The organism is Janthinobacterium kochi (assembly GCF_051380715.1).
Taxonomy (GTDB): Bacteria; Pseudomonadota; Gammaproteobacteria; order Burkholderiales; family Burkholderiaceae_D; genus Janthinobacterium.
This window is the reverse complement of record NZ_JBNYXO010000001.1, coordinates 227809-341117: the sequence shown is the minus strand read 5'-3', so window position 1 is coordinate 341117 and position 113309 is coordinate 227809. Positions and strand designations below refer to the sequence as shown.

104 protein-coding genes, 2 pseudogenes and 2 riboswitches (2 of these 108 only partly in view) are annotated in these 113309 nt (G+C 63.2%); of the genes and pseudogenes, 38 read left to right on the top strand and 68 right to left on the bottom strand.

The annotated features are described in order from the left end of the window. Positions 1 to 132, bottom strand: partial view of a hypothetical protein gene (locus ACQ4WL_RS01610; RefSeq protein ID WP_131686228.1) — the 5' portion only. 69 nt of this gene lie to the left of the window's left edge; only the first 132 of its 201 coding nucleotides appear in the window; it begins with the start codon at positions 130 to 132; the stop codon falls past the left edge of the window. Positions 133 to 222: 90 nt separating this feature from the next. After that, positions 223 to 3066, bottom strand: coding sequence for a M16 family metallopeptidase (locus ACQ4WL_RS01605; protein WP_436507639.1), 2844 nt, complete (start codon positions 3064 to 3066; stop codon positions 223 to 225). A gap of 185 nt (positions 3067 to 3251) precedes the next feature. Beyond that, positions 3252 to 3402, top strand: a riboswitch (FMN riboswitch). Between the two features lie 95 nt (positions 3403 to 3497). On the opposite strand from ACQ4WL_RS01605, the gene ribB reads away from it, so the two are divergent. Continuing rightward, a complete protein-coding gene (ribB, locus tag ACQ4WL_RS01600) occupies positions 3498 to 4145 on the top strand; it encodes a 3,4-dihydroxy-2-butanone-4-phosphate synthase (RefSeq protein ID WP_436507637.1) in 648 nt (215 codons plus the stop codon). A 7-nt stretch (positions 4146 to 4152) separates the two neighbouring features. Here ribB and ACQ4WL_RS01595 read toward each other — a convergent pair whose 3' ends face one another. Next, positions 4153 to 5526 carry an MFS transporter gene (locus tag ACQ4WL_RS01595; RefSeq protein WP_436507636.1) on the bottom strand — a complete coding sequence of 458 codons (1374 nt, stop codon included), beginning with the start codon at positions 5524 to 5526 and terminating at the stop codon, positions 4153 to 4155. A 127-nt stretch (positions 5527 to 5653) separates the two neighbouring features. Between ACQ4WL_RS01595 and ACQ4WL_RS01590 the strand changes: the two genes are divergently transcribed. The 5 genes from ACQ4WL_RS01590 (at position 5654) to ACQ4WL_RS01570 (ending at position 10580) form a co-directional block, all read left to right on the top strand. Beyond that, positions 5654 to 6520 carry a LysR family transcriptional regulator gene (locus ACQ4WL_RS01590; RefSeq protein WP_436507634.1) on the top strand — a complete coding sequence of 289 codons (867 nt, stop codon included), beginning with the start codon at positions 5654 to 5656 and terminating at the stop codon, positions 6518 to 6520. Between the two features lie 69 nt (positions 6521 to 6589). Next, positions 6590 to 7408, top strand: a complete 819-nt coding sequence (locus tag ACQ4WL_RS01585) for an MlaE family ABC transporter permease (protein WP_436507633.1) — start codon at positions 6590 to 6592, stop codon at positions 7406 to 7408. Between the two features lie 56 nt (positions 7409 to 7464). Further along, entirely contained in the window at positions 7465 to 8496 is a 1032-nt protein-coding gene (locus ACQ4WL_RS01580; protein ID WP_436507631.1) for an MlaD family protein, read from the top strand. Beyond that, positions 8493 to 9164, top strand: a complete 672-nt coding sequence (locus ACQ4WL_RS01575; RefSeq protein WP_436507629.1) for a hypothetical protein — start codon at positions 8493 to 8495, stop codon at positions 9162 to 9164. The genes ACQ4WL_RS01580 and ACQ4WL_RS01575 overlap by 4 nt, the downstream gene beginning before the upstream one ends. Before the next feature lie 87 nt (positions 9165 to 9251). Next, entirely contained in the window at positions 9252 to 10580 is a 1329-nt protein-coding gene (locus ACQ4WL_RS01570) for an ATP-binding protein (RefSeq protein ID WP_436508337.1), read from the top strand. Here the strand turns inward: ACQ4WL_RS01570 and nosR are convergent. The 8 genes from nosR to ACQ4WL_RS01530 form a co-directional block, all read right to left on the bottom strand. After that, positions 10577 to 11890: a response regulator c-di-GMP phosphodiesterase, NosR family gene (nosR, locus tag ACQ4WL_RS01565; RefSeq protein WP_436507628.1), complete on the bottom strand. Its 1314-nt coding sequence runs from the start codon at positions 11888 to 11890 to the stop codon at positions 10577 to 10579. The two genes, ACQ4WL_RS01570 and nosR, sit on opposite strands and share 4 nt — an antisense overlap. Positions 11891 to 11910: 20 nt before the next feature. Then, positions 11911 to 13374: an ATP-binding protein gene (locus ACQ4WL_RS01560; protein WP_436507627.1), complete on the bottom strand. Its 1464-nt coding sequence runs from the start codon at positions 13372 to 13374 to the stop codon at positions 11911 to 11913. Between the two features lie 14 nt (positions 13375 to 13388). Beyond that, entirely contained in the window at positions 13389 to 14228 is an 840-nt protein-coding gene (locus tag ACQ4WL_RS01555; RefSeq protein ID WP_436507626.1) for an HDOD domain-containing protein, read from the bottom strand. Beyond that, positions 14225 to 14569 carry a hypothetical protein gene (locus ACQ4WL_RS01550; protein WP_436507625.1) on the bottom strand — a complete coding sequence of 115 codons (345 nt, stop codon included), beginning with the start codon at positions 14567 to 14569 and terminating at the stop codon, positions 14225 to 14227. Before ACQ4WL_RS01550 ends, ACQ4WL_RS01555 begins: the two co-directional genes overlap by 4 nt. After that, on the bottom strand, positions 14566 to 15432 hold the full coding sequence (locus ACQ4WL_RS01545) for a response regulator (RefSeq protein ID WP_436507624.1): 867 nt from the start codon (positions 15430 to 15432) through the stop codon (positions 14566 to 14568). The genes ACQ4WL_RS01550 and ACQ4WL_RS01545 overlap by 4 nt, the downstream gene beginning before the upstream one ends. A 138-nt stretch (positions 15433 to 15570) precedes the next feature. Further along, positions 15571 to 16029, bottom strand: a complete 459-nt coding sequence (locus ACQ4WL_RS01540; RefSeq protein WP_436507622.1) for a hypothetical protein — start codon at positions 16027 to 16029, stop codon at positions 15571 to 15573. An 87-nt stretch (positions 16030 to 16116) separates the two neighbouring features. Further along, complete coding sequence (locus ACQ4WL_RS01535) at positions 16117 to 17370, bottom strand: DEAD/DEAH box helicase (RefSeq protein WP_436507621.1); 1254 nt, start codon at positions 17368 to 17370, stop codon at positions 16117 to 16119. An 82-nt stretch (positions 17371 to 17452) separates the two neighbouring features. Then, positions 17453 to 18511 (bottom strand): Lnb N-terminal periplasmic domain-containing protein, encoded by a 1059-nt coding sequence (locus ACQ4WL_RS01530; protein WP_436507620.1) that lies wholly within the window; start codon positions 18509 to 18511, stop codon positions 17453 to 17455. Between the two features lie 181 nt (positions 18512 to 18692). Here ACQ4WL_RS01530 and ACQ4WL_RS01525 point away from each other — a divergent pair, with 181 nt between their 5' ends. Then, positions 18693 to 19397, top strand: coding sequence for a hypothetical protein (locus tag ACQ4WL_RS01525; protein ID WP_436507618.1), 705 nt, complete (start codon positions 18693 to 18695; stop codon positions 19395 to 19397). On the opposite strand, the pseudogene ACQ4WL_RS01520 reads toward ACQ4WL_RS01525, so the two are convergent. Further along, a pseudogene (locus tag ACQ4WL_RS01520) lies at positions 19330 to 19559 on the bottom strand (hypothetical protein); the annotation flags it as partial. The gene ACQ4WL_RS01525 and the pseudogene ACQ4WL_RS01520 sit on opposite strands and share 68 nt — an antisense overlap. Here ACQ4WL_RS01520 and ACQ4WL_RS01515 point away from each other — a divergent pair. Both ACQ4WL_RS01515 and motA read left to right on the top strand, forming a co-directional pair. Continuing rightward, on the top strand, positions 19557 to 19691 hold the full coding sequence (locus ACQ4WL_RS01515) for a hypothetical protein (RefSeq protein WP_436508358.1): 135 nt from the start codon (positions 19557 to 19559) through the stop codon (positions 19689 to 19691). The pseudogene ACQ4WL_RS01520 and the gene ACQ4WL_RS01515 sit on opposite strands and share 3 nt — an antisense overlap. A 42-nt stretch (positions 19692 to 19733) precedes the next feature. Continuing rightward, positions 19734 to 20597, top strand: a complete 864-nt coding sequence (gene motA, locus ACQ4WL_RS01510) for a flagellar motor stator protein MotA (protein ID WP_101482011.1) — start codon at positions 19734 to 19736, stop codon at positions 20595 to 20597. 27 nt (positions 20598 to 20624) lie between these two features. Here the strand turns inward: motA and ACQ4WL_RS01505 are convergent, their stop codons facing one another. Both ACQ4WL_RS01505 and ACQ4WL_RS01500 read right to left on the bottom strand, forming a co-directional pair. After that, on the bottom strand, positions 20625 to 21023 hold the full coding sequence (locus ACQ4WL_RS01505) for a VOC family protein (protein WP_436507617.1): 399 nt from the start codon (positions 21021 to 21023) through the stop codon (positions 20625 to 20627). Between the two features lie 162 nt (positions 21024 to 21185). After that, the gene (locus ACQ4WL_RS01500; RefSeq protein WP_436507616.1) at positions 21186 to 21779 is read right to left on the bottom strand and encodes a TetR/AcrR family transcriptional regulator; all 594 of its coding nucleotides are present in this window, start codon (positions 21777 to 21779) and stop codon (positions 21186 to 21188) included. Between the two features lie 200 nt (positions 21780 to 21979). Between ACQ4WL_RS01500 and ACQ4WL_RS01495 the strand changes: the two genes are divergently transcribed. Further along, the gene (locus tag ACQ4WL_RS01495; protein WP_436507615.1) at positions 21980 to 23203 is read left to right on the top strand and encodes an MFS transporter; all 1224 of its coding nucleotides are present in this window, start codon (positions 21980 to 21982) and stop codon (positions 23201 to 23203) included. A 121-nt stretch (positions 23204 to 23324) separates the two neighbouring features. Here ACQ4WL_RS01495 and ACQ4WL_RS01490 read toward each other — a convergent pair whose 3' ends face one another. The 3 genes and pseudogenes from ACQ4WL_RS01490 to ACQ4WL_RS01480 form a co-directional block, all read right to left on the bottom strand. Next, positions 23325 to 23783, bottom strand: coding sequence for a GNAT family N-acetyltransferase (locus tag ACQ4WL_RS01490; protein WP_436507613.1), 459 nt, complete (start codon positions 23781 to 23783; stop codon positions 23325 to 23327). A 199-nt stretch (positions 23784 to 23982) separates the two neighbouring features. Then, positions 23983 to 25629 (bottom strand): annotated as a pseudogene (locus ACQ4WL_RS01485) (DUF4153 domain-containing protein); the annotation flags it as partial. A gap of 278 nt (positions 25630 to 25907) precedes the next feature. Next, on the bottom strand, positions 25908 to 26339 hold the full coding sequence (locus ACQ4WL_RS01480) for a hypothetical protein (RefSeq protein WP_436507612.1): 432 nt from the start codon (positions 26337 to 26339) through the stop codon (positions 25908 to 25910). 80 nt (positions 26340 to 26419) lie between these two features. Here ACQ4WL_RS01480 and ACQ4WL_RS01475 point away from each other — a divergent pair, with 80 nt between their 5' ends. Continuing rightward, positions 26420 to 26815, top strand: a complete 396-nt coding sequence (locus tag ACQ4WL_RS01475) for a MerR family transcriptional regulator (protein ID WP_436507611.1) — start codon at positions 26420 to 26422, stop codon at positions 26813 to 26815. 52 nt (positions 26816 to 26867) lie between these two features. On the opposite strand, the gene ACQ4WL_RS01470 is transcribed toward ACQ4WL_RS01475, so the two are convergent. The 3 genes from ACQ4WL_RS01470 to ACQ4WL_RS01460 form a co-directional block, all read right to left on the bottom strand. After that, entirely contained in the window at positions 26868 to 27509 is a 642-nt protein-coding gene (locus ACQ4WL_RS01470) for a choice-of-anchor C family protein (RefSeq protein WP_436507610.1), read from the bottom strand. A 151-nt stretch (positions 27510 to 27660) separates the two neighbouring features. After that, positions 27661 to 28155, bottom strand: coding sequence for a ribonuclease E activity regulator RraA (gene rraA, locus ACQ4WL_RS01465; RefSeq protein WP_436507609.1), 495 nt, complete (start codon positions 28153 to 28155; stop codon positions 27661 to 27663). 32 nt (positions 28156 to 28187) lie between these two features. Continuing rightward, positions 28188 to 29438 carry an MFS transporter gene (locus ACQ4WL_RS01460; protein ID WP_436507608.1) on the bottom strand — a complete coding sequence of 417 codons (1251 nt, stop codon included), beginning with the start codon at positions 29436 to 29438 and terminating at the stop codon, positions 28188 to 28190. Positions 29439 to 29538: 100 nt separating this feature from the next. Here ACQ4WL_RS01460 and ACQ4WL_RS01455 point away from each other — a divergent pair, with 100 nt between their 5' ends. Next, positions 29539 to 30339 (top strand): AraC family transcriptional regulator, encoded by an 801-nt coding sequence (locus tag ACQ4WL_RS01455; RefSeq protein WP_436507607.1) that lies wholly within the window; start codon positions 29539 to 29541, stop codon positions 30337 to 30339. Positions 30340 to 30451: 112 nt separating this feature from the next. Here the strand turns inward: ACQ4WL_RS01455 and fliD are convergent, their stop codons facing one another. Then, positions 30452 to 31837, bottom strand: a complete 1386-nt coding sequence (fliD, locus tag ACQ4WL_RS01450) for a flagellar filament capping protein FliD (RefSeq protein ID WP_436507605.1) — start codon at positions 31835 to 31837, stop codon at positions 30452 to 30454. Here fliD and ACQ4WL_RS01445 point away from each other — a divergent pair. Further along, entirely contained in the window at positions 31836 to 32033 is a 198-nt protein-coding gene (locus ACQ4WL_RS01445; RefSeq protein ID WP_436507604.1) for a hypothetical protein, read from the top strand. The genes fliD and ACQ4WL_RS01445 overlap by 2 nt on opposite strands. Before the next feature lie 33 nt (positions 32034 to 32066). Here the strand turns inward: ACQ4WL_RS01445 and ACQ4WL_RS01440 are convergent, their stop codons facing one another. The 3 genes from ACQ4WL_RS01440 to alr all read right to left on the bottom strand — a co-directional run bounded on the left by ACQ4WL_RS01440 (position 32067) and on the right by alr (position 35076). Continuing rightward, positions 32067 to 32387, bottom strand: a complete 321-nt coding sequence (locus ACQ4WL_RS01440) for a PilZ domain-containing protein (protein ID WP_257225035.1) — start codon at positions 32385 to 32387, stop codon at positions 32067 to 32069. A 131-nt stretch (positions 32388 to 32518) separates the two neighbouring features. Further along, entirely contained in the window at positions 32519 to 33895 is a 1377-nt protein-coding gene (radA, locus tag ACQ4WL_RS01435; RefSeq protein WP_131687285.1) for a DNA repair protein RadA, read from the bottom strand. Positions 33896 to 33969: 74 nt separating this feature from the next. Then, the gene (gene alr / locus ACQ4WL_RS01430; RefSeq protein WP_436507603.1) at positions 33970 to 35076 is read right to left on the bottom strand and encodes an alanine racemase; all 1107 of its coding nucleotides are present in this window, start codon (positions 35074 to 35076) and stop codon (positions 33970 to 33972) included. A gap of 247 nt (positions 35077 to 35323) precedes the next feature. Here alr and lplT point away from each other — a divergent pair, with 247 nt between their 5' ends. Continuing rightward, positions 35324 to 36586 (top strand): lysophospholipid transporter LplT, encoded by a 1263-nt coding sequence (lplT, locus tag ACQ4WL_RS01425; protein WP_436507601.1) that lies wholly within the window; start codon positions 35324 to 35326, stop codon positions 36584 to 36586. Between the two features lie 13 nt (positions 36587 to 36599). On the opposite strand, the gene ACQ4WL_RS01420 is transcribed toward lplT, so the two are convergent. Genes ACQ4WL_RS01420 through tsaB form a run of 4 tightly spaced genes read right to left on the bottom strand, consistent with a single transcriptional unit; the run spans position 36600 to position 39595 of the window. Beyond that, a complete protein-coding gene (locus tag ACQ4WL_RS01420) occupies positions 36600 to 37535 on the bottom strand; it encodes a DUF1853 family protein (protein WP_436507600.1) in 936 nt (311 codons plus the stop codon). After that, positions 37528 to 38385, bottom strand: coding sequence for a uracil-DNA glycosylase (locus tag ACQ4WL_RS01415; RefSeq protein WP_436507599.1), 858 nt, complete (start codon positions 38383 to 38385; stop codon positions 37528 to 37530). Before ACQ4WL_RS01415 ends, ACQ4WL_RS01420 begins: the two co-directional genes overlap by 8 nt. Next, positions 38382 to 38870 carry a ribosomal protein S18-alanine N-acetyltransferase gene (gene rimI / locus ACQ4WL_RS01410; protein WP_436508336.1) on the bottom strand — a complete coding sequence of 163 codons (489 nt, stop codon included), beginning with the start codon at positions 38868 to 38870 and terminating at the stop codon, positions 38382 to 38384. Before rimI ends, ACQ4WL_RS01415 begins: the two co-directional genes overlap by 4 nt. Next, positions 38870 to 39595 carry a tRNA (adenosine(37)-N6)-threonylcarbamoyltransferase complex dimerization subunit type 1 TsaB gene (tsaB, locus tag ACQ4WL_RS01405; RefSeq protein WP_436507598.1) on the bottom strand — a complete coding sequence of 242 codons (726 nt, stop codon included), beginning with the start codon at positions 39593 to 39595 and terminating at the stop codon, positions 38870 to 38872. Before tsaB ends, rimI begins: the two co-directional genes overlap by 1 nt. A 213-nt stretch (positions 39596 to 39808) precedes the next feature. Between tsaB and dapC the strand changes: the two genes are divergently transcribed. The 7 genes from dapC (at position 39809) to ACQ4WL_RS01370 (ending at position 48214) form a co-directional block, all read left to right on the top strand. Beyond that, positions 39809 to 41041, top strand: coding sequence for a succinyldiaminopimelate transaminase (gene dapC / locus ACQ4WL_RS01400; RefSeq protein ID WP_436507596.1), 1233 nt, complete (start codon positions 39809 to 39811; stop codon positions 41039 to 41041). Between the two features lie 23 nt (positions 41042 to 41064). After that, positions 41065 to 41892, top strand: coding sequence for a 2,3,4,5-tetrahydropyridine-2,6-dicarboxylate N-succinyltransferase (dapD, locus tag ACQ4WL_RS01395; RefSeq protein ID WP_010399621.1), 828 nt, complete (start codon positions 41065 to 41067; stop codon positions 41890 to 41892). 121 nt (positions 41893 to 42013) lie between these two features. Beyond that, complete coding sequence (locus tag ACQ4WL_RS01390) at positions 42014 to 43561, top strand: FAD-dependent oxidoreductase (protein ID WP_436507595.1); 1548 nt, start codon at positions 42014 to 42016, stop codon at positions 43559 to 43561. Between the two features lie 134 nt (positions 43562 to 43695). Continuing rightward, a complete protein-coding gene (locus ACQ4WL_RS01385; RefSeq protein ID WP_436507594.1) occupies positions 43696 to 44052 on the top strand; it encodes an ArsC family reductase in 357 nt (118 codons plus the stop codon). A gap of 34 nt (positions 44053 to 44086) precedes the next feature. After that, entirely contained in the window at positions 44087 to 45223 is a 1137-nt protein-coding gene (dapE, locus tag ACQ4WL_RS01380; RefSeq protein ID WP_436507593.1) for a succinyl-diaminopimelate desuccinylase, read from the top strand. Between the two features lie 56 nt (positions 45224 to 45279). Next, a complete protein-coding gene (gene prmB, locus ACQ4WL_RS01375; protein WP_436507591.1) occupies positions 45280 to 46170 on the top strand; it encodes a 50S ribosomal protein L3 N(5)-glutamine methyltransferase in 891 nt (296 codons plus the stop codon). Between the two features lie 55 nt (positions 46171 to 46225). Continuing rightward, a complete protein-coding gene (locus ACQ4WL_RS01370) occupies positions 46226 to 48214 on the top strand; it encodes an ATP-binding cassette domain-containing protein (protein WP_436507589.1) in 1989 nt (662 codons plus the stop codon). A gap of 36 nt (positions 48215 to 48250) precedes the next feature. Here ACQ4WL_RS01370 and ACQ4WL_RS01365 read toward each other — a convergent pair whose 3' ends face one another. Then, positions 48251 to 48751 carry a chemotaxis protein CheW gene (locus ACQ4WL_RS01365; protein WP_436507588.1) on the bottom strand — a complete coding sequence of 167 codons (501 nt, stop codon included), beginning with the start codon at positions 48749 to 48751 and terminating at the stop codon, positions 48251 to 48253. 196 nt (positions 48752 to 48947) lie between these two features. Here ACQ4WL_RS01365 and arfB point away from each other — a divergent pair, with 196 nt between their 5' ends. Next, a complete protein-coding gene (gene arfB / locus ACQ4WL_RS01360) occupies positions 48948 to 49346 on the top strand; it encodes an alternative ribosome rescue aminoacyl-tRNA hydrolase ArfB (protein ID WP_034779396.1) in 399 nt (132 codons plus the stop codon). Here the strand turns inward: arfB and ACQ4WL_RS01355 are convergent, their stop codons facing one another. Together ACQ4WL_RS01355 and ACQ4WL_RS01350 are read right to left on the bottom strand one after the other, a co-directional pair. Then, positions 49347 to 51206: a flagellar assembly protein A gene (locus ACQ4WL_RS01355; protein WP_436507587.1), complete on the bottom strand. Its 1860-nt coding sequence runs from the start codon at positions 51204 to 51206 to the stop codon at positions 49347 to 49349. A 170-nt stretch (positions 51207 to 51376) separates the two neighbouring features. Next, on the bottom strand, positions 51377 to 51766 hold the full coding sequence (locus tag ACQ4WL_RS01350) for a hypothetical protein (RefSeq protein WP_436507586.1): 390 nt from the start codon (positions 51764 to 51766) through the stop codon (positions 51377 to 51379). 231 nt (positions 51767 to 51997) lie between these two features. Between ACQ4WL_RS01350 and ompR the strand changes: the two genes are divergently transcribed. After that, positions 51998 to 52732 carry an osmolarity response regulator transcription factor OmpR gene (gene ompR / locus ACQ4WL_RS01345; RefSeq protein WP_436508334.1) on the top strand — a complete coding sequence of 245 codons (735 nt, stop codon included), beginning with the start codon at positions 51998 to 52000 and terminating at the stop codon, positions 52730 to 52732. 13 nt (positions 52733 to 52745) lie between these two features. Further along, positions 52746 to 54104, top strand: coding sequence for a sensor histidine kinase family protein (locus tag ACQ4WL_RS01340; protein ID WP_436507585.1), 1359 nt, complete (start codon positions 52746 to 52748; stop codon positions 54102 to 54104). A gap of 125 nt (positions 54105 to 54229) precedes the next feature. On the opposite strand, the gene ACQ4WL_RS01335 is transcribed toward ACQ4WL_RS01340, so the two are convergent. Together ACQ4WL_RS01335 and ACQ4WL_RS01330 are read right to left on the bottom strand one after the other, a co-directional pair. Further along, complete coding sequence (locus ACQ4WL_RS01335) at positions 54230 to 54709, bottom strand: Imm26 family immunity protein (RefSeq protein WP_436507583.1); 480 nt, start codon at positions 54707 to 54709, stop codon at positions 54230 to 54232. A gap of 93 nt (positions 54710 to 54802) precedes the next feature. After that, a complete protein-coding gene (locus ACQ4WL_RS01330; RefSeq protein ID WP_436507582.1) occupies positions 54803 to 55108 on the bottom strand; it encodes a ferritin family protein in 306 nt (101 codons plus the stop codon). 142 nt (positions 55109 to 55250) lie between these two features. Here ACQ4WL_RS01330 and ACQ4WL_RS01325 point away from each other — a divergent pair, with 142 nt between their 5' ends. Further along, entirely contained in the window at positions 55251 to 56408 is a 1158-nt protein-coding gene (locus ACQ4WL_RS01325) for an iron-containing alcohol dehydrogenase (RefSeq protein WP_436507580.1), read from the top strand. A gap of 66 nt (positions 56409 to 56474) precedes the next feature. Continuing rightward, positions 56475 to 56572, top strand: a riboswitch (TPP riboswitch). Positions 56573 to 56659: 87 nt separating this feature from the next. Continuing rightward, on the top strand, positions 56660 to 58804 hold the full coding sequence (locus tag ACQ4WL_RS01320) for a TonB-dependent siderophore receptor (RefSeq protein WP_436507579.1): 2145 nt from the start codon (positions 56660 to 56662) through the stop codon (positions 58802 to 58804). On the opposite strand, the gene ACQ4WL_RS01315 is transcribed toward ACQ4WL_RS01320, so the two are convergent. From ACQ4WL_RS01315 to ACQ4WL_RS01305, 3 genes are all read right to left on the bottom strand, one after another. Next, positions 58801 to 59349 carry an AAA family ATPase gene (locus tag ACQ4WL_RS01315; protein WP_436508333.1) on the bottom strand — a complete coding sequence of 183 codons (549 nt, stop codon included), beginning with the start codon at positions 59347 to 59349 and terminating at the stop codon, positions 58801 to 58803. The genes ACQ4WL_RS01320 and ACQ4WL_RS01315 overlap by 4 nt on opposite strands. Next, positions 59349 to 59960 carry a nicotinamide riboside transporter PnuC gene (gene pnuC, locus ACQ4WL_RS01310; protein ID WP_436507578.1) on the bottom strand — a complete coding sequence of 204 codons (612 nt, stop codon included), beginning with the start codon at positions 59958 to 59960 and terminating at the stop codon, positions 59349 to 59351. The genes ACQ4WL_RS01315 and pnuC overlap by 1 nt, the downstream gene beginning before the upstream one ends. A gap of 107 nt (positions 59961 to 60067) precedes the next feature. After that, positions 60068 to 60586 (bottom strand): DUF2867 domain-containing protein, encoded by a 519-nt coding sequence (locus ACQ4WL_RS01305; RefSeq protein WP_436507577.1) that lies wholly within the window; start codon positions 60584 to 60586, stop codon positions 60068 to 60070. Positions 60587 to 60653: 67 nt separating this feature from the next. Between ACQ4WL_RS01305 and ACQ4WL_RS01300 the strand changes: the two genes are divergently transcribed. Then, positions 60654 to 61301, top strand: coding sequence for a TetR/AcrR family transcriptional regulator (locus tag ACQ4WL_RS01300; RefSeq protein WP_436507576.1), 648 nt, complete (start codon positions 60654 to 60656; stop codon positions 61299 to 61301). 39 nt (positions 61302 to 61340) lie between these two features. Here ACQ4WL_RS01300 and ACQ4WL_RS01295 read toward each other — a convergent pair whose 3' ends face one another. From ACQ4WL_RS01295 to ACQ4WL_RS01225, 15 genes are all read right to left on the bottom strand, one after another. Next, positions 61341 to 61865, bottom strand: a complete 525-nt coding sequence (locus tag ACQ4WL_RS01295) for a hypothetical protein (protein WP_436507575.1) — start codon at positions 61863 to 61865, stop codon at positions 61341 to 61343. A 113-nt stretch (positions 61866 to 61978) separates the two neighbouring features. Beyond that, a complete protein-coding gene (locus ACQ4WL_RS01290) occupies positions 61979 to 62731 on the bottom strand; it encodes a substrate-binding periplasmic protein (protein WP_436507574.1) in 753 nt (250 codons plus the stop codon). Positions 62732 to 62930: 199 nt separating this feature from the next. Further along, complete coding sequence (locus tag ACQ4WL_RS01285) at positions 62931 to 65087, bottom strand: S46 family peptidase (protein ID WP_436507573.1); 2157 nt, start codon at positions 65085 to 65087, stop codon at positions 62931 to 62933. An 88-nt stretch (positions 65088 to 65175) separates the two neighbouring features. After that, the gene (locus tag ACQ4WL_RS01280; RefSeq protein ID WP_436507572.1) at positions 65176 to 67305 is read right to left on the bottom strand and encodes a PAS domain-containing sensor histidine kinase; all 2130 of its coding nucleotides are present in this window, start codon (positions 67303 to 67305) and stop codon (positions 65176 to 65178) included. Then, a complete protein-coding gene (locus tag ACQ4WL_RS01275; protein ID WP_436507571.1) occupies positions 67302 to 69908 on the bottom strand; it encodes a chemotaxis protein CheB in 2607 nt (868 codons plus the stop codon). Before ACQ4WL_RS01275 ends, ACQ4WL_RS01280 begins: the two co-directional genes overlap by 4 nt. 129 nt (positions 69909 to 70037) lie before the next feature. Beyond that, positions 70038 to 71462 (bottom strand): efflux transporter outer membrane subunit, encoded by a 1425-nt coding sequence (locus tag ACQ4WL_RS01270; protein ID WP_436507570.1) that lies wholly within the window; start codon positions 71460 to 71462, stop codon positions 70038 to 70040. Next, complete coding sequence (locus ACQ4WL_RS01265) at positions 71459 to 74701, bottom strand: efflux RND transporter permease subunit (protein ID WP_436507569.1); 3243 nt, start codon at positions 74699 to 74701, stop codon at positions 71459 to 71461. Before ACQ4WL_RS01265 ends, ACQ4WL_RS01270 begins: the two co-directional genes overlap by 4 nt. Beyond that, positions 74698 to 77817: an efflux RND transporter permease subunit gene (locus ACQ4WL_RS01260; protein WP_436507568.1), complete on the bottom strand. Its 3120-nt coding sequence runs from the start codon at positions 77815 to 77817 to the stop codon at positions 74698 to 74700. Before ACQ4WL_RS01260 ends, ACQ4WL_RS01265 begins: the two co-directional genes overlap by 4 nt. Beyond that, entirely contained in the window at positions 77814 to 79193 is a 1380-nt protein-coding gene (locus ACQ4WL_RS01255; RefSeq protein WP_436507567.1) for an efflux RND transporter periplasmic adaptor subunit, read from the bottom strand. The genes ACQ4WL_RS01260 and ACQ4WL_RS01255 overlap by 4 nt, the downstream gene beginning before the upstream one ends. A gap of 428 nt (positions 79194 to 79621) precedes the next feature. Continuing rightward, entirely contained in the window at positions 79622 to 80161 is a 540-nt protein-coding gene (locus ACQ4WL_RS01250) for a GNAT family N-acetyltransferase (RefSeq protein ID WP_436507566.1), read from the bottom strand. Between the two features lie 68 nt (positions 80162 to 80229). Beyond that, the gene (gene sppA, locus ACQ4WL_RS01245; RefSeq protein ID WP_436507565.1) at positions 80230 to 82104 is read right to left on the bottom strand and encodes a signal peptide peptidase SppA; all 1875 of its coding nucleotides are present in this window, start codon (positions 82102 to 82104) and stop codon (positions 80230 to 80232) included. Between the two features lie 63 nt (positions 82105 to 82167). After that, on the bottom strand, positions 82168 to 83646 hold the full coding sequence (locus ACQ4WL_RS01240; RefSeq protein WP_436507564.1) for a sodium:solute symporter: 1479 nt from the start codon (positions 83644 to 83646) through the stop codon (positions 82168 to 82170). A gap of 81 nt (positions 83647 to 83727) precedes the next feature. After that, the gene (locus ACQ4WL_RS01235) at positions 83728 to 84945 is read right to left on the bottom strand and encodes a YeeE/YedE family protein (RefSeq protein WP_436507563.1); all 1218 of its coding nucleotides are present in this window, start codon (positions 84943 to 84945) and stop codon (positions 83728 to 83730) included. An 84-nt stretch (positions 84946 to 85029) separates the two neighbouring features. Further along, positions 85030 to 86241 (bottom strand): MFS transporter, encoded by a 1212-nt coding sequence (locus tag ACQ4WL_RS01230; RefSeq protein WP_436507562.1) that lies wholly within the window; start codon positions 86239 to 86241, stop codon positions 85030 to 85032. A 184-nt stretch (positions 86242 to 86425) separates the two neighbouring features. Then, on the bottom strand, positions 86426 to 88267 hold the full coding sequence (locus ACQ4WL_RS01225) for an esterase/lipase family protein (RefSeq protein WP_436507561.1): 1842 nt from the start codon (positions 88265 to 88267) through the stop codon (positions 86426 to 86428). 331 nt (positions 88268 to 88598) lie between these two features. Between ACQ4WL_RS01225 and ACQ4WL_RS01220 the strand changes: the two genes are divergently transcribed. Beyond that, complete coding sequence (locus ACQ4WL_RS01220) at positions 88599 to 88835, top strand: DUF3820 family protein (protein WP_034749909.1); 237 nt, start codon at positions 88599 to 88601, stop codon at positions 88833 to 88835. A 17-nt stretch (positions 88836 to 88852) separates the two neighbouring features. Here ACQ4WL_RS01220 and ACQ4WL_RS01215 read toward each other — a convergent pair whose 3' ends face one another. The 4 genes from ACQ4WL_RS01215 to ACQ4WL_RS01200 all read right to left on the bottom strand — a co-directional run bounded on the left by ACQ4WL_RS01215 (position 88853) and on the right by ACQ4WL_RS01200 (position 91409). Continuing rightward, positions 88853 to 89236: a glutaredoxin domain-containing protein gene (locus tag ACQ4WL_RS01215; RefSeq protein WP_436507559.1), complete on the bottom strand. Its 384-nt coding sequence runs from the start codon at positions 89234 to 89236 to the stop codon at positions 88853 to 88855. A gap of 131 nt (positions 89237 to 89367) precedes the next feature. After that, positions 89368 to 90012 (bottom strand): GNAT family N-acetyltransferase, encoded by a 645-nt coding sequence (locus ACQ4WL_RS01210; protein ID WP_436507558.1) that lies wholly within the window; start codon positions 90010 to 90012, stop codon positions 89368 to 89370. Positions 90013 to 90082: 70 nt separating this feature from the next. Beyond that, positions 90083 to 90904, bottom strand: a complete 822-nt coding sequence (locus ACQ4WL_RS01205; RefSeq protein ID WP_436507557.1) for an APH(3')-I family aminoglycoside O-phosphotransferase — start codon at positions 90902 to 90904, stop codon at positions 90083 to 90085. A gap of 16 nt (positions 90905 to 90920) precedes the next feature. After that, positions 90921 to 91409, bottom strand: a complete 489-nt coding sequence (locus tag ACQ4WL_RS01200) for an Lrp/AsnC family transcriptional regulator (RefSeq protein WP_436507555.1) — start codon at positions 91407 to 91409, stop codon at positions 90921 to 90923. Between the two features lie 76 nt (positions 91410 to 91485). Between ACQ4WL_RS01200 and ACQ4WL_RS01195 the strand changes: the two genes are divergently transcribed. After that, positions 91486 to 92373, top strand: coding sequence for an EamA family transporter (locus tag ACQ4WL_RS01195; RefSeq protein WP_436507554.1), 888 nt, complete (start codon positions 91486 to 91488; stop codon positions 92371 to 92373). Between the two features lie 2 nt (positions 92374 to 92375). On the opposite strand, the gene ACQ4WL_RS01190 is transcribed toward ACQ4WL_RS01195, so the two are convergent. Continuing rightward, the gene (locus ACQ4WL_RS01190) at positions 92376 to 93599 is read right to left on the bottom strand and encodes an MFS transporter (protein ID WP_436507552.1); all 1224 of its coding nucleotides are present in this window, start codon (positions 93597 to 93599) and stop codon (positions 92376 to 92378) included. Positions 93600 to 93684: 85 nt separating this feature from the next. Here ACQ4WL_RS01190 and ACQ4WL_RS01185 point away from each other — a divergent pair, with 85 nt between their 5' ends. Next, complete coding sequence (locus ACQ4WL_RS01185) at positions 93685 to 94611, top strand: LysR substrate-binding domain-containing protein (protein WP_436507550.1); 927 nt, start codon at positions 93685 to 93687, stop codon at positions 94609 to 94611. On the opposite strand, the gene ACQ4WL_RS01180 is transcribed toward ACQ4WL_RS01185, so the two are convergent. Continuing rightward, positions 94608 to 96767, bottom strand: coding sequence for a putative bifunctional diguanylate cyclase/phosphodiesterase (locus tag ACQ4WL_RS01180; protein WP_436507548.1), 2160 nt, complete (start codon positions 96765 to 96767; stop codon positions 94608 to 94610). The two genes, ACQ4WL_RS01185 and ACQ4WL_RS01180, sit on opposite strands and share 4 nt — an antisense overlap. A gap of 190 nt (positions 96768 to 96957) precedes the next feature. After that, positions 96958 to 97881, bottom strand: a complete 924-nt coding sequence (locus ACQ4WL_RS01175) for a LysR family transcriptional regulator (RefSeq protein ID WP_436507547.1) — start codon at positions 97879 to 97881, stop codon at positions 96958 to 96960. Positions 97882 to 98047: 166 nt separating this feature from the next. On the opposite strand from ACQ4WL_RS01175, the gene ACQ4WL_RS01170 reads away from it, so the two are divergent. The 6 genes from ACQ4WL_RS01170 (at position 98048) to ACQ4WL_RS01145 (ending at position 104840) form a co-directional block, all read left to right on the top strand. Then, positions 98048 to 98749 carry a pirin family protein gene (locus ACQ4WL_RS01170; protein WP_436507545.1) on the top strand — a complete coding sequence of 234 codons (702 nt, stop codon included), beginning with the start codon at positions 98048 to 98050 and terminating at the stop codon, positions 98747 to 98749. 27 nt (positions 98750 to 98776) lie between these two features. Then, the gene (locus ACQ4WL_RS01165; protein ID WP_436507544.1) at positions 98777 to 99163 is read left to right on the top strand and encodes a DoxX family protein; all 387 of its coding nucleotides are present in this window, start codon (positions 98777 to 98779) and stop codon (positions 99161 to 99163) included. 111 nt (positions 99164 to 99274) lie between these two features. Then, positions 99275 to 101524 carry a PhoX family protein gene (locus tag ACQ4WL_RS01160; RefSeq protein ID WP_436507543.1) on the top strand — a complete coding sequence of 750 codons (2250 nt, stop codon included), beginning with the start codon at positions 99275 to 99277 and terminating at the stop codon, positions 101522 to 101524. A 220-nt stretch (positions 101525 to 101744) separates the two neighbouring features. Then, positions 101745 to 102398 carry a GTP cyclohydrolase II gene (gene ribA / locus ACQ4WL_RS01155; RefSeq protein ID WP_035820484.1) on the top strand — a complete coding sequence of 218 codons (654 nt, stop codon included), beginning with the start codon at positions 101745 to 101747 and terminating at the stop codon, positions 102396 to 102398. A 73-nt stretch (positions 102399 to 102471) separates the two neighbouring features. Continuing rightward, the gene (locus ACQ4WL_RS01150; RefSeq protein WP_436507542.1) at positions 102472 to 103863 is read left to right on the top strand and encodes a S1 family peptidase; all 1392 of its coding nucleotides are present in this window, start codon (positions 102472 to 102474) and stop codon (positions 103861 to 103863) included. Next, positions 103860 to 104840, top strand: coding sequence for an FHA domain-containing protein (locus ACQ4WL_RS01145; protein WP_436507541.1), 981 nt, complete (start codon positions 103860 to 103862; stop codon positions 104838 to 104840). Before ACQ4WL_RS01150 ends, ACQ4WL_RS01145 begins: the two co-directional genes overlap by 4 nt. A 99-nt stretch (positions 104841 to 104939) precedes the next feature. On the opposite strand, the gene ACQ4WL_RS01140 is transcribed toward ACQ4WL_RS01145, so the two are convergent. Next, positions 104940 to 105395: a CCXG family PEP-CTERM protein gene (locus tag ACQ4WL_RS01140; RefSeq protein ID WP_436507540.1), complete on the bottom strand. Its 456-nt coding sequence runs from the start codon at positions 105393 to 105395 to the stop codon at positions 104940 to 104942. A gap of 510 nt (positions 105396 to 105905) precedes the next feature. Between ACQ4WL_RS01140 and ACQ4WL_RS01135 the strand changes: the two genes are divergently transcribed. Then, positions 105906 to 106262, top strand: coding sequence for an MmcQ/YjbR family DNA-binding protein (locus ACQ4WL_RS01135; RefSeq protein ID WP_436507539.1), 357 nt, complete (start codon positions 105906 to 105908; stop codon positions 106260 to 106262). Here the strand turns inward: ACQ4WL_RS01135 and ACQ4WL_RS01130 are convergent, their stop codons facing one another. After that, positions 106263 to 106883: a TetR/AcrR family transcriptional regulator gene (locus tag ACQ4WL_RS01130; protein ID WP_436507538.1), complete on the bottom strand. Its 621-nt coding sequence runs from the start codon at positions 106881 to 106883 to the stop codon at positions 106263 to 106265. Positions 106884 to 106975: 92 nt separating this feature from the next. On the opposite strand from ACQ4WL_RS01130, the gene ACQ4WL_RS01125 reads away from it, so the two are divergent. Further along, a complete protein-coding gene (locus ACQ4WL_RS01125) occupies positions 106976 to 108190 on the top strand; it encodes an MFS transporter (RefSeq protein ID WP_436507537.1) in 1215 nt (404 codons plus the stop codon). Positions 108191 to 108200: 10 nt separating this feature from the next. Here the strand turns inward: ACQ4WL_RS01125 and ACQ4WL_RS01120 are convergent, their stop codons facing one another. From ACQ4WL_RS01120 to nuoN, 8 genes are all read right to left on the bottom strand, one after another. Beyond that, the gene (locus ACQ4WL_RS01120; RefSeq protein WP_436480579.1) at positions 108201 to 108503 is read right to left on the bottom strand and encodes a hypothetical protein; all 303 of its coding nucleotides are present in this window, start codon (positions 108501 to 108503) and stop codon (positions 108201 to 108203) included. A 57-nt stretch (positions 108504 to 108560) separates the two neighbouring features. Further along, the gene (locus tag ACQ4WL_RS01115) at positions 108561 to 109724 is read right to left on the bottom strand and encodes a PQQ-dependent sugar dehydrogenase (RefSeq protein ID WP_436507536.1); all 1164 of its coding nucleotides are present in this window, start codon (positions 109722 to 109724) and stop codon (positions 108561 to 108563) included. Between the two features lie 35 nt (positions 109725 to 109759). Continuing rightward, positions 109760 to 110260: a 2-C-methyl-D-erythritol 2,4-cyclodiphosphate synthase gene (ispF, locus tag ACQ4WL_RS01110; RefSeq protein ID WP_436507535.1), complete on the bottom strand. Its 501-nt coding sequence runs from the start codon at positions 110258 to 110260 to the stop codon at positions 109760 to 109762. Positions 110261 to 110277: 17 nt separating this feature from the next. Continuing rightward, positions 110278 to 110979, bottom strand: a complete 702-nt coding sequence (ispD, locus tag ACQ4WL_RS01105) for a 2-C-methyl-D-erythritol 4-phosphate cytidylyltransferase (RefSeq protein ID WP_436507534.1) — start codon at positions 110977 to 110979, stop codon at positions 110278 to 110280. A gap of 12 nt (positions 110980 to 110991) precedes the next feature. Then, positions 110992 to 111687, bottom strand: a complete 696-nt coding sequence (locus ACQ4WL_RS01100; RefSeq protein ID WP_436507533.1) for a hypothetical protein — start codon at positions 111685 to 111687, stop codon at positions 110992 to 110994. A gap of 8 nt (positions 111688 to 111695) precedes the next feature. Beyond that, positions 111696 to 112253, bottom strand: coding sequence for an NUDIX domain-containing protein (locus ACQ4WL_RS01095; RefSeq protein WP_436507531.1), 558 nt, complete (start codon positions 112251 to 112253; stop codon positions 111696 to 111698). Positions 112254 to 112326: 73 nt separating this feature from the next. After that, positions 112327 to 112650, bottom strand: a complete 324-nt coding sequence (locus ACQ4WL_RS01090) for a DUF2818 family protein (RefSeq protein ID WP_070224104.1) — start codon at positions 112648 to 112650, stop codon at positions 112327 to 112329. Positions 112651 to 112653: 3 nt separating this feature from the next. Further along, positions 112654 to 113309, bottom strand: the final stretch of a protein-coding gene (gene nuoN, locus ACQ4WL_RS01085) for an NADH-quinone oxidoreductase subunit NuoN (protein ID WP_436507530.1). Its footprint extends 847 nt past the window's final position; the window shows 656 of its 1503 coding nt (coding positions 848–1503); its start codon lies beyond the right edge, outside the window; it ends in the stop codon at positions 112654 to 112656.

The following is a 113309-nucleotide window of genomic DNA, read 5'->3' as shown; positions in this document are numbered from 1 at the left end:
GACCTGTTCTTCGATGTGGTCTTGCGCCTGTGCCACGGTGGCGCCGCCGGCCACCAGGAAGCCTTCAACCTCGATACACCAGTTGATCAATTCCAGGGTTTCCGGATCGAGTTCTTCTTTCTTCGCCATCATATTTCCTTGCTTGTTAAATTGCGATCACATCCATCAACAGCAGTTTAACAGCTTCGCCGCCCTGCCGCCCCTGCAATGCAACAATGAAGATTACTTAGAGGCAACGTGTTTACGCTCCGGATACAGCACCACCTGCACGTAATTGTGCATGTCCAGGTAGCGCTGCGCCGCCAGCTTGACGGCTTGCGGCGTGATGGCGCGCACGCGCTGTTCGTAGCGCAGGATGTGCGCGGGGTCGCGGCCCTGTGTCACCGAACCCATCAGTTGGTTCATCCAGTAATTATTTTCCCGCAAGGATTTCTGCTGGCGCGTAATCCAGTTCAGCTTGACCTTTTCCAGGTCGGCCACGGACGGTCCTTCCCTCTTCATCTTGTTGATTTCGGCAAAGGCGGCGGCGATCACCTTGTCCACGTTTTCCGGCGCCGTCGGCAAGTTCAGCGCCACTGAATAATGGCCATACGGATGCTGACCCATGGACGTTTCGAAGCCACCGCCATAGATCATGCTCATCTTTTCGCGCAGCACTTCGATGACTTTCAGGTTCAACACCTCGCCCAGCGCCTGCAGGGTCAGCTTTTGCTCGTCCGAATACGCCACGTCGCCATTGAAGGTGATGGAAATCGTGCTTTTGGGCTCGCTGCCCATGTAGATGTCCTTCTTGACGATCCCTGCCACCGGGCGCATGCCCACGTCGCGGTAGGCGTGCGGCACCTCGGCCACGGGCAAGGTGCCCAGGTAGCTGGCGATCAGCGGCTTGATCTTGTCGAGCTCGAAGCTGCCCGTGAAGATGAAGGTCATGCCGCGCGCGCTGGAAAAGCGCTGGCGGAAGATCTCCAGCGAACGGTCCAGGCCCACCTTGTCGAAGTCGGCCGCGCGCGGCACGCCATCGACGCGCGGGTTGTCACCAAACATGGCGTGCTGGATGGCATCGTAGAACACGGCTTCCGGCTGCGCCATGCTGTTTTTCGCCAGGTCCTGCTGCTTGCCGATGAAGGATTGGTACAGGCCCGCATCCTTGCGTACGTCATGGAAATACAGAGTCACCAGTTGCAACATGGCTTCCACGTCGGCGCTGCTGGCCGAACCGCCAAAGCCTTCGCTCAGTTCGCCCAGCGAAGCGCCCACATTGACCGTCTTGCCGGCCAAAACCTTTTGCAAGTCCAGCGGCGCCAAGTCCTTCAAGCCCATGCTGCCGACCACGGCGCTGGCATAGCGGGCGCTATAGATATCGGCGTCGCCGAACAGGGACTGGCCGCCGAACCGGGTCGAGCCCATCAGCACCTGGTCATTCTTGAAATCGGTCGGTTTGAGCAGCACGCGCACACCATTGCCCAAGGTCAGCTCCGTTACGCCGATGGCGCTATTCAACTTTTCAGCGACGATGCTGCCACCGGCCGGCGGGCCGTCCATCAGCTTGCTGGCCAGGACTTTTTCCGTGCGCGGCTCGACCTTCTGCTGCTCGGCTTGCGCCACCGCGTCGAGCAATTGCTGCTGCGTCGGCACAGTCGAGGCCGTATCGCCCGCTTTCGGCTCGGCGCCCATGAAGACCACCAGTTTCTTTTGCTGGTCGGGGATCACCCTGGCCACCGTCTCGTTGATTTCCTGCAGCGTTACTTGCGGCAAGAGTTCCTGCGCATACAGCAATTCATTGGCGATGCCGGGAATGGCTTCCTGCTCCAGGAAGTTGCGCGAATACTCGGCCACGAAACCGGCCGAATCGGACTTGTCGCGCTCGCTGTACGCGCGCTCGTAATTGCGCAGCATGTTCTTGCGCGCCCGGTCCAGCTCATCCTGGCTGAAACCGAAGCGGCGCGCCCGCTCATCTTCCTGCACCAGCGCATCGACGGCCGGCTGCACGCCGCCCTTGCCCAGCAAGGCATATGCGCTGAACGATTCATAGCCGCGCACCAGCTTGCCCATGCTGCTGCCGCCCTGGATGAACGGGGGATTGGCTTGCTGCGTCAATTCCTGCATGCGCGCGCTGAGCATTTGCCCGTACAGGTTCTCGATCATCTGGCGGCGGTAGTCGGCGATCGTGACGGGTTCCTGCGCGGCGCGGATCGGGTAGCGGATGAAGACCGTGTCGTCCGGCGCTTCCTTGTCCGTGATCACCAGCGCTTCCGTTTGCGAGCGCTGCGGCACTTCCGCATACAGGCGCGGACGCGGTTTCGCGGGGTTTTTCAGCTTGCCGAAATGCTGCTGGATCAGCTTTTCAGCCTGTTTCGGCTCCACGTCACCGACCACCATCACGGCCATCAGGTCGGGACGATACCAATCCTTGTAGAAACGCTTGATGGCTTCCGGCTTGAACGTTTTCAAAACGGATTCCTTGCCTATCGGCATGCGTTGCGCATAGCGCGAACCGTTCAGCAACTTCGGATACAAGACCTTGTTCATGCGGTCGCTGGCACCCTTGCCCAGGCGCGCCTCTTCCAGCACGATGCCGCGCTCGCTGTTGATGTCGAGCGGATTGAATTTCAAGCCATGCGCCCAGTCTTCCAGCACGAGGAAACCTTTTTCCAGGTTTTCCTTCTTGTTCGTCGGAATCGGCAGTACGTACACGGTTTCATCAAAGCTCGTGTAGGCGTTCAAGTCGGCGCCGAACTTCACGCCGATCGATTGCAAATAGGAAATGAGCTCATTACGTTTGAAATGCGTGGAGCCATTGAAGGCCATGTGTTCCGTGAAATGCGCCAGGCCTTGCTGGTCATCATCTTCCAGGATGGAGCCGGCTTTCACCACCAGGCGCAATTCCACTTTCTGCGCCGGACGGGCATTTTTCTTGATGTAATAAGTCAAGCCGTTCGGCAGTTTTCCAACGGTCACTTCTGGTGCCAGCGGCAAGGGATCGGTCAAACGGATTTCTGCCTGGGCCATGCAGGCGCAGGCCAGCAAGACGGCGCCCGAAATCAGGCGTAATTTACTCAGCTTCATGTATTCTCAACGGTAAAATTCAGTAAGCGTACCTTACACTGAAATCGTCTTTCCGCCATTAAAAACAGCTTAGGAAAAACCGCTTTCCCCAGGCAATTTTGCCGAATGAGAAACTCAGCAGTATCCCGCCAGATTTTTTCAATTGTGCTAAAGTATTGCCGCCGGTCATGTCGACCGGCACAACAATACGTCTTCGGGGCGGGGTGCGATTCCCCACCGGCGGTAAGACCGGCAACGGTCAAGCCCGCGAGCGCCTGTCAAACGTCGTTTGGCAGGGTCAGCAGATCCGGTGTGATTCCGGGGCCGACGGTATAGTCCGGATGAAAGAAGATGTGCAGTAAACGCGATGTCCGCTCGACCTGTCGATGCGGCCGGCTGCGTCTATTCGCTTGCCCTGCAGCGTTTTTCGCCTATGCGAGGAGCGTTTCACCATGTTAGTCAACAGCTATACCCTGCTTTCCAACGACCTGGAAGGTCGCATCCAATCCGCCCTGGCCGCCATGCGCGCCGGCATTCCCGTCATCCTGCTCGACGATTTCGACCGTGAAAACGAAGCCGACCTGATCCTGTCTGCCGAGAAAATCACGCACGAAACCATGGCCTTGCTGATCCGCGAATGCAGCGGCATCGTCTGCCTGTGCCTGCCGACGGACGTCGTCAGCGCGCTGGAATTGACGCCCATGTCGTCCGACAATGGCAGCCGCTACGGCACACCCTTCACGGTATCCATCGAGGCGCGCGACGGCGTCACGACGGGCGTGTCGGCCGCCGACCGGGTCACCACCATCCGCGCCGCCATCGCGCCGAACGCCAAGCCGGCCGACCTGGTGCGCCCTGGCCACGTGTTCCCCTTGCGCGCCGCGCCCGGTGGCGTGCTCGAGCGCCGTGGCCACACGGAAGGCTCCGTGGACCTGTCGCGCATGGCGGGCCTGAACCCGGCAGCCGTGCTGTGCGAGCTGATGAACCCGGACGGCACCATGATGCGCGGCGATGCTATCGAACGCTTTGCCGAACTGCATGGCATGCCGATTCTGACCATCGAAGAACTGGTGGAATGGCGCAGCACGCGCGAACAGTAAACTTGCTTCAGGCGGCGGCTGCCGCCTTCGGCACATGCACGTGCCGGTAGACGAGACCCGCCGCCAAGCCATACGCGACGGTGATCGTCGCGTAGGCCAGCGGCAAGCGCAGCGACCAGTCCGGCACCATGTGCAGGATGCTGCCGATCACGGCCACGCCCACCAGGGCGCCGATTTGCCGGTTCGCATTCAGGACCGCTGCCGCGCTGTTCGCATGCTGCTTGCCGGCCACCCGCATCACGGTGGCCGTCATGGCAGGAATGGCGATACCGATGGCCACATTCATGACGGCCATGCCCAGCGCCAGCAAGCCATAGGGCGTGCCCGGACGCAAGCCCATCAGCAGCAAGGCCATCACGGCCCCCACCAGCAAGCCCGCCAGCATGGGCAAGCGCGTGCCATGGCGCGCCGCGATACCGCCTGCCATGAAGTTCCCCACCGTATAGGCTGCCATCATCGGCAACAGGCGCAAGCCCGACTGCAAGGCATCGGCGCCGCCAGACTGCTGCAGGAACAGGCTCAATAAAAACAGCTGGCCGAAGACGCAGAAATTGATCAAAAACCCCACGCCATTGGCCGCGCCAAAGCTGCTGCTGTGGAACAGTGCGCGCGGCAACAGCGGATGGCTGCCGCTGCGCTCGCGCCGCAGCAGCTGCCAGGCAGACAGCAGCATCAATACCCCCGCCGCCAGCACGCCGGGCGACAGCCAGCCCAGCACGGGCCCTTCGATCAGCACGAAACTCAGGCCCGCCAGCGCCGCCACGCCCAGCGCATGACTGAACAGCGACAACTCGCGCGGCTGGCGCGCCGGTGCGGCCAGCAGCAGCTGCGCCATGACGATGGCCAGCAGGCCCAGCGGCACGTTGACCCAGAAGACGCTGCGCCAGCCGAACTGGTGCACGAGGATGCCGCCGATCAGGGGGCCGGACGCGCCCGCCACGCCCACCAGCGCCGACCAGGCGCCCAGCATGCGCGTGCGTTCTCGCTCGTCGTCAAAGCTGTGCGTCAGCAGGCTGAGCGAACTGGGCATGAACAGGGCCGCGCCCGCCCCTTGCAACAGGCGCGCGGCCGTCAAAAAATGCCCGTCGGGCGCGGCGCCGCACAGGATCGAGCCGAGGATGAAGACGCCCAGGCCGCCCTGGTACACGGCTTTCGGCCCGTAGCGGTCGGCCAGCGCGCCGCCAGCCAGCAGCAGCGCGGCAAACGTCAGCGTGTAGCCGTCGACCACCCAGACCAGGCCCGTTAGCGGAATGGTCAGGTCCAGCGCGATATCGGACAGGGCCACGTTGACGGCCGTGACGTCGAGCATGGCCATGACGAAGCCGAAGGCCAGGGTCAGCAGGATCAAGCCGTTGGCGCGGTGTGGTGTGGGTGCAGACATGGTATTCCTTGCAGGGACAGCGGGGCAGCCATTATGCGAGCGTTGCGAAATGCAGTAAACAGGCATAAAATCGGCGCCATAATGCAAAAATGCATCACAAACAAGGACAAGGATATGGACTGGGCTCATGGATTGGGATAACGCACGCATCTTTCTCGCCATCGGCCGCGCCGGCACCCTGCGCGGCGCGGCCGCCCTGCTGCGCATCGACCAGGCCACCTGCGGGCGGCGCCTGGCCGCGCTGGAAGGCTCCCTGGGCGCCACCCTGTTCCTGCGCACGCCATCGGGCTATGTGCCCACGCCGGCCGGCGAGCTGGCGTTCACGGCGGCCGAAGCGATGGAACGGGCAGCCGACAAGCTGCAACGCGAGATGCAGGGCGTCGACAACCGCCTGTCCGGCCTGGTGCGCGTGGCCACCACGGACACCATGGCCAGCCATTTCGTCATCCGTGCCATGCAGCAGCTGCACGCGGCCCACCCGGACATCCGCATCGTGCTCAACGTGGCGCCGGCACTGGCCAGCCTGACGCGGCGCGAAGCGGACCTGGCCGTGCGCGGCGTGCGCCCCACAGACCCGGACCTGATCTCGCGCCACCTGGTCAAGCGCAGCCTGGGCCTGTACGCGTCGAAAAGCTACCTGGCGGAACGGGGCGAGCCCGTGCGCGGCACGGCGCTGGCCGGGCACGATATCGTCATTTACCACCATTCGGTAACGCCGCGTCATGGGGAGAAAATCGCCGGCGAGCCCGTCGCCAACGCCAGGGTCGCCATGGAAGTCAATTCGGCGGCGATGCTGCAGGAAGCCACGCGCGCAGGCCTGGGCGTGGCCGAGCTGGCCACCCACCTGGGCGATATCGACCCGCAGCTGGTGCGCATCTGGCCCGAGCGGGCGGAAGCGTACGACGTATGGCTGGTCATGCACGCCGACCTGAACCGTTCGGCACGCGTGCGGGCGGCGGCCGATGCCATCATTGCCAGCGTGGCGGGCCAATAGCGGGCCACCCGCGCACGGCTGCACGGCCAGGGAATCGCTTGTATCGAACGCATCCAATGTTAAGATGCCATGATGACCCTATCCGTCTCCCTCATCATCAGCCTGCGCCGCCTGCACCGGGCCACCATGGCCTGGCTGGTCAGCTGGTGGCGCATGCTGCATTTCGCCATCCTCGTGTTTTCGCTGGCCCTGTCGCCCTCGAGCTACAACCGCGACAACCGCCCCATCCTCGCGCACCGCCTGGTGACGAACACGGCGCCCAACCTCGTCTGGTTCAGCGTGGCCAGCGCGCTGGTCAGCCTGGTGCTCATCCGCATCGTCGTCGTCAGCGCGCAAAGCTACGGCCTGTCGCGCTATGCGCTGGAAATGGTGGTGCGCGTGCTGGTGCTGGAACTGATCCCGCTGACGGCCGCCCTGTTCGTCGCGCTGCGCCTGACCCTGCCCGACGGCATTGCATTCGCGCAAATGCGCTCTTCCGGCATGCTCGACACCATGCAGCGCCAGGGCGTCGACCTGCTGCGCCGCGAATACTTTCCCCGCGTGATGTCCGGCATCTTCGCCGTGTGGATGCTGGCCATCGTCAGCTGCGTCACCTCGCTGATCCTCGCCTATATCACCATCTACGGTTTTACGCCGTGGGCGCTGCAGGGTTATACGCGCGTCGTGGGGCAGATATTCAATCCGGCCGTGGCCCTGATCCTGATGCTCAAGGTGATCTTCTTCAGCTTTGCCGTGGCCCTGATCCCGCTGGCCTCCTCCTACTATCCGGACGAGCCGCACGGCCGGCGCAAGCGCCTGTGGGCCGCGCACGGCCTGTCCGAGATGCTGCGCCTGTTTTCCGTCATCCTGCTGGTCGAAGTGGCTTCGCTGATGGGCAATTACTACTGATGCCCCGCCCGCCACCGCCAGCGATCCCCGAACCACCCATACGAGAGCCAGAATCCATGAGCCAGAGCCAGCCCCCCAATCCCGACCAGGTCGACATCACGGCGCCCGCCGGTCTCGCGCAAGATGCCGTCTTGCCCGCCCCGCCGCCCGTGCGCCACGCCGAACTGAAGGCTGCCATCCTGCTCGTCTTCATGTTCGCGCTGGTGATCGGCTCCGTCGTCTACCTGATGTATGCGCGCGGCGCCTTTGAAGCCACGCAGACGCTGGTGCTGACGGCTGACGATTCCGATGGTGTTGGCGTGGGGGCCGACCTGACCTTTTCCGGCTTTCCCATCGGCCGCGTGCAGCGCATTGAGCTGGCGCCGGACGGGCGCGCGCGCGTCATCGTCGACGTGCCGCGCAAAGACGCGCACTGGCTGCGCACCAGTTCCATCTTCACCCTGGAACGGGGCATCGTCGGTGGTGCCAAGCTGCGCGCCTACAGCGGCATCCTGACGGACCCGCCGCTGCCCGACGACGCCACGCGCGACTTGCTGGTGGGCGACATGGCGGCGGAAATCCCCCGCCTGCTGGCCGCCGCCAAAGACCTGCTGAACAACGTGGCCAGCCTGACGGGCACCGATTCCGCCCTCGACGGCACCCTGCGCAATGTGCAGGCCGTCACCGGCAAGCTGAGCGGCCCGGGCGGCGCCATGGGTTTGCTGACGGGCGACGACAAGCAGTCGCGCCTGCTGGTCGAGCGGGCCAACACCCTGTTGATGACGGCCGACCAGCTGGCGCGCCGCACGGATGGCCTGGTGGCCAATGCCGATACGCGCGTCTTCGGCGACAAGGGCGTGATGACGGATGCGCAGGCAACCATCGTGCAGCTGAACGCCCTGCTGGCCGACACGCGCGCCAGCCTGAAAAAGGTCGACGCCGTGCTGGTCGAGGCGCAAGCCGTGGGCGCCAATGCCAGGGCGGCGACAGCCGACCTGGGCCCGTTGCGCGCGGACGTGGAAAGCAATCTGCGCAAGGTCGAGCAACTGGTCAATGAAATCAACCGAAAATGGCCGTTCAAGCGCAATCCGGAGATCAAACTGCCATGAAAATGTCCCGCCTCGCCATCGCTGCCCTGCTATCCACCATGCTCGCCGCCTGTTCCAGTGGCCCGCCCGTGCCGGACTGGAAGATGAATGCGCAAAGTTCCATCGAACGGTTTCAAGCGGCCTATTTGAATGGCAATGCCCTGGTCGAACAGACGGAATTCCAGCGCGCCCGCAGCCAGGTGGCCGGCACGGGCAAGCTCGAACTGGTGGCGCGCATCGAACTGCTGCGCTGCGCCGCGCGCGTGGCCAGCCTGGCCTTCGAAGACTGTGCCGGCTTTGACGCACTGCGCGCCGATGCGACAGCCGCCGACCGCGCGTATGCGGCCTGGCTGGCCGGCAAGGGGCAGGCGGCCGACATCGCCCTGCTGCCGCAAGCGCAGCGGGCGGCCGCCAGCGCCAGCTCGGACACGGCCGCCGCCAGCGCCGTGGCGGCCATCAAGGACCCGCTGTCGCAGCTGGTGGCGGCCGGCGTGCTGCTGCGCTCGGGCCGCGCCACGCCGGCGCTGCTCGATACGGCCGTGGCCACCGCCTCGGATCAGGGCTGGCGCCGCCCGCTGCTGGCGTGGCTGGGCGTGCAGCGCCTGCGCGCCGAACAGGCGGGCGACACGCAAGCGGCGCAGCACATCGCGCGGCGCATGGCGATCGTGGAGCAGCCGCTGGCGCCTTGAGTATGCAGATGACGGCCCAAGCCAGGCAGAATCAGGCATAATCGAGCCAGCATGACATCCATGCCGTGCAGGCAGCGAGGTAAGACCATGCAGTTCGAGGATTTCGACCTTTCCCCCCCCGATGCCGGCCGGCATGCCGGGGCAGCGCCTGGCGAGGATGCGTCGGCCGGCACGGCCGTGCGCCTGCAATACCTGCTCGACAATACGCCCTCCATCATCTATTGCACCGTGCCCAGCGGCGACTTCAAGATGACTTTTGTCAGCAACAATGCCTTCAATGTGCTGGGCTACCAGCCCGAGGAAATGGTGGCCGACCCGAATTTCTGGTTCGACCACATCCACCCAGACGATGCGCCCGGCATCTTTTCCAGCCTGGCGCAAATTTTCGTCGAAGGCGCGCGCGCCTATGAATACCGTTTCCGCGTGCGCGACGGCAGCTACCTGTGGATGCACGACAGCCTGCGCCTGGTGCGCGACGAGCATGGCGTGCCGTTCGAGGTGATCGGCTCGCTGACGGATATTACCGAACGCAAGCGCATGGAAGCGATGCTGCAGGCGCGCGGCGAAGAGCAGCAACTACTGATCAGTAAGCTGCAGGAAGCGCACGACCAACTGCTGCAATCGGAAAAAATGGCTTCCATCGGCCAGCTGGCGGCCGGTATCGCGCATGAAATCAATAACCCGATCGGCTTCGTCAACTCCAACATGAGTTCGCTGCAAGGCTATGTGGGCACCCTGTTCGGCGTCATCGCCCAGTATGAAGCGGCGATGCGCGAGGCGCTCGACGGCCCGGCCCTGGCTGCGCGCGTGGCCCAGGTGCGCGCACAGGCCGACCTGGGCTTCCTGCAGGACGACATGGTGGACCTGGTGCGCGAATCGATGGATGGCTTAAAGCGCGTGCGCGACATCGTGCAGGCACTGAAGGATTTTTCGCACGTGGGCGAGACGGACTGGCAGGTTGCCAGCCTGCATGCAGGCCTGGACAGCACCCTGAACATTGTCGCCAACGAATTGAAATACAAGGCGCGCATCGAAAAACACTATGGCGAGCTGCCGCCGATACTGTGCCTGGCCTCGCAGCTGAACCAGGTATTCATGAACCTGCTCGTCAACGCGGGCCAGGCCATCAGCGGCGACGGCGTAATCAGCATCCGCACAGGCCATGCAGACGGCTGGGTGTGGGTGGAAATCGGCGACACGGGCGCCGGCATCGCGCCCGAGCACCTGAATCGCATCTTCGAGCCGTTCTTCACCACCAAGGCCGTGGGCAGCGGCACGGGCCTGGGCCTGTCGCTCTCGTACGGCATCGTCAACAAGCACGGCGGGCGCATCGAAGTGGCCTCGGAAGTGGGCCAGGGCACGCGCTTTACCGTGCACCTGCCGCTGCAGCCCTCTGGCGCCGCAGGGAACGCCTAAGCGTCTTTCGGCGGGGCGTACACGCGGATGCTCAGGCGGCCGCCATTCTTGCCTTCGAAATCGAGCAGCTGGGCGATCACGCGGGCCGTCAGCACGTGTTCAGCCGCCAGCAGCATCAGGCCATCGCGGCTGATCAGGTCGCGCGACAGCACCATGCCCGGTTCCAACTGGCCAGACAGCACGGTCAGATCGCGCGCCGGCGGTTCCGTCTCGTCCATGATACTGCGGAAAGCGGCCACCACGGCGGGGTCATAGCGCTTGCCGACGCTGTCGTAGATCAGGGTGCGGGCCTCGTCGGCGCGCAGGCTGCGCTGCACCATGGCGCCGATCTGCAAGCCGTCATAGTCCGACGCCAGCGCCAGGATGCGCGCGCCCAGCGGAATGGCCAGGCCCACCAGGCCATCGGGAAAACCGCCGCCGTCGAAACGCTCCAGTTGCGAGCGCAAGATCACGGAAACGGCGCGCAGCTCGTCTAGCGCCATCAGCAATTGTTCCGCGCGCAGCGGATGCTTGCGGAACGCGGCCAGCTGCTCGCCCGTCCAGGCGCTGGCCGGCAGTTCCAGCACATCGTCACTCAGGCTGAGCTTGCCGATATCCTTGAGCAGGGCGGCGATGAACACGTCGCGCGCCTCCTGCCCTTCCAGGCCCAGCGCCTGCGCCAGCTTGCGCGCCAGTTCCGCCACCCGCCGCGCATGGCCGACGAGCTTGCCGCCGCGCATCTCGATCAGGTTGGAAAACACCTTGATGGTCGTCACGAACGTGGCCTTCAGGCGCTCATTGGCCGCCTGCACCTCGTCGTGCGACTGTTTCAGCTGCTGCGTGCGCGTGGCCACCTTCGCTTCCAGGCTGGCGTTGAGCGCCTGCAGCTGCACGTTCTGGCTGGCCGTCAGCGCTTCCAGACGCCGTTTTTCCTGTTCCAGCGCGCGCCGTTCCAGCGCGTGGCGCACCACCAGCACGATATCGTTCTCGTCCCAGGGCTTGGTCACGTAACGGTAAATCTCGCCCTGGTTGATGGCGTCGAGGATGGACTGGATGTCGGCATAGCCGGTCAGCAGCAAACGCATGGTGCCGGGCCAGCGCTGGCGCACCTGGGCCAGGAATTGCGCGCCATCCATATGCGGCATGCGCATGTCGGAGATGACCAGGTCCACCGTCTCGCTCTCGAGCAGGGCCAGGCCCGCTGCACCGCCGTCGGCCGTCAGCACGCGGTAACCGTGCGGGCGAAACAGGCGCCGCAGCGACGACAGGATATTCGGTTCGTCGTCGACGCACAGGATGGTCGGCGGCACGGCCGCGGTGCTGGTGCTCATGCTGTCCTGTTCATTGATGGTCATGGTACGGCGGCCTGCGCCTGGCGCACGGGCAAGGTGATGCGGAAGGTGGTGCCGCGGCCGATGATGCTGCGCACGTCGATGCGGCCATGGTGTTTTTGCACCGTGCTGTAGGCCAGCGACAGGCCCAGCCCCGTGCCCTTGCCGACGGCCTTGGTGGTAAAGAACGGGTCGAAGATGCGCGACAGGTGTTCGGGCGCGATGCCGCCGCCCGTGTCCTCGACCTCGATCCACACTTCCGTCGCGTTGTCGCTGCCCGTGCGCAGGGTGATGCGACCGCGCGCCTCGTCCATGGAGTGGGCCGCATTGACGACCAGGTTCATGATCACCTGGTTGAGCTCGGAAGGCTGGCATTCGATGTCGGGAATGTCGCCATACTCGCGCACCACCTCGGCCTTGTACTTGATTTCGTTATTCACGATATTGAGCGTGGTATCGATGCCCTGGCGCAGATCGGCCCAGACCCACTCCTGGTGCGCATCCGTGCGCGAAAAATCCTTCAGGTCCTGCACGATGCGGCGCACGCGTGAAATGCCTTCCTTCGACTCGCCCATCAGCAGCGGAATGTCGGTGCGCAGGAAGTCCAGGTCGATCTGTTCGCGCAGCGCGCGCAGGCGCGCCGCCACCACCGCGTCGGCGACGGCCGGCTCGGCTTCCTCGTAGGCGTCGAGCATGCTGAACAGGTCGTCCAGATACCCTTCCAGGGTGCCAACATTCGAAAATACATAGCCGATGGGATTGTTGATCTCGTGCGCTACGCCGGCGGCCAGCTGACCGATCGAGGCCAGCTTTTCCGACTGCAACAGCTTTTGCTGGGCCAGCGACAGCTTGCTGTTCAATTCCGTCAGGGCCAGGTTACGCTCGCGCAATTCCAGATCGGCAATCTGGCGCTGGCGGATATCGTCGGCCAGGCGCTCGTTCATGTCGGCCAGTTGGGCCGTGCGCTTGGCCACCAGGTGTTCCAGGTTGTCGTGCGCCTTGCGCAGCGCCAGTTCCGCAATGCGCCGCTCGGTCACGTCGCGCAGGGTTTCGATGGCGCCCACCAGGCGCCCTTGCCGGTCGCGCAGAGGCGCCGCCGTAAAATGCAGCCAGTGCCCATCGGGGCCGATATCGGCAAAGAAATCCTCGGCCTCGAAGGCGCCGGGAATCACGGGAGAGCGCTTCAGCTTGCCAAGGTAAAGGTCATTTTCACCGAACGCGATATCGTCGGCCACCAGCAAATCGGCCAGGCAGGCGCGCGGCTGCGGATAAAACGCCTTCCAGTGGTCGCGCGTGCCGACCATCTCGGCGGCCGTAAAACCCAGCAATTGTTCGCAGGCGCTGTTCCAGTGCGTCACCACATGGTCCGTGTCGATGGCGAAGGTGGCCACGGGATGGCCATCGAAGAATGCCGATAGCGCGATGGCATCGGTCTGGCGGCGTTCCGGCGTGGCGGGCAGCGCCTGCCCTGCGTCTGTTTCCATGGCCTCTTTCTTGTTCATGCCAGCATGATCCGCGACATTTCATCAAAGGTATGTTCCGTTTGCCGCAGCAGCGCAAACCAGGCTTGCTCGTCCAGGGACAGGCTGCGCCAGACTGCGGGCGACATGGGCGGCACCAGCGCATCGTCGATACCGGCCAGGTCCAGCGCAAGGGCGACGGCGTTGGCCATATGCACGGCCAGCGGCAAGCCGCCCGCCTCCAGCCGGTCGATGGCGTGGTGGTCGGCCACCGCCTGCTGTATCGCCTCGGGAAACTTCCAGTAAGCGGCCAGGGCGCTGCCCACCTGCGCGTGATCGATGCCGATGACGGCCAGTTCCGCGTCGGCCATCTGGCAGTCATGCGCCTGGCGGTAGCTGCGCACGAGCGCGTGCTCGGCGGGGAAGCGCGTCACCAGCACCAGCGTGCCCAGATCATGCAGCAGGCCGGCCGTGAAGGCGGTCTCGGGATTGATGCCCAGGTGCGGCGCCAGCAGGCGCGCGGCGATGGCCGTGGCCAGCGAATGGCGCCAGAACGCCTGGAAATCGAAGCCGCCGCTCGCCGGCGCGAAGCTGCCCGTCAGGGCGCAAGCCGTGACGACGGTGCGGATGCTGTGAAAGCCCAGCACGGAAACGGCTTGCGGAATGCTGGTGACCTTCGATTGCATGCCGTAGAACGAGGAATTGGCGATGCGCAAGGTCTTCGCCGCCAAAGCCTGGTCCAGCTCGATCTTTTGCGCCAGCACATGCACGTCCGTATCGTCCTGGTCCATGCTCGACAGCAATTCCAGCACGACCACCGGCAGCGACGGCAATTCCTGTATCTGGCGGATGATGTGTTCAAAATTAAGCCGATTCATGCCCCGCCCCCTTGCCGGTAGCGCTGCAGCAGCGCCAGCAGTTCCGCCCCGGCGGAATCGGGCGGCGTGGTGCGGAACAGCACGGCCAGCCGTTCCAGGCGGCGCACCCGTTCCTGCTCGGCATGCGCCTGCGCGGCCGGGTCCAACGCCGCTTCCATGACGACGTGGCAGCGCTCCACATTGCGCCGGCGCAAGGCCGTCAGGCTGGCCGCCGTCAGGGTGGCACCCTGGGCCAGCAGCACGGTGCCGCTGGCGTCGCTCAGGGCGTGCGCCAGCACCATGCCTTCCTGTGCCTGTTCCATGGAAATCTCGCGTCCGCTTTCACTCACGCTTTCACTCATGTACCGGCTCCATGACGACTCAGGGTGACCAGGCTGCCGCGCGAGCGCGAATGCAAGCCCATGGGGTGGATCTCCACGGCATACGGCTGGCCATCGATGGCGACCATGCAGGGCGCGCCCTGCCCGTCGAACAGCTGCGGCAGGACCAGCGCCGCCTCGTTGCCCAGCAAGGCCGCGCCCCGCTCGAACAGGTTTTCCGCCGCCGCGTTGATGAAGGCAATCATGCCGTCCTCGTCGAGCCCGATCACGGGCAAAGGTAAAAATTGCAGAACTTCGCGCGCGATGCCCAGGCTGACCTCGTCTCGGCTGATCTGATGCTGCTGCTGGCTCACCAGCGCCTGCATGGCGGTATTGGCGGCCGCCAGCGCCTGGTTGGCGTCACGCAGTTGCATGTTGAGGCGCGTATTGTCGTCGTCGATGCCCTTCAGGCGGAAGGCTTCGGCGATATGCTCGCGCAGCTGATGATCTTCCCAGGGCTTGGTGAGAAATTTGAAGATGGCCCCCTCGTTGACGGCATCCGTGACGGCCTGCAACTCGGTATAGCCCGACAACATGATGCGCATGGTTTGCGGACACAGCAGCTTGGCCTTGCGCAGGAAGTCAGCGCCCAGCATGCCGGGCATGCGCTGGTCCGACACGATCACGTCGACCGCATGGCTGGCCAGCACGTCCAGCCCTTCCTGGCCGCTGCCGGCCGTCAGGATATGGTAGGCATCGCGCCGCAGCAGGCGTTTGAGGGAAGCGAGGATATTCGGCTCGTCATCGACCAGCAGCAAGGTGCGTGGCTGCGCCGCAGGCTGCTGCACGGCATCCGCCGCCGGCACCGCAGTCCCTGGCATACCCTGCTCGTCGTGCACATCCATCGGACCATCCTCTCATCGCCACGGCGATATGGGAGCTTGCCTGGAGCGGGAATCTGCCGCGCGGCATCATCTTGCGCGGCAGCCAGCTTACGCTGAAATTATACGACTAAATGTTCCTTCATAGCACTTATCCGGCACTTATCCGCGCCGTGCCGGGCAAGGTGTGTCGCGGTAAAACACAAAACCGCCCAGGCCGATGGCTTGCGTATCGGCCTTCACGGCGTACACCAACGTGTTCCTGGCCGCCTCGACCCTCAGCAAATTCTTGTGCAACACCGTTTGCGCGTGCGCCAGTTCCAACGATGGCGTCGGCGCCAGTTCCAGGCGCAGTTCGGACATGGCGCCATCGTATGCCCAGCGGCCCGGATTATAGAAAGCGAAGCCGCCGTCGAAACGCAGGCTGCCATCCTTGAACTGGGTCAGGCAAATGCCGGGAAATTCGCCGGGCGGGTTGTACCAGGTGGCGGCCACGGCCGCATCGGCAGGCGCTTTGCCCGGCATCTGCATGCCGCTCGTGTCATTCTTCCCACCCATGCCGGCGCAGCCGGCCAGCGCCAGCGCGCAAGCCAGTGTGCCCGCGCGTTTGATACATGTCATGTGCATTCCCGCCCCCTTGCTTTATAGAAACACTATCTTAGAGCGGGACGGCCAGCCGTTCAAGCGGCTAGCACACATAAGGGCGATTTAGTTCTCGCCAGTGGCCCTCGCGGCCGCCTCGCGCAATTTGTCTTTCTTGCTTTTACGCGCGCCCTTCACGCCGCCATTCACCGTGTCCGTGACGGCGCTCACCGGCGCGGGCAGTTCCGTCGGCTCGAAACCGGCCACCACTTCGCGCACGATGCGCAAGTCGTTGCGGTTTTCGATCAGGCGGAAATGTGCTTCCGTATCGGCCGTCACAAAACTGATGGCCGTGCCGCTTTCGCCGGCGCGGCCCGTGCGGCCGATGCGGTGCGTGTAGTCGACGGCCGAACGGGGCAAGTCGTAATTGACGACGGCCGGCAGCCCGGCGATGTCGATGCCGCGCGCGGCCACGTCGGTCGCCACCAGCACCTGCAAACGCCCCGCCTTGAAGTCGGCCAGCAGCTGGCTGCGCGTGCCCTGGCTGAATTCACCATGGAAGGCGCCCACGTGCAGGCCCGCGCGCTGCAGCTTGTCGGCCACGTGTTCGGCCGCGTACTTGGTGGCGACAAACACCAGCACCCTGTCCCACTGCTGCTGCAGGATCAGGTAGCGCAGCAGCTGCGTGCGGCGCGGCACGTCAACCGTGATGGCGCGCTGCACGATGTCGGGCTTGTCCTGCGGTTCGGATGCCACCTCGATGCGCACAGGTTCCCTGAGCAGACTGTCGGCCAGCGCCTGCACGCTGTCGGGGAAGGTGGCGGAGAAAAACAGGTTTTGCCGCTTGGCCGGCAACAGCGCCAGAATCGCGTTGATTTCCTCGCTAAAACCCATGTCCAGCAAACGGTCGGCCTCGTCGAGCACGCACAGCGACACGCCCCCCAGTTTCACGGCGTTCTGGCGCACCAGGTCCAGCAGGCGGCCCGGCGTGGCGACGACGATATCGGCGCCACCGCGCAAGTCCATCATCTGCGGATTGATCGACACGCCGCCGAACAGCACGGAAATCTTCAGCTTGATCGGCAGCGGCTTGGCCAGCGCGTGCACCGTCTGCCCCACCTGCGCCGCCAGTTCACGCGTGGGCACGAGGATCAGCGCGCGCACCTGGCGCGGGCCGGAAACGGGCGCCATCAGCGCCTGCAGCAGCGGCAGCGCGTAGGCGGCCGTCTTGCCGGAACCCGTCTGCGCCGCGCCCAGCACGTCGCTGCCGCGCAAGATGGCGGGAATGGCGGCCGCCTGGATGGCCGTCGGCGCGGCATAGCCGGCCTTGTCAACGGCGCGGACCAGGGAGGGAATCAGACCCAGTGAGGAAAATGGCATAGCGGGCCTTCTTGTATATTCGTAAAGTGAGACCGGCCGCAATGTGCGGCCGGTCGGAATAGCGACAGTATAAGGCAGGCGGCTACTGTTTTGGCATTTGCCGCACCGGCTGGCCTTCTTCATCGTAGCCCGGCATGCCGCGCCGGATGGCGTGCGAAAAATCCGCGTCGTCGTTGGCGGCCCGCGCGCGCGCCGTGATGTGGCCGCCGTCACGCAGCTGCTGGAAGGTCGAGCCGGGCACCAGGCCCTGGACGTCGAACAGATAGCGGTCCAGGTAGCCCGAGGCCAGCAGGCGGTAGTCGAACGGTAGGCCCGGCACGATGCGGCGCACCATCTCGAAGACGATGGTGGTGCAGTTGGCCGTCAGGGTATGGTAGAACTGCGGCTTGGCCTTCAGCGCCTGCGCTTCGTCCAGGTAGGCCAGGAACAGCGAGCGCATGGCCGCTTTCGGCATCATCACACGGTACAAATGCATGTCCTCGCCCCGCGCGTTCGTGCGCACACGCAGGATGTCGCGCTCGTCGGCGGCGATCAGACTCATCTCGAAATGCTTGAAAAAGCCACCGATGGCGGAAAAGCTCTCGCCCTTTTCCTTGCGGATCTCGATGGAAAACGTCAGGAAGCGGCCGTCCGCAAAGCCGAACGAGATCAGGGTATGCGCTATGTAAGGGCCCGTCCAGTATGACAGCGCCGTATCCACCGTGCGCAGCTCGTCGAGGTCGTAGCTGCGCTGCTCCCACTTGACCGTGTAATCGTCATCGCTGCGCCAGTCGAAATTGCGCACATTGTCCAGGGTGACGAGATTGCCCGTCACCGTGCCCGTGACATTGCGCGCCACGTCGTCGGCCCACACGCGCTGCTGTTTCGGCGCGATCAGGCTCCACCACACGAGCAGCAGCACGAAACCGGCCGCATACGGCAGCAGCACGCGCGCATCGCCGCGCATCCACCACAGCATCACGCTGGCCACGCCCAGCGCGCCCCACAGCAGGGCGCCGATGGCTTGCGCCGCCGTGCCGCCAGAGAGCTGGTACCACAGCGCCAGCGCGCCCCACAGTGCAGTCAACAGGAGAATCAGGGAAACGGCCATTTTGCCGAGAGTGCCCAGCATGGAGCGGGCACGCAGTGATAAGAAAGTCATGCCCTGATTATAAGGGCAAGCGCTGGAACAGGTGAGTTCAGGCAAGTATCGCGGCACAGGCCGCAGCGGTAAAGCGTTGCTTGCCTGATAATTTATTTCATGAGAGCATGCTGTGCACATAAAATGTATAGACAAGGCGGCCTGTCACGTCAACGCTGCCTTGGCCACTCCAGGAGATACCTTGCAACCCCCTTCCCTCTACGCCCTCGCCGGCAGCCTCAACTCCCTCTTCATCGTCGTCAGCCTGCTTGGCCTGTGGTCGCAGCTGCAGAAAATCTGGCAGCGCAAGCGCGATGCCGGCATCGGCGCCGGCAAGACGACGGACATCCTGTCGCTCAACCAGTTCAGCGTCAGCTTTCTCGCGTATTGCGCATTCTTTGTGTACGGCTATTCGATCACGCCGTTCAACCATTACATCGTCTGGCCGCGCCTGATCGCTTCGCTGATCGCGCTGGGCATCCTGTATGAAATTGACCGCGACCGCCGCAGCGTGGCATCGCGCAATGCGCTGCTGGCCTGCGCGCTGCTGCTGTGCGCGGGTGTGGCGGGGCTGGCCTTCGGCCCCACCTTCAGCGATGAAAAGCGCGTGATCTCGCAAAGCCTGATCGTCGCCGTCACCGTGCTGCTGGCGCAAGGCTATGCGCACCAGATCCGGTTGATCTGGCGTTCGGGCAAGACGGGCGCGGTATCGCTGACAATGAGCCAGTTCATCCTGGCGATGGATATCAGCACCATTTTCTTTGCCTGCGTCATGGGACTGTCGACGGGCTGGCCCCTGCTGCTGCTGGCCTGCGTCAGCGCCACGACCAAGCTGATCATCATGTGGCTGTTCCGCTGGGAGAAGAACAGTCCCGCCGCGCGCATGAAGCGGCTGGCGCCGGCCTGACGTTAGCATACCGATTCGCCTTGTCCTCGAAGCCGATGCCGACCAGGTCCGGCATGGTGACGTGGCCGTTTCCAGGCTGACACCATCGGGGAAGCCACCGAAGGGCTGGAACAGGTCCGGATACGATTCATTGCCGACCAGGCCCAGGCCCGCCGCGATATGCCGCTGGCGCCGGCCGCCCCGTCCGCCTACTACCCGAGCCGCCACCAGTTGCCCGCCAAAGTGCGCGCTTTTATCAATTTTCTCGGCCAGCAGGTGCAGCCGAAAGCGGCCACGGAGGCCGAATCAGGTTAAACTACAATATTGCGATATGGCAATATTATGAGGGGGTAAGTTTTGCTAGTCATACTCGGATTTCTCGTCGTGCTGTTTTCCGTCTTCGGCGGCTTCGCCCTGCAGGGCGGCCACCTGGCGGCCCTGTTCCAGCCGCTGGAACTGCTGATGATCGGCGGCGCCGCGCTGGGCACCTTCTTTGTCGGCAACGACGCCAAGGCCATCCGCGCCACGTTCGCCGCCCTGCCCACCCTGTTCCACGGTTCGCAATACACGAAGGCGCGCTATATGGAACTGATGGGGCTGATGTATGAAATCCTCAGCAAGATCCGCAAGGAAGGCTTGATGTCGGTCGAGGACGATATCGACGACCCGTATCGCAGCCCGATCTTCGTGAAATACCCGTACACGCTCGGCGACGAGCACATCCTGGAATTCATCACCGATTACCTGCGCCTGATGGTGTCGGGCAATATGGATGCCTACCAGATCGAAAACCTGATGGATAACGAGATCGAGACGCACCATGAAGATGCGGAAATGCCGATCCAGACGATATCGCAGCTGGCCGACGCCATGCCCGCCTTCGGCATCGTGGCCGCCGTGATGGGCGTGGTGCACACGATGGCATCCGTCGGCTTGCCGCCGGCCGAGCTGGGCGTGCTGATCGCCCAGGCGCTGGTGGGCACCTTCATCGGCATCTTGCTGGCCTACGGCTTTATCGCACCGCTAGCCAGCTTGCTGCGCCGCAAGCACCATGAAACGGCGAAGATGTACCAGTGCGTGAAAGTGACCTTATTGGCCAGCCTGAACGGTTACGCGCCGGCGCTGGCCGTGGAATTCGGCCGCAAGGTCATTTCCGCCACGGAACGCCCCTCGTTCAGCGAACTGGAAAACCACGTGCGCCAGGTGCGCACGAAAAACTGATACGGCCTGTTTCGCTTGCCCGGCGCGTCAGGCTTCCGGCGCCGTCCAGACCAGATTCCACAGGTGGCCATCGATATCCTCGAAGCCCTGGTCATACATGAAGCCATGGTCCTCGGGCGGATGCGGTATGCGGCCACCAGCGGCAGCGGCCTTGGCGATCAGGCTGTCCACCTCTTCCCGGCTTTCGCAACTGAGGCAAATGACGACTTCATTGGCTTGCCTGGCATTCGCTACCGGCTTGTCGATCAGGGACTGGAAGAACGGTTCGGTCGTCAGCATGGCCTGAATGGTGCCGTCGACGATGTTCATGAACGCCGCATTCTCGCCGCTGAAGCGGGGATCGAAGGCAAAGCCGAGAGCGGAAAAGAAGGCCCTGGATGTGTCCAGGTCCTTCACGGGCAGGTTGAGGATGATCTGTTTGTTCATGGCGCTTCCCTGGGTTCGGTGGAATGGGCAACCCGTGCGTCACCCCTGCGACGGGTGAGGCACACAAAATTGACACGCTGGCTCCTCTAATATATCAATAAAAGTGATGGGCACGTGATCGATGGCATGCATGCAAGATTGGCGCGATGACCTAGTAACGTGTCACGATGACCTTTTAACCAACAGCCCGCGTAGTAGCAATTCCAAGGCAGCAACTCCCTCGATCAATCGCGCCTTGCCTTCGTCACCGTCTGCGATCCAGAACGCCGCTTCTGCCAGACTGCCGTAAATCAGCGAAGCCAGTGCCCTTGGGCTAGCGTCTGCCACGATGCCTTGATGGATCAGCTCCTGGATAAGGCCTTGCATCGACGCGATGCAATGGCGCTGCGAGTCCGGTGAGGCACCACCCAGGACCGCCCTGGCATCGCGTAAAACGATACGCTGAATTTCCGGCTCCAGGGCCATCTCCAGATAGGCACGGCAGCGACTGCGAAAACCGTCCCACAGATCGTCGGCGCGTTCGGAGATGGTTTGCAGGCGGCCATCCATTTCCGCGTCGATCTGTTCTACCACCGCGAGCAGCAAGCCCTTCTTGTCGCCAAAGTGGTGATACAGCGCACCACGCGTCAGCCCAGCCTGCGCGGTGAGGTCATCCATTGATGTGTCGGCATAACCGCGCTCGCTGAACACTTTGCGCGCAGTGGCTAGCAACGATGCACGGGTTTCTTCCATTTCGGCACGGGTGCGGCGAACCATTGCTTTCTCCTTACATACGTAGCGCATGATTGTTTACATACAGTGCGTATGAATATATAATTTATTCATACGTGCTGTATGTATTATCACTGCGACGTGTCTCCATTGCAAGCAGGGCATGCCATTGCATAACAGCGCCCCGACGCCGCCTGATGCCGGCGCAAGCCATTTATCGAATGATCAAATGAAGGATAGGAAGCATGAGTACGTCTCCCAACGCTGCAGCAGAAACCACTGTCCGTCACCCGTGGCTGGCGGTCACCGCTATAGGCATGGCCACCTTCTCGGTAGTGACGACGGAAATGCTGCCGGTCGGTCTGTTGACGCCGATTGCTGACACCCTGGACACCTCCACCGGAACCGCCGGCCTGATGATCTCGCTGCCAGCATTACTGGCAGCCTTGTTCGCTCCGCTGCTGGTGATCGCATCGGGACGCCTGGACAGGCGCAAAATTCTCTGTGGTTTGCTGAGTCTATTAGTGATCGCGAACATTGCCTCGGCATTGGCACAAAACATGGTGTGGATGCTGGCTACACGCGTTCTCGTCGGTTTTTGCATGGGTGGAATCTGGGCCATTGCCGGGGGCCTGGCTTCCCGCCTTGTTCCCGCTCCCTCCATCGGCATGGCAACGTCGATTATCTTCGGCGGAGTGGCGATCGCTTCTGTGCTGGGCGTGCCGCTTGGCGCACAAATCGGCGGCTTTGCAGGATGGCGCTGGGCCTTTGGCGCCATGGCGCTGTTTAGCAGCCTGGTACTGGCGCTGCATCTGGCCGTCATTCCCGCGCTGCCTGCTGCCAGTTCGGCGACCTTGCGCCAATTCGGCAAGCAGTTGCGCAACCGGCAGTTGCAAGCGGGCCTGCTTCTGACCCTGTTGCTGGTGACGAGCCATTTCGTGGCCTTCACCTTTGTGCGTCCGCTGTTGCTGTCAGTGTCGGGGTTTGATGCGCAATGGCTGGGCGCACTGCTGTTTTTCTATGGTTCCGCAGGCATCATTGGAAACTTCCTGGCCGGTGTCGTTGCGGTGCGGCGCACGGCGCCAACCATCATCGCTATCTCGAGCGGCTTGCTGCTCACGCCGCTACTGTTCCTGGCGGTCGGCGACTCCAGCATCGGCGGCGGCGCGGTGTTGCTGGCTTGGGGACTAGCCTACGGTGGTGTATCGGTCGGCCTGATGACCTTGATGATGAAGGCGGCGCCCCGGGCCGTGGAGATAGTCGCTGCACTGTATGTGAGTGTCTTCAATGTTGCCATTGCGCTCGGGGCATGGGCCGGTGGACAGGCCGTGGACAGGCTAGGCCTCTGCGCCAACCTCTGGCTCGCCGCAGGATTCGCCGCTGCTGCCTTGCTGCTGTCGTTAAGGATCAGCGTTGTTGAACACGCACTGAAGGCTGCCGACATGCAGCTTGGCTCTGCAACGGACTGACGGAATAAAGTCTGTAATGACCGCTTCTGGCCGGTTGCATTCCTTGGCTGCTTCCGCCCCATTGCAGTCATTCAGTTTGCCAGTAGTCGACTGCTGCGGGAGGCGCTCATTAAATCGGGTTTTACCTGACTAGTGCCAAGCAGTAAAAGCGGTCTGCTCCACTTTCTGGTAGTGGGTCCGGGCCACGAACCCATCCCAAAGACTCATACAGGTGAACCGCAGCCCCCATGTCGCCCCAAGTCTCGAGTTCCAGTTGCGTGAAGTTATGGATAACGGCCTGTGCTATTGCCTCGCTCAGCAGCGTTCGGCCGATGCCCCGTCCTTGCATGCTCGCATCGACGTGGAAGCCGAACAGCTTGGCGACAGCCCCCTCCATGCGCTGAATTGCAAGGCAGCCGACTAGTTTGCCATCTACCTCTGCCACCAATTCGATTTCGTTAGGGGTGTTGGCTTGGCCAAGCGCACCAATGGCAGCATCTAGGGTGTCAAAATCCGCGATTAAACCGAAAGAAGCTAATGATTTCTGTACTACAGCCTTGGCACCGGAATTATCGATGAGAAGAGCTTTACGGATTGACATCGCTACCTCTTGAGTGATTCAGAGCAATGATTCTATACAAGAGCCTCGCGTCGGTCGAGTGAGCGCCATTCTTCCCATCCATCACGGACCGTCTGGTATTGGCCGTTCGCGAACGTTCAGCATGACTCAGCGCACGAAATAATTTCCTTCATGGTAAGAAATGGGGTTTGTCTAGCGCAGCAAGTCCCCTCACTGCCATTTACGGGCCCGGCGCCGTCTCATCCGGGCAACTGACCTCGTCTTCTGGCGTATATAAAGTCATCGGCACGCGCTGGCCGTCCACTTCCAGTTCGCGCACTTTCGGCGGCACCAGCTGGAACTCGCCCGCCTGCAATTTCTCGCGCAGGGGCTTGCAGCGCAGGGCATCGGTGGGGATTTGCCCGCGCGCCGACCAGCTGCCGTCTTCCTTTTCCGCCAGCAACACCGACGAGGCGCGCGGGTCATTGCTGATCAGCAGCACGTCCTCTTTGCCATCGCCGTCGAAATCGAGCAGGTAGGCATCGCACTGGGGCCCTGCCCGCTTCAAGCAGGCGGGCAGGCGCCAAGCCGGGCTCACTTGTGTCCAGTCCTGGCGCAGGAAACTGTCCGGTAGCTTCGCCGTGGCCGGGCGCAGGGTCAGGTTGATCGACACGTCGCTGAGCGCTCCCGTCTCGTCGAGGCGGTTCTGGCGCTTGAGCATGGCCTCGGCGCGGGCCCGCACGATAGCCGCGTCGGCGCCCGTCGTGCGTTTGCTCAAGTCCTGCAAGGCTGCCTGGCCATAGCGGGCGCCCTGGAAGCGCAGGTATTCGAAATCGAACTTGTCCACGCCAACCTTGCCGCTCTCCAGGCGCGCCATCTGGCTGGCCACGGAAATGCGCGCCGGGTCCGCCAGCGGCGAGAACAGGGCGAACAGCACCAGCAGGGTGACAAAGGCGGTGGCCACGTTGACGTTGGCGATCAGGTGCAGCCAGTCGCCATACTTGCTGGCCGCCCAGGCATAGCCGGCGGCGTAGCAGGTGGCAACCAGCAGGCAGGCCGCAGCGATCAGGCGGTCGGCCGTCCAGCCATGCGACATCACGCGCAGGGTCAGCGCATAGATGGCGATGCCCACCACCCACGGCAGCAGCAGACAGGCCAGGCGCGTGCCCAGGCGGATGCCGCGCGCCACGCCATGGCCCACTTCGCCATTCTGGAAGGCGGCATTGATCAGCACCACCAGCACGCCGGCCATGCCCAGCAGCACGGACGCCGCATGGCGCGTGGCCCACAGGCGCTCGAAGCCGATGAATGGCAGGGTCAGCAGGAAACCGGAGACGAGCACTGCGGCGATCGGCATCAGCCACGACAGCAGCACCAGCAGCAAGGTGCGGATGCCGCGCACGATGGACGGGCGCACGTCCGTGATATGGATGGCGAACGAAAACGCGAAGCAGATGACGGGAATCACGAACCAGGCCTGGCCCAGCAGCTTTTTCAGGAAACTCAGCTTGATCAGCAGGAACAGTTGCCCGCCGAGCCACAGCACCAGCCACAGGCCCAGCACGAACAGCAGCGAGAACAGCAACTGGATGCCCAGCTTCCAGGCGATTTCAAAATACGTGGGGTAGCGGGCGATGCGCTGGCCGTCCTGGGCGCTGGCCAGCACCAGCGCGTGGGCGATATACAAGCCCACCACGCAAAAACCGAACAGCTGGGCGGAAATCACGCGCAGCGGTGCGCCCGGCTTGTAGTTGCCCCAGATGACGTGCTCGGCGCCGCGCGCCACGTCATGCCAGGCCAGCACGGCCAGCACGACGGCCGCGCCGGCCATCCACAGGCCGATGCGCTTCGCCGACATGTGGCCCAGGCTGGAGACCAGCAAAATGGGCAGCAGCAAGCTGATCAGCATCAATGGCCCCAGCAGATAGGCTTCCGTGGCGGGCCACACCTTGTCTTGCGCCGTGCTGTACAGCCAGTACAGCAGCAAGCCTTGCAGCAGGCCCGTCACCAGGCGCGTCACCGCGATGCGCGGCGCCACCACCGGATCGAGCAACGCCATGTTTTTTCCTGCGGCATCCTGCTGCATAGTCATCCTCTTCATAGTCATTCATTGCAGTCATTGCTGTACTGCGAGCACGGCCATTATTGCATTTCGTTATCGTCATCTCAACAGCGATTCGCGCGCGTGCCCTTCTCGCCCCCCTCGCTGCGACGCAATGGCAGGCTTTGCGCCAGGCCCCACACCAGTTCCGGCACGATGAACAGCCACAGCACGGGCTGGCCCGTCACCAGCAAGGCCCACGCCATCCAGGTCGAAAACAGGTAGCGCGCCGCCGCGTCATAGCGGCCAAAGCGCGGCTGCGGGTCGACGATGCGCAGCGCCGACCAGACCATCACCACGCTGCCCAGCAAGCTGCTGATGAGCAGATGAAACGGCACAAAAAGGGGCAGCGGCGCGCCGCCCAGAGATACGTTGAAGGAACTCAGTTGCTCGCGCAACAGCAAAAATGTCCACGGCGTGGCAAACGCGGCCGTCATGAGCACATCGTAAATGGCGCTGGCGCGCACCACGCGGCGAAAGGCGGAAACAGACAACATGGCAACTCCTGTCATTGGAAAGTGTCCATGATCAAGGCTGGAGTACACTCCATGGTCAAGCATTTTATGAAAGAAAACCCATGCAGATCGGCGAAATGGCGCAGGCGACGGGCTTGAGCCGCGATACCCTGCGCTTTTATGAAAAACGGGGCTTGCTGCGCGCGCGGCGCGGCGCGAATGGCTACCGCGACTACCCGCCCGAGGCGGCCGACTGGCTGCGCTACCTGCGCACGGCGCAGCAGCTGGGCTTTACGCTGGCCGAAATCGAGGCCGACATGCCGCTGCTGGCGGCCGCCGGCGATCCCGCCACGGCGGAACTGCTGCGCGCGGCGCTGGCGCGCAAGCTGGACGATATCGATGCGCGCATCGCGGGATTGACACAGTTGCGCGGAGAGTTGGCGCGGCGGCTGGCGCCGGAGGCGGCGGCGTGTCCGTTGCGGGGAGAGGCCGATGCAGCGCAACTAAACCTGGCGTAAAAAAACCGCCTGTGCATGGCAGCAGGCGGTTTGATCTCGGACAAAACCAAGCTTACTTGGCGGCCTTGCGGCGGCGCAGGAAACCCATCAGGCCCAGGCCAGCGAGCAGCATGGCGTAGGTTTCCGGTTCCGGCACGGCGGCCATCACGGAAACGTTGTCGATCACAGCGCCCGAGTAATTGTCGAACGGCGTGCCAGCCTTGGCGGCGCTGGCAAACGACAGGGTTGCCAGGCCGGTGGTGGCGGCCGTGAAGCTCAGGGTATTGCTGTACAAGGTGTTCGACACGGCGGCCGTCGAGTAGAAATCGCCTTCCACGCCGCCGAAATTGACAGCCACGCCCTGGCCTGCCGGGCCGCCGGAATTGCGCGCCATGTCAAAGCTCAGGTTATACGTCTGGCCGGCAACCACACTGAAATTTTGCGACAGGAAACCCGGACCTGGCGTACCCAGCAAATCGATGCTGTAGCCATTGATGGCATTGTAGGCATTGCGGATCAGGTCGACGGAACTGGCGCCCACGGTCCAGCCCGAGATGGCCGACGAACCGCTGTTGACGACTTTAAAACCGCTGTCGAAGGTGTAGCCGGAAGCGACCGTTTCAAAATTGCCATTCGTGATCAGGTTGACGGGGCTGGCGCTGGCGGTGCCTGCAGCAAACAGAGCGACAACTGCTGCGATGGTGGCGATTTTCATGAGCTGATTTCCTTGCCTTGTTGATATTAAAGTTACCTTAAGTGAAATCATATCTCAGCCATGATGAAAATCAAAGAACTTTGCAAAAATATATTTAATGTGAGTAATTTGCAACGTCTTCAGACGCACTCCCCTCCCGCAAGGCGATAGCTCAATCGAGTTCCTGGCGCGCCACCAGGATGCCGTCCGCATCGACATAGATCCAGTCGCCCGGATGCACGGCAACGCCGCTGAGCTGCACGCGCACGTCGCGCTGCCCCGTGCCCGCCTTGTTGCTCTTGCGCGGATGCGTGGCCAGCGCGCGCACGCCGATCTGGCAGACATTGATTTCCTCGCTGTCGCGGATGCAGCCATCGACGACGATGCCGGCCCAGCCGTTGCTTTCAGCCAGCACGCCCAGCTGGCCGCCCACCAGCGCGCGGCGCAGGCTGCCGCCGCCATCGATCACCAGCACATGGCCCTGGCCCGGCGTTTCCAGGGTGCTGCGCACGAGCGCATTGTCTTCAAACACTTGCAAGGTGGTGGCGGGGCCGCTGAAGCGCACGCGCTGGCCGAAGGCGCGGTACACGGGCGGCAGCACCGCCAGGCTGCCATCGTCGAGCATGGCTGCATAGTCGTCGCACAGGTCGGTGGTGGCAAAGGTCATGGGGATTCCTTTCGTGGCAGATGGCAACGATTTTATGCCTTTTGCAGCGCCGCGGCACGTGTTTTTCCGCCCACGCCCACGGCCGTGGCAATCGCCAGCGCCTGGAACACGCCGATGAAGACGAACAGCAGGGCCGGATGGTCGCCATCCATCAGCGCGCCAAAGAACAGGGGCCCGACGGCCAGGCCGCTGTCGAGGCCCGAGTACACGACGCCATACACGCGCCCCGTGGCATTCTTGGGCGCTGCCGCGCGTATCATCAGGTCGCGCGACGGCCCCGCCACGCCCGACGTCAAGCCGATGGCGCCCATCAGCACCACTGCGCCCCAGGCCGGCACGACGGCCATGGACAGCAGCACGGCTAGCAGGGCAGCGGCAGAAAAGGCGATCGCCACGTTGCGGTCCGGCTGCTTGCTGCGCGCGCCCACCACGCCGCCAGCCAGCATGCCCACGGCCGAAGCCAGCATATAGGCCGTGTAGGCGCTGGTGGCCAGCGCCAGGCTCATGCCATACAGCTTGACCAGGGCCACGCTGGCAAAGCTCTGGATGCCGCCCAGGGCGATGGCGGTAATGAAGAAGAAGGCAAAGCACATCCACACGGCCGGCAAACGCAGGAAGTCCAGCGTGCCTTCGCCGCCGGCGGCCTGGCCCGGTACGGCCTTTTTCAACGGCTCGGGACGGATGGCGTGGCGGTTCAGGAACAGGATCAGCAAGACGCCAAACGGCAGCACGGCCGCGCATTGCAGCGCCACCCGCCAGTCATACTGGGTGGCAACATACGTCATGAACAGGGGCGCCAGGGCCCAGCCGATATTGCCGCTGATGCCATGCACGGAAAAGCCGTAGGCCACGCGCGCCGCCGAGACGCGCTGGTTGAGGATGGTATAGTCGGCCGGATGGAACACGCTGTTGCCCATGCCGGCCAGCATGGCGCCCAGCATCAGCGCCGCATAGCTGTGCGCGGTGGACAGGGCCAGCGCCGACACGCCCAGCAAGAATATGCCGGAAAACAACACTGCGCGGGCGCCGAAGCGGTCGACGACAAAGCCGGCCAGCGCCTGTCCCACGCCCGAGATGATGAAGAACACCGTCATCAGCAGGCCCAGCTCCGCATACGACAGGCCGAAGGCAGGCTTCAGCCAGACGAACAGGGCCGCGAGGATCAGATGGTAGAAGTGCGACACGCCATGCGCCAGTCCCACCACGGCGATGACGCGCGCATCGCTGCGCAAGGTTGGCGGTGACTGCGGTGGCAAGTGCCTTGCCGAGTTGGTTGTTATCATGTCATACCCTGTCTTATACTGGTGAAGCTCAAGTGTATGCAAAATACCATCGTCTGTTTTCCGACAGAACGACATAATTTATCGAATTAAGGCCAAGCTGATGGGCGTACCTATCCTCCACCATACCCGCATGTGTCCGCCGCGGGAAGCGCCCAGCGCGACGATTCCCGTGACGATGATCGCGCGCGACCTGCAGCCCGATGAATTTTTATTACCGCACAGCCATCCCTGGGGCCAGGTCACGATGGCGCTCGAAGGCGTGCTGCGCATCACGGCCAACAACAGCAGCTGGGTGCTGCCGCCCATGCGCGCCATCTGGATCGCGCCCAACGTGGAGCATGCCGTCACGATCCTGGAAAAAACCCGCTTGCGCCCCCTGTGCATCCATGCCGCGCGCGCGCCGTTTGCGGGCCACGACTGCAAGGTGCTGGAAGTATCGAACCTGCTGCGCCAGCTGATCATGGCGCTGGAACAGCTGGACCCGGGTCAGGAGCCGGCGCGCGAGGCATTGCTGGCCGAACTGATACTCGATGAATTGAAACGCTCGGCCACGCGCCCCATCCGCGTCCCCTTGCCTGGCGACAAGCGCCTGAAAACCCTATGCGACAGCCTGATCGAGAAACCGGGCGGTAACCAGACCCTGGAACACTGGGCGCAGCTGGTCGGCGCCTCGGAGCGTACCCTGGCGCGGCTGTTCGAACGGGAGTTGGGCATGAGTTTTGGCCAGTGGCGCCAGCAGGTGCGCCTGGCGCACGCGGCGCCCTTGATCGCGCGCGGCGTGCCGCTGTCGCAGGTAGCCGAAGAACTGGGCTACGCCAGCCAGTCGGCCTTTTCCGCCATGTTCAAGAAGACCTTCGGCAGTTCGCCTTCGGCCTTCTTTGCGCAGGGCGACAGAATCTAGCCAACTGGAAAGCGCGCCGATACAGCGCTCAGGGCAAGGCGCAGCGCCGCAGGCAGTACGCTAGTACGGCAAGGCGGTGCAACGCCGCCATGGGCGCTTTAGCGGTGCGCTCTTAGGCCATGAAGTCGAAGAGCGAATTCTTGCCGGTATAACCCGGCAAAGCCGAGTTCGTTCCCATCTGTTCCTGGGCGGAATACGCTTTCACCAGCGCCTGCGCCTGCGCCGTCAGCGCCTTGGCCAGCACGGCTTTCTTGTTGGTCAGGGTGGTGATGTCCTTGCCCACCGATTGCACTTCCTTGCGGATGATGCTCGTTTCGCCCGTCAGTTCACCGATCTTGCTGGAAAACTGGTCCGCCACGCCCTTGCCGTTATTCGTAAACAACTTGCTGACGGCGTCCGGATCGGCCGCGATGGCCGCCTTGAGCTTTTTATCGTCGAGCACCAGCTCGCCGCTCTTGCCCAGGGTGACGCCGGCGCTGCTCAGGATGGAAGCGGGCACGCCCGTGCTGGCCGTGCGCAGCACTTGCTCCATCTGCGAACGCACCTGGCCCAGGGCTGTGTCGGACTTCAAATCGCCCTGCTGCAGGCTTTGCAGCTTGCTGTTGAGCTCATTGTAGGCCGTGACGAAGCTGGCCACGTTGCTGGCGATCTGGCTGCTATCCTTGGCGATGACGAGGTCGGTCGTGCCTTTTTTCTTCAATTCGATGGTGGTGCCCTCGACGGCCGTCGTCAAGGTATTCGTGGCGCTCTTGATGTCCTTGCCATCGACGGTGAGCAGCGCATCCTGTGCGGCGGCCGTTTGCTGCAGGCCCTTGCCGGAACCGGGCGCATAGCTGAGCAGGTTGCTGACGGCCGCGTCGCCGGACACGCTGATGCGCATGCTGCTGTCGGCGCCGCTCTTGCCGTTCAGGGCCAGCGAATAGCCATCGGCGCCCTTCACCACGCTGGCGTCGATGCCCTGCTGCTTGAGCGCGGCGGCGATGCCGTCGAGGCTATTGTTGCTGCTGTCGATGGTCAGCGAAATGATCTTGCCGCTGCCGGGGGTAAATTGCTTGCCGTCAGTCGCGCCCACTTCAATCTTGACCAGTGCAGGAGCGCCCGTGCCAATGGGAGCGCTCGAGGATTTCTGCGCGCCGCTGAGCAAGGTCTGCCCCTGCGCCAGCTGCTTGACGTTCAGTTCATAGCTGCCGCTGACAGCCTTGTCGGTGGTGGTGGCGCTCAGGACATCCTTGGCGCTGGACGTGGCCGCTGTAGCCAGGCCGCCGCCGGCCATATTCTTGGCCACCGTCTGAAATTTCGCCAGCGCCGATTGCAACTGACCCAGGCCCGAGAATTTGGCCTGGTCGCGCGCCAGGTTGGCATTGAGCTTGACGACGCCCGTGTTCTGCGACTGCATCTGGCGCTCCACCTTCGCATACACATCGGCCGAGATATTGCCCTGCGTCGTTTGCTGCGTGTTGTTGGTGTAAGCCCTGCTATTGATGGTCGAATTAAACATGGTAGGCATTCCCGTCGGGTGTAAGGTCATGGCACACGGTTCAGGTCATGACCGCGTTGCGCTGGAAATGGACGGCAGGCGCGCGTGGCGCGGCAAGGTCCCTCTTCTGGTTGATAATTATGCAGTATTACCGGAATATCAAAACAGCAAACAGAACAAGTTTTTCCTGACTGCAAACCTATATGCACCATTTTAACGCATTTCACTTGCAGCCTATCTCGGGCGTGTCTCAGCGCATGAATTTCGAGATGGCACTGCTGACAGCCATGTCCAGTTGCAGGAAAGTGAGTCCCACCTTGAAACCTGCACTGCTGAAAATGCAGTGCGAGACGGACGCGCGCGCCTCGATGATGTGCGCCGAGCCATCGTAAAACAACTCGAACAGCACCTTGCCCTGCTTGCCTGTCGGCACCGGTTCAGCGATGACGGCCGCCATGCCGCCCGGCCCCACATCGAGGGTACGCGCCGCCACGGGACCCGCGCCATCCATTACCAACATTGCCTTGGCACGCAAAATCTTGCGTGCGCCCTGCCTTTGCTCAACTGACACTGTATTCCGCTTCTCTATCTATGCATTGTCGATGCGGATGCACGAGGCGCATCCATCGGACAAATATTATAGTTCTAAACGGAAATTCTGTTTGACTTGCCTCAAGCTTGGCATTTAAGCCATACCAACTTTTACTCCAGGTCACGCAACTTGTTAAATGCCTCGTCGATGCGCTCGACGCCGATGACCTTGAGGCCCTCGATGGCTTGCTTGGGCAGATTGGACTTGGGCACCACGGCCAGGGTAAAGCCCAGTTTGGCCGCTTCGCGCAAGCGCTCTTGGCCCCGTGGCGCGGGACGAATCTCGCCGGCCAGGCCCACTTCGCCAAACACCACGAGTCCCCGCGGCAAGGGCTTGTTGCGCATCGACGAGTTAATCGCCAGCAATACGGCCAGGTCGGCCGCCGGCTCCGTAATCTTCACGCCGCCCACGGCATTGATGAACACGTCCTGGTCGAAGGCGGCGATGCCCGCGTGGCGGTGCGCCACGGCCAGCAGCATGGCCAGGCGGTTCTGTTCCAGGCCGACGGACAGCCGGCGCGCATTCGGCAAGTGGCTGGTATCGACCAAAGCCTGGATTTCCACCAGCAGCGGGCGCGTGCCTTCCTGCGTCACCATCACGCAGGAACCGGGCACCTGGTTGTCGTGCTGTGACAGGAACAGGGCGGACGGGTTCGACACCCCCTTCAGCCCCTTTTCCGTCATGGCAAACACGCCCAGCTCATTGACGGCGCCGAAACGGTTCTTGATGGCGCGCACCAGGCGGAAGCTGGAATGGGCGTCGCCCTCGAAATACAGCACCGTGTCGACGATGTGTTCGAGCACGCGGGGGCCGGCCAGCGCGCCCTCCTTCGTCACGTGGCCCACCAAAATGATGGTCACGCCCGTCTGCTTGGCCGCGCGCGTGAGCTGCGCCGCGCATTCGCGCACTTGCGCCACGGAACCGGGCGCCGAGCTGAGCGCGTCCGAATACACGGTCTGGATCGAGTCGATGACCACCACTTCCGGTTTCAGGTCGTGCAAGGTGGAGAGGATCTTTTCCAGCTGGATCTCGGCCTGCAATTTCAGTTCCTTGGCATCGATCACCAGGCGCTTGGCGCGCAGGGCGATCTGCGCGCCGGACTCTTCGCCACTGACGTACAGCACGCGCTTGTGGTGCGACATATTGGCCAGCGCCTGCAGCAGCAGGGTCGACTTGCCGATGCCGGGATCGCCGCCGATCAGCACCACGCCGCCGGCCACCATGCCGCCACCCAGCACGCGGTCGAATTCCTCGATGCCCGTGCCGAAGCGGGGCACGTCGATGGCGTCGATATCGTCGAGCGACAGCACGGGTGCCGTCTGTGCCAGCGACATGTGCTGCGGGTTCGAATAGCGGTTGTTGCCGCCCGTCTCGGGCAGGGTTTCCACCATGGTGTTCCACTGGTTGCACGAGGTGCATTGCCCCATCCATTTATTACTGATGGCGCCGCAATCGCTGCAGGTGTAGATAGTCTTGACTTTTGCCATGGTGTACTTTGCTCAGGTAAAATGAAACAGCTGGTTATATATACAGTATATACAAACCGCGCTGCCGCGTCACCCTACGCTTCGTTCACCGGTACGCGCGGCGCCAGTGCGCACATCAGCTCGTAGCCGATGGTGCCGGCGGCCAGGGCCACCTCGTCGATCGGCATGCCCTGGCCCCACAAGGTGACGGAGCTGCCGACTTTTGCGCCCGGCACGTGGGTCAAGTCCACCATCAGCATGTCCATCGAGACCCGGCCGATGAGTCCCGTGCGCACGCCGTCGACCAGCACGGGCGTGCCTTCGGGCGCGTGGCGCGGGTAGCCATCCGCATAGCCGCAAGCCACCACGCCCACCTTGATATTGCCGGCCGCTTCGTAGCGGCTGCCATAACCCACCACTTCACCGGCGGCGATATGCTGAATGCCGATAATGCTGCTGCGCAAGGTCATGCTGGGCAGCAGGCCGAACGCTTGCGCCGACGTGCCGCCGGGAGCGCCGCTGGGCGTGCCGCCATACAGCATGATGCCTGGGCGCACCCAGTCGCTGTCCAGATGGTGCAGCAGCAAGCCGGCCGAATTGCACAGGCTGCGCGGCAAGCGCGTGCCTTCCCCGGCCGCGCCGATACTGGCCACCCCGGCCTCGAAGCGCAGCATCTGCTGGGCCAGCGGCAAGCGCGTGGGCGCCGCCGCGTCCGCATTGGCGAAATGCGTCATCAGGGTGATGGTGCCGATGTGCGGCAAGGCGCGCAGGCGCGCATACGCGGCGGCGATGGCTTGCGGCGTAAAGCCCAGGCGGTTCATGCCCGTGTTCATCTTCAAGTGCACATCGATGGCGTGCGGCAGACGCGCCGCTGCCAGCATGGCGATCTGTTCTTCGCAATGCACGCTGCCATTCAGTTTGTACTGCGCCATGACCAGTAAATCGCTGGCGTCGAAAAAGCCTTCCAGCAGCAAGATGGGCTTGGTCCAGCCCAGTTCGCGCAAGCGCACGGCGTAGTCGACCTCGACCAGCGCCAGGCCATCGGCGCCGGCAAAGCCCCGCACGGCCCGTTCCAGGCCGTGGCCATAGGCATTCGCCTTGACGACGGCCCATACTTTGGCGCCGCGGGCACAGGCACGCGCACGCGCCAGATTCTGTTGCATGGCATCCAGATGGATGGTGGCGATGAGGGGCCTGGGCATATGCGTCGTTCACGGCGGGTGGGAAAGTCGTATTTTACCGGATGCACAGTACGCGGACACTGCAGATGCCCACGATCGTATGCAGAAGACATTATTTACAAAATGCTCATATGTATGTGTATTTTTCTACGGCAGAAAAATTAAGCTTCGCTTAGGCAAGGCTATGCAAAGCGACCCCGCCCAAACTTGGGGTTTGCCGTTTTTTCGTGGTATAAAGCAAGCCAGATATGATTTCAGGCAATCCAGAATGAATCGTGGTTTTTATACCATCATGGCAGCGCAGTTCTTTTCCTCGCTGGCAGATAACGCCCTCTTTTTTGTCGCCGTCGATTTATTGGTGTCCATGAAATCCCCGGCGTGGATCACGCCGCTGCTCAAATTGTCGTTCGTGCTGTTTTACGTGCTGTTAGCCGCTTTTGTCGGCGCCTTCGCGGATGCATTGCCGAAAGGCAAGGTCATGTTCATCGCCAACATGGTCAAGATCTTCGGCTGCGCCCTCGTCTTCTTCCATGTACACCCCTTGCTGGCCTATGCCGTCGTCGGTTTCGGCGCGGCCGTGTATTCACCCGCCAAATACGGCATCCTGACGGAACTGCTGCCGCCGGAAAAACTCGTGGCGGCGAATGGCTGGATCGAAGGCTTGACCGTCACCTCCATCATCCTGGGCACCGTCATGGGCGGCGCACTCGTCAGCGGCCACGTGTCCGACATGCTGCTGTCCATCGACATCCCCCTGATCGACACGGGCATCGCCAACAAGACGGAAGCGGCCCTGTGCGTGGTGGTGGGCATTTATGTGATGGCAACCCTGGCCAACCTGAAGATTCCCGACACGGGCTGCGTGTATCCGCACCAGGAACGCAATCCTATCAAACTGATCACCGATTTTGCCAATTGCTATTCCATCCTGTGGAAAGACAAGCTGGGCCAGATCACCCTGGCCGTGACCACCCTGTTCTGGGGCGCCGGCGCCACCTTGCAACTGATCGTGCTGGAATGGGCCAAGCAGTCGTTGAACATGCCGTTTGACAAGGCGACCAGCCTGGTGGGCGTGGTCGCCATCGGCGTGGCAGCCGGCGCCGTGCTGTCGGCGCGCTTCATTCCGCTGCGCAAGTCGCTGACCGTCATTCCGCTAGGCATCGCCATGGGCGTGATCGTCATGATGATGACGCAGGTACACTCCGTGTGGATCGCCTACCCGCTGCTGATACTGATCGGCGCCTTGTCCGGCTTTTTCGTCGTGCCCATGAATGCCCTGCTGCAACATCGCGGCCACGTCCTGATGAGCGCGGGCCATTCCATCGCCGTGCAGAACTTCAACGAAAACCTGTCGATTCTCACCATGCTGGCCGTGTATTCCATCATGATCCGTTTGCACCTGCCACTCAATATCATCATCACCCTGTTCGGCCTGTTCGTCGCCGGCACCATGTACATGATCATGCGCAGGCACAAGCTGAACCAGGCCGAACACGACAATCTGTCCTTGATCGGCGAGCAGAAACATTAAGGGTGGTGCCGGATTACGCAGGTAGCGTGCCAGCCAGCCGCCGCGTGGCAGCCTGCTCCGTCCAGTCATGGGGCACGACAAAACCGCGCGTGCGCTCCACTTCCCAGCCGTCGACATGGTCCACCGCAGCCACCATTACCGGTTGCGCCAGATCAAACAACTGCGAGCGCAATGCCTCAACGCCCAGTACTTCCAGGCCTTGCCCCTTGAACGGCGCCAGCCATTGCAAGCGCGGCAGCACGATATAGCGCTGCTCCGGTAGCTGGGCTGGCGTGCACCAGAAGCCGTGTCCATGTTCTTGGGAAATACCGTCCATGCCGGGCGTGGCGCCCGCCGCATAAAACAGCCAGCCCTTGACCAGCGCCTGCGCCGCGCGCACGGGGTGCGCCAGCAGGCTTTGCGCGGCCGGATGGCGAGACAAGGCAAGTTGCTTGTCGAGAATCTTGCGCATCTTCAAACCCAAGGTGTCGGCCAGATTGGGGCCGATCAAGTGATTGAACACGCCGGGATCTGGCACGCCTTCGAGCAGATAAAACTTGGTGGCAAATTCCCAGTGCAGCAAATGTTCACCCTGCGTACCATCACGCAACAGGAAATCGAACTCGCCCACCGTGTCGTTGCGGTTCACCTGCACTTGCAAGCCATGCGCAGCCAGCACGCCGTGCTGCTCAAAATAAAAGGCCAGCAGCTTTTCAGCATACAGGCCCAGGCGGGAATAAAACCGGCTACCCAGCGCAGCATCGAGCGGCGATGGGTCATCTTGCAGCGTCCCCAGCCAGGCCGCCACGGCAGGCGTGACGGGTTCCAGGCTGGCGATGCGCCCGCCCCAGTGAGGGCTGGCCGGGTCGAGCAAATCGGGCGAGTCCAGCAGCCAGGCCAGCGCACGCACGCGGGGGTGCGTCAGATGCCCCCAGCGCTGCTCGAAGCGGACCTGAAATATATCAACCACCGTGCGTGCTTTTCGCCAGACACAGGTCGGCCCAGGCACGCGCCTTGGCCTTGCCCGTCTCGTCCTGCAGCAGCATTTCCGGGTGAAAGGTGGCGACAACCGAGGCATTACCCAGCTGGCGCACCTTGCCGCGCGCGGGTTTTTCGCCGGGATTGATGCCGGCGGCAGCCATCGAACCGAGGGTGACGATGGTGCGCGGCTGCAGCAGGGCCAGTTCGCGCTCGAAATACGGACGGCAGGCGGCCGACTCTAATTCGGTAGGCAAACGCTCCTGGCCCGCCTCGTCGAGCGGACGACATTTCAGCAAGTGCGTGATGTACACGTCGCGGCCCGCCTCGAGGTCGATGGCTTTGAGCATATTGTCGAGCAATTTGCCCTGCTCGCCCGGCAAGGCGCGCCCTTCGCGTTCTTCCGCGCGCGACGGGCTGCTGGCCAGCATCAGCCAGGCGCCCTGGCGGTCGCCACGGCCCATGACGACGCCCTTGCGCGTCTTGCACAAGTCGCAGCGCGCGCACTTGGCGACAGCCGCCGTCAAGCCATCCCAGTCGAGGGCGGCGATATCGGTATCGCTCAGCTGTTTGGCCCGTGGCGGTGGCGGCGCGTCGTCAAACCAGGCCGTGTCGTCCGGGACTGGCGTGGCGGCAACGGCGACAAATGCCTCGACTTCCACGGCTTCCAGCTCGGCAAGCACTTCGACCACGGCAGCAGGCGCAGGCGCAACAACCTCGGCCACGGGCACCTCCAGGGCAGCCTCGACGACGACAGCAACAGCCTCGGGCGCAGCCCCCTGGCGCAAGCGCCACAGGGGACCGACGCCCATTTCATCGAGGAAAACGGCGCTGCGGCTCATAGGGTATAACGCATCACGATGGCGTCCTCACGTTGCGAGTTGCTGGCCGGATAGTATCCCTTGCGCCGGCCGATCTGTTCAAATCCATAGCGCTGGTAAATATCGAGCGCGCGTACATTCGATGGACGCACTTCCAGCAGCATCGATTCCATGCCCAGCTGGCGCGCGCAGGCGCAGGACTGGTTCAGCAGAAAACGACCCAGGCCCTGGCCCTGGATGGCGCCCTCGACGGCCACGTTGAGCAAGTGCGCCTCGTCGACGACCAGCATCAGCAAAAAGTAGCCAAGCAGGGTGCCATCCACGTCGCGCAGCACCCAGGCCGAGTAGCCGCTCTTGAGCGAATCGACAAAGTTGCCGTGCGTCCAGGGATGCGGATACACGCGCTGCTCCAGCGCCAGCACCTCAAACAGATCCGCCTCCCGCATCGGCTGATAGTCGAGGCGCAACAAGTCCCAGCCGGCAGCACGCTCCTGGCCCGCCTCCATCATTGGGCCGACTCCGCAGCGGCCTTGGCCTGTTGCATCTCGTGCCGTTCCGCGCTCGTGTAGGCAATCTTGTTGCGCAAATACAAAGGCTGCGCCTCGGCCGCCGTCACAAACCGGCCGGCCGCAAAAGCGATGCGCGCCAGTTGCGCCACTTGCACGGCGTGCGGCATGATGGCGGCGTCCGCGTTGGCGGCGCATGGCAGCACGGCCAAGGCGTCGGCATAGGCCGTAAAGCCGTTGCCGCAGCCGACCACGTCGCCTTGCGGTGCTACGCCGAGCGGCGCGCTCAGGGTCGGCGGCAGGACAGCCTGCAAGCCATCCTGATAGTCATACTGCGCCCAGTACACTTCACCCATGCGGGCGTCGAGCACGGTCACGATGCGCTGCGCGCCATGCTGCTGGTGGCACGCGAGCGCCATGGCGTCGAGCGTGACGACGGGCACGACGGGCAAATTGGCGCCATAGGCCAAGCCTTGCGCGATGCCGCAAGCCGTGCGCACACCTGTAAACGATCCAGGGCCGGAGCCGTAGGCGATGGCATCGACGTCAGCCAGGGTCACGCCCGCTTCGGCCAGCAATTCCTGCACCATCGGCAAGATGGACTGGGAATGGGTACGCACGCCCGACGAGGCACGGGACAGGACGACATCGCCGCGCAACAAGGCGCAGGAGGCGAGTTCGGACGAGGTTTCAATAGCAAGCAGGGTGGGAAGTAAGGTAGACATAGCGTATTTTACCTTGCCGCGCCATGCTGCGGCACTCCCCGCCGCCGCATGCCTGAACCAGCCGGGCAGCGATCAGGCCGATGCGGCTTGCACAGCGGGCCCGCGAGGACGGCTATAATGAAAGACGCAGCTTATTCTTTGAGCGGCATCAAGTCTGCCGCGCAAGCAATCGCCTAGCCACATCGTCTTTCCACTCTTGCCCTGGTCCGCTCCGTGAATCCACTTCTTGCTAAACTGCAACCATATCCATTCGAAAAGCTGCGCCAGCTGTTTGCCGGCGTGACGGTCAACCCCGAGTATGCGCCCATCAGCCTGGGCATGGGCGAACCCAAGCACCCGACGCCAGCCTTCATCGAGCAGGCATTGGTCGACAATATCCACGGCCTGGCCAGCTATCCGACCACCATCGGCTCGGAAGCCTTGCGCAGTGCCATCGCCGGCTGGCTGGAGCGCCGTTATGGCATCCCCAAGCTCAATCCTGCCACGCAAATCCTGCCCGTGAACGGTTCGCGCGAAGCGCTGTTTGCGCTGGCGCAAACGGTGATCGATCCGTCGGCCGGTTCGCTGGTGATCAGCCCGAATCCGTTTTACCAGATCTATGAAGGCGCGGCCTACCTGGCCGGCGCCGAACCGTATTTTGTCAATTCCGACCCGGCACGCAATTTCGGCTGCGACTACGACGCGGTGCCCGCGTCCGTATGGGAGAAGGTCAAGCTGCTGTTCCTGTGTTCGCCAGGCAACCCGACCGGCGCCGTGCTCACCCTGACGGACTGGGAACACCTGTTCGCCCTGTCCGAGCGCTACGATTTCGTCATCGCCGCCGACGAGTGCTATTCCGAGATTTACCACGGCGACACGCCTCCGCTGGGCGCGCTGCAAGCGGCACACATGCTGGGCCTGTCCACGATCGAGCGCCCGTATGCGCGCCTGGTGGTGTTTTCCAGCCTGTCGAAACGCTCGAACGTGCCGGGCATGCGTTCGGGCTTTGTCGCCGGCGACGCGGAAGTACTGAAAAAATTCCTGCTCTACCGAACCTACCACGGCGGCGCCATGAGCCCTGCCGTGCAGGCGGCCTCCGTCGCGGCCTGGAACGACGAAACCCATGTCGAGGAAAATCGCGCCAAGTACCGCGCCAAGTTCGACGCCATCACCCCCCTGCTGCAATCGGTGATGGACGTGCAATTGCCGGACGCCGGCTTCTACCTGTGGGCCGACGTCAGCCGCACGGGCCTGTCCGACACGCAATTCGCGCAACGCCTGTACGCCGAATATAATGTGACGGTATTGCCTGGCAGCTACCTGGCGCGCGACGCGCACGGCATCAATCCGGGCCGCAACCGCATCCGCATGGCCCTGGTGGCCGAAACGGCCGAAGGGCTGGAAGCCGCACTGCGCATAGTAAAATTCTGCCAGCAGCTTTCCGCATCCGCATCAACCACGCATTAACCCTACATAAACAAGACACCATCATGAGCCAACAACTGCAAAACATCATCGACCAGGCCTGGGAAAACCGCGCCGAGATCAATCCGGGCAACGGCACGGCCGAACTGCGCGACGCCGTCTCCCACGTCATCAATGGCCTGGACAACGGCAGCATTCGCGTGGCCGAAAAAACCTCGGGTGACTGGGTGGTCAACCAGTGGGTCAAGAAAGCCGTGCTGCTGTCGTTCCGCCTGGAAGACAACGTCGTCCTGCCATCGGATGGCACGATGCAGTTCTACGACAAGGTCCCGACCAAGTTCGCCAACTACACCGCCGAAGACTTCGCCAAGGGCGGTTTCCGCGTAGTGCCGCCAGCGGTTGCCCGCCGCGGCAGCTTCATCGCCAAGAATGTCGTGCTGATGCCGTCCTACGTCAACATCGGCGCCTACGTCGATGAAGGCGCCATGGTCGACACCTGGGCCACCGTCGGCTCCTGCGCCCAGATCGGCAAGAACGTCCACCTGTCCGGCGGCGTCGGCATCGGCGGCGTGCTGGAACCGATGCAAGCGAACCCGACCATCATCGAAGACAACTGCTTCATCGGCGCCCGTTCGGAAATCGTCGAAGGCGTGATCGTCGAAGAAAACTCGGTCATCTCGATGGGCGTGTACATCGGCCAGTCGACCAAGATCTACGACCGCGCCACGGGCGAAGTGACGTATGGCCGCGTGCCAGCCGGTTCCGTCGTGGTCTCGGGCAACCTGCCTTCGGAAGACGGCAAGTACTCGCTGTACTGCGCCGTGATCGTCAAGCGCGTGGATGCAAAAACCCGCGCCAAGACCGGTATCAACGAACTCCTGCGCGGCATTTGATCACTGCGCTGTGAAGTATCAGTAAGGCCTGAATGTCCCGCTCCGGCGGGACATTTTCATTTCTGGCGAGCAACTTCAATCGTCCCGCCCCCGCTTCTCATCCTGTCCTATACTGGATGGCATGAATACTCCGCCCGTATTGATCGTCGGCGCCGGTCCTACCGGCCTCATGCTTGCCTTGCGCCTGGCGCGCCATGGCGTCGATTGCCGCATCATCGACAAGAATAGCGGTCCAGGGCAGGCGTCGCGGGCCATGGCCGTGCATGCGCGCACCTTGGAGTTTTACCAGCAACTGGGCTTTGCAGACGAGCTGGTCAGCCTGGGCATCAAGATCAATGCCATGCATATCCACGAGGGTGGCGAAGAACTGGTGAAACTGGCGCTGGGCGAGATCGGCGAGGGGCTGAGCCCCTATCCTTTCGTGCTGAGCCTGCCGCAAGACGAGCATGAGCGCTTTCTCATCAGCAAGCTGGCAGCGGCTGGCGTGCACGTGGAATGGAATGTGGCGCTGGACTTGTGGACGCAGGACGATAGCGAAGTGCAAGCCATCCTGCTGAAAGATGGCGAACGGCAATATTGTACGTTTGACTATATCTGCGGCTGCGACGGCGCCCGCAGCAAGGTGCGCGAGATCGCCGGCTTCGACTTTTCCGGCGGCACCTACGATCACCTGTATTACGTGGCCGATGCGCAAGTGGCCGGCAAGAATACGGATTTGCACGCCCACCTGGGCGCGAACGCGTTTGCGCTGATGCTGCCCGTGCGCACCAGCGGCATGCAGCGCCTGATCGGCATCCTGCCCGACCGCCCCGACGGCGCGCCGGCGCCCGTCTTTGACGATGTGCGTGGCGACGTGGAAACCCTGCTCGGCATTCAAGTTGAACACGTGAACTGGTTTTCCACCTATAAAGTTCATCACCGCGTGGCGGCGCAATTCCGCGCGCGGCGCTGCTTCATCCTCGGCGACGCGGCCCATCTGCACAGCCCCGTGGGCGGCCAGGGCATGAACACGGGCCTGGGCGACGCCGTCAACCTGGCCTGGAAGCTGGCGCAAAAGCTGCACGGCCAAAGCAACGACGCCCTGCTCGACACCTATGAAAGCGAGCGCATCGTGTTTGCCCGCAAGCTCGTCGCCACCACCGACCGCGCCTTCCAGGCCATCGTCGCGCAGGGAATCGCCGGGCAATTCCTGCGGCGCTGGCTGGTGCCGCACGCGCTGCCCTTCCTCTCGGGCTTCGGGCGGGCGCGCCGTTTGCTCTTCAAGACGGTGTCGCAAATCGAGATCAGCTATGAAGACAGCGCCCTGTCCGCTGGCCATGCGGAGTACCTGCGCGGCGGCGACCGCCTGCCGTGGTTCTCGGACGGCACGCAAGACAATTTCACGGCCCTGCGCAGCATGGACTGGCAATTGCACATCTATGGCGAGCCGGCGCCCGAACTGCTGAACGAGGCGCGCGTGCTGAAACTGCCCGTGCATTGCTACACCTATAACGTGGCGGCCAAGCTGGCCGGCCTTGGGCGCGACGCGGCCTACCTGGTGCGCCCCGACGGCCACATCGCGCTGGCCCTGCACCTGCAGGAAAGCGGCGCCTTGCGCGCGCTGGCCCTGCGGCTGGGCCTGCATTTCGGTCCGGCAGAGATGGGCAAGGCAGCGCCACGTCCCGTGTAGGGGAAATCATTGGGGCGTGTTGCACTGCCGCATCGACTGCGCATCGACTGTATAATGGCGGCTACCATCGCATTTTTCCCTGGCGCAAGCGCCGCGATCAAGCGAACCGCATTCATTCCCCCTTAGCCCTACCCATGACGACCATTACACTCTACGGTATCCCCAATTGCGATACCGTCAAAAAAGCCCGCACCTGGCTGGCCGCGCAGCAACTCGATTTCACCTTCCACGACTTCAAGAAGCAGGGCCTGGAACGCGCCACCGTCGAGGCATGGCTGCAGCAGCTGCCATGGGATGTGCTGGTCAACAGGAAAGGCACGACCTGGCGCGCCCTGTCCGACGAGCGCAAGGCGTCGATCACGGACGCTGCCAGCGCTGTGGAACTGATGCTGGAAAACCCGTCCATCATCAAGCGCCCGGTGCTGGACAAGGATGGAAAGTTCAGCGTGGCGTTTTCGGATGCACAGTACGCAGCCATTTTCGGGCTGTAATTTTTACTTAGGCAGAAGCACCCCGCTCTACACCATGACCACCTCCAAAACCCTCGCCCTGACCGAAAAACTGATCGCCCTGTCCTCGGTCACGCCCGACGACAAGGGCTGCCAGCAGCACCTGATCGATATTCTCACGCCGCTGGGCTTTGTCTGCGAGACGATCCAGTCGAACGACGTCACAAATCTGTGGGCGCGCCGTGGCACGACTTCTCCCGTGTTCGTCTTTGCCGGCCATACGGACGTGGTACCCACCGGCCCCGTCGAGCAATGGCGCTCGCAGCCCTTCATCCCCACGCAGCGCGACGGCAAGCTGTACGGCCGTGGCGCGGCCGACATGAAGACCTCGATCGCCGCCATGGTGGTGGCCTGCGAGGAATTCATCGCCGCCACGCCCGACCATTCAGGCTCGATCGCCTTCCTGATTACCAGCGACGAGGAAGGCCCGGCCACGGATGGCACCGTCATCGTCTGCGAGCACCTCAAGGCGCGGGGCGAGCAGATCGACTATTGCCTGGTGGGCGAGCCGACGTCAAGCGCGCAACTGGGCGACATGATCAAGAATGGCCGCCGCGGTTCCCTGTCGGGCCGCCTGACGATCAAGGGCGTGCAAGGGCATATCGCCTACCCGCACCTGGCGAAAAACCCGATTCATGAAGCGGCGCAGGCGCTGGCCGACCTGGTCGAGGAAAAATGGGATGCAGGCAACGAGTATTACCTGCCGACGTCGTGGCAAATGTCGAACATCAATGCGGGCACGGGCGCCAACAACGTGATTCCGGGCGACATGGTGATCGACTTTAACTTCCGCTTTTCCACGGCCAGCACGGCGGAAAGCCTGCAGGAGCGCGTGCACGCCATCCTCGACCAGCATGACTTGCAATACGCTTTGCAGTGGACCTTGAGCGGCCTGCCCTTCCTTACGCCGCGCGGCACCCTCTCCGATGCGCTGTCGTCCGCGATTCACGCGGAAACGGGCATTGTGACGCAGCTGTCGACCACGGGCGGCACCTCGGATGGCCGGTTTATCGCGCAAATCTGCCCCCAAGTGATAGAATTCGGGCCGCCCAATGCCAGTATTCACAAGATCGACGAGCACATCGAACTGCGCCACATCGATCCCCTGAAGAATATTTACCGGCGCACGCTGGAGCATTTGCTGCCCGTCTGAACCAGAATACCGAGGCCCGTCACGGCGGGCCAGAACACCGTCTTTTCGAGAATGCCATGACCCCGAACCCGTTTTCCACGCCACGCGACCTGCTGCGCTACGCCGTCACCCGTTTTAATACCGCCAAGCTGTTTTTCGGCCACGGCAGCGCCGAAGCGTTCGACGAAGCGGCCTATCTGATCCTGCACACCTTGAAGTTGCCGCTCGACAAACTCGAACCGTTCCTCGACGCCAAGCTGCTGCCGTCGGAAGTGGCCAGCGTGATGACGGTCATCGACCGCCGCAGCATCGACCGCGTACCGGCCGCCTACATTACCAAGGAAGGCTGGCTGGGCACCTATAATTTCTACGTCGACGAGCGCGTGATCGTGCCCCGCTCCTTCATCGCCGAGCTGATTCCTGAATACTTTTCGCCATGGGTGGCGGAACCGGAAGCGGTGGAAAACATCCTGGAACTGTGCACCGGCTCGGGCTGCCTATCGATCATGATGGCCGACGCCTTCCCCAACGCCGTAGTGGACGCGGTGGACATTTCCGCCGACGCGCTGGCCGTGGCCAAGCGCAACGTCGACACGTATAAACTCCAGGACCGCGTCAACTTGATCGAATCGGACCTGTACACCAACGTGCCGGCCAAGAAATACGACTTGATCATCAGCAACCCGCCGTACGTGAATTCCGCGTCGATGGGTACCCTGCCCCAGGAATACCTGGCCGAACCGCAAATCGCCCTCGACGGCGGCAGCGATGGCATGGACCTGGTGCGCAAGATCATCGCCGGCGCGGCAGAGCGCCTGACGGACGACGGCATCCTGATGATTGAAATCGGCAACGAACGCGCCTACGCGGAAGCGGCCTTCGGCGAGCTGGGCCTGACCTGGCTGACGACCAGCGCCGGCGACGACATGGTATTCCTGCTGACGGCCGAGCAGTTGAAACTCGCCTAATTGACTACCGGGGTCAGACCCGCCGGGTCTGACCCCAGCCTCCACAAAGAAAAAAATGATACGTTTCCTACAAGTAAGCCTGATGCGCGGCATCAAACCGTTGCTCGAACAAGTCGATGTTACCCTCAACCCGGGCGACAAGATCGGCCTGATCGGCGCCAATGGCGCGGGCAAATCGAGCCTGTTCGCCATGATGCGTGGCGAATTGCACCCTGACCAGGGCGAGATCGATTTCCCGGCCAAGTGGCGCGTGGCTTACGTGGCGCAGGAAACGCCGCCGCTGGACCGTGCCGCGCTCGACTACGCCATCGACGGCGACGCCACCTTGCGCAAACTGGAAGCGGAACTGGCGCATCTCGAGTCGCAACCGGAAAGCACGGAAAACGGCATCGCCATCGGCAACATGTACAGCGCGCTGGCCGACGCCGACGCCTACACGGTGCAGTCGCGCGGCGAGCAATTGCTGCTGGGCCTGGGTTTTACGCTGGACCAGATGCAGCAACCGGTGGCGAGTTTTTCCGGCGGCTGGCGCATGCGTTTGAACCTGGCGCAAGCGCTGATGTGCCCTTCCGACCTGCTGCTGCTCGATGAACCGACCAATCACCTGGATCTGGACGCCATCATCTGGCTGGAAGACTGGCTGAAGCGCTATGCCGGCACCTTGCTGATCATTTCCCATGACCGCGACTTCCTCGATGAAGTGGTCAACGTCGTCGTGCATATCGACGAGCGCAAGCTGAAGCGCTACTCGGGCAACTACTCGAGCTTCGAGCGCCAACGCGCGGCGCAGATGATCCTGGCCGCCGGCGCGCTGGAAAAGCAGCAGCGCAAGCGCGCCCATCTGGAATCGTTCGTCAACCGCTTCAAGGCGCAAGCCTCGAAAGCCCGCCAGGCGCAAAGCCGCATGAAGGCGCTGGCGAAGATGGAAGAACTGGCGCCCTTGCGCGCCGCCGCCGAATTCTCGTTCGAATTCCGCGAGCCGCTGTCGGCACCAAATCCGCTGCTGGTGATGGAAGACGTCGATGCGGGCTACAAGATCGAAAACGAAGCGACGGGCGAAATCACGCACAAGACCATCGTCAATGGCATCAAGTTTTCGCTGCAGATCGGCCAGCGCATTGGCCTGCTGGGCCAGAACGGCGCCGGCAAGTCGACCCTGATCAAGACCATCGCCGGTGAACTGATGCCACTGACGGGCGACGCCACCATGGGCAAGGGCTTGAACATCGGCTACTTCGCCCAGCACCAGGTGGAAATGCTGCGCCACGACGAATCGCCGCTGTGGCATCTGGCCAAGATCGCCCCGACCGTGCGCGAACAGGAATTGCGCAACTTCCTGGGCGGTTTCAACTTCCCCGGCAACATGGTGACCGCCTCGATCGCACCGTTCTCGGGCGGCGAAAAAGCCCGCCTGGCGCTGGCCCTGATCGTCTGGCAGCGTCCAAACTTGCTGCTGCTCGATGAACCGACCAACCACCTGGATCTGGAAACGCGCGAAGCGCTGACCGAAGCGCTGGCCCAGTTCGAAGGCACGCTGGTCGTCGTGTCCCATGATCGCCACTTGCTGCGCGCCACCACCGATGAATTCATCATCGTTGCCGACGGCAAACTGCAACCGTTCGACGGCGACCTGGACGACTACAAGGATTGGCTGTTCAAGACCAAGCTGGGTAAAGGCACGGACGTGCTGCCAGCCGCCGGCAAGGCCAACAAAACCGACTTCCCCGTCGTCTCCCCAGTAGCGGTCGCCGCCCCTGCCGCGCCCGTGCGCGACAAGCGCCAGGAAGCGGAAGACCGCCAGAAGGCCGCCGCCCTGCGCAAGCCGATCGAAAACAAGATCAAGCGCCAGGAAGAGCAAATCGCCAAGCGCAACGCGCAAAAGGCGGAAACGGAAGCCAAGCTGGGCGAACCGACCATCTATGACGCCGCCAACAAGGCGAAATTGAAGCAACTGCTGGCCGACCAAACCTTCTTCACCAAGGACCTGGCGCAGCTCGAAGCGGAATGGCTGGACTTGCAGGATCAGTTAGAGAAACTCGGCTAACGCCAAACACAAAGACGACCCGCAGGTCGTCTTTTTTTACGCCGCCTGCATGGGGCTGGGGCTGCGGATCGCCATCAGGCGGTCGATATCGACGAGGATCAGCCGGCGGCGCCCCACCGTGCCCAGGCCCAGCAAATAATCGGCTTCCGCCTCGCCCAGGCCGGGCACGGCGGCGATGTCGGCGGGCGCCAGGCTGACGATATCGGTGACGCCATCGACCACCATGCCCATCACGCCATTGCTCAGCTGCAGGATGACCACGTCGGTGGACGGGTCGGGTGCGCCCCGGGCGCTGCCGAACGCGGCGCGCATGTCGACGATGGGGATGATCACGCCGCGCGAGACAGCCACGCTGTGCAGCACTTCCCCTTCCGAGGAAAAACGGTCGAGTTCCTTCAGCGGGCGCAATTCCCGCACGCAGCGGTAATCGAGGCCGTATTCGAGGCCGCCCAAGCGGAAGCTCAAGTACTGCGTCAGGTATTGCTCGGTGCTACGTTCCGCCGTTGCTGCGGCGCCAGGCGTCGTCGTGGGCTGCATGATGTTCCTTTCATCCGGTAAGCGCTGCCAGGATGCGCAGTGGCGCAACGTTGGCCCCATGCTAACCAGCATCGCCGCAGGCGGCGTTGAGAAACATCAACTTTCCAGGAAGACATCATCAGCCTACCGGTCCATCCTTGCGCCGGCGCAGCCATCTTCCCTTACAATACCGGCATCGATTCCCCACAGGCAGGCCATGCAACACCTCGTCAATCCCGCTGAAGTTGAATTCTCCGCCATTCGCGCCCAGGGCCCGGGCGGGCAGAACGTCAACAAGGTGTCCAGCGCCATCCATTTGCGCTTCCCCATCGCCGCCTCGTCGCTGCCGGAAGCGTACAAGGAACGCCTGCTGGCCTTGCGCGACAGCCGCATCAGCAAGGATGGCGTGCTGGTGCTCAAGGCACAGCAATCGCGCAGCCAGGAACAGAACAAGGAAGAAGCCTTGCGCCGGCTGCAGGAAATCATCGATAGCGTAACCTTCCTGCCCGCCGTGCGCCGTGCCACCAAGCCCACGCGCAGCTCGCAGCGGCGCCGCCTCGACAGCAAGAGCACGCACAGCGTCCTCAAGCAATCTCGCGGCAAGGTGATCGACTGATCAGGGTGGCGGCTGGTAAGTCCACTCCAGGCTGCCACTGCTGTCCGCAAACACGCTCTGCGTGGCCGGCGTGGCGCTGCGCAACAGCGCCTTGATTTCTTTCGGCGGCCGGTCGTAGACCTTGGCCGGTCCGGGCGGCACGACCATGGCGCGTACCGCCGTTTCGCCGTCGACCAGGCCCAGGCTGCAGCGCGACTGGCCGGCCGTCGCCTGACGCTGCTGGCGCACTTGCGCCACCAGCGCCAGCATTTGCGCCTGCAGGATTTCCGACTGTTTCACTTCCACGCGCAGGTGCGCCACTTCCTTCAGCACAGGGGCAATGCGCGCGGCCAGCTTGTCGTACTGCAGCTGCTGCGCCGGCTGCAGCTGCAACTCGCCACGCCGCAGCTGGCCCGCCAGGGTCAGGTAGTTGCGCACCTCGGGCAAGTGCGCAATGGCATCGATTTCCTGCTGGCGCTTGTGCTGCGCCTGCTGGTACTGGGCTGCCTTCTCCAGGCTTTCCGCGATCTTTTGCTCCAGCGCGCTCAAATCGGGCACCAGCGGGAACAGCAGCATCTCCACCTGCTTGCGCGGGCCGGCGCTGCCGATGCGCATGGTGCGTGCCGCCACGGCACAGCCTTCGGCCAGCTCGATGACGACCTCGTCGGCGATGATCTCGCAATTGCTGGCATGGTCGATCACCACGCGCGTGCCGGCGATGACGCAGCTTTCGGCGCGCTTCACATGCACTTCACCGCTCAGCGCCTGCAGCACGGAGCCGGAAGCGACGCCCTCGACGCGCACGTCGCCATGCTCGTTAAAGGCCGTGCCCCCCACCAGGTTGCGCTGCAACAGGATCAGCCCGCCATGCGAGTGCAAGTGGCCATACACGTCGCCATGAATGGTGATGTCGCTGCCGTCGAGCTGGCGCTGCTCTTGCACTTCGCCATATTCTTCATACGCGGCGCGCAACTTCAGGTTGCCCGTGGTGCGGCTGCTGACGCCCTCGCGGCTGACGATCTTGTTTTCGATGGAAATCTTGCCGTGTTCATCGACATTCACATAGCCATCCAGGGTGGCCACGACGTAATCGCCATCGCTGAAGCGCTCGACCGCCGTACCGGCGCCGGCCACCGCCACCGGGTCCAGTTCCAGCGGCGCGGGCGGCGGCAGCAGCGTGCCGGCAAGGTCATAGCCGGGCAAGCCGGGCGCACCTGGCAGCAGCCGCAGCAGGCGCGCGTGTTTTTTCACCTGCGGGAACCGGTTCTTGAAACTGAGCAAATCCAGGCGGCCATCGGAGCGTTCGCGCGGCGCGTCGTCGCGGTGGATGCCATGCGACACTTCAACCAGTTGGGCGTCGCGCCCCGGCTGCGGCGGCAGTGCGCGCGCCACCGTGATGCGCTCGGCTTTGCCGCTGCCGAGAATGGCCCGCACGGCCGCGCCATCGATGCCATAGTGCACGCCCTTGCACCACAAGTCGGCCACCAGCTCGTCAAACTCGCGGCGCGCCGGCACCTGGCCATCCGCGCCAGGCGCCGGCGTTTCAAAGTAAAACTCGGCGCTGTCGCCCCGAATCTTGACTTGCTTATACAGGGCGCGGCGCTGGGACGGGAATGGCGCCACGCGGGCGGCGATGCGCAACAAGGCGTCGCCCTTGGGCGCGGCGCGGGGTGCGGGGGCATGGAACAGGGTCAGCAGGAACAAAGCGTAATCGAGGCCGCCCAGCAGCTGGCCTGACTGGAACAACTGGTCGACGGCGGCACGTAACTGTTCGGGCGCCAGCGACAGGTCAAGGAACACGCCCTCGTCGCGCTGGAGCAGGCCGCGCGGCAAGCTGCCCGCTTGGGCAGCATCAGGAACGGGCGTGTCGTCGTCGCTCACCACTTGCCTCTCCCAGCAACACATTCAGAGAATTGCCTCAGTCCACTAGAACAATATCACGGGGCGTGGCCGTGTGCCTGACTGAGCATAAATGAGCAAAAAAACGGGCTGCCAGATGCAAACAGGGCCATGTCTTGCGAGATGGCCCTGTCGGACGGGGTGCGCGATGCCTAGCGGCGCGGGGGATTCGAGTAAATATCTTGCCCCACTTCGTTGATCTGGCGGCGCAGGTCGCGGCGCTCGTCGGGCGTCATGCGGCCCGTGCGGCGCGAGGCGTCGGCGCCTTCGCTGGCGCGGCGCTGCTCTTCGGCGCGCGTGTCGAAACTGCGTGCGTCACGCTGTTCGCGCAGTCGCGTATCATTGCTATTGCTGCGCTGTACCTGCTCATAACGCTGGGCCTGCACTTGCGGCTGGTCGTCACGGCGTGGCGGCGGCTGGTTTTGTGCCAGTGACACGCTGGCGGCAAACACGGAGCAAACGGCAAATGCGGACAGCACAGTCGTACGTGCGGCAATAGCTGCGCTGGGAGCGGCGTGAATTTTTTTAGTAAAGATATTCATTGAGTTCCTCTTCCGCGATGCCGTATAAACTTAAAGCTGATTTCCACTGTGGCCCCAGTGTATGATGCTTTACACGGTGCAGTAAGAGCAATTGGGTAAAGTTTGTAACACTTTGTAATGGGTCGCTACAGCCCCTTGCCGACGCCGCGCGAGGCGTTACTATAGCAACTAATATAAGATAACACGACACCTTAAATGACCACAACCTCCACTTCCGGCAGCAATACGCCAATGCAATCGATCCACGGCCACCAGGCAAAAATCATGGTGGTCGATGACGATGTGCGCTTGCGCGACCTGCTGCGCCGCTACCTGACTGAACAGGGTTTCAATGTCTTCACGGCGGAGAGCGCGACGGCCATGAACAAGCTGTGGCTGCGCGAACGCTACGACTTGCTGGTGCTCGATTTGATGCTGCCCGGCGAGGATGGTTTGTCGATCTGCCGCCGCCTGCGCGGCGCGGGCGACCAGACACCGATCATCATGCTGACCGCCAAGGGTGAAGACGTGGACCGCATCGTGGGCCTGGAAATGGGCGCCGACGATTACCTGCCGAAACCGTTCAACCCGCGCGAACTGGTGGCGCGCATCGGCGCCGTGCTGCGCCGCAAGGGTCCCGATGAAATTCCGGGCGCGCCGTCGGAAACGCCGCAAACGTTCGAATTCGGCGACTTCGTGCTGGACCTGGGCACGCGCACCCTGAAAAAGAATGGCGAAACGGTGCCACTGACAACAGGCGAGTTTTCCGTGCTGAAAGTGTTTGCCCGCCATGCGCGCCAGCCGCTATCGCGCGAGAAACTGATGGAACTGGCGCGTGGCCGCGAATACGAAGTATTCGACCGCAGCCTGGACGTGCAAATCTCGCGCCTGCGCAAGCTGATCGAACCCGATCCGTCGAGCCCGCTGTTCATCCAGACCGTGTGGGGCCTGGGCTACGTCTTCATCCCGGACGGACAGCCGCGCTGATCGCAGGCGAGGCATGATGAAGCTTGTTCCCGATATCAGCCTGGCGCGGCTGAAAAGCGGCCTGTTCTGGCGCACCTTTTTGCTGCTCGGCACCTTGACCACGGTCAGCATGATCACCTGGATCGGCATGATTTCCGTCATCCAGCGCGAGCCGCAGGCGCAGCAGATTTCCGCCCAGATCATTTCCGTCGTCACCATCACGCATGCGGCACTGACGCACTCGGCGCCCGAGTTGCGGCGCGAGCTGCTGTTCGACCTCGTCAGCAATGAAGGCATCCGCATCTTCTCGCTGGAAGAGGACGACCGCATCGAGCCGCCGCCCGACAATTACCTGATGCCCGAGATCGAGGCGCAGGTGAAAGCCAAGCTGGGCAAGGACACGCGCTTTTCGGCGCGCGTCAACGGCGTGGCCGGTTTCTGGGTCAGCTTCAAGATCGACGGCGATGAATACTGGCTGATGCTGGACCGTGAGCGCCTGCGCGGCCTGACGGGCTTCCAGTGGCTGGGCTGGGCCAGCCTGGTGTCCCTGCTGTCCCTGCTGGGCGCGGCCATAATTTCCAGCCTGATCAATTTACCGCTGTCGCGTTTGACGGCGGCCGCGCGCGACATCGCCAAGGGCAAGCAGCCGGCGCCGCTGCCGGAAAAAGGCCCGATCGAAATCATCGAGGCGAACCGCAGCTTCAACCAGATGGTCGATGACTTGAAGCAGGTGGAATCGGACCGCGCCGTGATTTTGGCCGGCATTTCGCACGATTTGCGCACGCCGCTGGCGCGCATGCAGCTGGAAGTGGAAATGGCGAACCTGTCGGACGAGGCACGCGAGGGCATCCAGTCCGATATCGGGCAAATGGACGCCATCATTGGCCAGTTCCTCGACTATGCCAAGCCGACGGAAGCGTCGACGTTCACGGATGTGGACCTGAGCGGCTTGCTGAGCGACATGACGCGCGAAGCGATGCGTCTGCCGGACGTGAAGATCAATGCCAGCATCGCCGAAGGCGCGCATGCGATGGGCAATCCCACCGACTTGCGCCGCGTGCTCAACAACCTGATCGAGAATGCGCGCCGCTATGGCAAGACGCCAGGCAGCGACGTGACGGAAATCGATATCGCCTGCCAGGTGCGCGCCAGCCACGGCGTGAAAAAAGTGATTATTGAGGTGCAAGACCATGGCACGGGGGTGCCAGCGGAAGAGATCGAGCAACTGTTGAAACCGTTCACCCGCCTCGACACGGCGCGCGGCCAGGCAAATGGCGCCGGTCTGGGCCTGGCCATCGTCGACCGCGTGCTGCTGCGCCATGGCGCTGACTTACAAGTGCGCAACCGCGAAGGTGGCGGCCTGGCGTTTCAGATCAGCTTGCCGGCGGCGTAGGTCGGATTAGCGAGGCCTTGCCTCGCGTAATCCGACAACATTGTTGGTGATTCCTGTCGGATTACGCGCCAGGCGCTAATCCGACCTACGCTGCCGGCTCCAGCGTTTCCGCCGCCCGACAACGGTCAAGCGGACGCCTGCTCCTGCGCCAGCAATTTATTCATCAACAATTCCGTCGCCCCGTAGCCGTACAGCGAATCGCTTTCCATGCCCGGCGTGTCGAAAGGAATCGATTCCTCGCGGTTCAGCTTGGCAGGGTCGGCGTCCGCATAGCTGGCGCGCCAGGCGCGCTGCAAGGATTCATTGCGGCGGATAAAGGCCGGCATGGGCCACGCATCGCGCTCCCAGTGCAAGCTGTCGCCCAGCAAGGGCCAGCGCTCGTTGAGCAGGGCCATGTCGCCCGTGCGCAAGCGGCGCACGGCCTGTTCCGGGCGCAAGCCTTCCAGCTCTTCCAGCGCAGGCAGGCTGTCGCGTTTCGGCCCGAACATATACGCCAGCATGATGCGCCCGGCAGGCGCCCGGCGCGCCACCACGCCGACGGCATAACCGCCACCCGGCAAGGGCACGGCAAACCAGCTGCCTTCTCGGTATGGTAATGATCTCATCGTTGCAAACTCTCCCAAAATCGTGTTCGGGGCACAGTCTACGCGAAGCAAGGCGAAAGTGGCGCATGGTACACCACAGCAACAAACCAATAGTTACACTATTTTCTCGTCATAGTGATACTGGGCAACAATCGGACCCGCCTTGAACAGCGCTTCCTTCATGGCCGTGTCCAGGCGCGCATCGCGGCGGCGCATCCATTCGAGCAGCATGGCCGCTTCCTTGCGGCTGGTGTCGCCTGCATGCGCGAGCACGCGGCGCAGTTCCGGGTCCGTGCACGCCTCGAAACGCTGGCTGTTCAAGTCCAGCGCCTGCAGCGCGGCGATGGTGGCGCCGATGGCGCGGTGCATGTCGAGTGCCGTGGCCGGCAAACCCGCTTCTTCCAGTGGGACGGTGGTCATGCGCATTCCTTTTCGCGTGGTGGTGACATCGGCTGCATTCTCCACCGCGCGGGCGAAAAGCTCAAGCGTCCACGACACGTTTCCACCCATTCGGCCATAATCATGGCTCAGCAACAGCCTAAACCTCAGCGGCAGGAGCCCCATGTTCAATTTCGACTTTTACAATCCGACGCAAGTCCTCTTCGGCCAGGGCCAGATTGCCGCCATCGCCAGCCTGATCCCGCCGCAGGCGCGGGTCCTGATGACCTACGGCGGCGGCAGCATCAAGCAGAACGGCGTCTACGATGAAGTCAAGGCGGCGCTGGCCGGCCACACCGTGCTGGAATTTGCCGGCATCGAACCCAATCCCAGCTATGAAACCCTGATGCAGGCCGTGGCCCTCGTGAAAATCGAGCGCATCGATTTCCTGCTGGCCGTCGGCGGCGGCTCCGTGGTCGACGGCACGAAGTTCATCGCCGCCGCCGCCCTGCATGAAGGCGAGGCGTGGGACATCCTGGCGAAAGGCGGCAAGATCGTCGAGGCCGCCCTGCCCTTCGGCACCGTATTGACCTTGCCGGCCACGGGTTCCGAAATGAATGGCTCGGCCGTGATCACGCGCAAGGCCACGCAGGAAAAGCGCTCGTTCATGAGCCGCAAGGTGTATCCGAAGTTCTCCGTACTGGACCCGTCGAAAACGTTTACCTTGCCGCTGCGCCAGGTGGGCAATGGCGTCGTCGATGCGTTTGCGCATGTGATGGAACAGTATCTGACCTACCCTGTGAACGCGTCCGTGCAAGACCGTTTCGCCGAAGGCATTCTGCTGACGCTGATCGAGGAAGGCCCGAAAGCCCTGTCGCACCCGGACGACTACGATGTGCGCGCCAACGTGATGTGGAGCGCCACTCTGGCGTTGAACGGCCTGATCGGCGTGGGCGTGCCGCAGGACTGGTCCACGCACGCCATCGGCCACGAATTGACGGCCCTGTACGAGCTTGATCACGCGCAAACCCTGGCCATCATCCTGCCCAGCATGCTGCGCGTGCGCAAGCAGGCCAAGCGCGCCAAGCTGCTGCAATATGCGGCCCGCGTCTGGGGTCTCGATGGCGGCGACGAGGATGGCCGCATCGAGGCCGCCATCGCGCGCACGGAATTCTTCTTCCGCCACATGGGCGTCAAGACGCGCCTGGCCGACTATGGCCTGAACCACGCCAGCGTGGACGCCGTCGTGGCCGCCCTGGAAGCGCACGGCATGACGGCGCTGGGCGAACAGCGCGAGGTCACGCCCGCCGTCAGCCGCAAGGTGCTTGAACTCAGTTTGTAGATTCGCACCACATTGTTGTAAAACGGTCAGCCAGGGGGACAGCTGGCCGTGCTTCATGCTAAGCTGTCATTTCGCTAGGGGTCCTGGAGCAGTCATCCGGGTGAGAGATACCCTTCGTACCTGATCTGGATAATGCCAGCGAAGGAAAGCGCAAAGTACCTCCCTCCTTTGATAGCTCCTGCGTTGGCGCCAGCCGAACAAGCAGCCTGCCGTGCTCTTTCCCAAGAGACGGTTTGAACCAAGAGCAATCTATGTCCACACCGAATTTATCTATTTCTGTTCTGACCCTGGCCATCCTGCACGCGTTTGCCGCGCCAGCCCTGGCCGCGAATGACACCGCCGAAGCGCAGGCCGACACGCAAAGCATGACCGAAGTCGTCGTCACGGCCAGCAAGGCACCGGCCGCCAAGCGCGCTTCCGTGGGCGGCTTTGCCGACGCGCCGCTGCTGCAGACGCCCGCGTCCGTCACCGTCATTTCGCAAAAAGACATGCAGGATTTACAGATCCGCAATCTCAGCGACGCCGTCAAGCTCGATGCCAGCATCAACGATTCCTACAACGCCGTCGGCTATGCGGAACAGTTCACCATCCGCGGCTTCAAGCTCGACACCAATTCCAGCTACCGCAAGGATGGCGTGGCCATTCCCGGCGACACGCAAATTCCGCTGGAAAACAAGGAACGCATCGAAGTGCTGAAGGGCCTGGCCGGCTTGCAGGCAGGCGTGGCCGCACCGGGCGGCGTGATCGACTTCATCGTCAAGCGCCCGACCGCCGCGCCGCTGCGCACGGTCACCGTGGAAACGCGCGAGCGGGGCACCCTGTACGGTGCCGTCGACCTGAGCGGCCGCCTGGAAGACACGCGCTTCGGCTACCGCGTCAACGTTGCCGCCGAGCGTCTGCGCTCCTACATCAAGGGCGCCGACGGCAACCGCAAGTTTATTTCCGGCGCCTTCGACTGGCAAATCTCGCCGCAAGCGCTGCTGCAAATCGATGCCGACTACCAGGACAAGGCGCAGGCGACGGCGCCCGGCTTCCAGTTGCTGAGCAATGGCAGCCTGCCCGCCAACGTCAGCGCCGACGCCATGCTCAACAAGCAACCGTGGACACATCCCGTGGAAACGGTCACCAGCAACATCGGCCTGCGCTTCCAGTACGCCTTCAATGACGACTGGCACGCCACCTTGTCGGCCAACCAGCACTCGTTCAAGCGCGACGACTATACGGCCTACCCGTATGGCTGCAGCCCAGAAGGCGAGTACCCGGTGTTCTGCAGCAATGGCGATTTCTCCGTGTGGGATTTCCGCAGCCTGGGCGAAACGAAAAAACCGCTGAGCGCGCAAGCCATGATCCAGGGCAAGTTCGCCACCGGTAGCCTGCGCCATGAAGTCACGGTGGGCGTGTCGTATTTCAACCGCAAGGACCACGCCGGCAAGTACGTGTATAAGGAAGTGGGCATCAGCAATATCTACCGCCCCGTCATCGTCGCCCCATCGGATAGGCTTACAGGACCCGTGCGCCTGGTACGCGACGACAAGGAAAACGCCGTCTTCGTGCAGGATATCGTCAGCCTGGCGCAGAACTGGAAGTTGCATGGCGGTTTGCGCCATATCGATGTCGACGGCTACCAGTATGTGCTCAAGGCCGACAAGGAAATCCGCGCCAAGCACGACTTCCTGCTGCCCAACGTGTCGCTCGTCTACACCCCGCTCGACAACGTCTCCATGTATGCGGCCTATTCGCAGGGTATGGAACATGGTGGCACAGCCAGCATCTATGAGAACAACGCCAACGAAGAGCTGACGCCGAGCCGCTCGAAGCAGATCGAATTCGGCGTGAAGATGGATGTGACGCCGGACTTCATGCTGGCGGCCAGCCTGTTCCAGATACGCAAAGGTCTCGAATATGTCAATGCCGAGAATTATTTCGTCCGCAATGGCCAGGCCCAGCACCGCGGCCTGGAATTGTCGGCACAGGGCAAGGCAACAGCCAACCTGAGCCTGGGCGCGTCCGTGACGGCCCTGAACAGCCAGCAGTCAGGCACGGGCAATACGGACCTCGATGGCAAGCGCGTACCGAACGTGCCCGCCTTCAAGGCAGCCGCGCATGCGGACTACGCCGTGCAACAGGTGGCGGGCTTGAGCGTGAATGGCAGCTGGGAATATGCGGGCAAGAAAGCGTTTGAGTACAACAACACGACCTTCGTGCCGTCATACCACGTGTTCAACCTGGGCGCCGCCTACGCCACGCGCATTGCCGGCAAGACAGCCGTGCTGCGCGCCACCGTCAACAACGTGGCCGACAAGTTCTACTGGCGCGACGTGACGCCGGAAGCCGGCGGCTACCTGTTCCCGGGCGCCAGCCGGACTTTCAAGGTATCGGCGCAGTTTGACTTTTAATTGAGGGAAATGGCAGGCGCTGCAGCGAGCGCCTGCTGTAACAAAGGTGCCGCCTGTTCCAGACGCGCCTCCAGCTTGTCGTGCAACACGTGGTAGACGATGCCACGCGCGTCGAGCTCTTCGAGCAGGTAGCGGTAGATCAGCTGGCGCACGGCCTCCGACTCGCGCTGCAAGCCATCGGCCACCCATGGGCTGTCGGGTGCCGTCACCAGGGTCACGTCGTACTGCGTGGCATCGGCCAGCGCCGCCAGCTGCGCGTCCGCGCCATCGAAATAATGGCGGCTGTAGACGGCCGTCATCAGCGGCGTCGTATCGCAAAACAGGAAGTGACGCGCTTGCGCGACAGCGGCCGCTTCGCGTTCAACTTGCGTGCGCGCAATACCGTACTGGTCGGCCGCGACGGGCACCCTACCCTGCGTTTCGACAAATTCGCGCAAGTATTCGGGCACCCAGACGCTGCCGTGGCGCTCGGCCAGGGCCGCCGCCAGTGTCGACTTGCCCGACGATTCCGCGCCGAGTATCGCCACGCGCACGCAAGGCTCCATCACTTGAGTACCATGGCACCGGGCGCGGCCGGCGCCGATTTTTTCCACGCCAGCAGGCCGATGATGGCCATCACGACGAAGATTCCATACAGCACGGCCGTCAAGGTCAGACCCTTGTGCAGGTACAGCCACACATACAGCACGTCGACGATGATCCAGGCGATCCAGTTTTCCAGCTTCTTGCGCGACAACAGGAATTGCCCGACCAGGCTACCTGCCGTGAGGAAACCATCGGCATGGGGCACGTCCGTGTCCGTTGTCGTCAGCAGCCAGGCAATGAGCAGGAAGCCGACCAGCCAGCCTGCGGCGCAAGCCAGCCAGCCGCGTCCATCGAGGCGCGTGACGGGCAGCGTCTTGCCGCCGCTGGCCGGATGCAGCCACTGGTACCAGCCCCAGAACGAGACGCTGATGAACAGCAGTTGCAAGGCCATGTCGCCATACAGGCGCGACTCGAAAAACACGAAACCGTAGGCGGCCGAGGAAATGATGGCGAACAGCCACGCCCAGTGGTTCTGGCGGATGTTCAGCGCAACGGTTGTCAGTGCCAGGACAAAGGAAATCAGTTCAAGCGGCGTGGTGGCAAACCCCAGCAGGAGAAGCGTATCGTTCATGGGAATCGTGATGAGGCTGGTGGCGCAGTATGCAATACCGGCCATGAATAAGCAAGATTGCCCGCAGCGTCACGCCCCCTTCCCTGCCCAGTCCATCCTCCATCGGCTCAGGCAAAGCCGCCCTTGACGGCGCGCGCCAGCGAACGCTGCACGATCAGCTTGTGGAAAGGCCGGATCAGCAGGATGTAGGCGCGCCCCACCCCATTGTGGCAATGCACGACGCTGGACATGGTGATGCTGCCATGCCGCCCCGCGTCGCGGTGGCGCAGCACCGACAAGCGGAAGTCGAGGTGACTGTCATCCTCGCCCACGATGATTTCATCGTCACTGACGGAAAAGATGCGGAAGATGCCGATGCGCTTGCCTGGCCTGGCTTCCATCTGCTTTGCCGTCCGGATGCCGAAGCGCGCCACGATGGCGTCGCGCAGCACCATCAACTTGTGCGCCCAGCCCGGCTGGCTGCCCAGCAGGATGCGCGCCAGGCTTTCCATGTCCATCTGGCGCGCCTGCGCAGTAGGCAGGTCGACGGCATACGCGTCGGCCAAGTTGCTGCCCTGGTACAAGGGGGCGATGCTGGCACCGGGCGGCATGGCCACGGCGCGTACCACGTTGCTTATCTCTCGCATGTTCTCTCCATGTGTTCAGTGATAACATGGCCATCATACACGACAATGTGAACAGCGATAACATAGAATGACGACAACCAGTACCTATCATCACGGCAACTTACGCGACACCCTGGTCGCCACCGCCATCGCGCAACTGGCGCAGCAGCACGACGCCGCCCTCTCGCTACGCGAACTGGCGCGCACGGTGGGCGTGTCGATCGCCGCCGTGTACCGCCACTTCCCCAGCAAGGAAGCCTTGCTGGCCGACGTGGCGGCGGCAGGTTTCGCCAGCCTGATCGCCAAATGGGAGACTGAACTGCCGCCGCCGGGCAGCCTGCCCGCCGAGCAGCGTTTTCAGCTGCTGGGACAGCAATACATCGAATTCGCCCTGGCCGCGCCGGCCCACTACCGGCTGATGTTCGAGCACCAGGACGTGCGCCAGTTCCCCGCCCTGCAGGAAGCGGCGCAAGCGTGCTTCCAGTATGTGCTGCAGACGGCCGGCGCGGCCGTGCGCGAAGCGGGCCTCGATGCGCGCTGGGAAAAGGCCGCCGCCAGCGCCGGCTGGTCGCTGGGCCACGGCTACGTGATGCTGCTGTTGAGTGGCCGCCTGGCCATGGCGGACAGCGGCGACGAGCTGTCGCCGGCGATGGTGCCGCGCTTTTTTCAGTTGCCGGTGGAGGCGCTGCGGCAGGCTGCCTTGCCAAGCGGGACAACCGTCATAAAGTCAAATTGAGCCAGTTATCGGCAGGCGCCACCTTCAGGAGCTGATGATTCATGCCAGCCGCACCTGCTCAAGCAGGCGCTCCTCTTCATCGGTATCGGCATCGACTTGCGTGACCACGGTCCAGAATCGCGCGCACGTCTTGATCTGGTCGAAAGCATGGCTCGTTTCCAGCCGCACCATGGTTTTTCTCAGGCTATGCAGATAGCCTTCTTCGATGACATCGAGCAACTCGTCATCGGCGGCGTCGATCAGCTCGAGCAGCGCGCCTTCGATCCTTGCATGGCCCTGCTCCCACAGTCGGCCCATTTCCGGCACATCGACTTCCATGCACTCGTTCGACCAGTCCGGAGGGTAGTCACCGCGCTCCTTGTTGTCGGGATCGGTGTCAAAGCTCAGCGAAATGGAGGGGAACGATACGGTGTTGAAGGCAAATGCCGAAAATGCCTGATCCTTGAAAGCGGAGGCGCCAAGCACTGCCAGCGATTCGCTGGCTAGCCTGAACCAGGTTGCTTCAACGTCATAGGCCGTTTCAAACGCGTGCCAATCCGGCGGCAAATCGGGAGTCTGGGGCATGGGGGCCTGTCGAAAAAGAATGGCGGTAAATGGTAAAAGCAATTATACGTGGCACTTCCAGCGCGGCAGACGGCAGCATGTGTGCAGTGCGCGCATGGGCGCCTGGGGACGGTTTATCTCTGTGGCAGACTGAAGGACTTGCTGTACTTGTTCATGATCTGTTTGATCTCGCCGCTGGCCGAGAGTTTCTTGACCGCGTCCTCCAGTGCCCGCGTCGTTGCCGGCTTTGCGGTTTTCTTGGAAACAAACAAAATGAAATCGTTGCTGCCCAGGACGAGCGGAATGCCAATGTCTTCCGGTTTCACGCCGGCCATGTACGCGCCGTAAAACAGGCCCAGGCTGGATCCCACCCCCGCGTCCAGACGTCGCATCGCCAACATCTTTGCCATGGTGACATAGTCATTGACGGGATACTTGTGGATCGCATTGTCGGTGTCGAATTGCTCCACATATTTGCTGGTGCGTACCACGCCAACGGTCTTGCCGTGCAATTCACTCAGCTTGCTATAGTTCTTGCCGGCTGGACCCACGAGAATGATAGGCATGGACACGACAACGCCTGCCGGCACGGCGCCGCGCGTCATTTGATCGTTGCCGAAGCGGACGGTCATGTCGGCGCTCCCGTTTTCAATATCGGCGGCGGTTCTGGGATAAGGGACAAGGGAATTGGTATAGCGCAGCCCGGCAACTTCCGCGATGCGATTGCCGATTTCGTACATCATGCCGGTGGGCTTGCCGTCACGCCCCATGAATCCCCATGGCGGACCGAGAATGGTGGCAATCCTGAGCGGTTCACCGAGCGCCTGGCCAGGCAGCGCCAGCAAGGTAGCGAGAATTGCAAACAGCCTGATAACTTTCATTTTCATCACTTTTTTTGATGCGTGAAGTCCATGGATCCCGTGCATAGTGTATGCCCGATTGGCCTCGATGCACTACATGACGATCAATTATCCATCATCGTTGTGCTGCCGGAAAGTCCGCGCCTGGTGAGAAACGGGAGTCGCTGCGGCAAAAAAGCCGCATCGGCCTTACGGCGGATGCGGCTTTCAGCTCAGCTGGAAATAATTATTTCTTCGCTGCTTTTACCGGCTTCGGATACTTGATCGTCATTTCCTTGAGCAAGTTATCGGCGTGGTCCACTTCCTTCATCACCCACAGCATGTAGCGGATGTCGAGGTGGATGGCGCGCGTGATGGCCGTGTCGAAGTACCAGTCCTTGGTGATCGATTCATACGTCGAATCGAAGTTCAGGCCGATCAGTTCGCCACGCTTGTTCATCACGGCCGAGCCGGAATTACCGCCCGTGGTGTCGGCGCTGGTCAGGAAGTTGACGGGAACCGTGCCCAGCACCGGATCGCGGAACTGGCCGTAGCGTTTTTCCTTGACGGCATCAATCAGGCCTTGCGGCGCTTCGAACGGGGCCTTGCCGGTGACTTTCTCGACGATGCCTTCCACCGTCGTGAACGGTCCCTTGGTCAGCCCATCGCGCGGCGAGTACGGCGAGACGGTGCCGTAGGTGACGCGCAGGGTCGAGTTGGCATCAGGATACACCGGCTTGCCTTGCGATTTCTTCCAGGAAATCACGGCTTGCATGTATTGCGGAATCACGCGTTCCAGGTTGCCGTCGATTTCCTTGCGGCGCTCTTCCAGTGCGGCTTCGACCGGCTGCAGCTTGATGGCCAGCGCCATGAAGGCGTCGTCGGACTTGGCAACAGCGGCCAGGTCCTTTTCCAGCCAGGCCAGGCGCTTGGCCGTGTCAGCCAGTTGCGTCTGCTGGTACAGGGCCGCCACGGCCGCTGGCGCCGGCAGCAGCGCGTCCAGGCCTTGCGGATGGCTCTTCGCCGCCAGTTGCGCGTAACGCTTCAGGCCCGCTGCGAAACGCGCCTGATCGACCTGGTTGACATACGACTGTTCCAGACGGGCCAGACGGGCCTTGATGAAGGCCAGGTCGCGCTGCTGGAAGCCCGATTCGCGCTCGGCGTCCGCTTTCTGGCGCTCCAGCGACAAACGGTAAAGGGTGCGCGCGCTTTTCAGCAAGTCGCTGTTGGTGGCCACGCTCCAGGCGAACTCTTCTTCGCTCAAGGCCATGTCGCTGGCGATCGCCGCGTCCAGTTCGGCCAGCAGGGTGGTCGAGACGTTTGGCTGTTTGGCATACCAGGCGCGGAACTCGGCATCCTGCACGTCCTTGATGGCGGCGATGTCCTTGCGGGCGAAACCGTCGAGCAAGCCCTGGGTTTTCTTCAGCACGTTGTTGATGCTTTTGACCACGCTGGCATAGCGCACGGCAGCGGCCGCGTCGCCATGCGTGGCATCAGCCATCACGGCCAGATCCGCTTGCAGTTCGGATACTTTCAGGGGGAAGGCCGTGTCGCGCGCGAAGCGGATTTCCGCCGGCAGCTTGTAGCGGCTGGTGCGGCCGGGATAGCCCGCCAGCAAGATGCCGTCACCGGCCTTCAAGCCTTCGGCCGAGACCACCAGGAAATCCTTCGATTTGTACGGCACGTTGTCGGGCGACGGATCGGCCGGACGGCCATCCTTGCCCACGTAGGCGCGCAGGAAGGAGTAATCGCCCGTGTGGCGCGGCCATTCGTAGTTGTCGATGTCGCCGCCGAAGTTGCCGATCTTGTCCGATGGCGCGTACACCAGGCGCACGTCGCGTATCATCATCTGGCGGATGCGGTAGTACTCGAGGCCGCGGTGGAAGGCGGGCACGGAGCAGCGGTACATCTTGTCCGTTTCGCATTCGGCGATCAGATCCTTGACGCGCTTTTCCACCGCTTCGTGGCGCGCGCGGCCGCTCATGTCGGCCGTCAAGCCTTTCAAGACGCGCTCACTGACGTTCTCCACCTTGTCGGTCACATACACGAGGCTGTTCGGACCGCCCGGCAGCTCGCTGGCGCGCGTCTTGGCCAGGAAGCCGTTGGTGATGTAATTGTGTTCCGGCGTGGAATTGCGCTGCACGGCGCCATACGCGCAGTGGTGGTTCGTCACCACCAGGCCTGCGTCGGAAACGAAAGCGGCCGAGCAGCCACCCAGCGACACGATGGCGCTCATCGGGTGCTTGCTCAGGTCGGCCAGTTTTTCCGCAGGAATGTCGATGCCGACCCGTTTGAGTTCGGCTTTCAGCTGTGGCAGTTGGTGTGGTTGCCACTGCCCTTCGTCGGCGTGTGCGCCGGCGAACGCGCCCAACAAGGCGACTGGTAAAACGATTGTTTTGAACAAGATATGCCCCTCCATAAATAGCAGGCGAAAGTATAGCCTGTCCACGCAGGCCTGAGTCGGCAAAAATTAACCCTTTGCAATTTCTGTATCAGGCGGCCGGCCGCCCTGCCCCCGGCAAGGGAATCTGCAGGGTCAGCCGGCAACCGGCGCCCGATGCTGGCAGGCCCACCTCGAAGTGCCCGCCCAGCGCCGTGACCCGCTCGGCAATGCCGATCAGGCCGAAGCACTGCTGCTTGCGCTGCTGCGGCGGCGTGATGCCAATGCCGTTGTCGCTGATGGCCACGTACACGGCGCAGGCATCCGAACTGAGCTCGATCTCGACCTGGCTGGCCTGGGCGTGGCGCATGACGTTGCTGAGCGCTTCCTGCACGATGCGGAACAGCACGATCTCGACCTGGCTGCCGATGGCGGCAAACAGGGCCTCGTCGCGTATCAGCAGGCGGCAAGCGACGCCGCTGCGCTTGCGGAAGTCACCCACCTGCCATTCGATGGCAGCCTGCAAGCCCAGATCCAGCGCCATCGGGCGCAGCTCGTTCATGATGCCCCGCACGCTCTTGATGGTGGTGTCGACATTGCTGAGCACAGCGCCGACCCGGCGGTGCAGGCGCGGATGGGAACCTTCCGTGCGCGCGCTGAGCATGGAAATATCGATGCGCAGCGCCAGCAGGTTTTGCCCCAGTTCATCGTGGATATCGCGCGAGATGCGCTTGCGCTCATCTTCCTTGGCCGTTTCCAGATGCAGCGCCAGCTGGCGCAGCTGCGCATGCGACTGGCGCAGGGCGCCATCCATCAGCTTGCGTTCGGTAATGTCCGTGTGCGCCACCACCACGCGCAGCGGCCCTTCGCCCAGGAAACGGCTGATCCTGGCCTGCGACCAGCGCGGGCCTGAGCGCGTGGCAAATTCATACTCGAGCGCAAACGTGTCGGCAGTGCCGGCAATGACGGAACGGATGCCGGCGGCCAGCTCGCGTCCGGCGCTGCGCTGCCAGCGCGGGTCCGTCTCGCAAAATTCCAGGTACTGCAGCGGCCGTGGCGTTTGCCCGACGAAGGCCAGGCATGCCTGGTTGGCATGCACGACGCAGCCGGCCCGATCCAGCACCAGCACCCGATCTGTCAGCGAATCGATGGTGGCGTGGAAGAAACGCTCGGCATCGCGCAAGGCTTCCTGCGCCCGCTCGCGCTGGTGCACTTCCAGTTGCAGATGCTGGTTGGCGCGCAGCAATTCGGCCGTGCGGTCAATGACGCGCTGGTCCAGCTCGCGATGTAGTTCACGCAAGTCGGCCTCGGCCAGCTTGCGCTCGGTGATATCGGAAAACACGCCGACAAAATGGCTGATGGCGCCGTCCTGATTGCGCATGGGCGTGATCGACAGCGATTCGACGAAGCGTTCGCCACTCTTGCGCCGATTCACCAGTTCGCCATACCAGCTGCCATTCTGGTGCAAGCTGCGCCACATGGCTGCATAAAAATGCGGCAAATGCGTGCCGCCGCCGAGGAAGGACGGATCGCGCCCGATGGCTTCCTCCGCCTGGTAACCAGTGATGGTGGTAAAGGCGGGGTTGACGGAAATGATGCGGTTGGCACTGTCGGTCACCAGCACGCCTTCGCGTATGCTGTCGAGGATGACGAAGGCGCGCCGCAAGGCCGATTCGCGCGCATGCTCGTCGCCCAGGTCCGTCACCACCATGCGCGCCGTGGCGCTGTCTGCATCGACATTGGCTTCGATGCGCACCATGCCGCGCATGCCCCCCGCGTCGCCTTCGAACAGTTGCGCTTCAAGCACCTGGCGCGCCCCGCTGGCAAAGACGACATCGAGGAAACGGCGGAAGCTGCCCTGCGCCTGGGCGGCGACGAATTGCTCAAAACGCCGCCCCAGCAGCTGGTTCTTGTCGCGCTGCAACAAGCCGCTGGCCGCCACGTTGACGCGCGTGATGACGCCCCCGCGCGCCAGCGAAAAATAGCTGACGGGCGCCTGTTCATACAGCTGCGCATAATGGTCGCGGCTGCTTTCAAATTCATTCTTCAGCCGCTCCAGTTCGGCCAGGGCCGCGCTCTGCATTTCCAGCTCGATCTGGCTGACCTGCAGCTCATGCAGCTGGCGCATCACCTCTTCATTCGACTGCGGCGGCGTTAACAGCTGGCGCTGCTGCGCCGCCAATTGCTCGGCCTGCTCTCGCAAGCTGGCCGGCCCGCTACCGTCGTCGAATGGTTCGCTCATGACGCGCTCTCTCCCGCTTTCCCGTCTGCCGCGGCGCCGGACTGGATTTGCCGCAACTGGGCTTCCAGCAGTTTCGACTCTGTAATGTTGATGAAGGTCACCACCACGCCATCGATGACATTTTCCACCGTGCGGTACGGCATGATGCGCACGTTGTACCAGCGTCCCGTCTTGGTCTGCACCTGCCGCTCGCAAAACACCAGGCTGCGGATGACTTCCAGCGCGTCCGCTTCCAGGTTCGGGTAGGCCAGGTCGTTGACGATGTCACTGAGCGGGCGGCGCAAGTCCGTCTGGATCAGCTTGTAGATTTGCGTGGCCGGCGCCGTGAAGCGGCGTATGCGCAGCTCGCTGTCGAGGAAAATGGTGGCGATATCGGTACTATTGAGCAGATTTTTCATATCGCTGTTGACCAGCGACAAATCATCGACCTTCGATTGCAGCTCCGCATTGACCGTGTACAGTTCTTCGTTCAACGACTGCATTTCTTCCTTCGACGTGGTCAGCTCTTCGTTCGCCGATTGCAACTCTTCATTGGTCGATTGCAATTCCTCGTTGGCCGATTTGAGCTCTTCGCGCGAGGTCTGCATTTCGTCGCGCACGGCCTGGATTTCATTGCGCGCCTGGATCAGCTGCTGCTCCAGCTCCAGCATCCTGGGACTCGACGAGCGGCCCCGGCGCGGCGTAGCCGCCAGCGGCGTGCTGGCAAACGTGACGAAGACCATGCCGCAGAGCGCTTCGGGCTGATGCAAGGCTTCCGCCGTCAAGTCCACGCCCTGCGCCGGTTCCGCGTGATCCTTGAGCACCAGGCCTGTCAGGCGTACCACGCTGTCGCTCTGCAGCGCCTGCGTGATCAGGCCCGCCAGCTCGTAGCGCAAACCCTCACGCGCCATCGCGTGAATATTCCAGTTGGCCTTGCCGGCAGCCGGTTCCAGGAAGGCGCCCGTGCGGCCGTTGATGTACAGGATATCCCCATCCTGGTTCAGCAGCACGGCCGCAGGCGAATATTTCTGGAGCAATAGTTGCTCGACATGGGATTGGATTTTGGCGGGCATGCTGACTTCTCTCGTGTCGCTGGGGGGGGGAGGCGCGGCCGACGATACTTTCGTGGGAAAGTAGGTCAGCAAGCGCTGGCGCGCCAGGTTGTCGAGGCGCCGGTACAGCCTGGTCGATGTCGTCAGGGGCGAAAACAGATCGGAAAAATGTCCGGGCGTGTCGGCGCTGCCCAACAGCAAAATGCCATCGCGGTTCAAGGCGTAGTGAAACAGGGGAATCAAACGCTGTTGCAGCTTGGCATTGAGGTAGATCAACAGGTTGCGGCAGCACAGGATATCGAGCTTGGTGAAGGGCGGATCGGAAATGACATTTTGCTGGGCAAAGATGATCATGTTGCGGATCTCTTTCCTGACCAGGTAATCGTTCTTGTCCTGCAAGAAAAACCGTTCCAGGCGCTCGGTCGACACCTCGCTGCTGATCGTTAGCGGAAAACGGCCCTGGCGCGCGCGGTCGATGGCGTCGGCCGACAGGTCGGTGGCAAAAATCTGCAGGCTGTATTTCGACGGCGGGTTGCTGCTGGACACCACTTCATGGAACACCATGGCCAGCGAATAGGCTTCCTCTCCCGTGGAACAGGCCGGTATCCATGCCTTGAAGGCGCGCCCGTCCGGGTGGGCCGCCAGCATTTGCGGCAAGACCACCATCTTCAGGTATTCCCACACTTTCGGGTCGCGGAAAAAATTCGTCACGCCGATCAGCAATTCCTTGAACAGCAGGTCGATCTCCGCAGGATTGTTGCGCAGATAGGGAATGTACTCTTCCATCGACGTCATCTGGTACAAGCTCATGCGGCGCTCGATGCGGCGCAGCACCGTATTGATCTTGTAGTCTGAAAAACTGTTGCCCGTATGTTCGGTCAGCAAGGCGATAATTTCCTGCAAGGCATTGCGCCCGCTGGCCTCCTTGCCCGGCAACGTCAGGAAGCTGCTGCGAAACAGGTAACTGACGATCTTTTCCGGCATCTTGTCGGGAAAATCGACGAGATCCACCGCGTCGGCGGCGATGGCGCTCTGCGGCATCATGTCGAACTTGGCCGTATCGGGATGCTGGGCCAGGGTCAGGCCGCCCGCCTGCTTGATGGCCTGCAAGCCGCGCGTGCCGTCGCTGCCCATGCCGGACAAGACCACGCCCACGGCCAGTTCGCCCAGCTCGGCCGCCAGGCTTTCGAAGAACGTATTGATGGGCAGGCGGTGTCCGCGCAACTGCAGCGGCTCGCTGAGCACAAAGTGTCCCTTGGACAGGCCCAGGTCCGCATTTGACGGGATCACATAGATATGGTTCGGGTGCAGTTCGGCGCGCTGCGTGATCTCCGTGACGGGAATGCTGGTGGCACGCTGCAGCAGTTCCGGTAACATGGCTTTTTGCGTGGGATCAAGATGCTGGATCACCACATAGGCGATACCGCTCTCCGGCGACACATTCGTCAGGAAAGCGACAATCGGGTCGAGACCACCGGCGGAAGCGCCGATGGCCACCACGGGAAAACCGATGCTGGGCGCTTCAGCAGGCAGGCTGGCCGGACTGGTTTTGCTGCGTTTGCGGGTTATCATCGTCTGCAAGAAACCAGCCTCGGCAAACCTTGCCATGGCCGGCAATTGATAATCTTGCATTCTAGCACTCAAGTCGCGCGTGAAAACGCGAATTTGGCGCAGGTTTTTTAGCCTGCGCCGGCCTGCCCTCTACTGCGCCTGCGGCACCTGCCAGCCGCCGCCCAGCGACTGTATCAGGGCCACGGCCGTCGTCTGGCGGTCCGCCTGCGCCTGCACCAGCGAACGGCGCGCCGACAGGGCTGTCACTTGCGCCGTTACCACATCTGTATAGCCGACCTGGCCAGCGTTGTAGCGGTTCAGCATCTGCTGCTCGACCTGGTCAGCGGCGGACGACGCCTGCTGGCGCAAGGCCAGCTGCTCGGCCAGCGCGCGCGTGGCCGACAACTGGTCTTCCACGGCGCCAAAGGCGGACAGCACCGTCTGGCGGTAGCGCGCCACGGCCGCCTCATGCCCTGCCTTGGCCGCGTCCACGCTGGCCGTGGTGGCACCCGCGTTGAACAGGGTTTGCGCGGCCGACACGCCCAGCGACCACAGGCTCGACGATGCATTGAACAGGTCGCCCACACGGCTGGCGCCGGAACCGTACGAGCCCGTCAGGTTCAGGCTCGGATAGTAGGCCGAGCGGGCGATGCCGATCTGCTCGTTGGCCACGGCCACGCGGCGCTCGGCGGCGGCGATGTCGGGACGGCGCTGCAGCAGGGTCGACGGCACGCCCAGCGGCACCTCGGGCACGGTCAGGGTCCACGGCGCCACGGCCAGGCTGAAGTCGGACGGAGCCTTCCCCAGCAGGATGGCGATCGCGTGTTCCAGCTGGGCGCGCACGCGCGTCTGGCCCGACAGATCGATCTGCGCATTGGCCAGCTGCGTCTGCGCCTGCAGCAGGTCGGACTTGGCGGCGATGCCGGAGTTAAAACGGTTGCTGGTGATCTCGAGCACGCGCTTGTAGCCATCGATGGTGGCGTTCAGCAATGCGATCTGCGCATCGCTCTGGCGCAGCGAAAAATAATTGGTGGCCAGCTCGCCCTGCGCCGACAGGCGGGCGGCGGCCAGGTCCGCCGCACTCGCGGCTGCGCTGGCGTCCGCCCCCGTCACGCCGGCGCGCAGGCGGCCCCAGATATCCGGTTCCCACGACGCGCCGATGGCGGCCTTGAAGTTGTTGTTCGTCTGCTGCTCGCCGCCACCACCGGAACGGGCGCCGCTGCCCGTCAGGTTCACGCTGGGGAACAGCGAGGCGCGCTGTTCGCGCACCAGCGCGCGCGCCTGCTCGTACGCGGCGATGGCGGCCGCCACGTTCTGGTTCGATATGTCGATGCTGTCAGCCAGCTGGTTCAATTGCGCGTCGCCGAACAGCGTCCACCAGGGACCGCGCTCCAGGGTGTCAGCCGGCACGGCCGGCTGCCAGCCGGCCGCCTCCTTGAACGTTTGCGGCGCGGCGGCCGTCGGCGTTTCATACGCGGGACTGACGGCGCAACCGGCCAGGAGAACTGCAGCCGCCGCCAATGCCAGCAGGTGGCGTGCGGGGACGGTCGATACGATAGGTTTTACTTGCTTCATGATTGTGTGCTCGGGTTATCTGGCCCAGGAATGCGGCTCAATTGCTGCTCGTCGGCGCTGCGCGTGCGCAGCTTGTCGAGCAGGATGTAGACCACCGGGGTGGTCAGCAATGTGAGTAACTGGCTGGCAATCAGGCCGCCGATGATGGCGACCCCCAAGGGCTGGCGTAGCTCCGACCCCTCGCCGAAACCGATCGCCAGCGGCAAGGCGCCAAGCGCCGCCGCCAGGGTGGTCATCAGAATGGGGCGGAAACGCAGCAAACATGCTTCGCGCACCGCTTCCACCGCTGTCAGGCCGCGCGAACGCTCGGCCTCCAGCGCGAAGTCGATGATCAATATAGCATTTTTCTTGACGATACCGATCAACAGGAACACGCCGATCAGGGCGATGATGGAAAATTCCATGCGGAACAGCAGCAATGCCAGCACGGCGCCCACGCCCGCCGACGGCAAAGTCGACAACACGGTGATCGGGTGGATCAGGCTTTCGTACAGGATGCCCAGCACGATGTAGATCACCACGATGGCCGCCAGGATCAACAGCGGCTGCTCCTTGTTGCTGTCCTGCGCGCTCTTGGCTGAACCCTGGAAGCTGCCGCGCACATTCACCGGCATGCCGATTTCCGACTCCGCCTGGGCCACGGCGGCCTGCCCGTCGCTGAGCGGATAGCCTTCGGCCAGGTTGAACGACACGGTGGTGGCCAGCTCGCCGCCCTGGTGGTTGATCGAGGTCGCCGTCGCGCTTTCGGCGAAGGTGCTGAACGAGGACAGCGGCACCATGTGCGCCAGGGTCGTGGACAGGGCCGAGCCGCTGGACGGATCGCGCGCCGCCGTCATATTCGACGTCGCCGCGACGCTGGTGGTAGCCGTGGCCGTACTGGTGCCGGCAGCGGCGACGGCCGCCGCATTCGACGCCGGCACATACACGGAGCGCAGCGCTTCAGGGCTTTGCGCATAGCGCGGCGCCACCTCCATGATCACGTGGTACTGGTTCAGCTCAGCGTAGATGGTCGCCACCTGGCGCTGGCCAAAGCTGTTGTACAGCGCATTGTCGATGTCGCGCACCTGCACGCCCAGCTGCGTGGCGCGGTCCTTGTCGATGGAAACAAAGGTTTCCACGCCATTTTCCGCCTGGTCCGTGTCCACGTCGATCAGGGCCGGCTGCAGCTTCATCTGGTCGGCCAGCTTGGCCGCCCATTTTTTTAGGTCCGCCTGGTTGTCGCTGATCAGGGTGTACTGGTAGGTGGAATTGCTGGAACGCCCGCCCATGCGCAAATCCTGCACGGGGTTGAGGAACAGGGAAATGCCCGTCACCTTGGCCAGTTGCGGGCGCAGGCGCGCGATCACGGCTTGGCCCTTGTCGGTGCGCTGCGACGCCGGTTTCAAATTGATGAACATGAAGCCGCCCCCTGCCCTGCCCCCGCCCGTGAAACCGACGACGGTGGCGACGGCTGGATCGGCCTTGATGATGTCGACCAGCTGGCGCAATTTACTCTGCATGGCCTGGAACGAGATGCTCTGGTCGGCGCGCATGCCGCCACTGATCTGGCCCGTGTCCTGCTGCGGAAAGAAGCCCTTGGGCGCGGCCGCGAACAGATACACGTTCAGGCCGACGACGAACACGAGGATGGTCATCACGAGCGCGGCGCTGGACAAGGCCCAGTCCAGGCAATGCTCATACACTTTCAGCATGCGCTCGAAGCCCCGCTCGAACCAGCGCGCGACTAGGCCCGGCGGCTTGTGCTGCGCGCCGCCTTTCAGCAGCCAGGCGCACATCATCGGCGTGGTGGTCAGTGAAATGACCAGTGAAATCATCACGGCCGCCGACAGGGTGACGGCAAATTCGCGGAACAAGCGCCCCACCTGGCCGCCCATGAACAGCAGCGGGATGAAGACGGCCACCAGCGACAGGCTGATCGACAGCACGGTAAAGCCCACTTCGCGCGCGCCCAGCAGGGCCGCCTTGAAGCGGTCCATGCCCGCCTCGATGTGGCGCTGCGTGTTTTCCAGCACCACGATGGCATCATCGACGACAAAGCCCGTGGCCACCGTGAGCGCCATCAGGGACAGGTTATTCAGGGAAAAGCCCAGCATGTACATCACGCCGAAAGTGCCCAGCAGGGAGACGATGGTGGCCACGGCCGGGATGATGGTGGCGCGCACGCTGCGCAGGAAAGCGCTGACCACCAGCACGACGAGCACGATGGAGAGGATCAGCGTGAATTCGATCTCGTGCAGCGAGGAGCGGATGGAGTTGGTGCTGTCGGACGCCACCTGCAGCTTGATGTCGCCAGGCAGCTGCGCCTGCAGTTGCGGCAGCAGCGCGCGCACGCCGTCCACCGTGGCGATGACGTTGGCACCCGGCTGGCGCGTGATCAGCACGATGACGGCCGGGTCGCCATTGAACAGACCCAGTGTATTGTTGTTTTCCACACCGTCGACCACTTCAGCCACGTCGTCGAGGCGGATGGCGGCGCCATCGCGCCAGGCCACCACCAGGCTGCGGTAGTCGGCTGCGCTGCGCCCGCCCGAAGCGGTGCTGGCGCCCGAATAGATTTGCAGCCTGCGCTCGTCGCCGGAGATCGCCCCCTTGGGCCGGTTGGCATTGGTGGCCTGGATGGCCGCGCGCACGTCTTCCATCGACACGGCATAGTGATTGAGCTGGTACGGCAGCAGTTCCACGCGCACGGCCGGCAGCGAACCGCCGCCCAGCTCCACATCGCCCACGCCTTTGACTTGCGCCACTTTCTGCTGCACCAGGTTCGATACGGCATCGTAGATCTGGCCCGGCGTGCGCGTCTTCGAGGTCAGCGCCAGGATGATCACGGGCGCGTCGGACGGATTGGCCTTGCGATACGTGGGATTGCTGCGCAGGGTGGCTGGCAAGTCCACGCGCGCGGCGGCAATGGCCGCCTGCACTTCGCGCGCGGCCGAATCGATCTTGCGGTTCAGGTCAAACTGCAGGTTGATGCGCGCCGAGCCCGTGCTGGACGACGACGTCATCTCGTTCACGCCTGAAATCACGCCCAGGCGCCGTTCCAGCGGCGTGGCCACCGAAGTGGCCATGGTGGCGGGGCTGGCGCCGGGCAAGCTGGCGCTGACGGAAATGGTCGGATAATCGACCTGCGGCAGCGGGGAGACGGGCAGCACGAAAAAGGCGCCGATGCCCGCCAGCGCGATGCCGATGGTCAGCAGCACGGTGGCGATGGGACGCTTGACGAACGGTTCGGACAGGTTCACGCGGCGCTCCCCGCATTATCGGCCGGCTTGTCCAGGCTCACGCCAGGTGTCTTGCGCGCGAAACGCTGGCCCAGGCGGTCGAAGCCCAGGTAGATGACGGGCGTGGTAAACAGGGTCAGCACCTGGCTGACGATCAGGCCGCCGAAGATGGCCAGGCCCAGCGGACGGCGCAACTCGGCGCCCTCGCCCCAGCCCAGCATCAGCGGCACGGCCGCGAACAGTGCCGCCAGGGTCGTCATCAGGATCGGGCGGAAGCGCAGCAGCGCCGCCTGGTGGATGGCTTCCTGCGGGCTCTTGCCCTCGTCGCGCTCGGCCTCGATGGCGAAGTCGATCATCATGATGGCGTTCTTCTTGACGATGCCGATCAAGAGGATGATGCCGATGATGCCGATCACGCCCAGGTCCTGCCCGGAAATCATCAGCGCCAGCAAGGCGCCCACGCCGGCCGACGGCAAGGTCGACAGAATCGTCAGCGGGTGGATGTAGCTTTCGTACAGCACGCCCAGCACGATGTAGACGCAGACGACGGCGGCCAAAATCAGCCACAGCTGGTTCGACAGCGAGTTTTCATACGCGCCGGCCGCGCCCAGGAAGGTCAATGTCACCGAAGGCGGCAAGGCGATGTCTTTCGCCGCTTGCCGGATGGCGTCGACGGCGCTGCCCAGCGCCACGCCCTGCGTGGTATCAAAGCCAAGTGTCGTGGCCGGGTATTGCGCCACGTGCGTGATTTGCAGCGGCGCCTGTTTTTCGCTGACGCTGGCAAAGGCGGACAGCGGCGTCGACTTGCCGGAACCCGTGCGCACCTGCAGTTCCGACAGGTCGGCCGGCGTGGTGACGATGCCCGGTTGCGCTTCGAGAATCACGCGGTACTGGTTGGTTTCCGTGAAAATCGTCGAGATGATGCGCTGGCCGAAGGCGTTATATAAGGCGTCGTCGACGGTGGCCGTGGTCACCGACATGCGCGCAGCGCTGTCACGGTCGATGGCCACCACGACGGCGGCGCCCGTGGCGCCCGCATCCGTGACGACGTTGCGCAGCTGCGATGTTTCACGCATGCGCGCCACCAGCTTGCCGGCCCACTCGGTGACGGTGGCCGTGTCGGCGCCTTCCAGCGACACGCGGTACTGCGTCGGGCCCGATTCCGCATCGATGGTCAGATCCTGCGTCGGCTGCAAATACAGGGTTACGCCGGCCACCTTGTCCACGCGGTTGCGCAGGCGCTCCATGATGTCGTCCTGCTTGCCGCTGCGCGGACGCTTCAGGTTGATCAACATGCTGCCCGTGTGCAGCATGGTATTGTTGGCCGCATCGACGCCCACGAGAGAACTGAGGGTATCGACAGCGGGGTCTTCCAGCAACGCACTGGCGGCGGCCTGCTGCAAGGTAGCCATGCGTTCGTACGAGACGGCTTGCGAGGTTTCGATGCGCGCCTTCAGCTGCCCCGTGTCCTGCGTGGGAAACAGGCCTTTCGGGATGGTGATGTACAAAATCACCGTCAGCAGCAAGGTGGCCAGGGCCACCAACAAGGTCAAGCCCTGGCGTTTCAGCACCCATACCAGCGCATGGTCGTACTGCACAATCACGCGGTCGAGGAAAGCCTGGATGCGCTGGCCCGTGGCGCTGACCTTTTCATCGGCACGGCTTTTGAGCCAGCGCGCCGACATCATGGGCACCAGGGTCAAGGACACCACGGCGGAAATCAGAATCGTGATGGCCAGGGTCATGGCAAATTCGCGGAACAAGCGGCCCACCACGTCGCCCATGAACAGCAGGGGAATCAGCACGGCAATCAATGACACCGTCAGCGAGATGATGGTGAAGCCGATCTGCGACGCGCCTTTCAGGGCGGCGGCCATCGGCGTTTCGCCCTCTTCGATGTAGCGGGCGATGTTTTCGATCATGACGATGGCGTCGTCGACGACGAAGCCGGTGGCGATCGTCAAGGCCATCAGGGACAGGTTGTTCAGGCTGTAGCCGAGCAGATACATGACGCCGCAGGCGCCGATCAGCGAGATCGGCACGGACAGGCTGGCAATCACGGTGGCGCGCATGCTGTGCAGGAAGGCGAAGATCACCAGCACCACCAGCAGCACGGACAATAACAGTTCCATTTCCACATGTTCGACGGAGGCGCGAATGCCCGTCGTGCGGTCGCTCAGCACGTCGAGCTTCATGGCCGCCGGCAGGCTGGCCTGCAGGTCGGGCAGCAGGGCCTTGATGGCGTCGACCGTCTTGATGACGTTGGCGCCGGGCTGGCGCTGCACGTTCAGGATGATGGCCGGCTGCTTGCCCGACCAGGCGCCCAGGCGCGTGTTTTCCGCGCTGTCGACGACATTCGCTACGTCGGACAGGCGCACGGGCGCACCGTTTTTATAGGTGATGATCAGGCGCTTGTAGTCTTCCGCCGTCACCAGTTGATCATTGGCGTTGATGGTAAACGAGCGCGTGGGCCCATCGAAACTGCCCTTGGCGCTGTTGACGTTGGCCGCCGCGATGGCCGTGCGCAGGCTGTCGAGGCCCAGACCATATGAGGCCAGCAATGTGGTATCGCCCTGGATGCGCACGGCAGGACGCTGGCCGCCCGACAGCGACACCAGGCCCACGCCATTGACCTGGCTGATTTTCAGCGCCAGGCGCGTGTTGACGATATTTTGCACCTGCGTCAGCGGCATCGTGTCGGAGGTAATCGCCAGGGTCAGCACGGGCGCGTCGGCCGGGTTGATCTTCGCGTACACGGGCGGCGCCGGCAAGTCGGTCGGCAGCAGCGAGCCGCCCGCGTTGATGGCCGCCTGCACTTCCTGCTCGGCCACGTCCAAAGTCTGGCCCAGGGTGAATTGCAGGGTGATGAGGGAGACGCCGGCCGCGCTGGTGGAACTCATGCGCTGTAACCCCGACATTTGCCCGAACTGGCGCTCCAGCGGCGCCGTGACGGTCTGCCCCATGACTTCGGGACTGGCACCCGGGTACAGGGTCTGCACCTGGATGGTGGGGAAGTCCACCTGCGGCAAGGCGGCCAGCGGCAGGAACTTGAAGCCGACCAGCCCCGCCAGCACGATGGCCAGCATCAGCAGCGCCGTGGCGACGGGGCGCTTGATGAAGGGAGTCGATGGACTCATTGCGCTGCGCCCTTCGCTGGTGCCGCTGTAACGCTGGCAGGTGCGGATGCGGATGCGGATGCCGCTGCCGATACGCTGGCCGCGCCGTCAGCCTGCTGGCGGCGCTGGCGGCGTTCGCCGTTCGCGCCTGTTGCGCCACCGGCGCCTGCACCGCGCGCGCCGGCCGGCTTGTCGCCCGCCAGCGTGACTTTCGCGCCTTCCTTCAGGCGGTCAGCGCCTTCCGTGATGACTTGCTCTCCCGCTTCCAGGCCGGCGCGGATTTCCACCATGTCGGTGGTGGCCTGGCCGCGCGTGACCATGCGCACGGTGACGGTTTTGTCGGCTTTCAGCACATACACGAAGTCGCCGTTGTTACTGTGGCGCAGGGCCGTGACGGGCACCAGCACGGCGCCCGTGATATTGCCCAGTTCAAGGCGCACGTTGACGAACTGGCTGGGGAACAGGGCCATCTTGTCGTTCGCGTAGCGGGCCTTGGCGCGCACGGTGCCCGTCTGCACGTCGACCTGGTTATCGAGCGCACTCAGGCTGCCCTTGTCGAGCGTATGCGTGCGCGTGCGATCCAGCGCCAGCGCCACCAGGGCCGAACCGGCATTCAGGCGCTCCTGGATGGTCTGCACTTTATCCTGTGGCACGGAAAACTGCACGTCGATGGGCGACAGTTGCGTCACCACCACCACGCCGCCCGCGTCGCTGGTGCTGACCAGGTTGCCGATATCGACCACCTTCAAGCCCGCGCGTCCGCTGATCGGCGAGACCACCCTGGTGTAACCCAGGTTCAGCCTGGCCGTGCCTTCGGCAGCGCGGTCCGTCATGACGGTCCCTTCCAGCTGTTTGACCAGGGCGGCCTGCGTATCGACCTCCTGGCGCGCGATGGAATCCTGCCCCAGCAGGGTTTGATAGCGTTTCAGGGTCAGGCGCGCGTTTTCCAGCTGCGCTTCATCGCGCTGGCGCTGGCCCGTGGCCTGCATCAGCGCCATCTCGAACTGCGCCAGGTCGATCTGCGCCACCACCTGGCCCGCCTTGACCATGCCGCCTTCCTTGAATTTCAGCTCTTTCAAAATACCCGACACTTGCGGGCGCACCGTCACGGTGGACGCCGCCGTCACGGTGCCCAACGCATCGAGCACCACGGGCAAGTCGGACTTCATGGCCGTGGCCACGCCCACGGTGGTCGAGGGGCCGCCGCGGCGTCCACCGGGGCCGCCTGGGCCGCCTGGACCAGCCATGCCGGCGCCACCCGGCGCGCTGGTGCCCGAATGGGTCAAATACCAGGCACCGCCGCCCAGCGCGGCCATCACTGCCAGAGCGATGACGCTGCCGACGATTTTCGAGCGGCGGCTGCGCCGTGGGGTATTGGGTGCTGTCTGCGAATCCATCGCTTATCCTTGTATAGGCCGCTGGCACGGCGAGTCTGTGGCGCCGGCCGAGGTGGAACACACTCAGGCCGGACGACCGTTTTTCGGGGTTGTTTTGGTACAAAGCCGGGGGAGTCAAGAGCTGAAAATCAGCTGAAAAAACATCGCTCCCTAGCGTGAAACGACTCTAGCATAGTCATGTTTCTGTTTCATTTCTACTTGAAACAATTACACATAGCCAGGCAGGCAGGGGAGGATCAGGCGGGCCGGCAGGCACGCCGCCTCTGTAGAGGAACGGAGGAAAAATCAGGCTTGCGGGGCCTCGCCCCCCGGAGCAAGTGGCGCGCGGGCGACTCGCATGCAGATACAAACTCGCTACAAATCTCCCGCCATCGGCCTTGACCTGGCGCCATGCGGCTGCTCAGGCGGCGGAAACTCTTTACCTGGATTTACAAGGTCATGCCGAGGATGACATCCTCGTAATCGGTGCGGCCCACGCGAAAGGTGCGCCGGCCCACTTGCGCAAAGCCGCAGCGCGCATAAAACGCCAGCGCATCGTGGTTTTCCGCGTACACGCCCAGCAGCACCCTTCCCGCCCCGCTGGCGCGCGCCTGGCTCAGCGCCGCCTGCATCAGGCGCTGGCCCACGCGCTGGCCCTGGAAACGGTGCAGCAGGTAGATGCGCTTGATTTCCAGATCATTTGGCTGCGGGTCCGCCACCGGCAGGCTGGCGGGGCTGAGCACCAGGTAGCCGACGGGGGCGCCGCCCGGCGTGGCCTCGGCCAGCCACAGCCGCATGGCCGGCAGCGCCAGCCAGTCGCGGTACAGCTGCACGTCGTGCTGGCGCTGGCAATGGGCGATGATGTCGGCGCCATCGAGGATGCCGGCAAACGCCTCCAGGAAGGTCGATTGCCCCACCAGCGCCAGCGCCTGCTCATCGCCCTGCACACAAGGGCGGATGGCTATCGCCGTGTCAGTGTGTGTACGCATGTCGTTTGCCATGCGTTACCCCCTTTGCATGGGGTCGGACCCGGCGGGTCCGACCCCGGCCTTTTACCTTACTTGCCGCCCAAAGGCACCTCGCACAAGCAGTGCGTGAGCGCCATGAACGGTTTGTGCTCGCGCGTGATGCCGGACAGCCAGGAGAGGTCCTGCGCCATGCCCAGCGCCGCGTCGGCCGGCAAGCCGGTCGTGGCCAGGCCCAGCTTCACGTGCTCGCCCAGCCCCAGCGAGGCCATGGCCTTGGAGCCGAACATGCCGATCAGGCGGTCCACGTTCGACGTTTCCTGCTCCAGGTAGGTCACACGGTAGTCGCTGCCCAGCTTGGCGCGCTTGGCGGCGGAGGCCAGCGCATCGCCATAGCTGCCGATGCGGTCGACCAGGTTGCGCTCTTTCGCCTGCAAGCCTGTCCAGACGCGCCCCTGCGCCACTTCATCGATTTTTTCCGGCGTGGTCTTGCGCGCCTTGGCGGCCAGGCTCAGGAAGTTGCCATACACGTGGTTGATCGAGCCCTGGATCACTTGCGCGAAGCGGGGATCGAGCGGGCGCAATGGGTTGCCCGCGTCGGCCAGCCAGGTGGTGGGCGAGCCGGCCGTGTGGATGCCCAGCTTTTCCACTACCTTGTCGGCCGTCGGCAGAATCGCGAACACGCCGATGGAACCGGTGATGGTGGCCGCGTCGGCGATCACTTCATCGGCCGAGGTGCTGATCCAGTAGCCGCCCGAAGCGGCCACGTTGCCCATCGAGACGACCACCGGTTTGCCGGCGGCGCGCGCCAGTTCCAGTTCGCGGCGGATCAGTTCTGAGCCGAAGGCGCTGCCGCCTGGCGAATCGACGCGCAGCACGATGGCCTTGATCGATTTGTCTTCGCGTGCCTGGCGGATCAAACGCGAGGTGGACAGGCCGCCGATGGCGCCCGGTGGCGCGATGCCGTCGCCGATTTCGCCCGAGGCGATGACCACGCCGACGGCGTCGCCGACGTGCGCGGGGCGCAAACGCGCCAGGTAATCGGTGTAATTGATCTGGCGGAAGTTCGTGCCTTCCGTATTTTTGGCGCCGCGCGCCATCATGAACTGGCGCAGTTCATCGCGCGTTTTCAGGCCGTCGACCAGCTTGGCCTCCAGCGACAGCTTGCCCAGGTCGCCGCCAGCGGCCGTCATCAGCGCGGGCAGCGCATCGATAGCTTGCATGATGGCGCCGGCCGGCAGCTTGCGCGCCTTTTCCACGTCCGTCGTGTAGGTGGTCCACAGACCGTTGTTCAGGTAGCGGTCCGCTTCGGCCGCCGCTTCGGACGGACCGTTGGCGATGAAAGGCTCGGCCGCGCTTTTATACGTGCCCACTTTCAGCAGATTGACCGTCACGCCCACTTTATCGAGCGCGTCGCGGTAGTAATTGCGGTAGCGGCCAAAACCTTCCAGCAGGACGCCACCCATCGGATGCAGGTATACCTCGTCGGCCTTGACCGCCACCAGGTACTGGCGCTGGTTGTAGCTCGAACCCCAGGCCGTCACTTTCTTGCCGGTGGCGCGGAAGCGCTCCACGCCGGCCGCCACTTCGCGCAGCGATGCCAGGCCGCCGCCCTGCAACTCGTCGAGCAGAATCACCATGGAACCGATGTGCTTGTCCTTGGACGCCGTGTCGAGCACCGCCAGCACGTCGCGCAGCTGCACGCTTTTCTTGACTTCACCGCTGACATTGGCCAGCACCGCCTCGCGCACGCCGCCCGGGGTTTCCTCGACCAGCGGACCTTGCAAGTCCAGCACCAGGGTGGTCTTTTCCGCCAGGGGCTTGGCGCCGCCGCCAAAGATGGCGATCAGGATGGCGATGACGATCAGCAGGAAAATCAGATTGATGACCGCGCGGCGGGTGGCGTCGAGCGCGCGCCAGAATGCGCCAAAGCCGCGGCGCAGCGGCGGGAAGGGGTTGAGTGACATTGATGCTCCGTGGGGTTAGGTACCGAAAGGAAATCAATATAACTGAAAACGGGCTGAATCGTCTTATTTTGACAAGTGTGCCGCGCCTTTGGCATGCACCGGCGCCGGCGTGGAAAAGAGGAACAGGCCACCCAGCACCAGGGCGCCATTCAGGATCAGCAATTCCAGGCCGATGCGGTAATGTTCGAACAGCCGCGCCTGCTCCCCTTCGATCAGCGCGCACAGCAATGGCCCTGCCACGGCCACCAGCGGTACCCAGCGGTCGCGCACGCCGCGCCGGCTGAGCAGGCCGAAGGCGAACAAGCCCAGCAGCGGGCCATAGGTATAGCTGGCCAGCTTCAGGATGACGACGATCATGCTGGGACTACCGATCCACTTGAAGGCCATGATCAGGATCAAAAACAGTGCGGCAAACCCCAGGTGGACGCGGCGGCGCCAGCGCATCTGCGTGGCGGCACTCAAATCCTGCCTGCGCTGCAAGCCCAGGATGTCGATGCAGAAGGTGGATGTCAAGGCAGTGAGCGCCCCGTCCACGCTGGGAAACAGGGCGGAAATAAGGGCGATGAAGAAAATCAGCTGCACCACAGCGGGGAAATGCCCGAGCACCACGGCGGGAAACAGTTTATCTCCTGTGGCCGTCACGCCCGCCAGCGGCGCATACATGTGCAGCAAGCCGCCGAGGAAGAGGAACAGCAGCAGCACGCCGGTCAGTACCACGGTCAGGCTGAGCATGTTCTTTTGCGAGTCACGCAAGGTGCGCACGGAAATGTTCTTTTGCATCATTTCCTGGTCCATGCCCGTCATGGCAATCGTGATGAACATGCCGGCGACGATGTGCTTCCACACATAGGCGGGGCTGTCCGGGTCGACATTGAACATGCGCGTGAGTCCCTGCGCGCGCATGCGCTCGAGGCTGTCGATGAGGGACAGGTCCATTGCGCGCAGCAAAAACACGCTGCAAATGACGAGGCCTGCCAGCATGCATGCCGTTTGCAGGGTATCGGTCCAGACGATGGTTTTCACGCCACCCTCGTACGTGTAGAGCAGAATCAGCAGCAGCACGACACCGGCCGTCAGCCAGAACGGCACGCCAAAGCTGTCGAGTATCGTCGCCTGCAGGATATTGACCACCAGATACAGCCGCGCCGTGGCACCCAGCAGCCGGGAGACGATGAAGAACGCCGCCCCGCTCTGGTAGGAACGCCGTCCCAGGCGCAGTTCCAGGTAGCGGTAAATCGAGGTCAGCTGCAGCCGGTAGTACAGCGGCAGCAAAATAAACGTGATGGCCAGGTAACCGAGCACGTAGCCGATCATCAGCTGGATGTAGCCGAAGCCGTTGCTCCCCACGGCGCCGGGCACGCTGATGAAAGTCACGCCCGTCAGCGTGGTGCCCACCATGCCGAAGGCCACCAGCATCCAGTTGCTGTCCTTGTTGCCGATGAAAAAACTGTCATTGGTGGCATGGCGCGAAGTGCGCCACGCCACGCCCAGCAGGATCAGGAAATACGCGAGGACGACGGCAAACAGGATGGTGGGCGACATGGGCGTTGCGCTGGCGGCAAAGAGGAACAGGGGCAGCAATATACAACAAAGCGTACAGCAATGCCCCCGGTCGATCAGGCATCAGCAGCCGCTCGGTTTCACACGCTCCACTTCCAGGCCAAACCACGGACGCAAGCGCGTGCCGACGACGTTGCCGAGGAAGGCGCAGACCAGCCACAGCCAGCCGTGCAAGCTGCCAGAGACGATGCCGCTGAAATACGCCCCGATATTGCAGCCGTAGGCCAGGCGCGCGCCATAGCCGAGCAGCAAGCCGCCAACGATGGCGGCGATGATCGAACGACGCGGGATGCGCCACACGGGCGCGTAGCGGCCAGCCAGCGCCGCCGCCAGCATGGCGCCCAGCACGATGCCGATGTCCATCACGGAAGTCTTGTCTTGCATCAAAGGCGCGGCCAGGGCGGCGGCATTGGCCTTGGTGGACCAGTAGGCCCAGCTGGCCGTATCGATGCCGATCACCGAGGCGGCCTTGGCGCCCCACAAAGCAAACGCGGACGTCACGCCCCATGGCTTGCCCGACAGCGCCAAGGTGGCGAAGTTCAGCACGACGAGCGCGATGGCGCCCGCCACCAGCGGCCAGGGGCCATGCAGCCAGGGCGACGCTTGCGCAGGCCGCAGGGGCGTCGCGACGAGCTTGCCGTGGCGGCGCTTTTCAACCAAAACCGTGATGCTGGCGATTAGCGCAAAGACGATCCAGTTCAGCGCCAGCGCGGGTACCAGGCCCAGGCTTGTGACGAGGGAAATCGGTTTGAGCTGCGGCAGCGCCGTCCAGAACGGCATGTGCGCCGTGCCGATCACGGAGCCGACGATGAAGGCCGCCAGGGTGATGAGCATGCGCGTGCTGCCCCCACCGACCGTGTACAAGGTGCCGGAGGCGCAACCGCCGCCCAGCTGCATGCCGATGCCGAAGATGAAGGCGCCAAAGATCACCGAGGTGCCGGCGGGCGAGACGAGGCCGGCGACGGGCGTGCCGAACAGGGTGCCGGCCGACAGCGCGGGGAAAAACAGCGCCACGCCGACGGCCAGCATCAGCATTTGCGCGCGCAAACCGTCGCCGCGGCCATCGGCAATGAAGACGCGCCAGGCGGACGTAAAGCCGAAGGCCGCGTGATACAGCGTAATGCCCAGCAAGGCGCCCACCACGTACAGCGCGGCCTGGGTGATGCCCACGGTCAGCGCCAGGTACCAGGCACCGAGCACGATAAGCAGCAGAGCAATGCCCAGCGGTTTCGGATTGATCGCGGCGCGCAGGCGCAGGGGGGAAGTTGCTGTATCGGACATGGGGAGTATGGGCGAGAGAAAGGTAAGCACCATTGTAACCCTGCTCTCACCCGTGCCAGCAACGTGCTGGCAGATCAAGCGGGCTTAATGCCCCACCGCATGCATCGACTGCTCGCCGCCGGCACGCACGGGGATGGGATAGCGCCGATCCATCCTGCCGCTCAAGGCCGTCAAGCCGAATGCGCCCAGCACGACGAGAGCACCGATCCAGCCCGTATGCACGAGGCCCAGGTGTTCGACGATCAAACCGCCACCCCAGGCGCCGCCGGCGATGCCCAGGTTGAAGGCGGCGATATTCAAGCCCGAGGCCACGTCCACGGCGCGCGGCGTGAAGTGCTCCGCTTGCTGCACCACATACACTTGCAATCCAGCCACGTTGCCGAAGGCCACGGCGCCCCACAGCAGCACGGTGATGACGACGAGCACCGGATGCGGCGCCGTGAAGGTCAAGACCAGCAGGACCGCTGCCAGCAGCAAAAAGATCAGTTTCAGGGCGCGCACTGGCCCCTTCTTGTCGGCCAGCTTGCCGCCCCAGATATTGCCGAACGCCACGGAGACACCATACACCAGCATCACCGCGCCCACGGCGCCGGCGCTGAAACCCGCCACTTGCTGCAGAATCGGCGCCAGGTAGGTGAAGGCGATGAAGGAGCCGCCATAGCCCACGGCCGTCATGGCGTACACCAGCAGCAGGCGCGGCTGGGCCAGTACCTGCACTTGCTGCAACAGCGAGGCCGGCTTGCTGTGGGCAATATTCGATGGCACGTACAGCAGGCTGCCGATGAACGCCACCACGCCCAGAGCCGAGACGGCGAGGAAAGTTTCGCGCCAGCCGAAGTGCTGGCCAATAAAGGTGCCCAGCGGTACGCCCGTCACCAGGGCCACGGTCAAGCCCGTAAACATGATGGCGATCGCGCTGGCCGCCTTGTCTTTCGGCACCAGCGAAGTGGCGATGGTCGAGCCGATGGAAAAGAACACGCCGTGCGCCAGCCCCGTCAGGATGCGCGCAATGACGAGGGTTTCATAGCCGGGAGATTTCCACGCCAGCAAATTACCCAAGGTAAACAAGACCATCAAGGACAGCAGCAGAGTCTTGCGGGGGATCTTGCCCGTCAGGGCCGTCAGCACGGGCGCGCCGACGGCGACGCCCAGCGCATACAGGCTGACCAGCAAGCCGGCCGATGGCAGGTTGACGCCCAGGTCCGCGGCGATGGTGGGCAACAGCCCGACGATGACAAACTCGGTGGTTCCGATGGCAAATGCGCTGAGGGTCAGCGCGAGCAAGGCAATGGGCATGAAAGACTCCGATATAAGTGCATGCAAAGGGTATGCAAATGCGAGGCTTGCAGTATCGGAGCTTTCTTTGTTTCGAAAAATACCTCCACGGGAAGAAGATAGTTGCGTCAAAATCAATAATTGACGATATCACCGGGGCATGGGACGAGTGGCAGCGGCAGTCGGCCCTGGCACGCCAGACAGCTTAGCGTGACAGGGGACTGTTGCCAGGGCTGGTGCGCGGCTCCGGCTTTTCCATCTTTTTCGCCTTGTCGCGCGGTTCCAGCTCAGGCAGGCTGGGATGCCGCCGCTCCGCCTTGGCGGCCGGGGACCCGAAATGGCGCCATTGCGCGGCAGGCAGGTGCGGGAAGCGTTCGCGCTCTGCCCGCAGGATGACGCCCATTGCCGCATCGAACGGCATTTTCACTGTCGCCACTTCCAGGCTGGCCGCGTCTTGCCGCAGCGAGGCGACTTGCTCCATACTGCGCACCAGTTGCAGCGATGACTGGCGGTAAGCCTCCGTGTCCAGCCATGCGGGAATGGCAGGGATGGGCGACGACGGGTTGGGCTGGCCTGCCATGCGCGGCTTGTCGGGATGCCCACCGATCGAACGCTCATACCACCCATCCACGGCTCCTGAACGCAGCAACAACTCCGCACGCCCCTGGGCCAGCAGCTTGCTGCGCAACTCCTTTGCTGCCGGTTGATAAAAGGCATCGATGCCTGCGCTGTGGGCCAGCGCCGCGGAAGCGACGTGCGTCAGGTTGGCGGCGGCCAGCAAGTCTGCCGTCAGCAGCCATTGTTCGGCGCTGGGCAGGCGCTTGATAGGCTCGCCAAGGGCGGCGTGCGCCACTGTCGCCAACTGCACATTCAGCTGGCCGGGATCGCGCTGCAATGCCGCGATTTTTTCCGCATTGGCAGGGTCACCCAGGTACTGGGCCAGGCCGGTCGTCACCTTGATGGCGTTGCGCTGGTGGCCCATGCGCAGACGGGACAAGTCGGGCACCAGCACGCGCACCCTTTGCTCCGAGGGCAAATCGCTTTTCAAGGTGAATGCATAGGCATTTTCATCGGCATCGACCCGCAGCGCCACGGTCAGCATCTCGGTGGAGTGCCCATTGATCGGTTGCGGACTGGCGCCAGGCGACACCAGCAAGGTGCGGCTGGACTTTTCCGCGATCCAGTACTTCATCCTGGCACGCCCCGTATTCATCAGGCGGGCATTTTCTTCGGGCGCGGCCAGGGTAAACGTATAGACGTCCTTGTCGCGCTGAAAATCGGGCAACTCCAGCGGCACTCCCATCTGCAACGGCAGCACATGCTCGATCAGTTGCCCCGACAGGAACATATAGGCTGGATGCGTGGCACGGTCGGGCTTGACGAGCGAAATGTGATCGGCATTGTCGATCGCCACCGGACGCCCGGCGCACACCCGCGTGGCGCTGCCCCATTGCACGATGCGCACGCCGCTCACATCGGCCGTTTCATAGGCGCAACTGACGTGCGGCTTGGCCGCCAGGCTGGACCAGTCGTCGCTGAGCTGCTTGAGCACGTCATTGCTATCCACCGGCCGCAGGTTCGACAGCGCGGGATTGCGCGCCACCAGGTCCGCCAGCTGCGCCACCTGCGCACCTTCCATGGGAGCACTGAACAAGACAATCAGCGGCACCTTTTCCGCCAGCTCGGGAGCCTTGTCCATATTATTGGCCAGGTAGCGCATGATGACGAGTCCGCCCATGCTGTGCCCGACAAACACGATGACCGGGTAATCGAACACGCCGGACGGCAGCAGATAGCTTTGCAGCTTGTTGGCCGCTTCCCGGATATCGAGCGAGCCGCCCGTCATGATGTTGGAGCTGAAGCCGAAGGCGTAGCTATCGACTTGCGGCCCCAGCCTGGCATCATTCTTGAGCAAACGAAAGAAACTCTCGCCATGCGCGCCTGTCCACGTGCCGCGCGTGCTGCCAAAGATGCCGTGCACGAACACCACGGCGATTTTATGCCGGGGATCGGCACGCTCGACCCAGCCCGGGTCCTCGCTATTCACGGGCGCCGGCTTGTGGCATGCGGCCAGCAAAGCAAGGCCAACGGCAAGGCAAGCGGCGATGAGTGCTCGCCACCACCGCTGCCGGTACAAGGCGATAGCCGTTCGCATCGTTGCACTCCCCTTCCATGGTCACGCACACCTGCATGCTGGCGTCACGGCGCATTGGCAAACCAGTATGCGCCGCCAGCGCCCCACGCAGGGCACGATGTCCCGATTGTTTGATCTGGCTAAAACCGTCGCCAACGCCATGGAACCAATGATCGCAAGTGACATGCAAACCGGCGCGTACCAGCTCTGCTACACTGCCCCGCTAGCAAGGGAGAGCAGTCACATGAATTCAGAGAAGCTGGCGCTGCTGGTCACGCGCGAAATGCCATATGGGAAATATCAGGGACGGCTGCTGGCCGACTTGCCGGGACACTACCTGGGCTGGTTCGCGCGCGAAGGCTTCCCCTCGGGCGAACTGGGCAGTTTAATCGCGCTGATGTACGAGCTCGACCACAATGATTTGCGCAGCTTGCTCGACCCCTTGCGCACGCGCAAGTCGCCGTGGCGGCCGGGCGAGTAAGGAGAGTAAGACCCGTCTTAAAACTGGCGCACCTTCTTCGCCAGCATGGCGCTGAACTCGCCATTCTCCACCAGTTTTTGCAGCTCGCTGGCGCCGCCGATGAGCACGCCATTGACAAAGACCATGGGGAAAGTCGGCCAGCCCGTCCACATCTTCAAGGCATTGCGGCGGTGCCACTGGTTCAAATAGCTGCCGTATTGCAGGTACTGGTAGGGCGTGCCCAGCACGTCGAGGATCTTGCGCGCCTTGCGCGGAAACGGATTGAGCGCCATGCCGACCACCACCACCTGGTGCGCGGCAATGGCAGCCTGGACCTCGCGCACGATGTCCGTATGCTTGCTGCCGATCAAAGGGCGAGCGACGGGATGGATCTGGGCTTCGTCAAGGATGGCGCGGGTCATAAAAGTCCTGGGGTGAGTGGCACGTGGCGTGCGGGTCACGCATTGTGCCATGCGCACAGGCTGGCGTGGGCGCCACCTTGAGCGACCCGGTCGATAGCCGGCATGCACTGAGCGAGTGCGATAGCGCGACCTTAGGTAATCGTGGCCGTCGAATACGCTGACTGGGTATGCCAGCCCAGGCTCGCATATAATTTCAAGCCATCCTCGGTTGCCACCAGCACCCGGCGCGCGCTGGCCGATCTCTGCCTGGCCCCCAGCGCGGCGATCAGTACTCGCCCCAGCCCCCGGCGCCGATGCGCGGCTTCGGTGACGATACGGTCAAAAACAAAGACGCCGGCATGTTCCACGGCATGGCCGCTGGCGGCAACAGCACCATCGCCGGTAAAAATACGCGCCGTCGTAATTGCCTGCGACGTTGCGACGTCAAGCCGGTAGCCGGCCGGCAAGGCTGGCGCATGCAGACTGCCTTCATGGGTCATGAAAAAACCGGCAGGGCGCAGTTGCCATCGAGGCGGTAAAAGCTTGAGCAATTGCTCCCCGGAACAACACATCTTGATGAAGATATGCGGACGGTGAATCGAGGCTGCCAACGCGCTGATGCCTGGAACAGGTTCCGAAGAAACGTAGCGCCGGATTTCCTTGGGCAAGCCCGTATCGACGCGCCACCCGCCGTGATCGGGTACGGGCAGCGCCAAGCCACGTACAATGGAACGTGCCGCCAGCCAGGCAGCAAGAAGGCCAGGCTCAAGCAGATGCGCATTTTCTTGCTCCCCCATCGCCAGGCTCCCATATTCGTGTCCGCTGATGATGCCAGAGTGCAGCCGTCGGCTGCCCGATGCACGGCATTCAGAACAATTCGTCCAGCAGCAAATGAAATTGCAGCTTGCCTTGATCGGCATCAAGGATCCCATATTGCTGCGCAAACCTTTGCTGTAGCGACGCGTCCAACTCACCGAGACTACGCCAGACGATGGCCAAGTCCTGGTAGCGGTCGGCAACGCCGGCCCGTCCCACGTCGATGCAGCCGACGACGGCGCCTTCCTGCAGGACGATATTCTCCAGCGAAAAATCGCCATGCGTCACGGCGAGGTCGGGCACGAGGGGCAGGCAATCCTGCAGCGCCGCCCACACCTGCTCTGCCGTCCAGCCTTCCCGCCCGGCATCGAAATCCTCGGCATCGACCAGGCCCGCATCGATGCGCTGGCGTGCCTGGGCCAGCCGAACAGCATGGCCGGCATTGAACGGGCAGTCGCGCACGGGAAGCGCGTGCAGGCGGCGCAGAAAGGCCGCCAGCGCGTCGACCACGGCGGGGCCCAACGCGGGGTTCGCTTCCAGCACCTCGGACGCCGTCGTGCCAGGCAGCGCAGTCATCAGCAGCCATACCTGCTCTGGGTCTGCCACGCGGGCGAACCGCACCACCGCCGGCACGGTCAGGTACTGCGCCAGCCAGCGCAGGCGCGCCATTTCATCGGCAATATCGGCCGCAATGGCATCCTTGCCGTGCTTCAGGAACAGGTCCGGCGCACCGTCCTTGCCCTGCAGTCGGTAGACGACAGCGTCCGACTCACCGACGCTGTCGCGCGCCCACGCATACGCTGCCAGTTCGGCGCGTATGTGGGCGGGCATGGTGGCCATCACGGCGGCTTGTTTCTTTTTGGAGAGAATCATTTAGCTGGACTGTGCCCTATCCCAGCGGCACCTGCAAGCCCATCTTGAGGCAGGTCAATGCCACCGAGGTGCGATAGCGCCGGATATTGTCGTCGCCGCCAAACAGGCGTTCCGTCAGCGCCTCGTATTCGGCCATGTTGCTGGCAGTAATGATCAGCAGATAGTCGGCCTCGCCCGTGATCCCGTAGCACTGCTGGATGGCCGGTTCGGCCATGATGCGTGCGCGCATGCCGGCCGTGCGCAGCGGGTGCTCATCGTGCAGGTGGACTTCCACCGTCAGTATCAGGGGGCGGCCCAGGCGGCCCGCGTCGAGCACGGCCACTTCGTGACGTATCACGCCGCTTTCACGCAGGCGGCGGATGCGCCGCTGCACGGCGGGTGCGGACAAATGCACGGCCTGGGCGATTTCGCGCTGCGAGGTCGTGTTATCGCGCTGCAAGATGTCCAGAATCGCCAGGTCGAAGGCATCGAGGGCAAGGGAAGGCGTGAGCGAAAGTTGTGTCATGAGGGTCAAAATGCAGTGCAAATATCAGAGCAGACACAATAAACTTTCATGCTTCCGATATCAAGCCATACTCGCCATGCCACAGCACCGCTACTCTTCCTTTATCCCCCTGTTGGCCATCCTCGGCTCCGTCACCTGCCTGGGACTGGGCACCTCATGGGCCAAGCACAGCCTGTTCCCGCTGGTCGGCGCACAGGGCACGACGGCCGTGCGTGTGGGCTTTTCCGCCTTGCTGCTGTTGCTGTTCTGGCGCCCGTGGCGCTGGCAGCTGAGCCGCGCCGACTTGCGCACGGTGGCCCTGTACGGCGCCGCGCTGGGCTTGACCAACCTGTGCTTCTACATGGCCTTGCGCACGATCCCGTTCGGCATCGCCGTGGCGATCGAGTTTTCCGGCCCGCTGGCCGTGGCGCTGCTGGCCTCGCGCCGCCCGCTCGACTTCGTCTGGGTGACCCTGGCCGTGGCGGGACTGGCGCTGCTGCTGCCGCTCGGCCACGACGTCAGCAAGCTCGATCCAACGGGCGTGCTGTTCGCCCTGGGCGCGGCCGTCTGCTGGGCCTCGTACATCGTCTTCGGCAAGCGCGCCAGCCATTTGCATGCGGGCCATTCCGTGTCGCTGGGCCTGGCCATGGCCGCGCTGGTGGTGGTGCCCGTGGGCGTGATGCACAGCGGCGCCGCCCTGCTCTCGCCAGTCGTGCTGGCCGTGGGCCTGGGCGTGGCCCTCATTTCCAGCGCGATCCCGATCTCGCTGGAAATGGTGGCCCTGAAGCGGCTGACGCCGCAAGCGTTCGGCATCATGAGCAGCATGGAACCGGCCGTGGCCGCCATGTTGGCATTCATCCTGCTCGATGAACGGCTGGATGCCGCGCAATGGCTGGCCATCGCCATGATCATGGCCGCGTCGATGGGCAGTTCGTATATGGCGCAGCGCCAGAAACGGGCGCTGGCCGCCGCCGTGCATACCTGACCTTAATGCACGGCCGCACCCGCCACATGGGCGGCCAGGTTCTTGCGCGCCAGCCAGGCCAGCGGCAGCAAGGCGAGTAATGCGGCAGCCACGCCGGCCCACGGTGACGATGCCATCAACTGGCGCGAGACCATCAGCGCGCCCAACATCGAGCCGAAGGAAATGCCCAGATTAAACGCGGAAATGTTCAGGCCCGAGGCGAAGTCGACCGCGTGCGGCGTGTAGCGCTCGGCCGTGGCCAGCATGCCCGCCTGCAGGGCGGGCGACAGGCCGAAGGCGAACACGCCCCAGACGAACAGCATCACCGTCATCATCAAGGGCGAAGCGATGCTCAGCGCCACGCCAGCCTGCGTGACAGCCAGCAACAGCAGCATCACACGCAAGGCTTTTTGCCAGCCCAGGTGGCTCGTCAGGTAGCCGCCCGCCAGGTTGCCGGCAAAGGTGGCGGCGCCAAATACGATCAGCAAGGCGCTGGCCGTGGTGGCGGAAAAGCCCGTCACGTCCGTCAGGATGGGCGTAATGAAGGTGAAGGCGGCAAAGCTGCTGCCGAAGCCAAACGTGGTGACCGCCATCATGGTCAAAATGGGACCGCTGCCGAGAGCCGCCAGCTGCGTCATGGCCTTGCCGCCCTTGCCCTGCTGTAAGCCGGCCGGCAGCCAGCGCGCCATGGCGGCCAGGCCCAGCGCAGCGAGCACGACGACGGCAAAGAAGGGCAGGCGCCAGCCCATCAGGTTGCCGAGAAAACTGCCGAAGGGCACGCCGATCACCATGGCCAGGGTCAATCCCGCGAACATCACGGAAATCGCCCTGCCCGCCTGCGCCTTGCTGACCAGGCTGGCGGCCACGGTGGCGCCGATGGCAAAGAAGGTGCCGTGCGCCACGGCCGTAATGACCCGGCCCAGCAGCAACAGTTCAAACGTGGGGGAAAAGGCTGCCAGCAGGTTGCCGGCCAGGAACACGCTCATCAGCCCCAGCAGGGCCGCCTTGCGCGGCAAACGCGACATCAGCAACACCAGCAGCGGCGTGCCGATGGCCAGCGCCAGCGCATACAGGCTCACCAGCGAGCCGGCCGATTCGATGGAAATATGCAAATCCTTCGCAATGGTGGGCAGAATGCCGACGACGATGAATTCGGTGACGCCGATGGCAAAGGCGCCGACGGCCAGCGCCAGCACGCCGGGCGGCATCTTGCTGGCTTGAGGGGAAACAGGGCTTGCGGTGGTCATGATGGCTCCAACAATGGTTCAAGCCAGCCAGTGTATCGAGATAAACACTTTTGATATAGACTCCTATAATGGAAACACCTGTGAAATGGATTCAATAATGGCCAGGCAAGACATCAACCGTGCGTTCGAGATGGCCGTTTTTGTGGCTGTGGTGGAAACGGGCGCCTTTTCCGCCGCCGCGCGCCGCCTGGCCTTGACGCCGTCGGCCGTCAGCAAGCTCATCAATCGCCTGGAAGCGCGGCTCGGTGCGCGTTTGTTCCAGCGCAGCACGCGCCAGCTGCACACCACGCCCGAGGGCGACGCTTTCTTTGTGCAGTGCAAGCGCATCCTCGACGATATCGATGGCGCCGAGCGCGAAGCGGCGCAAGGGGCGGCGCCGCGCGGGCGCTTGCGCATCAACTGTTTCGTGCCATTCGGCGTGCGCCACCTGCTGCCCATCCTGCCCGAGTTCGCGCAGCGCTATCCCGACATCGTGCTTGACGTCGTCGTCAGCGACGCCATCGTCGACTTGCTGGAAGACCGCACCGACATCGCCATCCGCACGGGCAAGTTGAAGGAATCGAACCTGGTGGCGCGTAAACTGGGCGAAGACGCGATGGTCGTCGTCGCCGCACCCGCCTACGTGGCGCAGCATGGCCTGCCGCGCACGCCGCAGGATTTATCGAAGCACAATCTGCTGGCATTCAACTTCCGCTGCCAGAACGAAACCTGGCCCTTCCTCGATGAGGCGGGCAACACCGTGCAGGTGGCGCCGCAGGGCAATACCTGCGTCAGCGATGGCGAAAGCATGCGCCAGCTGGTGCTGGCGGGCATGGGACTGGGACGCTTTTCGCGCCAACATGTGCTGCGCGATATTGCGCAAGGTCATTTAATACCCTTGCTGCAGGACTACAATCCGGGCGACAAGGAACTCGTGCACGCCGTCTTCGTGGGACCGGGCCTGCAAGTGCCGGCCAGAGTGCGCGTGATGCTCGATTACCTGCTGGAAAAAGTGAGCTTGAGCGATGCTTAAGCCACCACCGCATCCAGGCGCAGCTGCCGGCCCTCGCCCAGCATCACTTCGAACTCCGCCGCCGGCACGGCCGGGCTGAACAGATAGCCTTGCAGCTGGTCGCAGCCCAGTTCGCGCAAGAAGCGCATCTGCTCGGCCGTTTCCACGCCTTCGGCGACGATTTCCTGGCGCAACTGCTGCGCCATGGTGACGATGGCGCGGGCAATGGCGCAATCGTTTTCCTCGAACGGCAAGCCGATGACAAACGAGCGGTCGATTTTTAATGTGCTGATGGGGAATTTCTTCAGGTAAGCCAGGCTGGAATAGCCGGTGCCGAAGTCGTCCAGCGCCAGCGCCAGGCCCATGGCCACCAGCTGGTTCATGATGTCGATCACCTTGTCGGCGCCGCGCATCAACAGGCTTTCCGTAATTTCCAGCATGATCTGGTCGGGCCGCACTTGATAGCGCTCCAGCACGGCCGCTATGCGCGCCGGCAACTGTTCATCGAACTGGCGCGCCGACAGGTTGACGGCGATGGCCGGCATGTGCAGGCCACGGTCTTCCCAGCTGCGGATCTGGCGGCAGGCCTCATCCAGCACCCAGGTGCCGAGTTCCAGAATCAAACTGGTTTCCTCGGCAACAGGAATGAACAGGCCGGGCGAGACCATGCCGCGCATTGGATGCTTCCAGCGCAACAAGGCTTCCGCGCCCACGATGCGCCCGCTGGCCAGGCTCACTTTCGGCTGGTAATGCAATTCCAGCTCCTTGTCGCCCAAGGCCAGGCGCATTTCGCTTTCCAGGCGCAAATGTTCCTTGGCCCTGCGGTTCATGTCTTCGCGGTAAAACAGGAAAGTCGATTCGATGGTCTGCCCCGCCTTGGCCACGGCCACGTCGGCAAAGCGGAACAGGGCTGGCGCTTCCAGGCCATCTTCCGGATACACGGTGATGCCGATGCTGGCGCCCACGTGCAGGGCGTGCGTATCGATATTGATCGGCGCCTCTAACAGGTTGAGCAGCTTTTGCGCCACGTTCGCCGCATGCTCGCGCTTTTCGATATGCAGCAACGCCACGACGAACTTGCTGTTGTCGACCCGCGCCAGGATGTCCGCGTCGCGCAGGGCGCCACGGAACAGCTCGCCGATGGCGATCACCAGTTGGTCGCCCACTTCATGGCCCAAGGTGTCGCTGATGGAACCGATGCGGCTGATGTCGATGACCATCAGTGCACCATGCGTGCCTTGCCGTTTCGCTTCGGCCAGGCCCTGGTTCACCAGCTGGTTCAGCAGGCAGCGGTTGGGCAAGCCCGTCAGGCTATCGTAGTTGGCCATGCGCTGCATGCGCGCCTCGGCATCCTTGTGCACCGAGATATCGGAAAACAGGGAAAACACATGGCTGATTTCGCCAAATTCGTCGCGCACGACGCTGATGGTGACGTCTTGCGGGAACAGTTCGCCATTCTTGCGCTTGCCGATGATCTCGCCACGCCAGGAGCCATGCCCACGCATGGCGGCGCGCACTTTGGCGCGGAAATCGGGGTCGTGCACGCCCGAGCGCAGCAAGTCCGGCGTGCGGCCGATGGCTTCGGCCGGCGAATAGCCGGTGATGCGGGAAAACGAGCTGTTGATCGAGACGATGCGCTCTTCCGCATCCGTGATCAGCACGGCTTGCTCGCTATCTTCGATGATGCGCGCGTGCAACCTCACCTTGTCCACGTCGGACAGCGGTTCGCTCATGGCCGACAGGCGCACGGCCATGCCGCACGCCTTGCCGGCCTGGTCGTGTATCACGTGGCGGTGCATGCGCAACCACGTCACCATGCCCGACTTCTTGCGCCGGCGCACATCGGTGGCCACGTCGCCCTGTTTGAAATGCAATTCCAGCACGCTCGCTTCCGCGTCGTCTTCCGGATACAGGAACAGGATGTGCTGGCCCAGCGCTTCCAGTTCGGAATAGCCGAACATCTGTTCGGCGCCATGGTTCCAGCCGATCAGGAAGCCATCGGGATCGATTTCCAGCAAGGCGTCCGCCGGCGCCACGCGCACCAAGGGCCGGCTGGCGCCGCGCAGCCGCTCCAGCTCTTCCTGCAGCCGCGCCAAGGTAGCGGCCTGCTGCGGCCCCGCCTGTTCACGGGCATCCTGGGCCAGGCGCAGGCACAGCGCAACCTTCGCCTCAAGCATGGCAACCCCACTCTTGGGCCAGGTCAGAGGAAGGTATCAGGGGCGCTGCAGTGTGTGTAATCATCAAAATCCCACTGTGGGGCGTGGAGGTCGGGGCAGAAAGACGGTCGAAATACTATGAATATGGTAACTTAAAAATGTTGGCGTATGTCAACATTTTAAGACCTAAGCAGAATGGCTGGGTGCTGCGTCAGGCACGCCCAGGCAGATGCCGCGCCAGGCGGGCAAACACATCCGGTTCGCGCATGCGCGCCATCCACCAGCGCAGCGCGGCGCCATCCTCGCCCACGCGCCAGGCCAGGTAAAACGTTTCCGACGGTTTCGGCTCTTCCACGGCCTTCTCCACCAGCTCGCCGCGCGCGATGGCGGCGCGCGCGCACGGCCCCGGCAGGAAGCCAAAGCCCAGCCCCAGCACTTGGTAGTCGAACTTAACCTGCATGTTCGGCACGCTCAAGGCATCTTGTCCCAGCAGCAGTCCCACCGTGCGCGGCGCCATCTGGCGCGCCGAATCGGCCACCACCACGGCCCGGTGCTGCTGCAAGTGGCCGCGCGACAAGGGTTCCGCCACCTGCGCCAACGGGTGCGAGGGCGCAACGGCAAACACGAAGTCGAGCATGCCGATTGCTTGCGCGATATAGCCGCCACCCGCCGGCCCGTCGCCAGGCGCGCCCACCAGCAAGTCGACCCGCCGGTCCTGCAGCGCTTCCCAGGTGCCCGACAGGGTATCTTGCGACAGGCGCAGGCGCGTCTGCTGCGCTACCGCATAGAAAGCGCGCACGTCGTCGGCCAGGGCCACGGCGGAAAACATGGAATCGATACCGATGGACAATTCCGTTTCCCAGCCGGACGCCACCCTGCGCACGCGGTGCTCGAGGTCCTGCGCCGCCTTCAGCAGATAGCGCCCCTCTTTCAGCAGCTCCTGGCCAGCCGCCGTCAGCATGACTTTCGGGCCATTGCGCTGGAACACTTGCACGCCCAGGTCGTCTTCCAGCTTGGCCACCGTATAGGAAATGGTGGACGGTACTTTATGCAGCTCCTTGCCGGCCGACGAGAACGATCCGCGGCGGTCGATGGCGTCGACAATTTGCAGGGCTTCCAGGCTCAGTCTTAACATTCGATTTTTTCGATCATAGCTCGCAAGATTTTCCGTTTTTCTTTCTCTGTAGAGGGGTCTATACTTTCTTCATCGTACAGCGAAGGGCAGCATCGGCGCCACGGCAACTGCCAGGCAACAGTCCTTCGAAATTATCGCACATTAACCTTTAGAAACGGAGTCCACCATGTTACAGATTCGTCATAGCGAAGAGCGCGGCGCCGCCAACCACGGCTGGCTCAATTCCCACCACAGCTTTTCCTTCGGCAGCTACCACGATCCGCTGCACATGGGCTTTGGCCCCCTGCTGGTGATCAATGAAGACCGCGTCACGCCAGGCCAGGGTTTCGGCACGCATGGCCACCGCGACATGGAAATCATTTCGTATGTGCTCGACGGCGCGCTGGAACACAAGGACAGCATGGGCACCGGCTCCGTCCTGCATTACGGCGATGTGCAGCGCATGAGCGCCGGCAGCGGCGTGCGCCACAGCGAATTCAACCATTCGGCAACGGATGGCTTGCATTTCCTGCAGATCTGGATCCAGCCGAACGTGACGGGCATCCCCCCCAGCTATGAAGAGAAACATTTTACGCCGGACAGCAAACGGGGCAAGCTGCGTTTGATCGCCTCCTCCGACGGCCGCCAGGGTTCCGTGCTGATCCACCAGGATGCTGCCATCTACGCCAGCATCCTGCAAGAAGGCGAACAGGCCGAACATGCACTGGAAGAAGGCCGCCAAGCCTATGTGCACCTGATCCGCGGCAGCCTGGTGGTCAACGGCACGCCCTTGAAAGCGGGCGATGCGCTGAAACTGACGCAGGAAACCAGCGTGGCAATTACCCAACCGGAAGACGCCGAGTTTCTGCTCTTCGACTTACCCGAATGATTGATCACTGTACCGAAAGAGAAAATCATGCAAAACAAAACCAACGTCTTGCTGCCCCTCGGCCGTGCCGCCCTTGGCGTGCTGTTCTTTGTCTCGGGCTTGCTGAAAATCGGCGGCTTTGCGGGCGTGGCCGGCTACATGGCCAGCCAGGGTTTGCCGATCGCCAATATCTTGTTGGTGGGCGTCATCGTCCTGGAAGTGGGCGGCGGCCTGCTGCTGATCACGGGCTGGCAGGCGCGCTGGGCGGCGCTGGCCCTGGCGCTGTTTTTGATCCCGACGACGCTGATCTTCCACGCCTTCTGGAGCGCCGATGCGGCCCACTTCCAGGATCAGTTGACGAACTTCCTGAAGAACCTGTCCATCTTCGGCGGCATGCTGCTGCTGGTGGAGCGCGGTTTTCGCCAGGCCAGATAAGGCCGAAGGCAGCCTGTCACCGTTTCGTCATCAAGCTGACATGGCGCTGTCACATTAGCTGACTATCATGCGATTGCCATTTAATCACGCAACCACAGGACATCGCAGCCCATGAACAAGCCCAACGATCTGGCCATCAGTGCCACCGATCTGAACGACATTGACAGCAACGCGTCCCACGACAACCATTTCAACAGCATCCTGAACGCCCGCCTGAGCCGCCGCAACTGGCTGCGCGGCAGCGCCGTCACGGCCGCTACCGCCGTCATGGGTTCGATGGGACTGTCCGCTTGCGGCGGCGGCAGCGATGCGGCCGCCGTCACGCCGACGCCGACACCGACACCGACACCCGAAAAACTGCTGGCCTTCACCGCCGTGCCGAAAAGCCTGGCCGACGTCGTGTCGGTGCCGGCCGGCTACACGGCCACCGCCCTGTATGCGCTGGGCGACTCGCTGCGCGCAGCCACGCCAGCCTACAAGAACGACGGCAGCGATACCGATTTCGATAACCGCGCCGGCGACCACCACGACGGCATGGAATACTACGGCCTGTCCGCCGCCGGCGCGCCGCTGGCATCCGGCGCCGAACGGGGCTTGCTGGCGATGAACCACGAAGCGACCACGGATGAAAAACTGTCCTCGCACTTCCTGCACGTGAATGGCGGCACCACCTCGCTGCCGCGTCCCGCCGCCGAAGTCGACAAGGAAGTGGCCGTCCACGGCCTGAGCGTGGTGGAAATCAAAAAGACGGGCAGCGCCTGGGCCACCGTCAACGATTCCGCTTTCAACCGCCGCGTCACGCCGCTGACGGACATCGAGATTGCCGGTCCGGTACGCGGCAACGCCCTCGTGGTGACCAAGTATTCGCCAACCGGCACCAAGACGCGCGGCACCATCAATAACTGCGGCACGGGCAAGTCGCCATGGGGCAGCTACCTCTCCGGCGAAGAAAACTGGGCTGGCTACTTCACCCGCTCGGCCACCGACAATGCGGCGCGCGGCGACAAATCCGTGGCTTCGCTGAACCGCTATGGCCGCAGCCAGGGCGGCGCCTCGCGCCACGGCTGGGAAACGGGCGGCAGCGACGACAAGTACGCGCGCTGGAACCTGAGCAAGATTGGCGCATCCGCCAATGGCAGCGACGACTACCGCAATGAGCTGAACGGCATGGGCTACATCGTCGAGATGGACCCGTACGACAAAACCAAAGCCATCCGCAAGCGCACGGCACTGGGCCGCTACGCGCACGAAAGCGCCGCCTTCAGCGTACCGACCGTAGGCCAGCAACTGGCCGTCTACATGGGCGACGATTCTCGCAACGAATACATCTACAAGTTCGTCACGACGGCTGTCTGGGCCGCCGCGGACGCCAACCCGGCCGACCGCATGACCACCGGTGACAAATACCTCGATTCGGGCAAGCTGTACGTGGCCAAGCTGGCCGCCGATGGCACGGGCCAGTGGATCGAGCTGGCCATGTCGAACGCGCTGATCCAGGCATACAGCGCCTACAAGTTCGCCGACCTGGCCGATGTACTGGTGAATGCCCGCCTGGCGGCCGACGCCGTCGGCGCGACGAAGATGGACCGTCCGGAATGGTGCTCGGTCAACCCGGCCAATGGCGAGATCTACTACACGCTGACCAATAACTCGAACCGCACCGTCAATCCGAGCGGCTCGTCGCAGCTGGCGCCGGACAGCGCCAATCCGCGCGCCTACACGGACATGAAAGGCAGCAGCGCGCAGAACGGCAATCCGAACGGCCATATCATCCGCTTCAAGGAAGGTACGGGCGCGGCCGCAGCCACCAGCTTTACCTGGGATGTCTACCTGTTTGGCGCCGAGAGCGGCGCCGACGCCAGCAAGATCAACCTGTCGAACCTGACGGCCGACCAGGATTTCTCGAGCCCCGATGGCCTGGCCTTCAGCCCCTACACGGGCATTTGCTGGATCCAGACCGACGATGGCGCGTACACGGATGTGACCAACTGCATGATGCTGGCAGCCATTCCCGGCAAGGTCGGCGATGGCGCCAAGTCCACCCTGAACTACGCCACGGCGGCCGGCGGCAACCTGGCGGTCGACACCTTCATCGGCAAGAAACCCACCGCCGACACGCTCAAGCGCTTCCTGGTGGGGCCGGTCGGCTCGGAAATCACGGGCATCAGCGAAACGCCCGATGGCAAGACCATGTTCGTCAACATCCAGCATCCGGGTGAAAACACGTCGCTGGCGAATATCGGCGATCCGTCCAAATACACGAGCCAGTGGCCAGCCAACGCCGGTTATGGCGCCGGCAAGCGTCCCCGCTCGGCCACCATCGTGATCACCAAGAACGACGGCGGACGCATCGGCAGCTGATGTCCCGTGCCTGGCGGAGGCATCCGCCAGGCAAAGCCAGCAATTCACCTTGTAAAAGGAGGAAGTGCCCCTAAGTAAGGCTTATCACCAGACATTGCAACGACCGAATGGCAGCGGGGGAAAACGTTTCCCTGCTTTTTGGTATGATGGCAAGGCGCGCCGGCACCGCAGTGGTGTCGCGCGCCTTTTATTTTTGATAATTACTTATATGAGCACAACCATGCAAAGCGGCGCAGACCTCCTGGCGACAGGCGAATTGGATTACACGACTTCCTGCGCACTGCCGACGCCGTGGGCCCAGTTCACCTTGCACGCCTTTGTCGAGCACGCCACAGGCAAGGAACACCTGGCCATGGTGCTGGGCGATGTCGGCAACGGCGAACCGGTGCTGGCGCGCGTGCATTCCGAGTGCCTGACGGGCGACGTGCTGTTTTCCCAGCGCTGCGACTGCGGCGCCCAGCTCGAAGGCGCCTTGAAGCGCATCGCCGAGGAAGGCCGCGGCATTTTGCTGTATCTGCGTCAGGAAGGGCGCGGCATCGGCCTGATCAACAAGATCCGCGCCTACCGCCTGCAAGAGGCAGGGGCCGACACGGTGCAGGCAAATGAACAGCTGGGTTTCAAGGCCGACGCGCGCAACTACACCTTGTGCAAGCCCATGTTTGCGCAATTCGGCATCCACAGTCTGCGTTTGATGACGAACAATCCGCGCAAGATCGCCGCCATGGAAGCGCTGGGCATCACGGTGGCCGAACGGGTGCCGCTGCTGGTGAACCGCAACGCCTTCAACCAGCACTACCTGAATACCAAGCAAAGCAAGCTGGGTCACATGATGACGCCGGAAACGGCGCCGGCGCTGGAAGACGGCGCCCTGTAATCCCCCGGGCTGGCGCAACGCTGCACGATGCTGCGCCGGGCCGGCCTCGCTCCTGCTCACGCACAAAGGATGCATGAAATTATCTCACTACGCCTTCTTGCTGGCCAGCCTGTGCGCTGCCGCAGGCGCACACGCGGCCCAGGCGCTTGCACCAGCCACGGCCTCCACCGCTTCGACTCCCCCCATCAAGCCGCCGCCGGCCACTGCCGCGCCCGCCGCCACCGAACATGCGGCTCTGCCACCGCCCTCGTCCGCCGCGCAAAAGTTGTACACGGCCGCGCGCGCCGACATCCTGCAAGTGCGCGTGCTGCTGAAAAACGGCCGCACGCAGTCGTCGGTCGGCTCGGGCTTTTTGATCGGTACGGGTGACTTGGTGGTGAGCAACTATCACGTCGTGTCGCAATTCGCGCTCGACCCCGATACCTACGTGGGCGAATGGGTCGATACCAGCGGGCAGCGCGGCAATGTGGAATTGCTGGCCGTCGACGTGCTGCACGACCTGGCCGTGCTGCGCGTGAACCGCCACGGCACGGGCTTTTTCAAGATGCCGGAAGGGCTGGCGCCCCTGACACAGGGGCAATACCTGTATTCGATGGGCAATCCGCTGGACCTGGGCTTCGCCATTTCGGAAGGCGCCTACAACGGCGTCGTCACGCGCAGCTTCTATGACCAGCTGATGTTTACGGGACCGATCAATTCCGGCATGAGCGGCGGCCCCAGCGTGACGGCCAGCGGCGACGTGGCCGGCGTGAATGTGTCGAAGCGCCTCGATGGCGAACTCGTCAGTTTTCTCGTGCCCGCCCGTTATGCCCAGCAATTGCTGGCCAAGGTGGCCCAGCAAGGCAAGCCGCCGAAAGACTTCAAGCCGCTGGTGACGGCGCAACTGCTGGCGCACCAGGAAGTCATGCTGGCGCGCCTGCTGGACACGCCCTTGAGCCTGAAAACCATGGGTCCGTACCGCGTGCCCGTGCGCGAGTCCGACCAGATGCGATGCTGGGGCCGCTCCAACGTCAAGTCCGACAAGCCCTATATGCTCGACAACACCAGTTGCGCCATGGAATCGGCCATTTTCATTTCCGGCGCCCTGCAGACGGGGCAAGTGTCGATGCGGCACGAATTCCTGCGCAGCAGCGAACTGGGCGCGCTGCGCTTTTCCGAGCTGGCCAGCGCCTCGTTCAAGAATGAAAGTGTCGGCAGCTACAAGAACGTGCACCTGACGGGACCCCATTGCACCGAACAGTTCGTCAAGAACAAGACCTTGCCCTTGCGCGCCGTCCTGTGTGTGCGCGCCTACCGCAAGTTTACCGGTCTGTACGACTTTGCCCTGCTGGCCGCCAGCACCGATGCGCCACTCATGAGCTTGCAAAGCCGCATCGACGCGCGCGGCGTGTCCTACGCCAACGGCATGCGCGTCACGCGCACCTTCCTCGAAGCGCTGTCGCGGGAAAGTAGCCGCAAGCCATGAAGCCGCCCTACTACCTTGAAATCCTCGCCGAGAATGGCGAAGTGCAGCAACGCCAGCGCATCGCCACTCTGCCGATTCGCATCGGCCGCGGCTATGACAACGACTTCATCGTCGACGACGCGCATACGGCCGCCCGGCACGCCATCGTCGAGGACGATGGCGCAGGCGGCCTGCTGCTGCGCGACCTGGGCAGCCAGAATGGCGTGATCCACCGGGGACAACGGCAACTGCAAGTGGCCTTGAACGGCAACAGCATCGTGCGCCTGGGCCACACGCGCCTGCGCGTGCGCGCCAGCGACCATCCTATTGCGCCCGAACTGAGCGACACCACCAGGCACGACTGGGAAGGATTGCGCCCCGCCGTCGCCGGCTTGGCCATGATCGGCGCCTCGGCCGCCTTCAGCAACTGGCTGGGCGACGCGGAAGCCTTCGACCCGATTTCCTACCTGATGATCATCGCCTACGCGCTGGCCGGCGGCCTCGTGTGGGCATCGATCTGGGCCGTGGCAAACCGCCTGTTCGGCCATGTGGCGCGCTTCGGCCGCCACCTGTTCATCATCGGCTGCGGCTTGCTGGCCATGGAAGTGTGGGAACTGGGCAGCAATGTGGCGGCGTATGCGCTGTCGCTGGAAGTGCTGACGCGCTACGGGCGGCATATGTTCATCGTCATTGTATGCGCCATGATCTACTACCATTTGTGCACGATCAAACCCCAGCATCCGCGCCGCTTCGGCCTCGTTGCCGTGGTGCTGGCCATCCTCGGCTCGACCCTGATCTTGCTGAGCAACCTGCAAACCAGCGGCCGCCTGGCCGACGAGGCCTACATGTCCGTCATCTACCCGCCAGCCATGCGCCTGAGCCCGAATCACACGACGGAGGCCTTCTTCCGCGACGCGGCCGGCCTGCAGCGCGCCGTCGACGCCGAGCGCGGCAAGGCGGCCAAAGGGGCCGATGAAGACGAAGACAGCGGCGATTAACAAAGCGCATGCAAAAAGCCCGCCGGTCTGTCAAGACATGGCGGGCTTTTTTTATGTGCGCCGCGAGGCGCGCAGAATATTGCGCCTTAGAACTTGCGCTTAAAACTTCTCGTCCTGCTTGCGGCGTGCCGTGAAACCCAGCAAGCCCAGGCTGATCAGCAGCATGGCGTAGGTGCTCGGTTCCTGCACGGCCAACACCAGGCCATCGCTGCTGGAAAAACTGGCGAAATTGCTGTTGCTTTCCTTGAACTGGACTTGCCGGCCTTCATCGCAGCAGCCTTCCAGGCCATCGATGCTCAAGGTATGGTTGCCTGCCAACAAGGTGCTCGAACCTGCGAGGAACTGGCTGCTGCTATCGTAGTTATCAGCCCACCACAGGTCGCTGCTCTTGACGTCCAGTGCCACGCCGGCATTCAGCACAGACTGATAAGCGGTGGCGGAAGCTTGCAAGCCAGCATTCGAGTAGCCGGTAGAGACGGTCATGGTACTGGCGTTCGCGTGGGCAAACACACCAGCAGCGATCAGGAACAGGGCGATTTTGGGCAAATTTTCCATGATAAGTATCCAGTCATAAGTATTCAACGGGCGCAGCAGGCGTAAGGGCGCTTGAGCTGAATACACGCTGCATTGAGGCGTGTCGGCATCGCGCTGGCAGTTGCAAGGATGAGCGGTCGGGGGCGTAGCCTCCGCAGAACTTCGCGGACTTGCGACATGCCATGGCGGCACTGCAAGCATCCTGGAAAGGGTTCGGGTTCCCGGGACAAAGCCAGACAGTTGACGGGTCAGGTAAAACGTTAAGTCTATTGTATCTTAAATTCCCTGAAGGAAAAGTATTTTTCTTTTTATCATGTAAGATATTTTTATGACAATCACGCACCAGGCAGCTAAAACGGCCTGAACCGCCGTGCCGCTCGGGCAACGCCATCATCGCGCAGGCTGGCGAGGTGTCGCACCAGCACCACAAAGGCACGCGCCAGTGTCGCATCTTGCGCATTTCTTTTCGCATGCCGCTGCACCACGCGGCGAAACAGCATGGCAAAATGCAGTCATGCAGCTATCTGTCCGATGAGAGGGAAAGAGGAAATGGTCGACCTGGAAGAACTACGCTATCTGGCACTGTCGTTTCCCGACGCCACCGAGGAAGAACACCACGACCGTCCAGCCTTCCGCGTGGGCGGGAAGATCTTTGCCACCCTGCCCGACGACGAGCACATCAACGTGCTGCTCGATGCGGAAGCGGCGCATATCGCCACCGTCATCACGCCGTCCGGCTGCGAAAAACTGTGGTGGGGCGAACGGCTGGCCGGCATCACGGTGCGTCTGGCGGACGCCGAGCTGGACATGCTGGCCGCCGCCCTGACGGCAGCCTGGCGGCGCAAGGCGCCCAGCGACCTGGCCAAGACCATCGCCCCGAGCGGGTAGTTACAGCGGCCAATTGCGCAGCAGCAATCCCACCATCTGCTGCAATTGCTCGCGCGATACCCCCGCCGCCGCCTGGATGGCCATGCCTTGCGACAGGGTCACGACAAAGCGCGCCTGCTGCTCGGGACAGGAATCGGGTGGCAAATCCCCCTCTTCCCTGGCGCGCCGCAAGCGGTCGCGCAACTTGATTTCACCGCGCAGCCGGCGCGCGAACAATTCATCGCGGATCGGCAAGGCATCGTCGCTGCAGGCGAGCGCCGCATTCACGCCCATGCAGCCGTGCGGACCGTCGGGCATGGTTTGCGCATCGACATACTGCGTCAGCAAGGCTTCCACTACCTGGCGCGCCGTCGGCTGTTCCAGCGCCGCATCAAAAAACTGCATGCGCGTGTCGCTGTAGCGCTCGAGCGCCTTGTGGAACAGCTGCTCCTTGTTGCCGAAGACGGCATACAGGCTGGGCCGGTTCATGCCCATGGCTTTCGTCAATTCCGGCAGAGAACTGCCCTCATAGCCTTTTTCCCAGAACACTTTCATGGCGCAATCGAGCGCCTCGTCCGCGTCGAAGGTGCGCGGACGACCCGTTTTCGCCTTGGCTACTGCCTCTTTTTTTTCTTGTTTCATACCGTTCGGTAAAAAATTATTGACAACAATGCTTGCTTGCCCCGATTATATACCGACCGGTTAAAAACCTCCCGGCTTTTCAGGAACCTCACATGCAAACACTCTCCAACGCTACTGACGACGATACCACCGTGGCGCCCTGGCTGGCCGTCTTATCCGTCGGCATCGGCGCCTTCGCCCTCGTCACGACCGAATTCCTGCCAGTCGGGCTGCTGCCGGCCATGGCCACCGAACTGGCCATCAGCAAGGGCCAGGCGGGACTGATGATCACCACGCCCGGCATCGTTGCCGCGTTTGCCGCCATCTTCGTCACCGTCGGCTCGGGCCGCCTGGACCGCCGCATCGTGCTGCTGGCACTCACGGCCCTGCTGGTCGTTTCGAACCTGCTGGTGGCGCTGGCGCCCTCATATGCTTGGATATTGCTGGGCCGCGCCATGCTGGGCGTGGGCGTGGGCGGCTTCTGGGCCATCGGCAGCGCCATCGGTCCGCGCCTGGTGGCGCCGCAGCATGCGTCGCGCGCCATGTCCATCATCTTCGCCGGCGTCTCGCTGGGCACGGTGGCGGGCGTGCCGGCCGGCGCGCTGGTGGGCGAGCTGGTCGGCTGGAGAATCGCCTTTGGCGCGGCCAGCGCCATTGCCGTACTGGTCTTCATCGGCCAGTTGCTGCTGCTGCCCAAGCTGCCGCCGACACAGGCCATCCGCTTGCGCCAGTTGCCGATGATTTTCGGCATCCGCAAAGCCAGGCTGGGCCTGATCGCCACGGCCATGCTGTTCACGGGCCAGTTCGCCGTCTACACGTATATCGCGCCGTTCCTCACGCAAGTGTCGCACCTGGCGGCCGGCACGGTCAGCGCCATGCTGCTCGTGTATGGCGCTTCCGGCTTCATCGGCAACCTCGTGGGCGGCTGGGCCGCCGGCCGCCACGAACGGGCCGCGCTGATGGTGACGGGCGCCGTGCTGGGCTTGTCCACCCTGGCCCTGGCCGCGTTCGGCAGCCATGCACTCACGGCCATGCTGCTGGTGGCCGTGTGGGGCTTCGGTTTCGGCGCCATGCCGATCGCCGTGCAGACGTGGATGTTCAAGGCCGCGCCACACTTGATGGAAGGCAGCAGCGCGCTGTTTGTCGCCATCGTGCAAGTGTCGCTGGCGTCGGGCGCCTTGCTCGGCGGCATGGCCGTCGACCGGCTGGGCGTATCGAGCGCGATGGTGGTGGGCGGCCTGTTCGCCCTCGGCTGCGCGCTGACGATCGCGCTCTTCGGCAAGCCGCAGGCCAGCGCCAAGGCCGCCGCGTCCTGCATCGCATCGTAGGAAAGTGATATCAGATGCGCCCGCGGCGAAATTCGCCGAGGAACTTCGTCACTTCGGCCGGCGTCATCACCACGTCCGCGTCGCCGTGATATGCATACAGGAAAGGCGTGCCGCCCAGGCGGTCCGTCAGCTTGGCAAAAAGTAAAAAGCGGCTGCCCAGCGGATAGCGCTGCAGGTCGGCCAGACGGCGCGAGCACTGCACTGCCAGCTCGGGAGAGAAGGCCTGGCCCGGCACGGGGCGGATTTCCACGCGGCCATCGATGGCGCGCGATTCGACGGCAACATGCCGGTATGCATAAGTATCACGGGCCATGCCGCCACCTTGAAGGAAGTAAAGGCGCCATCTTAAGCGAAGACGGCGCCTGCCGTGTTACTGCGCCACGATGCGCAGCAAACGGCCGTTATCCTCATCGGTCAGCGCATACAGGTAGCCATCCGGTCCCTGGCGCACTTCGCGCACGCGCGCGCCGATGGCCAGGCGGTCCTGCCCCGTCACCTTGCCGTTCGCATCGACGGCGATGCGGCGGATATCCTTGGCCGCCAGGCCGCCGCTGAAGATGCTGCCGCGCCAGGCGGCAATCTTGTCGCCCGTATAGACGGCCAGGCCCGACGGCGCCGGCGACGGCACCCAGGCCACGCTGGGATTGAGCATGCCGGCCACTTCATGCTTGCCGACGGGCTCGTGCGTCTTGTAGTCGGCGCCATAGCTTTGCAATGGCCAGCCGTAATTACCGCCCGCCACCACCAGGTTCAGCTCGTCGCCGCCATACGGACCGTGTTCCGTGGCCCACACGCGGCCGGAAACAGGATCGAGCGCCAGGCCCTGCACGTTGCGGTGGCCAACCGACCAGATTTCCGGCAAGGCGCCCTTGGCCGCCAGCGGATTGCCGGGTGCCGGTTTGCCCTCTTCCGTCAGGCGCAGGATGGACCCCTGGTGGGTGGCCAGGTTTTGCGCCTGCTCGCGCGCCAGGCGGTCTTTGACGCGCAACGGCGGGTTGCCGCCATCGGCCACGCTCATCAGCAAAGTGCCATCCGGCAGCCACAGCAGGCGCGAACCGAAATGCTGGCCGCCGCTCTTGTCGTTGGCCACCTTGAACAGGGTCTGGATGCCCGTCACCTTCTTGCCATCGAACACGCCGCGCACCAGGGTCGTGCGGTTGGCATCATTGGTGCCCGTCGACACCGTCATGTAGACTCTTGGCGCAGCCTTGCCCGCATCCTGCGGGTGAATGACGATATCGAGCAAGCCGCCTTGCCCGCCCGTAAACACCTTGGGCATGCCTTCCAGCGCCACATCGGTAAAAGTCTTTCCATTCAGCAGATGCAAGGTGCCCTGCTTGCTGGTGACCAGCGCGCGTCCTTCGCCCAGCCAGGCGATGCCCCACGGCTGGCGCACGCCCTGCGCGACGATCTCGGCCTTCCAGCCCTGTTTGGCGGCGGGCGGCTCGCCCGTGGCTTGCAGTTCGGCCCAGGCCGATGGCGCGGCGGCCAATGCCCATGCCAGCAAGATGCTGGTGCGGCGTAACTGGAACATGCTCTCTCCTGTCGGTGGATGATGCGAATGTGGGATCAGGCGCGCAGCAGCAAGGCGACGGCTTCGGCCGCGATACCCTCTTCGCGCCCCAGATACCCTAGCTTTTCATTCGTTTTGGCCTTGATGTTCACCTGGCCCACACTCACGCCCAGGTCTTCGGCCACGTTGGCGCACATGGCGGCGATGTGCGGCGCCATTTTCGGGCGCTGGGCGATGATGGTGGCGTCGATATTGCCGATGATATAACCGGTCGCTTGCACGCGGCGCACGGCTTCGCGCAGCAGGGTGCGCGAATCGGCGCCCTTGAATTGCGCGTCCGTGTCGGGGAAATGGCGGCCGATGTCACCCAGGGCGGCCGCGCCGAAGATGGCGTCGGTGATCGCGTGCAGCAGCACGTCGGCATCGGAATGGCCGAGCAAGCCCTGGTGATGGGGGATTTTCACGCCGCCGATGATCAGGTCGCGGTTTTCCACCAGCGCGTGGCAGTCATAGCCCTGGCCGATGCGGAAAGGCAGTACGGGAGTCGTTGTGTGCATGCGGGTCTCTCTGGAATTCAAGGATGGGCCAAATACAGCTCGGCCGTGTGTATGTCGCGCGGCAAGGTCACCTTCAAGTTGCGCGGGTGGCCTTCGACCAGCCTGGGCGTCAGGCCCAGCGCTTCGACGGCGCTGGCGTCGTCGGTAATCGCTTGCGGATCGGGCGCTTGCGACAAGGCCCGGTGCAGCAAGGCATAGGAAAACATTTGCGGCGTCTGCGCCAGCCACAGGCCGTCGCGCGACACCGTCTGCGCCGACAGGCTGCCAGGCCCCGCCCGCTTGACGGTGTCGACCACGGGCAAGGCCAGCAAGCCGCCGGCCGGATATTCACCGACTTCGGTAATGAGCTTTGCGATCAGCGCCGGCGTCAGGCCGGGCCGCGCCGCGTCGTGTACCAGCACCTGGTCGTGGGCGGCTATGCAGCCCTGCACGGCGTGCAAGCCATTCAGGATGGTTTCCATGCGCGTGGCGCCGCCGCAGCGCAGCACAGTCACGCCTTGCCCGGGCACGAGCGTGTCAATCATGCCATCCTCGGCGCTGACGACCACATAGGTGTGCGCGATAAGGGGACTGGCGAGAAAGGCATCCAGCGCATGGCGCAGCATGGGTTTGCCGGCGATGGGTAAATATTGCTTGGGACTGCCCGCCTCCATGCGCGCGCCCACGCCGGCGGCGGGGATCAGCGCAAAGTAGCGGACGGTGTTCGGTGCTGCTGTCATGCCATTCCTTGTCTAGTTGGCGGGCGCTGCCTTGCCCGTCAGGATGTTCTGGATCTCGCCCTTGCACGCCTTGCCCAGGCGCGCGTATTCTTGCGGAGAATCGATGGCCGCCTGCAAGGTTTCCACCTTGCGCATTTCGGCCTTGATGTACGGCAACCAGCCCGTGTCGATCTCGCGCGCCAGCGCCGCCTTGGCCGTGCCGCTGGGCGCATACAGGGGCCGCGCCTCGAAGCGTTTGGCCAGCGCCGCACGCACGGTCTTTTCCACGCGCGGCAAGTGTTCCATATAGGTTTTCATGTGCCGCAGTTCGTGCGCGAGTATCTCATCATACGCGCAAGTGCCGGGGGCAAACTCGCGGCCGATATAGATCACCACGGGCGCATATGTGAGGGTCACGGTAATCTGCGGCGCCACGCATTCATAGCCGCTGGCCGGGTCTTGCAGCATGGGGCCGGCCAGGGCGATGGCCACGCGAGAATCCGTCTTGGTCAGGCCCAGCACCCAGGTATTCGCGCGCGCCGTGCCCTTCATCACCGTCAGGGCCTTGTACGGCAGATGCGTGTCGATGCTGTAGCCGTTCTGCTGCGCCGTCAGCACGGACACCGTCTTGCTGATCGTGTCTTCGCAGCGCACCTGGAACGGCGTGCGCGCCTGCGCCTGCGCACCGAAGGTGACACCGGCAAGCAGCAGGAAAATCGCGTTACGCATGCGCAGGATCAGGCCGGCTGCCAGGCGCCGCTGGTGATCTTGTCGAGCCAGAAGATGCCGATAACGGTTTTCACGTCCGTGATGGTGCCATCCTTGACCCAGTCGAGCAGCTGCGGCACCGTGGCCGTAAACGTATCGAGAAATTCGCCGTCGTCGAGCTGGCGTTCGCCGGCAAGCAGGCCGCGCGCCAGAAACAGTTCCAGGTGTTCATCCGAATACGCAATGGCGTTATGAATGGTGGACACGAATTGCCAGTCGCTGGCCGTGTAGCCCGTCTCTTCGAGCAACTCGCGCTGGGCGCACGCCAGGTGCGACTCTCCCGCATCGATCTTGCCGGCAGGGAACTCAATGAAGACGCGGTCCAGCGGATAGCGGTACTGGCGCTCCATCAGCACGCTGCCATCGTCGAGCAGCGGCAGGATGACCACTGCGCCCGGGTGCAAAATGAATTCGCGCGCCGTGATCTTGCCGTCCGGCAGGGCGACACGGTCGCGCTGCACGCGCAGGAAGCCGCCTTGGTAGACGAGCTCGCCGTCCACCTTGGTTTCAGTTAAATTCATATCCATGTGTTCTGTATCCATACCTTGATTATGCTCAATAAAAAAAACGGCGCCAGAGGCGCCGCTTTCGGTCGATGGACTAGCGCCGCTTGCGCAGGTAGCGTCCGACAAAGCCGGGAAAAGCCAGCACCAGGAACAGGCAGCCGGTGATGGCATAAAACTCCCACGTCTGCGGGAAACCGTTGCCGATGCGCGCTTCGAGCGCGAACGCCACGGCGCCGACGATGAAGTACAGAATCACCATCTCCAGCAGGCGCAGCGCCAGCGGCTTGCGCCAGCCCTGCTCTGCCTGCGCCGCCTTTTTCAGGGGCACGGCGGCAAACAGTTTCTCGTTCAGGAATGGCAGGTTGGCGCCCAGGATGCCCAGGGCGATCACCAGCCAGCTCGAGGCGGTGACATCCATCGATCAGGACGCCAGGGTCTTGGTGATGGCGGTCGCGCAGGCAGCCAGGATGCTGTCAGGCATCGCACCCAGCGCCAGGACGAACACACCGTTCAAGGCCAGCACGACGCGCATGTCGCCATGCACGACCAGTGCATTGGTGTCTGTCGGCTCGTCGAACCACATCATTTTCACGACGCGCAGGTAGTAGAAGGCGCCGATCAGCGAGAACAGCACGGCAGCGATGGTCAGCCACAGCTGGCCCGTAGCCAGCACGGAGGCCAGCACCGAGTACTTGGCCATGAAGCCCATCAGCGGCGGCACGCCGGCCAGCGAGAACATGAACAAGGTCATCACCAGCGCGAAGATCGGGCTGCGTTTGCCCAGGCCCTTGAAGTCGGCCAGTTCTTCTGCTTCGAAACCATTACGTGCCAGCAACATGATCACGCCAAAGGTACCCAAGGTGGTGAACACGTAGGTGATGACGTAATACATCGAGGCGCCATAGGCGGTGGCTGCGCCGGCTGCGTTCAGGGTGTTGTTCGGTGCGTCCACGGTGCCCGACAGCAGACCCAGCAGCACGAAGCCCATTTGCGCGATGGTCGAGTACGCCAACATGCGCTTCAAATTGGTTTGCGCGATGGCGGTGAAGTTACCGATGGCCAGCGACATCACGGCCA

Coding starts and splice junctions, on each gene's coding strand:
- ACQ4WL_RS01605 (WP_436507639.1), bottom strand. CDS start 3,066: ATGAAGCTGAGTAAATTACGCCTGATTTCGGGCGCCGTCTTGCTGGCC.
- ribB (WP_436507637.1), top strand. CDS start 3,498: ATGTTAGTCAACAGCTATACCCTGCTTTCCAACGACCTGGAAGGTCGC.
- ACQ4WL_RS01595 (WP_436507636.1), bottom strand. CDS start 5,526: ATGTCTGCACCCACACCACACCGCGCCAACGGCTTGATCCTGCTGACC.
- ACQ4WL_RS01590 (WP_436507634.1), top strand. CDS start 5,654: ATGGATTGGGATAACGCACGCATCTTTCTCGCCATCGGCCGCGCCGGC.
- ACQ4WL_RS01585 (WP_436507633.1), top strand. CDS start 6,590: ATGATGACCCTATCCGTCTCCCTCATCATCAGCCTGCGCCGCCTGCAC.
- ACQ4WL_RS01580 (WP_436507631.1), top strand. CDS start 7,465: ATGAGCCAGAGCCAGCCCCCCAATCCCGACCAGGTCGACATCACGGCG.
- ACQ4WL_RS01575 (WP_436507629.1), top strand. CDS start 8,493: ATGAAAATGTCCCGCCTCGCCATCGCTGCCCTGCTATCCACCATGCTC.
- ACQ4WL_RS01570 (WP_436508337.1), top strand. CDS start 9,252: ATGCAGTTCGAGGATTTCGACCTTTCCCCCCCCGATGCCGGCCGGCAT.
- nosR (WP_436507628.1), bottom strand. CDS start 11,890: ATGAGCACCAGCACCGCGGCCGTGCCGCCGACCATCCTGTGCGTCGAC.
- ACQ4WL_RS01560 (WP_436507627.1), bottom strand. CDS start 13,374: ATGGAAACAGACGCAGGGCAGGCGCTGCCCGCCACGCCGGAACGCCGC.
- ACQ4WL_RS01555 (WP_436507626.1), bottom strand. CDS start 14,228: ATGAATCGGCTTAATTTTGAACACATCATCCGCCAGATACAGGAATTG.
- ACQ4WL_RS01550 (WP_436507625.1), bottom strand. CDS start 14,569: ATGAGTGAAAGCGTGAGTGAAAGCGGACGCGAGATTTCCATGGAACAG.
- ACQ4WL_RS01545 (WP_436507624.1), bottom strand. CDS start 15,432: ATGGATGTGCACGACGAGCAGGGTATGCCAGGGACTGCGGTGCCGGCG.
- ACQ4WL_RS01540 (WP_436507622.1), bottom strand. CDS start 16,029: ATGACATGTATCAAACGCGCGGGCACACTGGCTTGCGCGCTGGCGCTG.
- ACQ4WL_RS01535 (WP_436507621.1), bottom strand. CDS start 17,370: ATGCCATTTTCCTCACTGGGTCTGATTCCCTCCCTGGTCCGCGCCGTT.
- ACQ4WL_RS01530 (WP_436507620.1), bottom strand. CDS start 18,511: ATGACTTTCTTATCACTGCGTGCCCGCTCCATGCTGGGCACTCTCGGC.
- ACQ4WL_RS01515 (WP_436508358.1), top strand. CDS start 19,557: ATGCCGCTGGCGCCGGCCGCCCCGTCCGCCTACTACCCGAGCCGCCAC.
- ACQ4WL_RS01505 (WP_436507617.1), bottom strand. CDS start 21,023: ATGAACAAACAGATCATCCTCAACCTGCCCGTGAAGGACCTGGACACA.
- ACQ4WL_RS01500 (WP_436507616.1), bottom strand. CDS start 21,779: ATGGTTCGCCGCACCCGTGCCGAAATGGAAGAAACCCGTGCATCGTTG.
- ACQ4WL_RS01495 (WP_436507615.1), top strand. CDS start 21,980: ATGAGTACGTCTCCCAACGCTGCAGCAGAAACCACTGTCCGTCACCCG.
- ACQ4WL_RS01490 (WP_436507613.1), bottom strand. CDS start 23,783: ATGTCAATCCGTAAAGCTCTTCTCATCGATAATTCCGGTGCCAAGGCT.
- ACQ4WL_RS01480 (WP_436507612.1), bottom strand. CDS start 26,339: ATGTTGTCTGTTTCCGCCTTTCGCCGCGTGGTGCGCGCCAGCGCCATT.
- ACQ4WL_RS01475 (WP_436507611.1), top strand. CDS start 26,420: ATGCAGATCGGCGAAATGGCGCAGGCGACGGGCTTGAGCCGCGATACC.
- ACQ4WL_RS01470 (WP_436507610.1), bottom strand. CDS start 27,509: ATGAAAATCGCCACCATCGCAGCAGTTGTCGCTCTGTTTGCTGCAGGC.
- rraA (WP_436507609.1), bottom strand. CDS start 28,155: ATGACCTTTGCCACCACCGACCTGTGCGACGACTATGCAGCCATGCTC.
- ACQ4WL_RS01460 (WP_436507608.1), bottom strand. CDS start 29,438: ATGATAACAACCAACTCGGCAAGGCACTTGCCACCGCAGTCACCGCCA.
- ACQ4WL_RS01455 (WP_436507607.1), top strand. CDS start 29,539: ATGGGCGTACCTATCCTCCACCATACCCGCATGTGTCCGCCGCGGGAA.
- ACQ4WL_RS01445 (WP_436507604.1), top strand. CDS start 31,836: ATGGTAGGCATTCCCGTCGGGTGTAAGGTCATGGCACACGGTTCAGGT.
- fliD (WP_436507605.1), bottom strand. CDS start 31,837: ATGTTTAATTCGACCATCAATAGCAGGGCTTACACCAACAACACGCAG.
- radA (WP_131687285.1), bottom strand. CDS start 33,895: ATGGCAAAAGTCAAGACTATCTACACCTGCAGCGATTGCGGCGCCATC.
- alr (WP_436507603.1), bottom strand. CDS start 35,076: ATGCCCAGGCCCCTCATCGCCACCATCCATCTGGATGCCATGCAACAG.
- lplT (WP_436507601.1), top strand. CDS start 35,324: ATGAATCGTGGTTTTTATACCATCATGGCAGCGCAGTTCTTTTCCTCG.
- ACQ4WL_RS01415 (WP_436507599.1), bottom strand. CDS start 38,385: ATGAGCCGCAGCGCCGTTTTCCTCGATGAAATGGGCGTCGGTCCCCTG.
- rimI (WP_436508336.1), bottom strand. CDS start 38,870: ATGGAGGCGGGCCAGGAGCGTGCTGCCGGCTGGGACTTGTTGCGCCTC.
- tsaB (WP_436507598.1), bottom strand. CDS start 39,595: ATGTCTACCTTACTTCCCACCCTGCTTGCTATTGAAACCTCGTCCGAA.
- dapD (WP_010399621.1), top strand. CDS start 41,065: ATGAGCCAACAACTGCAAAACATCATCGACCAGGCCTGGGAAAACCGC.
- ACQ4WL_RS01390 (WP_436507595.1), top strand. CDS start 42,014: ATGAATACTCCGCCCGTATTGATCGTCGGCGCCGGTCCTACCGGCCTC.
- ACQ4WL_RS01385 (WP_436507594.1), top strand. CDS start 43,696: ATGACGACCATTACACTCTACGGTATCCCCAATTGCGATACCGTCAAA.
- dapE (WP_436507593.1), top strand. CDS start 44,087: ATGACCACCTCCAAAACCCTCGCCCTGACCGAAAAACTGATCGCCCTG.
- prmB (WP_436507591.1), top strand. CDS start 45,280: ATGACCCCGAACCCGTTTTCCACGCCACGCGACCTGCTGCGCTACGCC.
- ACQ4WL_RS01370 (WP_436507589.1), top strand. CDS start 46,226: ATGATACGTTTCCTACAAGTAAGCCTGATGCGCGGCATCAAACCGTTG.
- ACQ4WL_RS01365 (WP_436507588.1), bottom strand. CDS start 48,751: ATGCAGCCCACGACGACGCCTGGCGCCGCAGCAACGGCGGAACGTAGC.
- arfB (WP_034779396.1), top strand. CDS start 48,948: ATGCAACACCTCGTCAATCCCGCTGAAGTTGAATTCTCCGCCATTCGC.
- ACQ4WL_RS01350 (WP_436507586.1), bottom strand. CDS start 51,766: ATGAATATCTTTACTAAAAAAATTCACGCCGCTCCCAGCGCAGCTATT.
- ompR (WP_436508334.1), top strand. CDS start 51,998: ATGCAATCGATCCACGGCCACCAGGCAAAAATCATGGTGGTCGATGAC.
- ACQ4WL_RS01340 (WP_436507585.1), top strand. CDS start 52,746: ATGATGAAGCTTGTTCCCGATATCAGCCTGGCGCGGCTGAAAAGCGGC.
- ACQ4WL_RS01335 (WP_436507583.1), bottom strand. CDS start 54,709: ATGAGATCATTACCATACCGAGAAGGCAGCTGGTTTGCCGTGCCCTTG.
- ACQ4WL_RS01330 (WP_436507582.1), bottom strand. CDS start 55,108: ATGACCACCGTCCCACTGGAAGAAGCGGGTTTGCCGGCCACGGCACTC.
- ACQ4WL_RS01325 (WP_436507580.1), top strand. CDS start 55,251: ATGTTCAATTTCGACTTTTACAATCCGACGCAAGTCCTCTTCGGCCAG.
- ACQ4WL_RS01320 (WP_436507579.1), top strand. CDS start 56,660: ATGTCCACACCGAATTTATCTATTTCTGTTCTGACCCTGGCCATCCTG.
- ACQ4WL_RS01315 (WP_436508333.1), bottom strand. CDS start 59,349: ATGGAGCCTTGCGTGCGCGTGGCGATACTCGGCGCGGAATCGTCGGGC.
- pnuC (WP_436507578.1), bottom strand. CDS start 59,960: ATGAACGATACGCTTCTCCTGCTGGGGTTTGCCACCACGCCGCTTGAA.
- ACQ4WL_RS01305 (WP_436507577.1), bottom strand. CDS start 60,586: ATGCGAGAGATAAGCAACGTGGTACGCGCCGTGGCCATGCCGCCCGGT.
- ACQ4WL_RS01300 (WP_436507576.1), top strand. CDS start 60,654: ATGACGACAACCAGTACCTATCATCACGGCAACTTACGCGACACCCTG.
- ACQ4WL_RS01295 (WP_436507575.1), bottom strand. CDS start 61,865: ATGCCCCAGACTCCCGATTTGCCGCCGGATTGGCACGCGTTTGAAACG.
- ACQ4WL_RS01290 (WP_436507574.1), bottom strand. CDS start 62,731: ATGAAAATGAAAGTTATCAGGCTGTTTGCAATTCTCGCTACCTTGCTG.
- ACQ4WL_RS01280 (WP_436507572.1), bottom strand. CDS start 67,305: ATGAGCGAACCATTCGACGACGGTAGCGGGCCGGCCAGCTTGCGAGAG.
- ACQ4WL_RS01275 (WP_436507571.1), bottom strand. CDS start 69,908: ATGATAACCCGCAAACGCAGCAAAACCAGTCCGGCCAGCCTGCCTGCT.
- ACQ4WL_RS01270 (WP_436507570.1), bottom strand. CDS start 71,462: ATGAAGCAAGTAAAACCTATCGTATCGACCGTCCCCGCACGCCACCTG.
- ACQ4WL_RS01260 (WP_436507568.1), bottom strand. CDS start 77,817: ATGAGTCCATCGACTCCCTTCATCAAGCGCCCCGTCGCCACGGCGCTG.
- ACQ4WL_RS01255 (WP_436507567.1), bottom strand. CDS start 79,193: ATGGATTCGCAGACAGCACCCAATACCCCACGGCGCAGCCGCCGCTCG.
- ACQ4WL_RS01250 (WP_436507566.1), bottom strand. CDS start 80,161: ATGCGTACACACACTGACACGGCGATAGCCATCCGCCCTTGTGTGCAG.
- sppA (WP_436507565.1), bottom strand. CDS start 82,104: ATGTCACTCAACCCCTTCCCGCCGCTGCGCCGCGGCTTTGGCGCATTC.
- ACQ4WL_RS01240 (WP_436507564.1), bottom strand. CDS start 83,646: ATGTCGCCCACCATCCTGTTTGCCGTCGTCCTCGCGTATTTCCTGATC.
- ACQ4WL_RS01235 (WP_436507563.1), bottom strand. CDS start 84,945: ATGTCCGATACAGCAACTTCCCCCCTGCGCCTGCGCGCCGCGATCAAT.
- ACQ4WL_RS01230 (WP_436507562.1), bottom strand. CDS start 86,241: ATGCCCATTGCCTTGCTCGCGCTGACCCTCAGCGCATTTGCCATCGGA.
- ACQ4WL_RS01220 (WP_034749909.1), top strand. CDS start 88,599: ATGAATTCAGAGAAGCTGGCGCTGCTGGTCACGCGCGAAATGCCATAT.
- ACQ4WL_RS01215 (WP_436507559.1), bottom strand. CDS start 89,236: ATGACCCGCGCCATCCTTGACGAAGCCCAGATCCATCCCGTCGCTCGC.
- ACQ4WL_RS01210 (WP_436507558.1), bottom strand. CDS start 90,012: ATGGGGGAGCAAGAAAATGCGCATCTGCTTGAGCCTGGCCTTCTTGCT.
- ACQ4WL_RS01205 (WP_436507557.1), bottom strand. CDS start 90,904: ATGATTCTCTCCAAAAAGAAACAAGCCGCCGTGATGGCCACCATGCCC.
- ACQ4WL_RS01200 (WP_436507555.1), bottom strand. CDS start 91,409: ATGACACAACTTTCGCTCACGCCTTCCCTTGCCCTCGATGCCTTCGAC.
- ACQ4WL_RS01195 (WP_436507554.1), top strand. CDS start 91,486: ATGCCACAGCACCGCTACTCTTCCTTTATCCCCCTGTTGGCCATCCTC.
- ACQ4WL_RS01190 (WP_436507552.1), bottom strand. CDS start 93,599: ATGACCACCGCAAGCCCTGTTTCCCCTCAAGCCAGCAAGATGCCGCCC.
- ACQ4WL_RS01185 (WP_436507550.1), top strand. CDS start 93,685: ATGGATTCAATAATGGCCAGGCAAGACATCAACCGTGCGTTCGAGATG.
- ACQ4WL_RS01180 (WP_436507548.1), bottom strand. CDS start 96,767: ATGCTTGAGGCGAAGGTTGCGCTGTGCCTGCGCCTGGCCCAGGATGCC.
- ACQ4WL_RS01175 (WP_436507547.1), bottom strand. CDS start 97,881: ATGTTAAGACTGAGCCTGGAAGCCCTGCAAATTGTCGACGCCATCGAC.
- ACQ4WL_RS01170 (WP_436507545.1), top strand. CDS start 98,048: ATGTTACAGATTCGTCATAGCGAAGAGCGCGGCGCCGCCAACCACGGC.
- ACQ4WL_RS01165 (WP_436507544.1), top strand. CDS start 98,777: ATGCAAAACAAAACCAACGTCTTGCTGCCCCTCGGCCGTGCCGCCCTT.
- ACQ4WL_RS01160 (WP_436507543.1), top strand. CDS start 99,275: ATGAACAAGCCCAACGATCTGGCCATCAGTGCCACCGATCTGAACGAC.
- ribA (WP_035820484.1), top strand. CDS start 101,745: ATGCAAAGCGGCGCAGACCTCCTGGCGACAGGCGAATTGGATTACACG.
- ACQ4WL_RS01150 (WP_436507542.1), top strand. CDS start 102,472: ATGAAATTATCTCACTACGCCTTCTTGCTGGCCAGCCTGTGCGCTGCC.
- ACQ4WL_RS01145 (WP_436507541.1), top strand. CDS start 103,860: ATGAAGCCGCCCTACTACCTTGAAATCCTCGCCGAGAATGGCGAAGTG.
- ACQ4WL_RS01140 (WP_436507540.1), bottom strand. CDS start 105,395: ATGGAAAATTTGCCCAAAATCGCCCTGTTCCTGATCGCTGCTGGTGTG.
- ACQ4WL_RS01135 (WP_436507539.1), top strand. CDS start 105,906: ATGAGAGGGAAAGAGGAAATGGTCGACCTGGAAGAACTACGCTATCTG.
- ACQ4WL_RS01130 (WP_436507538.1), bottom strand. CDS start 106,883: ATGAAACAAGAAAAAAAAGAGGCAGTAGCCAAGGCGAAAACGGGTCGT.
- ACQ4WL_RS01125 (WP_436507537.1), top strand. CDS start 106,976: ATGCAAACACTCTCCAACGCTACTGACGACGATACCACCGTGGCGCCC.
- ACQ4WL_RS01120 (WP_436480579.1), bottom strand. CDS start 108,503: ATGGCCCGTGATACTTATGCATACCGGCATGTTGCCGTCGAATCGCGC.
- ACQ4WL_RS01115 (WP_436507536.1), bottom strand. CDS start 109,724: ATGTTCCAGTTACGCCGCACCAGCATCTTGCTGGCATGGGCATTGGCC.
- ispF (WP_436507535.1), bottom strand. CDS start 110,260: ATGCACACAACGACTCCCGTACTGCCTTTCCGCATCGGCCAGGGCTAT.
- ispD (WP_436507534.1), bottom strand. CDS start 110,979: ATGACAGCAGCACCGAACACCGTCCGCTACTTTGCGCTGATCCCCGCC.
- ACQ4WL_RS01100 (WP_436507533.1), bottom strand. CDS start 111,687: ATGCGTAACGCGATTTTCCTGCTGCTTGCCGGTGTCACCTTCGGTGCG.
- ACQ4WL_RS01095 (WP_436507531.1), bottom strand. CDS start 112,253: ATGGATATGAATTTAACTGAAACCAAGGTGGACGGCGAGCTCGTCTAC.
- ACQ4WL_RS01090 (WP_070224104.1), bottom strand. CDS start 112,650: ATGGATGTCACCGCCTCGAGCTGGCTGGTGATCGCCCTGGGCATCCTG.